Here is a 115,343-nt window from a genome sequence, read left to right as displayed (position 1 = left end):
TAAGGCAGGTCTCTGCCCTTCTGGCGTATTTCGATATCGATAGTTCCGAAGTACAGTTCATCGGAACATTCGGTTGGAACGATCCGGGGCTTTTTTCGGAGCCGGCACTTAAGGGCGGTATCTTTGCTGCACCGGATCCGGAAAACTGGAAACTGTTCTCAGACCGTTTCGAGCGGACATTTGGTGAACAGCCGCCGCGCATTTCAAGCCTTGCCTATGACAGCGCAGCCTTGGCCGCAGTATTATCGCGCGATTCTGGTGACATGACCCGCGATGCCGTTACCAACCCCAATGGCTTTGTCGGGGTGGATGGCATTTTCCGTCTCACAGCACAAGGGCGTTCGGAACGCGGTTATGCCGTGATGCAGATCCAGCCTGACGGTGCCAAGGTTGTTGCACCGGCACCTGCCGCATTTGATCAGGTCTTCTGAGCCGACCGGATAGCAAAGGCTTTAATTGATATGGAATGCCCGCCGATTATGCTTCGGCGGGCGTTTTGTCTTTATAGTTGCACAAATCATTGACGATGCAGTCCGCACAGCGTGGTTTACGCGCCTTGCAGATATAACGGCCATGCAGGATCAGCCAGTGATGGGCATGTGTCATGAAGCGTGACGGGACCTTTTTCAAAAGGCCCTTTTCGACGGCAAGCACGTTTTTACCGTTTGCCATGCCCGTCCGGTTGCCGAGCCGGAAAATATGGGTATCAACAGCCATCGTGTGTTCGCCCCACGCAATGTTGCGGACAACATTGGCGGTTTTTCGACCGACACCCGGCAGTTCTTCAAGGGCATCCTGATCGTTGGGTACAATCCCGCCATGCTTTTCAACAAGTATGCGTGCCGCTGCCATTACATTCTTGGCCTTGCCGCGATAGAGCCCGATGGTTTTGATATGTTCGATCAGAGCTTCTTCGCCAAGATCCAGCATGTCCTGAGGTGTTTCGACAATCTGGAACAACTTCTTGGTGGCTTTGTTGACACCAACATCGGTTGCCTGCGCCGACAGGGCGACTGCCACCAGAAGCGTATAGGGATTGGTGTAGTCCAGTTCCCCTCTCGGTTCCGGGTCGGCGTCCGAAAGACGCTGGAAAAATTCTTCTATGGCGGCTTTGCTCATCGGGCGGGACATGGGTCTTTATCTCTGTGTTGATGCCGCATTTTGCGGTCATTTTCGGGGTGTTAAGAGTTTGGCTTCCTCTATCGCCGGTCTGATCTACTGACATCGGAATATATAAACTGCCGTTCTGCAAAGGTCGAATTTTGATTGCGGCAGATCTGGAAGCGTTCCAGAATTGACGGATTGGAAACGCTGCAAACCGGTCTATTACGATGCCAGCCGTACCAAGAACCGAAAAACCGATATTTCGCATCGATCTGCGCCCGCCACGTTCGTTAAGCAGGCGGGCAGCGCGCAATATTGTCGTGATACTTGCATGCGTCACGACATCAATCGGTTTGATTTTCTGGGCTGTTGGTGCGTGGCCGGTAATCGGATTTCTGGGCATTGATGTGATCTTGCTGGCGTTGGCCTTTCATTTCAGCTTTCGCGCGGCAAGAGCAGAAGAGCGGATCGAACTCCGTCGGGGCAATTTGCGTGTCATCAGAATTTCTGCGCGGGGCGCGCGGCAGGAATTTGATTTTCAGCCCTATTGGCTTCAGGTGGTGCTGGAACGGGGTGAGGATGACCAATGCGAACTTTATTTGCGATCGCACGGCAAGCGTTTCGAGATCGCGGGGTTTCTGGGGGCCGAGGAAAAGACGGATCTGGCCGGGAAGCTTGATCGTTTGCTGCGTCAGGCACGATGCCAACCTGACCTACAGCCCGCGGGATTATCCTGAAATCAAGGCGCGGCGGTGCTTTTCCCAATTTCCAGACTGCTTTGCAGTCTTGGTATCCCCGATATGCTTTGGGTGAATTCCCCCATAATTAATTGCGAAAACAGTCTGAAAAGATGCAATTTTGGCCGTAAAATCGCTTCGGGAACGGGTTCCGGATACCGGATTCCGCGTTTCAGAGTAAAATTCACCCGAGATTCCCCGTTTTCACCGCTTGCGAGTTTTTGATGACTTTCATATATAGGTGCGCGGGGTAATTACCCCACGAAATTTGAGACTATTACAACCATTGGTCCCAGGAGGTCCTGCGCAGCGCTTAGATCGTGAAGGCTGCGGGACGGACCGGCCGCTAAAAGAGGAACTTACTATGGGCAAGATTATCGGTATCGACCTTGGCACCACCAACTCCTGCGTCGCAGTCATGGACGGCAAAGAAGGCCGCGTGATCGAGAACAGCGAAGGTGCCCGTACCACGCCGTCGATGGTCGCTTTCACCAATGACGGTGAGCGCCTTGTCGGTCAGCCTGCGAAACGTCAGGCTGTGACCAACCCGGAAAACACCCTGTTTGCGATTAAACGTCTGATCGGCCGTCGTTACGGCGACCCGGAAGTCGAAAAAGACAAAGACCTTGTCCCGTACAAAATTGTCGCCGGCGAGAATGGCGACGCATGGGTTGAAGTCAATGGCGAGAAAATGGCACCGAGCCAGATCGCAGCCATGGTGCTTCAGAAAATGAAAGAAACCGCAGAAGCCCATCTGGGTGAGCCGGTAACCGAAGCCGTTATTACCGTTCCGGCATATTTCAACGATAGCCAGCGTCAGGCAACCAAGGATGCCGGTAAAATTGCCGGTCTTGAAGTCAAGCGCATCATCAACGAGCCGACCGCAGCCGCACTGGCTTATGGTCTGGACAAGAAAGATGGTGGCACCGTGGTCGTTTATGACCTTGGTGGCGGTACCTTTGACGTGTCGGTTCTTGAAATCGGTGACGGTGTCTTCGAAGTTAAATCGACCAACGGCGATACCTTCCTTGGTGGTGAAGACTTCGATAAAAACATCATCGATTACCTTGCTGACGAGTTCAAAAAAGAACAGCAGATCGACCTGCGTAAAGATCGTCTGGCCCTGCAGCGTCTGAAAGAAGCTGCAGAGAAAGCCAAGATCGAGCTTTCCTCGTCGATGCAGACCGAAGTGAACCTGCCGTTTATCACCGCTGACGCATCAGGCCCGAAACACCTGAATATCAAGCTGTCGCGTGCGAAACTTGAAAGCCTTGTTGGTGACCTGATCGAACGCACGATGACCCCGTGCAAAGCGGCCCTGAAAGACGCCGGTATCACCGCAGGTGAAATCGATGACGTGATCCTGGTTGGCGGCATGACCCGTATGCCGAAGGTTCAGGAACGCGTGAAGGAATTCTTTGGCCGTGATCCGCACAAGGGTGTGAACCCGGATGAAGTGGTTGCACTTGGTGCCGCCATTCAGGGCGGTGTCCTGCAGGGTGATGTCAAAGACGTTCTTCTGCTTGACGTGACTCCGCTGTCGCTGGGTATTGAAACCCTTGGTGGCGTATTCACCCGACTGATCGACCGCAACACCACGATCCCGACCCGCAAGTCGCAGACTTTCTCGACCGCGGAAGACAACCAGACGGCTGTTACCATCCGTGTCTTCCAGGGTGAACGCGAAATGGCTGCTGACAACAAGATGCTTGGCCAGTTCGATCTGGTCGGTATCCCGCCGGCACCGCGCGGTGTCCCGCAGATCGAGGTGACTTTCGACATTGATGCCAACGGTATCGTCAACGTGTCTGCCAAAGACAAGGCGACCAACAAGGAACAGCAGATCCGCATTCAGGCATCTGGTGGTCTTGGCGATGACGAAATCGAAAAAATGGTCAAGGACGCCGAAGCCAACGCGGAATCCGATAAAAAGCGTAAAGCGCTTGTCGAAGCCCGTAACCAGGCAGAAGCCGTTATCCATTCGACCGAGAAAAACCTTGCCGAACACGGTGACAAGGTTGATGCCGGTGCGAAATCAATGATCGAAGATGCTCTGTCGGCGCTTAAAGAAGCCAAGGACGGCGAAGATCCGGAAGCGATCACCGCGAAGGTCAATGAACTTCAGCAGGCTGCGATGAAACTTGGCGAAGCCATGTATCAGGCACAGCAGGCCGAAGACGGTGGCGAAGGTGAAACTGACGGCGCATCTGCACAGGCCGATGACGGTGTTGTTGACGCCGACTTTGAAGAAGTCGATGACAGCAAAAAAGACAAGTAAGGCGACCGCAGAGGTCGTCTTGAACGACGCCCTGTAAATAAAAATCGGGCCGTTCCGGACGCAGATAATTGCGGGAACGGCCCGACCGTGTTTCGGAGTTACAGATGGCGAAAGAAGATTATTACGAGCTGTTGGGTGTTGGCAAAGATGCCGACGCAGCCGCGCTCAAAAGCGCCTATCGTAAACAGGCGATGAAGTATCATCCGGATAAAAATCCGGGCGATACCGAAGCCGAAGTAAAATTCAAGCAAGTCAACGAAGCCTATGAAGTCCTGAAGGATCAGGAAAAGCGTGCTGCCTATGACCGGTTTGGTCATGCTGCGTTTGAGCAAGGCGGACCGGGCGGAGCCGGTGGTTTCGGTGGCGGCTTTGGTGGTGGTTTCGGCGGTGGCGGATTTGCCGACGTTTTCGACGAGATTTTCGGGGCCATGGGGGGCGGCCGTCGTGGCGGTGGATCGTCGCGCGGTGCCGACCTTCGTTACAATATGGCCATCTCGCTTGAAGAAGCGTTTGAAGGCAAAAAGGCCGAGATCACCATTCCGGGGTCGGTTGCCTGCGAAGAATGCCACGGCAGCGGTGCCGAGGCCGGTTCGCAGCCGGTAACCTGTCCGACCTGTAATGGTCATGGCAAGGTCCGCGCGCAGCAGGGCTTCTTTACGATCGAGCGTACCTGCCCGAGCTGTCATGGCAAAGGCAAAATCATCAAGAATCCGTGCAAATCCTGCCATGGTGTCGGTCGTGTCGAACAGGAAAAGACCCTGTCGGTGACGATCCCGGCCGGGGTTGAGGATGGAACGCGTATCCGTCTTGCGGGCGAGGGTGAAGCGGGTGCCAATGGCGCACCGGCTGGTGATTTGTATATCTTCCTTGATATCCAGAATCATCGCTTCTTCCAGCGTGATGGGGCGAACCTGTATTGCCGGATTCCAATCCCGATGAGCAAGGCAGCCCTTGGCGGGACCATCGAGGTGCCGACAATTGAGGGAACTCGCACCCGGATCAACATCCCGGAAGGTACGCAATCGGGACAGCAGTTGCGTCTGCGTGGCAAGGGCATGACCATCCTGCGGTCGCAGGCACGTGGTGACATGTTCGTTGAAATCAGCGTCGAAACCCCGGTCAGACTGACCGAGCGGCAGAAAGAGCTTTTGAAAGAGTTTGATGAGATTTCGCGCGAAGAAGGCAGTAACCCGGAAAGCGAAGGGTTCTTTTCCAAGATGAAGGAAATCTGGAAAGACCTGACGGATTAGGTGCTGCACCAGATCGTTCCGATTTCGGAACGAAATATATTTTAACCCCGCTCTGTTATTTCGAGCGGGGTTTCTCTTTGGCTTGATCGTTTGGCCACGGACGACTTTTGATGAAATCGATGAAGGTCCGCAACGGTGTGGGGACAAGGCGTCGCCCCGGATAATACAGTTTGGGACCCGGAAACCGCGGCCACCAGTCCGCAAGCAACGGGACGAGGGCACCGCTATCAAAATAGGGCTGAAGCCAGTCCTCAAACAGGTAAACGATACCCGTGCCCATACAGGCGGCGTGAGTCGCAAGGTCAGTTCCCCCGCCGGGGCGCACAAGCAGCGGCCCGCCGGGGTTTAGTTCAATGGTTTCATCACCGCGCTCAAATTCCCACGAGATCATGGTCCCGCTTGCAAAGCGTCCGCGCAGGCAGGCATGTTCGAGAAGATCGCGGGGATGTTCTGGCATACCGTGTTTTTCCAGATATCCGGGTGACGCCGCGGCAGCAAAACGCTGGGTACGCGGGCCAATCGGAATTGCGATCATGTCCAGTTCCAGACTTTCGTCATAACGAATACCGGCATCGCATCCTTCGGCCAGAACATCGACGAAGTTTTCCTCGGTAATGACCTCGACGCGGATATCGGGATAGGCAGCAAGAAAAGGTGGAATAAAGTGCGGTAGAACAAGGCGTGCCGCACTTACAGGCACGTTCAGTTTCAGAGTCCCTGCTGGACGGCTGCGGAAGCTGTTCACCACATCAAGAGCCAGTTCCATTTCATCAAGGGCAGGAGAAAGCCGGTTTAACAAACCCTGACCGGCCTCGGTCAGGGCCACACTGCGCGTACTGCGATTGAACAGCCTCACGCCAAGCTCTGCCTCCAGTCGTCGGACCTGATCGCTCAGACGTGATGCACTGCCGCCACTGATGCGGGCACCTTCGCGGAAACCGCCTGCTCGGGCGACGGTGACGAATGCGGTGATATTGGGCAGATCAAGTTTCATTGTTTTGAATTCCGTACAGCTTGTTCTGATTGTACCGGATTGTTGATCAAAACAGTAGGGTCTAGCTTCGGGACAGAGATCGGATGTCTGACATGAAAGGAGATTTCCATGTCCAGTATAGAGCAGGCCGGAAATTTTAAGATCGGTGATCTAAGCGTTAAACGTATGGGCTATGGCGCGATGCAGTTAGCCGGGCCTGGTGTTTTTGGCCCACCCAAAGATCGCGACAGTGCGATCAGGGTGCTGCGCAAGGCGGTCGAAGCGGGCGTCAATCATATTGATACCAGCGACTTTTATGGCCCGCACATTACCAACCAGCTGATTCGTGAAGCCCTTCATCCTTATCAGGATGATCTTGTGATCGTGACAAAGATCAGTGCAAAGCGAGGAGATGACGGGTCTTGGTTGCCGGCACTGTCGGCTGCTGAATTGACATCCGCAGTGCATGATAATCTTCGCAATCTGGGGATTGATGTGATTGATGTTGTCAATTTTCGATCAATGCACGGGCTGCACGGACCAGCGGAAGGTTCAATTGAAGAACAGCTTAGCGTTTTGGCCAAATTGCAGCAGCAGGGATTGATCCGACATATCGGATTGTCGAATGTGACACCGATCCAGATCGAGGAAGGGCGCAAGATTTGTGACATCGTCTGTGTGCAGAATCAGTACAATCTGGCGCATCGCGATGATGAAGGATTGATCGATAGCCTTGCGGCTGATGGCATTCCCTATGTGCCGTTTTTCCCGCTTGGCGGTTTTTCGCCATTGCAGTCAGAAACCCTTTCACAGGTTGCCAGGCGCCTTGACGCAACGCCGATGCAGGTTGCCCTTGCCTGGTTGTTGCAGCGTTCGGCCAATATCCTGTTGATTCCGGGAACGTCATCGTTCGAGCATTTGATGCAGAACCTTGCGGCGGCCAGCCTTAAGCTTCCGGTTGACGCCGTTGCCGAACTTGACGGGATTGCAGCGCAATCCGCTACAACAGGTTGATTGTTGATTTGTCCGACATTTGGACATTTCCGATGATTTCATCGCAGGGCGGCATGTGCTAAAGCAATGACACGTTTGAAATTGCTTGCCGGAGGAGACCGGAAATGAAAATCGGGATTGTCGGATGTGCCGGCCGTATGGGGCGCATGCTGGTCAATGAAACGTTCAAAACCAACGGCTGCGAGGTTGGCGGTGGTACCGATCTGCCAGACAGCCCGTTTGTCGGCAAGGACGTCACCCTGATTGCTGGTCTGGAAGAAAGTGGCGTTCTGGTCGGTGACGATCCCAAGGCATTGTTTGAAGCTGTTGATGCGGTGATTGATTTCACCGCACCGGCTGCGACCATGAACCATGCGAAACTGGCAGCTGAAACCGGCAAAATCCTGGTGATCGGTACGACCGGGCTTTCAAACGATCAAAAAGCGGAGCTTAAGGCCGCAGCCAAAACAGCAACCATCATTTTCGCACCGAATATGAGTGTCGGTGTCAACCTTGCCTTTGCATTGGTCGAGAAGGTTGCAGCGGTCCTCGATAAGGATACGGCTGATATCGAAATCGTCGAAATGCATCATAAACATAAAGTTGATGCACCATCAGGCACGGCACTTGGCCTTGGTGAGGCGGCGGCAAAGGGTCGTGGGGTTGATCTGGATGCGGTTTCGGTGCGGTCGCGCGACGGGCATACCGGCGCACGTGAAAACGGCACCATCGGCTTTGCAACGTTGCGTGGTGGTGATGTTGTGGGCGATCACACCGTTGTCTTTGCCTGTGAGGGCGAGCGGATCGAAATTACACACAAGGCATCATCACGCGAGGTTTTCGCCAAAGGTGCGGTACGTGCCGCGAAATGGGCCGAAGGCAAGAAGCCCGGTCTTTATTCGATGCGCGACGTTCTGGGTCTTTAAGCCAGTTCTGATCCAGTCACTTTATGCAAAAGCCCCGGCAGCACTGCCGGGGCTTTTGTTTTGCTGAGGTATCCGGATATTGATCTGATCAGTGGGCATCCGCCCAGCTATCTCCGATACCGGCATCCGCGATAAGCGGTACGGACAGTTGTGCGGCATTTTCCATGACCTCACGGATCACCTTGACGGCCTTTTCTGTTTCGTCTTCAGGGGCTTCAAAGATCAATTCATCGTGGACCTGAAGCAGCATGCGGGTTTTAAGCCCCGCATCAAGAAGCGCACCCGGAACGGCAATCATCGCGCGTTTGATGATGTCAGCAGCACCGCCCTGAATCGGGGCGTTGATCGCGGCACGTTCGCCAAAGCTTCGGCGCATGCCGTTTTTATCATTGATGCCGTTGATATGAATCTGGCGGCCAAACAGGGTTCTGACAAAGCCATGCTTCTTGGCGAAGTCTTTGGCTTGTTCCATGTAATCGCGAATGCCGGGATAGATTTCGAAATAGGCTTCGATAAACGCCTTGGCTTCTTTTTGCGGGATACCAAGCTGATTGGCGAGGCCAAAGGCGGAAATCCCGTAAATGATGCCGAAATTGATGGCCTTGGCTTTCCGGCGGACCATCGGATCCATGCCTTCGATCGGCACGCCAAACACCTTGGATGCCGTGGCGGCGTGGATATCCTTGCCATCTTTGAACGCATCGCGTAGGGCGTCGATTTCGGCGACATGCGCCAGAAGACGTAATTCGATCTGCGAATAGTCGGCAGAAATCAGTTTGCAACCGGGTTCCGAGATAAAGGCAGTACGGATTTTACGGCCTTCCTCGCTTCTGATCGGGATGTTTTGCAGGTTCGGGTCGTTTGACGACAGACGACCGGTATTCACATTGGTCTGGCCGTAACTTGTGTGGACGCGGCCGGTTTCCGGATTGATATGATGGGCAAGCGCGTCGGTATAAGTGCTTTTAAGCTTTGAAAGCTGCCGCCATTCAAGGATTTTGGTTGGCAGGTCATGTCCTTGGGCCGCCAATGCTTCAAGAACATCCGCGCCGGTCTGCCACGCACCGGTTTTGGTCTTTTTCCCGCCCGGCAGGCTCATCTTTTCAAACAGGATTTCGCCAAGCTGTTTGGGACTGCCCAGATTGAACGGTTCACCAGCCATTTCATGGATGGTTTCTTCAAGGGCGGCCATCCGTTTGGCAAAATCGTTCGATAGGGTTTTGAGCTTGTCCGCGTCAATACGGATGCCGAGGCTTTCCATTTTGGCCAGTACCGGTACAAGCGGTCGATCCAGCGTTTCATAGACGCTGGCCATATGTTCCTGCGCAATGCGGGGCTTAAGAAGCCGGTGCAGGCGCAATGTGATATCGGCGTCTTCGGCAGCGTAATCAAGCGCTTTGTCGAGCGGGACCTGATCAAAGGTGATCTGGGTCTTGCCCGATCCGCAAACATCGGAAAACTTGATTGGTTTGTAATCCAGATGCAGTTCGGCCAATTCATCCATGCCATGGCCGTGGCTTGTGCCGTCCAGAACATAGGACAGCACCATGGTGTCGTCTATCGGGGCGACATTGATGCCATGACGGGACAATACGATCATATCGTATTTCAGGTTCTGGCCGACCTTAAGAACGCCCGGGTCTTCCAGAAGGGGTTTGAGTAAGGCAATCGCGCGATCAAGCGGGATTTGCTTTGGGACATCTATTTCTGCTGGTGCCTCGGCAGGGGCATTGAAATCGAAACCACCCTGTGCTTCGCCACTTTCGCCGTGACCCTGTCCGTGCCCGACAGGGATATAACAGCCATTGCCCGGTTCGGTCGAAAGCGAAATGCCAACCAGCTTGGCCTGATGGGCATTAAGCGATGTGGTTTCGGTATCGACAGCAACCGTACCGGCATATTCAGCCATTGAAATCCAGTGCCTTAGGCGGTCTTCATCCTGCACCAGTTCATATTCTGCCTTTTCAACACTGATATCATTGACACCGGTTCCGAGCTCGACAATGCCCTCGGCATCAACAGAACCACCGAATTTCGCCTTTATCTTAGAAATCAGTGATTTAAAGCCGTGTGTTGAAACAAAGCTTAAAAGAACATCAGGATCAGGTTCGCGCAGTTCGAAACCATCAAGTTTCTCGACAACCGGAACGTCGGTTTTGAGGGTCACCAGATCGCGCGAAATGCGGGCCAATTCGGCATTCTCGATCAGTTTCTCACGGCGTTTGGGTTGCTTGATTTCTCCTGCACGTTCCAGCAAACCATCCAGATCGCCATATTCATCAATCAGTTGGGCTGCGGTTTTGATACCGATGCCTGGTACACCGGGTACGTTATCAACGGAATCGCCAGCCAATGCCTGAATATCAATGACCTTATCCGGTGGGACGCCGAATTTTTCCAGAACCTCTGGTGCGCCAATGGTGCGATTCTTCATCGCATCAAACATTTGCACCCGGTCCGTGACAAGTTGCATCAGGTCCTTGTCCGAAGACACGATAATCACATCGGAACCTTCGGCCTCAGCCTGTCGGGCGTAGGTCGCGATCAGATCATCGGCCTCGTATCCTTCGAGTTCGATCGAAGGCAGGTTGAAGGCACGCGTCGCATCACGGATAAGCCCGAACTGGGGGACCAGTTCTTCGGGCGGCGGCGGACGGTGCGCCTTGTATTCGGGATAGAAATCGTTTCTGAACGACTTACCCTTGGTATCGAAGATAACCGCCATATGATCGGGCTTGGTATTTTCGCGCAATTTCATCAGCATGGTACAGAAACCATACACCGCATTCACCGGCGTACCGTCCGGACTGGTCATCGGTGGCAAGGCATGGAAGGCCCGGAAAATAAAGCCCGATCCGTCAACCAGAACAACGCGACGGGGGGATTTACCGGTGGATGGCGCAGAATCTGTCATGCGTCTAATGCTCATTCATTCGTGTGATTTGATGGCCCGCAGAATGCCCGATCCAGCGGGCTAAGTCGAGTGGGGCATCGCCGAAAGCGGGAATATATTGGCTGTTTCCGGCTTTACTACTGACAGGAGACTGTCAGTAAAGAGCAAGAATTTTGACTATCGTGTCGATATCGAAATGAAAACTTCGATCATGATCGTATTCTGAGCATTTATGGCAGGATGTCGCTTTGGGCTTATCAGGACGCACAGGGATTGATATGGTCTATCGCAGTGCAACTTCCCTTCGGGAAACGGGAGAACCGGTCATTGCCGGCGATGGAAGATAAACCGGTTTTCAAGCCACAAGGCATCGGCATTGAAACCGCAGAACCGACGCGCGAGCTGCATGACGACATGAAGCTGGCGAATCGGCGCAAGAAGGCCAAAAAAGCCGAACGGGTTGCGCGGTCCAACGGATCGGGATGGCGCAGGTTCTTTAGTGCGTCCTCATGGATGCGCTTTCTTATTACGTTCGGAATTTTCGGGCTTTTCCTGCACGGTTTGTTCGTTGTCTTTGGCGTTTATGACCGTAACCAGCGTCTTCCGGCGGTCGACCATTTCGTGCTGCTGATCAAACTCGTGGTGTTCATCGCACTGATGTACCTGTTTTACGCGATGCTGATGCATTACGGGCCGATCCGCCACAAGGTGCGCGGGATATTCTTCCTTGCACTCGCCCCCGTGGCGGCGGTTTGCATTTTCATGATTTATGGCGGTGGGCAGCTATTCGGTAGTTTCCTGCCGGTTTTGCAGTTCCTGACCCTTACCATCGGCGTAGGGGGATTCCTGCTTTATGTGTTGGGTTACACATGGGTTACTGGTCGCACTGTTCGGCGCGAAGCAGATCGTTATGACCGGATGGAGCATGTAGGGAACCAGATTTCGAAAGAGGGTGCCTCCGCCGGATTGCCGCCCGGTGTGGCCGGAGACCGGCGCAAGGTGCACAAAGCTGGCAGTCTTCGCCTGCGCAAGGATGATGACGGATCATCAAACGGCAGTGGCACGGGGGGTGGCAGTTCGTCAGCAGTAAACAATAAAGTGCGTTTACCGGAAATCTGATCGTGAGACGGCCAGATCAGGCGTGATTTTCCAGTACAACACCTGCCAGATAAAGCGACCCCAAAATCAAAACTCTTTTGGGTTTTGCAACAGCGTTCTTCAGAACGGCCAACGCATCATCCAGGGTTTCGCAGGCATGTGCATTTGCGATTCCTGCCGTGGCGGCAGCATCACGCAACGTATCGGCGCTGTGGACTTCGTGATCTCCCGGGATCGGAATGCCGGCAAATGATGTGATATGAGGAGCCAGCGGTTGGAGAAATGCGACCGGGTCCCTGTTATCAAGCATTCCCATGATCGCGACGGTATCGCCTTTGGGCTGCCGGGACAGCCAGTCTGCGATGACTTCGGCAGCGGCGATATTGTGTCCCCCATCCAGAATAAGCTCGCACCCCTCAGGCAGAGCATCACAAAGTGGTCCGGTGAACAGCTTCTGAAGGCGTGCGGGCCAGCTGGCTTGGCTGATCCCGCGCGCTATTATTGCCAAATCCGGCCCTGCGACATCGGGAATACCGGCGTAACGTGCAGCGGTAATGGCGGTCGCGGCATTGATAAATTGATGGCGCCCCGGCAAGGCAGGCAAAGGCAGATCAAATTCTTCTTCGGTAATGCGAAGCGTAAAGCCGTCCTCGCGTTCGGCGGTGATGCCGAAATTCGTGATCAGGGGACTGCCAATATCGTTGGCGTGGCGGGCAAGCGTATCAAAGGCCTCAAGGCTTTGAGGTGCAAGCACACACGGTACACCCGGCTTCATGATCCCGGCCTTTTCAAAGGCGATCTTGGCAATGGTATCGCCAAGGAAGCCCTGATGATCAAGCGAGATTGGCGTAATGACGGTCAGAGCCGGTTTATCAATCACGTTTGATGCATCAACCCGCCCGCCAAGACCGGTTTCAAGCAGGACAACGTCTGCCGGAACCCGTGAATAGGCCAGAAAGGCTGCTGCCTGGGTGATTTCAAAAAAGGTTATCTGTTCGCCGTCATTGATTGCTTCGACTTCTTCAAGAAGGTCGCACAGCATGTCTTCGGTGATCAGTTCACCGGCCAGACGTATGCGTTCGTGAAAGCGAACAAGATGGGGGGATGTCGAAGTATGAACACGAAGACCCGCAGCCTCATAGATGGCACGCAGGTAGGCCAGTGTCGATCCCTTGCCATTGGTTCCGGCCAGATGAATGACCGGTGACAAATTCAGGTGCGGATTACCCAGCTTGGCGAGCAAGCGGGTAATCCGACCCAATGAAAGATCGATTACTTTTGGATGAAGCTGGCCCAGACGCGTAAGAATCGCGTCACTTCTTGGCGTTGTCACCTTCGGTCTCGGCCTTTTTCGCGGGTTTCTTCTTCGCATCCTTGATCGGAACGATCGCGGCACCCGGCTTGGTGCGGCGGATCATATCGATCAGGTGACCGATGGTTTCATTCAGTTCACCGCGCGGTACGACCATATCGACCATCCCGTGTTCCAGAAGATATTCGGCTGTCTGGAAATCATCGGGAAGTTTTTCACGAATGGTATTTTCAATCACGCGACGACCGGCAAAACCGATCTGTGCGCCTGGCTCGGCAATCTGAATATCTCCCAGCATGGCGAAGGATGCCGAAACACCACCGGTGGTCGGATCGGTCAGAAGGACGAAATAGGGCAGACCCTTTTCCTTGACCTTCTCGATCGCGGCCGTAGTGCGCGCCATCTGCATCAGGCTTAGAATGCCTTCCTGCATACGTGCACCGCCCGACGCCGGAACGATGATAAGGGCCGCATCCTGAACCGTTGCGAGCTCGGCCGCGGCAACGATGCCTTCGCCAACGGCGGTGCCCATCGATCCGCCCATGAAGGAAAAATCAAAGACCGCAACGACGGTTGCATGACCGCCGACATCGCCGTGGGCAACAGCCAGGGCATCCTTGTAGGTTGCTTTGGCCTGTGCCGCTTTCAGGCGGTCGGTGTATTTTTTCTGATCGCGGAATTTCAGCGGATCGACCGGAACGCTCGGCAGTTCTATGAGCTGATATTTGCCCTCATCGAACAGGAGTTCAAGACGGTCCTTGGCTGAAATGCGCATATGATGGCCGCAATGCTGGCAAACATGTTTGTTCTTTGCCAGGTCACGGTGGAAGATCATCTGTTCGCACGACGGGCACTTATGCCAGAGATTTTCGGGCACATCGGTGCGGCGAACAAGTTTCTGAATCTTGGGACGGACGAATTCTGTCAGCCACGACATATCGGATACTGATCCTTGGTTTTGCCTATATCGGTCATTTCACAGCAACGCACAGAATTAGCTGCGCGCGTTGCGTACCCCGTCTGCAAGTTCGCGAACAAGGCCTGTGACCATAGAGGCGGTCTTATCGGTGGCCTTGCCGTTTTCGTCAAGACTTTCGGCAATTTTTGATACGATTGCCGATCCGACCACAGCAGCATCAGCCTGCCGGGCAACTTCTGCGGCCTGGGTCGCGTTCTTGATACCGAAACCAACGGCAATCGGCAAATCCGTATGGCGACGCAGGCGTGCCATGGCTTCGACAATCTGGTCATTGGTTGCCGAACCGGCACCTGTAACACCAGCAACCGAGACATAATAAACAAAGCCTGACGTATTCTGAACGAGTTTCGGCAGGCGTTTGTCATCGGATGTCGGGGTTGTCAGTCGAATGAAGGACAAACCTTTTTCCACTGTCGGGACGCAAAGTTCGGCATCCTCTTCGGGCGGCAGATCAACGACAATCAGGCCATCAACCCCTGCATTGCGTGCATCTTCAAGGAATTCGGCAACGCCATAGATATAGATCGGGTTATAATAGCCCATCAGAATAATGGGCGTTTCGTGATCCTGATCGCGGAAACCGCGAACCAGCGACAGGGTCTTGCGCATATGCATGCCGGCTGCCAATGCACGGATTGATGCTTCCTGAATTGCCGGGCCATCGGCCATCGGATCGGTAAATGGCATACCAAGTTCGATCACATCCGCACCGGCTTCGGGCAGGGCTTTCAGGATTTCAAACGATGCTTCCGGGTCCGGGTCACCTGCGGTGATAAAGGTCACCAGACCGGCACGACCTTCTTCCCTGAGCTTGGCGAAACGTTTGGCAATGCGGTCCTGGCCGCCGATGATTGCGTCGCTCACAGTTCTACTCCCAGTGCTTCGGCCACGGTAAAGATGTCCTTGTCACCCCGGCCACTCAGACACATGAGGATGATCTTGTCCTTGCCCATTTTCGGTGCTTCTTTCATCACCTGAGCGATGGCATGGCTGCATTCCAGTGCCGGAATAATGCCTTCGAGTTCCGAGCATAATTTAAATGCTTCGAGGGCTTCTTTGTCACCGATTGGCTCATACCGTGCACGACCGATATCCTTAAGCCAGCTGTGTTCCGGGCCGATTCCCGGATAATCCAGACCCGCCGAAATTGAATCGGCTTCCTTGATCTGGCCATCGTCATCCATCAACAGATAGGTGCGGTTTCCGTGCAAAACGCCGGGCTTGCCAGCACTCAGGCTGGCGGCATGCTTTCCGGTATGAATGCCGTGACCTGCTGCCTCGACACCAACAACCTCGATATCCTTGTCATCCAGGAACGGGTGGAACAGGCCGATCGCGTTTGAGCCGCCACCGACGGCCGCGATTACCTGATCGGGTAGGCGGCCTTCCTGTTCAAGGATCTGTTCTTTGGCTTCGTTGCCGATCACGCACTGGAAATCGCGGACCAGTTCCGGATAGGGGTGTGGGCCCGCAGCGGTACCAATGATGTAGAAAGTATCTTCGACATTGGTGACCCAGTCCCGAAGGGCTTCGTTCATCGCATCTTTAAGCGAGCAGGAACCGGATTTGACCGGTTTGACCTCGGCCCCCAGAAGCCGCATGCGGAAGACATTTGGCGACTGGCGCTCGATATCCTTGGAGCCCATGTAAACCGTGCAGGGCAGGCCAAAGCGCGCGCAAACTGTGGCCGTTGCCACACCGTGCTGGCCGGCGCCGGTTTCGGCAATGATACGGGTTTTGCCCATGCGCTTGGCCAGAAGGATTTGGCCAATACAGTTGTTGATCTTGTGCGCGCCGGTATGGTTCAGGTCCTCGCGCTTGAAATAAATCTTGGCACCGCCGAGATGTTCGGTCAGGCGTTCGGCGTAATAAAGCGGGTTCGCGCGACCGACATAGTGTTTCAGGTAATAATCGAGTTCTTTCTGAAACGCCGGGTCTTTCTTGGCATCCTTGTAGGCCTGCTCCAGCTCGAGAATCAGCGGCATCAGGGTTTCGGCGACAAAGCGGCCCCCGAAATTGCCGAAATGTCCATCCGGATCCGGAAGGGCACGATAGCTGTTAAGCGCGGTTGGTGCAGACGTCATAGGATTTCCCCGTGGATGGGCCGCGAACGGTGCCGCGACGGCAAAGACATGCGACAGTCATTGGATCAGCGAGAAGCCGCCGGTGTTAACGGGATTGGCAGCCTTAACGCTGGTTCCTTCTACCCGTGGCCGGGCAAAACGGATTAATGGGCTGCGTGCTCGGCCTGGGATTTGTCGAAAATATATTTCTTCGAGCAATAAGGGCAGACCACCTCGCCCTTTTCCTCAAGATTGAGGTAAACGGTGGGATGACCAAGGTGGCCTTTGCCGCCGTCACAGGCAACATTCAGGCTGCCGACTTTGATTTCTTCGGTGATCTTCATATATCCAGCTTCCCAGTTAGCACAGGCATAGGTGTTGCCATCGGTTGATCATCGGCCTGAAGCAGGGCCAAGAGCCATTGACCCAGCTTTGATGGGGATGATACCGATTGCGCATATTCAATCAACACTTCCGCATGGTCTTAGCGCAAACAAGCCACGCGGAAAAGAGCGGAGATCACGCATTCATGACTGCAATGCCCGACTACGCCATCGAAGTCGAAGGGCTGACCAAGCTCTACAAGGGTGCGAACGGCGAAAAACTGGCACTGGATAACGTGTCGTTGAAAATTCCACGCGGTTCATTTTTCGCCCTTCTTGGTCCGAATGGCGCCGGAAAGTCCACATTTATCAATATTCTGGCCGGTCTTGTCACCAAGACAAGCGGTACGGCAAAAATCTGGGGCCATGATATCGAAACCGAAATGCGCGCTGCGCGTTGTTCGATCGGGATCGTGCCGCAGGAACTTAATCTGGATGCATTTTTCACGCCGCGTCAGGCGATGGAATTGCAGGCAGGCCTGTATGGTGTCCCCAAACCGGAACGGCGTACGGACGAGATTCTTGCCGCTCTTGGCCTGTCAGATAAGGCCGATTCCTATTCCCGCTCGCTTTCGGGTGGGATGCGTCGGCGTCTTCTGGTCGGCAAGGCGATGGTCCATATGCCGCCGGTTCTGGTGCTGGATGAACCAACGGCCGGGGTCGATATCGAACTGCGTCAGCAGCTTTGGGCTTATGTGAAGGAACTGAACAAGGCAGGTGTTACGATTGTTCTGACCACGCATTATCTTGAAGAAGCCGAAGAGCTGTGTGACGAGATTGCGATCATCAACAAGGGCAATGTGATTGCCCATGAAGACAAACGCAGTCTTCTGCGCCGGATTGACCACAAAACGCTGGTTCTCACAGTTAAAAACGAACTCAATGCCGTGCCCGACGAACTCACCCCTTGGGGGGCGGAGCTTAAGGCCGCAAACCAGATCGCGCTGAATTACCGGCCCAGCAATACCCAGATGGCTGAAATCCTTAACGCCATTCAGGGTTGCGGTCTCGCAATTACCGACCTGTCGACCGAGGAAGGCGATCTTGAAGATATCTTCCTGATGCTGACACGCGATAATGACAAGGCCCGTGCGGGTAAGGCTGCCTGATTTTCAAGCAGTTGCCAGATCATTCAAAACCCTGCAAGTTTCTTGCAGGGTTTTGTTTTTTCCCCTTAACTTGGCTTTCAAACGCAAACCAGAATGACTTCAGGAGCGGCAATTAACCACATGTCGAAAACATTGTTGCGGTTTGTCGGGCTCGGGTTCTCGTTTTTTCTGGTGGCTTGCGCACCGACTGTCAAGCCTGCCGGTGATCCGGTTGGCAGCGTTAAAATTACCCAAAATGCGTTCATTGCATCTGACGGTGAATCGTTACCCTTGCAGCATTGGGGCCCGGTTGGCGATCCGGATGCGGTGATCCTTGGCCTGCACGGATTTGGCGATTACGCCAATGCATTTGACGAAGCCGGAACGACGCTGGCGTCTGATAATATTGCGCTTTTTGCTTATGACCAGCGCGGCTTTGGGCGCACTGCGACGCGACCTTTCTGGTCGGGAATACAAAGCCTCGTCAATGATGCGGCTGACATGCTGGTCACCCTTCGTTTGCAATATCCGGGTCGACCGGTCTATCTGATGGGGGACTCGATGGGCGGTGCGGTTGCAATTGTGACGGCGGCATCGCGGCCCCGGTGGATGGACGGGGTTATTCTGGTGGCTCCGGCAGTATGGAACCGCGACATGATGCCGTGGTATCAGACCGCACCGCTTTCTGTCATCTCACATAGTTTGCCTTGGTTACCCCTGTCTGGGCAGGGGCTTGATATCTGGCCCTCGGACAATATTGAAATGCTCCGTCGTCTGTCACGTGATCCGCATATGATGAAATCGGTACGGGTTGATATGGTTGCCGGTTTGGCTGATTTGATGGATTTGGCTCATCAACGGGCAGGAGAAATTGATATTCCAATGCTTTTACTGTCCGGCAAGCAGGATCAGGTGATTCCACCGGCGGCGATTGGTGCAATTGCGAAGGACATCAGGGCATCAAACCCGGACCGGAGTGTGGTTTGCCTGTTTCCTGATGGCTACCACATGTTACTGCGTGACCTAAACGGACCAACGGTGATCGGCGATATCAGACGCTGGATCAAGGGCGGTGCGGCTGCCCGGGATTTTTCGTGTACGCTCAATTGATTGCGTTTTGACCGCTGATCCTTGATCAGGTAGCATTTTTAATCAGTTGCATATGATAGCCAAGGTTGTTACCCGAGGCGACCGTCACGATATGGCACCTATTGCCTTTGTGTATTCGGTGGCATTTTCAGCTACGTTTTTCGGAGGATCAGGACCGGCATGCTAAGGACCGTTCGGGCGAAGTTCCTGGGTGTCGCGGCCTTTTTTGTCGTGTGGCTTGTTGTGGCTACCGGGTTCTCCGTTATCCAGTCGCTTGGGATCAATGGCGATCTTGAAGCGGTGTCGCGCTATGTGACACCAGTCAAGGATGCGCTTTCCGATGTTCGTTCCCGTCAGCTTGAACAGATATCGCTGATCGACCGTTACATGCGTGTTGTCGAAAATGAAGGCCCTGATGCACCCCTGTTAAGTGGTATCGAAATCGAGATTGATGCCAAGCAAACCCAGATCGAGCAGGCCTTTCGCAAGGCCTTTACCTCGGCAGCACTTGGCCGGGCACAGGCATCGGGCCATTTCGAACAAGGTGTGTTGCTTGATCTTGATGTCCGTATGCGCGAATTCGCCGATATTGCCGCCCAATTCAATCTGGGCGTTGAAAGGTTACTGAGCCGGGTGCGTGAAGGCGATCTTGATGATGCGCAACGTCAGGAAAATCTTGTCCGCGGTATTCATCGCAACATTGTGCTTGATCTGCGCAGCGAGATTTTGCTGCTGGAAAAATATTCCAGCGAAACAGTCGAAAATGTCTCGGAGCGCGAAGATTTCCTGATCCAGGCCGAATTTATCATGATGCTGGCTGCGGTGGTGATCGGTATTTCCTTTGCCTATTATCTGGCGCAGGCGGTGGTCAAAGCCGTTCGCGATACGACCAACGCCTTGAACAGCGTGCAGTCGGGCAAGCTTGATACGAGCCTTGATTTCAAGGGCAAGGGCGATTTTGCCCGGCTGGCGGATGCCTTTAACCGCATGACGCGCGAATTGCGCGTACGGTTCCGTATGCGTGAACGGTTTGGCAAATATATTGATCCAAAGATCATCAATAACCTGCTGTCACAGGAAACAGCGCTTGAAACCTCGCAAAAGCGGGTGATGACGGTCAGTGTTGTGAACCTGACCAATTTTGACTGGATGGCCGAACATATACCGCCCGAGAAACTCGTCGATTTTCTCAATGATTATCTGACCGCCATGACCGAACCGATTGCAAACCATAGTGGCATTATCGACAATTTTGTCGGGGATAGGGTGATCGGTTTCTGGGGCCCGCCCTTCTGCGGGGAAAAAAGCCACGCCGGGCATGCCTGTCTGGCAGCGTTGGAGCAGGTGGCACGCTTTAATGCGCTGAAGACCAAATATGCTGACCTGATCGGCGATCACGGGCTTGATATTCGTATTGGTATCGCGACCGGCGAGGTTGTCGTCGGCTCAATCGGGACGGATAAATCACGCGCCTATACGGTGGTTGGCGATTGCGTGAACTATGCCAACCGCCTTGAAAAGGCCAACCGTATTTACGGTACCCAGATTCTGGCTTCACATGAAACGGCCAGCATGGCAGCCGGCGAGATTGAGATGCGCGATCTGGATCATGTTGTACTGCTCGGGACCGAGCATGTGGTTTATCTTTATGAAGTGCTGGCACAGTCCGGACAGCTAAGCGATGAACGTCGCGACTGGCGCAAAACCTATGAAACCGCGATTGCGTTTTATCGCGAGGGCGATTTTGACAAGGCCCAACCTCTATTCGAGGAAGTTCAGGAAGGCATCGGCAGCGATTTTGCTGCCCAGTTAATGCTTAATCGTATGGAACGCCTGCAGCGCCGCGAACAGGACCGGGAATGGAACGGGACGTGGATCGTCCGGGATCCCTATGAGCGACGTGACGTCGAAAGCTGACCGCAGTGATATGTCGCAACCAGAATTTAACCGAACGGGTGGCAAGGTGCTGATTGGCAGGGGCCGTCAAAAATCCTTGCCCGCGACGGACAAAACCTGTATCACCCAACCGCTCGGGCCGTGCTGCCCGATGCCCATTGCGCACCCGTAGCTCAGCTGGATAGAGCGTTGCCCTCCGAAGGCAAAGGCCACAGGTTCGAATCCTGTCGGGTGCGCCATTTTCTCCGGAATATTTTCAAACTGGCCTAAATAAGGGCTGGCAAAGCATGTCCTGATCATTAATCTGCATCCGGATCAATCGCAGACGAGATAGGTGGGATATGCGCGGATATCTTCATGATTTTGCCGGAACAAATGTGCTGTTCGCCATGGCGGCAAATCAGGAATATGGTCCCCATCTTGAAAAATTGTTCAAGCCGCTGATGATCGGCATTGGTCCGGTTGAGGCTGCAATTAATCTGAGCTCTGCCTTGACGGAACTAAGATTGTCGGGTGATTTGCCCGATCTGGTGGTTACTCTTGGATCGGCAGGGTCGCGTACGCTTGAGCAAGCGGAGGTCTATCAGGCCTCGACCGTTTCTTACCGTGACATGGATTGCTCGGCGCTTGGTTTCGAGAAGGGGATTACACCCTATCTGAACCTTCCGGCGGTTCTGGAGATGCTCCATCGTATTCCCGGCGTACCGGAAGCCCGTTTGTCGACGGGGGCAAATGTTGTATCGGGTGTCGCTTATGACGCGATTGATGCCGATATGGTGGATATGGAAACCTATGCCATCTTGCGGGTCTGTCAGAAGTTTGACGTGCCATTAATCGGTCTGCGCGGAATTTCTGATGGCAAGGAAGAGCTTAAAAAGCTTTCGGATTGGACAGCTTATTTGCATGTCATTGACGAGAAGCTTGCAGAAGCTGTTGATAAGTTGCGCAAGGCGCTTGAAAATGGCGAGATCATTTTGCCTGAACGGTAAGTGATCCCGCCGTATTTCACAGTCTGACAGATCAACTGCCCGCGCGAATCTGATCCAGTGTCTTGATCGGGGTTAATGCCTGCGGATCAACCTGTACCTCGATAATCGCCGGTTTTCCCGAATTCATGGCACGCTCAAAAGCCGGGCCGAAATCTTCGGTCTTGGTGACGGTTTCGCCATGCCCGCCAAAGGCAACAGCGTAGGCCGCAAAATCCGGGTTGTGCAATTGGGTACCGGAAACGCGACCGGGATAATTGCGTTCCTGATGCATGCGGATGGTGCCGAACATACCGTTATTGACCACGATCACGATGATATTCGCACCATACTGAACCGCCGTTGCGAATTCCTGGCCGTGCATCAAAAAGCATCCGTCACCGGCAAGGCAGATCGACGGCCGGTCCGGATGGGTCAGCTTGGCGGCCACAGATGCAGGAAGGCCATACCCCATCGAGCCTGACGTCGGTGCAAGTTCGGTACGATATTTGCCATACCGGAAGAATCGATGCAGGAAGGCGGCATAGTTGCCGGCCCCGTTGGTCACGATGGCGTCTTCGGGCAGGATTTCGCGAAGCTTTGCGACAACATGCGCCATCTTTACATCGCCTGGCGTATCAAGGGGCGTCGAGAATTTCAGATATGAAGCGTGGGCCGTTTCAATCTGTTCTTCCCGTCCACTTCCATCCACCGGTTCCATCATGGTAATCGCACGGATGAATGATCGTTGGGATGCATTGATTGCGATATCAGGACGATAAACACGACCCAGTTCATCCGGGCCTGCGTAAACATGGATCAGTTTCTGTTTCGGGCAGGGAATTTCAAGCAGGCTGTAACCGCTGCTGGTCATTTCCCCCATGCGCGATCCGACAAGGATCACAAGGTCGCTTTCGCGAATGAATTTCGCCAGTTCCGGATTGATCCCGATGCCGACATCGCCAATGAAATGGCTGTGCGTGTTTGGGATATAGTCCTGACAGCGGAAACTGGTGGCGATCGCAACATTGTTTCGTTTTGCAAACGATTTAAGGTTTTCAGTGGTTTCTGCGGTCCAACCACCACCACCAACGATCATGATCGGCCGCTTTGCATCTGCCAGTGCGCCACGGAAACGGGCGACGTCTTCTGGGGCGGTTTTTGCTTCGATCGGGACATAGGGTTTGGCATTGGCAATCTCGGCTACCGAGGACAGCATATCTTCCGGCAGGGCAAGCACGACCGGTCCGGGGCGACCGGAGGTCGCGATATGATAGGCGTGGCTGATATATTCAGGGATGCGGTTGATGTCATCGATCTGGGCGACCCACTTGCAAAGCGGTTCGAACATCTTGCGATAGTCGACTTCCTGGAATGCTTCACGGTCGACCATGTCCCGTCCGATTTGCCCGACGAGAAGGATCATCGGGGTGCTGTCCTGATGGGCGACATGCACACCTGCTGATGCATTGGTGGCACCTGGTCCGCGGGTGACCATACAAATGCCGGGCTTTCCGGTCAGTTTTCCGTGTGCCTCGGCCATGATGGCGGCACCACCTTCCTGACGGCAGATGATTGGTTCGATATCGGGATGGTCGACCAGACCGTCCAGAACGGCCAGATAGCTTTCACCGGGAACAAGATAAACCCGTTCGCAGCCGTGAAGAGCAAGTTGATCGACCAGTATGCGTCCGCCGTGACGCATTTCCGCAGTATTAGACATTCGGGGCTCCCTGAAGATGGCGCATTTTCATGGTGGGGCGCTTTTGCGCGTGGCCGGATTTCAGCATGGTTAAACCTGCCCGTAAAGATGGGTGGCACGCTTAAACACGGTTTTTTCGTCAATTATTGCAATCGTTCCAGACTGTTCAGACGTCCGCAAGGTTCGCACGGCTGATAAGCCGGGTTGCTGCATTTGCAAAATGGGTGCGTGCAGCGATACGTGCGGCTTCGGCATCCAGCTCAACGATTGCTTCAAAAACCGCTTCGTGTTCGGCCAGAACCTCCTTGCGGGATTCAACGGCGATCATGTTCTTGATTGCAACGGAACGCAGGCTTTGATCAATTCTGCCATCCAGCATGCCAAGGAAATCGACGAAGAATCCATTGCCGCTGGCACGGGCGATATGACGGTAAAGCTGTCTTTCGGCTTCGTACCGGCGTTCGCCATTTGCCGCACCGGATTTTTCAAGAGATTCCCGCATGATGGTGACTTGGCCGTTCATCGCGTCAAGGTCGGCTTCGCTGCGATGTGCGGCGGCAAGAAAGGCGGCTTCGGCCTCGTTGCTTGTGCGCAATTGCAGGATCTGGGCAAGCTCCTTGCGCTTTGCAAAGCAGGCTTCGCCGATACGGAAAACAGTACGTGTGCCGGAATCGGCGACAAAAGCACCAACACCCTGACGGGAATTGATGATTCCATCGCTTTTAAGCTGCGAAATTGCTTCGCGGACGACGGTGCGCGCAACGCCAAAATCGTTTGCCAGTGCCTGTTCCGTTGGGAGTTTGTCGCCGGGTTTGAGGGTGCCATCGTCGATTTGCCGGGTCAGTCGCGCCGCGATTTCATCGGGGAGCCGGCGTGGGCGTTCAAGCTTTTCGTAACGGGTTTCCACAAGCGTTTTCCATCAGCGGTTCGAAAGGATCGATTTCAGGTAACTCAAGTCTTGGCATAAGCGAGCCAGCCTGTCATCATTAAGTAATGTTGTCTGACAATATGACATATTGTGAGGTAAAAGGGTACAAACCATTTTGCCTGCGACAAGGAGGATATTTCCAGCATGCTTTATGACGTCCGAACCTATTGCTGTTACCCCGGCACACTCAAAAAACAACTGGCTCTTTATGGGGAGTTCGGTTTCCCCGTGCAAAGCCGTCATTTGGGCGAACCACATGCCTATATGGTAACGGAAACCGGACCTGTGAATTCCTATGTCCATATCTGGGCCTATCAGGATGCTGCGGATCGGGAAGCCAAACGCCAGGCGCTGCAGGCGGATCCGGAATGGCAGACCTATCTTAAGAAAAGTGCGGATGCCGGGCATCTTGTCAGTCAGGAAAACAAACTGATGGTGCCTGCACCGTTTTGGACACCGCCTGCCCGCTGATCATCAGATTGCCGTCGTGGTCCTCTGTTGCCTAGTCAAAGGCAAGTATGATTGCCAGTACCGGCAGGACCACGACGGACAGCAATGTCGCAACCAGCATGGTCGTTGCCGTGCGTTCCCGGGCGGTACCATAGGTGGTCGCCATCAGGACCGAATTTACCCCGGGGGGGAGGGCCGCGATCATTATTGCGGGTGCCATGATCCGCAGGGGTAAATGCAGCAGGCTGCCTATGATGAAAACCAGACCGGGCATGATGCATACCTTGGCAACAGCACCCGTAATGCTGGCCCCCAGATTGCCGCGCAGCTTTTGCCCATAAATTCCTGCCCCGATCAGCATCAGCGCAATTGGCGGCATCGCAGCTTTGAGCATCCCGAAAAATGTCGTCGCAACCGGCGGCAGGGTAATGCCTGAAGCCGCAACCACTATGCCGCAGATAATGGCAATAATGATTGGATTGCATATTTGCGCACGCAGGGTTTTGCCAAGAATGGCCGCCGGGTTTCCTGTTCTGTTGCGGCTCCATTCCAGAAGCAGGATCGTTGGTGTCAAAAGGCTGATGGCGTGAATGCATAATATGGTTGCCAGTACGAGCAACCCCTCATGCCCGAACAGGATATCGACAACCGGAATGCCGAGCATGCCGATATTGGAAAATATTGCACCAAAGGCCAGAACAATGGCTTCGGGGGTGCTGTTCTTCTTGCCTGCGCGCAACAAAATGAAAACGGAAATAGCGGTGAGGCTTACCGCACCATAGTAGGCAATCCAGATCGATAAATTGAATAGTTCGGAGACCCGGTTTGCCGAGATTGTCAGGAACAATGTTGCCGGGATGAGCGTCCAGAACGTCATCTTGGTCAGCCCATCAATCGCGGTTGCCCCGATCAAGCCGATTTTGGTGAGGGCAAAGCCTGCTGCAACCAGCAGAAAAATCGGTCCGAGCTGATCAATAAGGTTCAGCAGCATTGTATTTCCTGATCCACGTTCTTTTGAAATCCGGGATGAAAAAATGCCACCCGCCCCGGGAGGGGTATGAGGAAGGTGGCAAGTTCGGCAATCAATAGATCAGATTTTTGGTGTCTTTGGTACGCGGATGACCATGAAGTAGAAAAAGATGGCCGTTAGAACGAGGAAGAAAAGACTGTCCGGACTGGTCAGGAATGTTAAGGGATTTCCGTCGTTTAAGGACAGCGCCCGTCTCAGATACTGTTCAAGATCCGGCCCAAGAATAAAGCCCAGCAGCAAGGTGACGGTGGGGTAATTCTGTTTGCGCAGGAAAAATGCCAGAATCCCGAAAACAAGTGCCAGCATCATCTGGAACGGGGAATAGGTTGCAACGTAGCTTCCGACCAATGCGACAACTGCGATGCACGAATAAAGCAGTGCCTTGCGGATCGAGACGATTTTAACGAAGTACGGACCCAGCAAATACAGTGTCAGCGGGATAAGGATCAATGCACTGATCAGAAGCGACGCAAACATCGGCGCAATGAGATCAAGCTGCGTATCCAGAAGCCGTGGTCCCGGCTGAAGACCGTTGATAATCAAAACTCCCAGCACGATTGCCGTTGTCGGGTCGCCCGGAATACCGAACATCAACATCGGCACAAATGCCCCGCCGCACATGGAATTGTTCGCGGTTTCAGCCGCGGCAATGCCTTCGCGCGAACCCTTGCCATATTCCCCGGGCTTTTTGGATTTGCGCATGGCTTCGGCATAGGAGACAAAGGCTGCCATTGATCCGCCGGCACCCGGAAGGACGCCGATAAAGTATCCGATCAATGCGCTTTTCAGATATGTGAAAAACCCGATTTCGCGGATTTCGTGCCAGCTTGGCAGGAAATCCTTGCGGCGGATTGGTGCCAGATTTCGGGTGTTGGCGTCAATTGTCAATGGATCGCGGCTTTGCTGCGCCTGATACAGGATCTCGCTTATGGCAAAGGTGCCGATGATAAGTGGCATCATGTCGATGCCCTCGACCAGCGTTTCCGTGCCAAAGTTAAATCGTGCAATCGGCTGCATGACATCAATGCCGATCGTGGCGATCATAATGCCTAGCAAGGTGGCAATCGTTCCTTTGGCAATTGCATCGCGCTGGGAAATCACGATCACAACCAGGGCAAACAGAATAAGCGAAAACTTGCCCGGGGTTTGGATCAGAAGCGAAGCCTTGGCGGCAACCGGTGTCAGCGCAATCAAAAGCAATGCACCGACAACACCGCCGATCATTGATCCAAGGGCGGCATGACCAAGTGCGTTTGCGCCTTGGCCCTTTTTCATCAATGCATAACCTTCGATCGAGGTCATCATGGATGATGGTGCGCCAGGGATGTTGATTGTCGTTGCCGTGATCGAACCTGCATACATGCCCGACATGAAGATCGACGCGCACATGACAAGTGCTGGAACAACATCAAGGCTATAGGTGATCGGCAATAGCAGGGCGATGGCAAGAACTGATGTCAGACCGGGTACAGCGCCAAAGAACGTCCCGATCAAAAAGCCGATGATCATATAGGCGAGTACTTCGGGGGAGGCGAGGGCGCTAAATCCGCCCAGAATTTCCAGAATGAAATTCATGGCAACAGGCCCTCCAGCATGGGCAATCGTACCTGGAAAATCACGGCAAACAGAACATAGAACACAGCAGTGATGATTGCCGAATATGCGATACGGCGGATTTGGCCGGTATTCTCTAGCTTGAAGAAAAACAGCAACGCATAGACGTAAAGAAAGGTCGACAGCGGGTAGCCCAGCGTTTTGAAAACCGCGATATAGATCGCGGTGGCAAGGACGATTTTGATGGCGGCCGCAAGGGATGGTTTGTCTTCTTCTTTAACTTCATCGCCTGCTGCGTCATCGGTTGGGGCTGGTGCGCGCAGGATGTCGCGAAAAACAAAGCCAAGTGCAACATACATCAGAATCGATGCAAGAACCGGAACGAACGACGGACCGACAAGCCCCTCATCAAATTGTGGGGTGATTTGTAGTGCCGTTGCAAGATAGACGGTCGTGATGATCAGAAGGAAAAGAGGCAGAGCAAGGTTGCCTTTTTTCGCAGCAAAACTGGAAGATGACATTCAGGTGATCTCCGTTCCGGCGGTGGGCGACCAACAATGACCGGGTGGCACCGGTTATTGGATGCCACTCGGCCGGTTTTGGGAGTTACTTCTTGATGACGCCTTGGTCGACCAGTGCCTGCATCTGATCAAACAGGGTTTTCTGGGTTTCCTCGGCCCATGCGGTTACTTCGTCTGTACCCAACCAGTTCGGTGAAACACCGACTTTTGAAACCCATTCCTGGAATTCGTCACTTTCAAGGGCGGCCTTGTAGTTCGCTTCGACCTTTGCAATGACGTCATCCGGCGTATCTGCCGGTGCTGCCAGAACAATGAAGCTGCCGATCTGAAGATCGACACCCTCTTCCTTGGCAGTCGGCACATCCGGGAAGGTCGGGTTGCGGTTGTCCGAGAATTCAACAAGCCCGCGAACATCGCCACCTTCGATCAAGGCCGAAAAGTCACCCATGCTGGTCGCGACAACGTCGACTTCATCAGATAGAATGGCTTCTTTCTGGGGGGCAGCACCACCCGGATAGGCGATCAGTTTGAATTCCGTACCGGTCAGCTGCTGGAATTGCAGCATCGCCAGATGCAGTCGCGATCCCGTATTCTGGATGCCGATTTTGATCTGTCCCGGATTTTCCTTCGCCGCGGCAACAAGGTCATCAACGGATTTATAGGGCGAATCAGCATCGACGATGATCGCATCAGGTTCGCTGGTGACGCGCGCAATCAGCGTCAGCTTATCAAGTTTGTAGGTCGGCAGAAGTCCCTGCCAGGGAACGGTGACGACGCTGTCATAGGTCAGCGCACCAAGGGTGTAGCCGTCCGGGCGCGCTTTCATGACCTGCATGATGCCGGTTGCACTGATGCCGCCTTCTATATTTTCGGCATAGATTGATTGACCGATATCCTTCTCGGCAATCGTGCCAAGTTTTCGGACAATGCCGTCAGTTCCTCCACCGGCACCCCATGGAATGATCATCCGGATATCCTTGGTGGGGTAATCAGCGGCGAATGACTGGCTTGCAAAGCTGATGGACAAAGCAAGAGTCGCACCGGCGACTTTAAGAAATGATTTCATTTGTTTCCTCCTTGATCGTTTGCTGCCCTAAGGCAGGGCAGCGGATTTTTGTCGGATGGCGGTTTGTCGCTTCTTTTCGCCGACATGGTAGGGGTATCTAATTCGTCATATTTATTCTTATTTTTGAAGAAATCATCATATATGTGATTGTCAGACAACTAGGTGTAGTTTACCGCTAATTTTCTCAGAAGTCCTGTATTTAAATAGGATGTACTCTATCACCTCATACGGGAAACCGGGATATAGTTGACGGGTGGACTCTAGAAAATAGAAGCAGAGATGTAAATAACATAATATGAATTTGTGGATCGAAAGGTTTTCCCGAAGGTAAGTCATGCTTTTGGGGATGAGATGTTCGCAAATTCATCATATGAAATGTGGCGGGTGCATCAGATTTCAACGTGCGAGGATGCCAGAGCATGGAATCGAGTGTCTGAGACGACGGATCGCATATTGCGAGGCCGGGACAGGTTTCGACTCTTAAAAATACCGTTCGGTGACGTGAATGATGTCACCTGGCAAAACAATGCTTTGTTCATTTGCCGGGATTTCGATGCGATTATTTTCACGGCCACGTATAATGATGATGTCGTCCTGATCGGCGCGATACGTAAACCCGCTACCAAGGGCAACGGCATTCAATACATTCATTCCTGAAACATATTTGTATTCACCGGGTTGATTGACTTCGCCAAGAACATAGACCGGCCGGAAATGCAGAATGTCGATGGATACCACGGGATGACGCAGGTAGCCGTCTGCAAGAACATTGGCGATGGTTTGCTGTGCTGCCTGAGGTGTGAGGCCGCGTACGTTAACTGGCCCTATCAGCGGCATGGTTACCGATCCGTCGGTTCCGACAGAAAAATCGCCTGAAAGGGTTTCTTCTTCGAAAACCGTAATGCGCAGTTCGTCACCGTTATCAATCGTATAGACGGTTTGAGCATGTGACTGCGATGCTGTAACACTGCATGAAAACGCGAACAGAAGGGTTGCCGTCAGGATTATATTTTTCATGACATCAAATTTTCAGCCTAAGAGTCAGTAAGGCGCGATTACGACGATAATCGTGCCCTGTTTCATTTGACCGGCGTTGGTCAAATCGCCACGAAGTATCAAGATCAGTAAATCGGTTCAATTCATAACGAACTCCTGCGCCAAAACGTGTCGTTGTGTCGGTGCGATCTGCACCTTCGAAATGGTCACGCTGGTAGCCACAGTTCAGTCGGAAACTCAGCCAGCGGCGCAATTCGTGTTCGATACCGGCGTCGACACTTTCGCTAATGATACCGCTGGCATTGGTGACGGTGGTTTCTCCAATCTCGCGCCGGGCGCGGAAATCCAGTGCGGTCAGGCGTGTGATGTTCCAGGTCGTTGCGGCGCGAAGTGAAAATCCATCGTTATTTTGCAGCCTTGAATCTTCGTAAATCTGTGACATCCACCCGGCACCGATATCGGCCTCAATAAGATCGGTAAGGTTAAATGTCATGCCACCCAGCAACCGGAAACCGCTTGAATTGCGAAAAATACCCTGATCGTCCGGGGTATTTGTGTACTCGCGCTGGTTAAATGTGGTTTCACCATAGGCTTCGCGGCCAAGACCCAGTTGGTAGGAAGACCGCATGATCAGCCGGACTTCCGAACGATCCCGATCATCATTGTTCCCGCTGTCACCGTTCGTAAGCGGTGTATCGTCAAAATCAAGCTTCCGAACCGCCAGTGCCGTTCGATAGTGAACATCACCGGCGAAATAGCGCACTGCAATTTCGGTGTTTTGCTCGTTATAGGTTACCGGCTCATCAGCGCCGGTAGGGATATCATTGCCGCCGCGATCTTCGTGACCTTTGGCGATGCGTATGTCGCCATCAATGGCGAATGCGGGGCCGATATCAAAGCCGGCGGAAGCACCAAGTTCGCCATCCAGATAATCGTCTTCGTCTGATTGTGCGTAAAATCCTGCATCGCCAAGAGCCATAAGTCGCAGGCGGGCGCGATGCCAGTTCGATTGCAGGGTTAAAGCGGGTGCAATACGACTGATCAGGTCGGATTTTTTGTAGTTATCCGACAGAAAGATGTTGTCGTTGAACTCTTCGGTTGCCGACAAAGTCGGTAATAAATCAAAAAGTCCAAGTTGTATTGATGCATTGCGTTTCGCCTCTTGCGGCGTTTCAGGTTTTGCACTGGCAGGAGGAATAAAGCAGCTGGTCAGGACGATGCCGCAAAACATGGTAGTAGTTATAAACCCTAATTTATTCATCCGGCATTGCATCGTGAAAGAGCAACGGTGGTAGTGCGGCGGGGACCGTTTACCCAGCATTGTGGTCTTGAAATCGTGCGCAAAAGAATGAGTATATCAGTTGTTAGGGACTGCTGATCGATATAGAGCAGGTCGCAGTCAAGGCGGCTTTTAAGATCACCAGCCGACTGGATCGATCCACGCCAACCGTAAAGCTGTGCCAGACCTGTGATGCCGGGTTTTACTTGGTGGCGGGTATCATATCGCGGGGAATAGCTGGCGAATTTCCGATCGTCATCGATGGTATGAGGACGTGGCCCAACAAGCGACATATCGCCGCGCATGACATTGAAAAGCTGTGGCAGTTCGTCCAGCCCCCAGCGCCGAAGGAAGTGACAGAATTTTGTCGGTACCAAATGGAGTTTATCCGGTGCCAAATCCGGAAGCGTGCGGAACTTGTATATGTTGAATGGCCTGCCGAGGTATCCGATGCGACGTTGTTTGAACAGTATCGGATCGCGATGATCACATTTCAGGGCAATCGCGATCAAAAGCAAAACGGGTAGGGATGCGAACAGCAATATCGTCCCGACAGAAAGATCAAACAATCGTTTGGTCTGCTGTTTTGGCCGCTCCAAGCGGAACGTATCCGGATTTTTATCCAACGGCACGGTTTGCATTGTCTGTTCCCCACCCAGAATGTGCAGGGATAGATTAGCGATTTAACCTAAATACGCCAAGTTATTATAACTAAAGGCTGTTTAACTTCTTCTGACGGTAGCGTTCAAACCATTTTGCCATCATCGGAGCCAGAAGGACGATCTCGAAGATGCGGACGATATGGTGGAAAGCAACAAAGCTCGGCTCGACATTGAGTGCCAGTGCAATCAATGACATTTCCGCAACGCCACCAGGGGCAAAGGCAAGCAGGACTGCGATATAATCCAGATCCAGCCAGTCTGAAACAAACCACGCCACACCGCCGGTAAAGGCAAGAATCAGTACTGTGGCGAAAATCGAATAACCTGCAAGGCGCGCGAGGAAGGAAAGTTTAACACCGGCAAAGCGGCTGCCGATGGCGGAACCAAGGATCAGAAGGCTTCCGGCCAGAAGCCATGCCGGCAGATTGCCTTCGACGACACCGGTAACATGCAAAGCCATACTTGCCAGCATGGCTCCGGTCATTTCGGCCGCAGGAACGCCAATTTTGCGGAAGATCAGCACTGTTGTGATTGCGCAAAACGCAGTGATCAATCCTTCGGACAATGTCATCTGGATGGCATTGCTGTCGCCATGTCCGTTGGCGACGACACCCGTGATCAGAAGCACGATTGCGGGAGCCGACATCACCAGAAGCAAAACACGCAAGCCCTGCGTCAGGGCAATTTCCTGTTCATTGCCGCCTGCTGCAGCGCCCAGAACCACCATCGGCGTCAAACCGCCCGGGGTTGCCGAAAATAGGGCCGTTGCGGGATCAAGTTTTGCGACTTTGCTGTAAAACCATGTGACAACAAGAGTGATGATGGGAACATAAAGCAGAACGGCGATCATACTGATTGGCCATCGTGCGGCCTGATCAAGGGTATCGGGGGTGAACGATGCGCCCAGAAATACACCGATCACACCCAGAATGACCGACCGGAATCGCATCGGGATGCCCATGCGGACACGAAGCAGGCTCGCGACGAAGGTCGCCAGCATTGGCCCCATCATCCAGGCCAGCGGCATATTGATGCTATGTGCGATCAATCCGCCAACAAGCCCGATACCAAGTGCAACGAACAGGTTTTTGAAAAATTTCGGGGTGAGGCTGCCGGAAAGGCGGTTGATCCAACTGTCGTTTGCGGGCCTTTCCGGCGGGCTGCTCATTATGCGTCGGCCTTATTCTTGTTAATCTGATCAAGGAAGCCGTCAATCGCGTCACGCAGCCGGGCAGCTTCCGTGTTCAGGGTGTTTGTTGCCCGTGACACATTTTCCGATCCACTGTGAACGCGGGCGGTTTCCGTATCCAGTGCGCCAACGGCATCGGCAACGGTTCGCATGCCACCATTGGCATCATGGATGCTGACAGAAATGCCGTTGGTTGATGCCTGCTGTTCTTCTACCGCCGCGGCGATGGCAGCAGCAGACTGGTCAACTTCGCCGATAACGTTGGCAACCGATTCAAGGGCACTGACAACATTGTCCGTCAGACCGCGGATTTCTTCGACCTGTGCTGAAATATCCTCGGTCGCGCGGGCTGTCTGCGAAGCAAGGTTTTTAACCTCGCCTGCGACAACGGCAAAGCCTTTGCCTGCGTCACCGGCACGTGCCGCCTCGATCGTTGCATTAAGTGCCAGAAGGTTGGTCTGGTTGGCAATGTCTTCGATCAGGGTAACGATATCGCCAATTCGCTGAGTGGCTTCGGTCAGTTGCTCGAAAAGGGCGCGGGAATGTTCGCTTTCATTGCGGGCGCGTCCGGCAACCTCGGCTGATCGCTGGGCCTGTTGGCCAATTTCACCGATGGCTTCTGACAGGCTGGCGGTGGTTTGTGAAACGGCTTCGATATGGTGGAGCACGGTTTCGGAATGGTGGTTGGCATCGGCGGCACGTGCTGTCGCTGATGTCGCGATTTGCTCCATGTCGTTTGCGGACCCGTTAAGAGACCCGAATTCACGGTCAAAGCCGCCAAGGGCCTCCTGCACTGCGCGCTGGAAATTATCGGTTGCTGCAACCAGTTCAAGCTGGCGTTCGCGTTCGATCTTACGGACCCGTTCGCGTTCGTGGCGCAGGGTTTCGGCTTCTTTTGACTGGTCGCGCAGCACTGTTACCGACCGTGCCACGACACCAATTTCATCGCGGCGTTGAACACCGCGGATTTCGATATCAAGATCGCCCTTGGAAATCTGTTCGATCAATTGCGCAAGATCCGTCATCGGGCGCGAAATACGTCGCGAAACAAATACCGATACGATTGCCGCGATAAGGATCACGACAATTGCGACAATCACGAAAACCTTCTGAAGTGTCTCGGCCTGTGCCTGGGCATTGCCAAATGAGGTCGTGGCAACCTCCTGAGACTGCACGAGAATTTTTTGCAACGGTATTTGCAAAGCACGGAATGATTCATCGGCACGCGCAATAACCTCAAGCGCGCCATAGACATTCATCTCGCTTTCGATCAGAAACTGATCGACTTCTGCCATATAGGTGTCATAGGCGGTGGTGAATTCATCACCGCCTACTTCTGCCAGACGTTCAGCAAGCGGGGCCAGTTCAGTAGACAGATTACCGGCCTTTTCGCGAAGTTCGGGAACGGCTGCGGCGTTAATGCCGTTTGAGTCCCACGTTAGAATTCGAAAAAGCGTCCCGTGTGCCTCATTTAATGCATCACTGAGTGTCAGCGCATCGGAACGACGTTCGTAAGCTTCGACGCGAAGGTTGTTCAGCGTTTCCTTCTCGCTTTCCAAGGTTAGAACCGTTGCGATACCCATCGCAATGATCACGGCCATAAGAAAAACAGGAACCAAAAGTGTTTTGGGACCGATTGCCAGATTATCAAGAAAACGCATCGCTTCTGGATCCTTCGCGTCGAAGATTCTTGGTCTTACATTTCGCCGTCATTCGGAACGGCTTTGCGTTTGCGCAGCCATTGACGTGTGTTTCCGACAAGCGGAGCAAGCAGGAAGGCAATGCTGATCAGCAGGATGACCAGCGTGATCGGGCGTTCCCAAAGGAAGGAAATCGAACCGTCGCTGATCATCAATGCGCGACGCAGGTTTTCTTCCATCATCTCGCCAAGGATGAAGCCCAGCAGCATTGGCGCCATCGGATAGTTCAAAAGACGCAGACCAATGGCGATTGCCGCGGCCAGAACCATCAGGTGAATATCCATGGTGTTAAACGTCACCAGATAAACACCGATCAGCGAGAAGAACAGGACGAACGGAACCAGCAACTGCTGGGGTAGTGCCAGCAAACGCGAGATGTACGGGATCAGCGGCAGGTTCAGGACCAGAAGGACGATGTTGCCGATATACATCGAAATGATGACCGACCAGAACACGTCAGGCTGTTCGACAAATAGACGGGGGCCCGGCTGAACACCATAGGAAATCAAAGCACCCATCATGACAGCAGTGGTACCCGAACCCGGGATACCAAGCGTCAGAAGCGGCACGAACGAGCCCGAGCAAGCAGCATTGTTTGCGGTTTCCGGTGCCGTCAGGCCACGGATCGAACCCTTGCCGAACTGAAGTTTTTCCTTGGCACTTGCAAGGTTCCGTTCAAGACCATAGGCGAGGAACGATGCAATCGTTGCGCCTGCACCTGGCAGAACGCCGGTAAAGAATCCAAGTACCGAGGAACGCGCGATGACAGGGGTCATTGTTTTGACCTCGTCTTTCGAGAGCTTCATCGATCCGAGATTCTTCAGTGCTTTCTGTTCGTCACTGCGTGTGTCTTTGGTAGGGCGCAGAATCTGCAAAAGGGCTTCGGACAGGGCAAATGTCGACATGGCGAGTAACAGGAAGCTGATACCGTCAACAAGATCCATGCTGCCAAAGGTAAAGCGCGCAACGCCGGCAGCCGGGTCGGTCCCGATTGTCGACAGCATGATGCCAAACAGCGTCATGGTGATCGCCTTAAGAACCTGGCCCTTTCCGGCAAAGGCCGAGACGGCAGTCAGGCCCAGAACCATCAGTGCAAAGTAATCAGCCGACTGGAAGGACAGCGAAACCGAAGCCAGTGCCGGTGCGGCAACCAGAAGGAAGATGGCAGCGATAGTCCCGCCCGAAAAAGAGGAATAAGCGGCAATGGCAAGTGCTTTACCAGCCTTTCCTTGCTGTGCCATCGGATAGCCGTCAAAAGCTGTGGCGACTGTTCCGGCAACACCCGGTGCGTTAATCAGGATCGATGAGGTCGAGCCACCAAAGATTGCACCGTAATACACACCGGCCATCAGAATCAGGCCGGTCGACGGATCAAATCCGTAGGTGATCGGGATCATCAGCGCAATGGCCGTGATCGGACCGAGGCCGGGCAACATACCGATAAACGTGCCGGCAAAGCAGCCCACAACAACCATCAGAAGGTTGATCGGCATAATAGCGGTCGTCAGACCGGAGAAAATTCCTTCAAGCATTTCTTTCGCCCTAGCCCAGCATTTCGAAGATGTCGCCCGGTGCCAGATAAATCCCCATCAACTGGGACAGCAGGAACCAGAATACGAAGACGACAGGTACGGCTGCACCGATCAGAACCTTGATACGGCGTTCGCCAAGAACGGCAAACCCGCCCATCAGGAAGATGGTGGTCGAGATCAGGAAGCCGAGATAGCGAATGGTCAGGCCATAGAAGATCATCAGTGCGGCAAGCATGATGACCGGTTTCCATTTCATGCCACGGAACGCGGCAAGGAGGCTGCCGGCCTCTCGATTGGCCGGCAGTACCAGTTGTGCGAAGGAAACCACGCCCATCACCCATGCTATGGCATTTGGGAGGGTCCGGGCATTGAACGGGGCATCTTCGTCACCGAACAAAAGCGGGATATCGCCGACATAATAGCCATAGATCAGCGCGAGACACAGAAAGAGCATTGCGCCGAATTTGTCACGATTGATGGACATGGCGTGGTTTCCTTTAGAGATCTTTTTATTGCTGTTCGGAAAGGCTTATTTCAGGAAGCCAAGTTCACGCATCAGGTCGCCGACCATTTTCTCCTGATTTTCCATGAAGGAGGAGAATTCAGCGCGCGGCTTGTAGAACTTTTCCCAGCCGTTACGTTTACGAACGGTTTCCCATTCTTCGGTCGCCTGCAGGTCCTTCAGCAGTTTGGCATAGGCATCTGCCTTTTCAGCCGAAAGAGCCGGGGAACCGAAATAGCCGCGCCAGTTGACGAATTCTGCGTCAATGCCGAGCTCGCCCAGTGACGGGACGTCCGGAGCAGCTTCGATACGGTCGGTCGAGGTAACGGCGAGGATACGAATCTGACCTGCTTTGTGCAGTTCAAGCAGTTCGCCAAGGCCGGTTGAAATGACTTCGGTTTCACCCGACAGAAGACCGGCAATCGCTTTCCCGCCCGCATCGTAGGGAATGTATTTTACCTGTTTGGCATCGCCGCCGCCTTTCTGGACAGCATATGCAGCAACGATATGGTCCATACCACCACGAACCGAGCCGCCACCGAATTTCACTGAGTTCGGATCAGCTTTGATCGCTTCGACAACATCGGTGAAGGATTTGTAGGGGCTGTCGGCTGGAACACCGAAGGCAGCGTATTCCGCGACAACACCGGCAATCGGGGTCAGGTCACGGAAAGACTGCGGGAATACGCCGGTCAGCGAACGGACGATAATCGGGGTCGAGTTGACCATCAGGGTGTTGTCGAGGCGATCAGCTGCTTCGATCATGTATGCAATGGCTTTACCGCCGCCGCCGCCCGAAAGGTTTTCGTAGGACGCGGTGCCAACCAGACCAGCTTTGGTCAGGGCTTCACCGGTACCGCGTGCGGTGCTGTCCCAGCCACCGCCGGCACCACCCGGAACGATGAAGTGAATATCGTTAAATTCCTGTGCTTTGGCATCAAAGGCACCAAAAGCAGCAGTTGAAACGGCAACAGCGGTGGCCGCTGCCAGGAATCCGCGACGCGAAAACATCGTCAGCTTCTTCATTGTGTTGTCTCCTCCAGACACAAAAACCTTCCTGAGCCGCCGAACGGCGGCAGGCCGATCAATTCAGGACAAGGCATCTGCAATGAAGGTCTGGCTGCGCTTGCATTCCGGCGACATGCCGGTACCCCATGACAACAAACAGCTGAAGGCCTCCCTTGCCGATGATCCTTTTTGATTATCCTTAAGCCAGACCAAATGATCTGACGGATCGGCAGCCGCAAGACGGTAACAGGCAAAGCTGTCACCAACCTGTCATTGCACCAAACAGAGTGAAAAAAGTTCACAGCATTTATGATGGTGAGGCAAAGACCGCTGGTGAAAATCATTTACGCCGATAATGTCCGCCCGCAATCAAGTGCATGTTTCTTAAGGAAAAACAGGGCTTCGTCACGTTTAAATTGATTGAACCGGCTAAGCGGTCCTGACAGTGTCAATACACCAAGAAGCCGGTTTTGCCGGTCCAGTACGGGAACGGCGATTGCCGATATGTCCGGGTCACGTTCGCCTTCGCTTTGGGCAAATCCGGCATCAAGAACATCAATCGCACGATCATCAACGCCGTCCCCCCATGCGCGGATCACGTGCCCGGCCGCACCACGGTCACAAGGAAGTATCGCGCCTTCTTCCAGATGATGGCGCAGACTGTTAGGGGAATTTTCGCGAAACAGGCACAAACGGTTTTCGCCTTCGGGCACATAAAAAGATGCGGTTTCCCCACTGGCCAAGACAAGGGCTGTCAGATGCGGGCGCACGACATCATCCATGCGAAATGATCGACGATAAATCGACCCCAGACGCCACAATGCAGGCCCCAGCCGATAGCGCCCGCGTCCCGATATTGCCAGAAACCCCCGCGACTCTAATGTTCCGGCCAGTCGGGTGATGGTGCTTTTATACATGCCCGTGCGTTCCGAAAGATCCTTAAGCGACAGATCGGCATCACGATCAGTAAAGGCATCAAGGATGATCAGGGCGCGTTCAACTGCGCTAACATTCTGTTCTGACATAATAAATTGAATTCCCGTGTGACTGTTCCGCCCCGGATATCGTTATTGGGCATTTTGGGATTGGTCAAAATTCTATATAGTAGAACAAAATTCTACCAGACAGAATTTAAGGAAATGTCATGGATACGACCAAACCACTTGCCGGTATTACCGTTTTGGACCTGACCAACGTTTTGGCTGGTCCGTTTTGCTGCCATCAACTGGCCCATCTGGGGGCGGATGTTATCAAGGTCGAAGCACCGGGGCGCGGCGATCTGGCGCGTCAACTTGGGGCGGATCAGGGGCTGAATGAAAAGCTAATGGGTGTTTCGTTCATGGCACAGAATGCCGGAAAGCGGTCTGTGACGCTGAACCTTAAGGACCCGCGCGGGAAGGAAATCCTTAAAAAGCTGGTCGCGAATGCCGATGTGGTTGTCGAAAATTTCCGACCCGGCGTGATGGATCGGCTTGAGCTTGGCTATGATGTCCTGTCAAAAGTTAACCCTTCGCTGATCTATTGTGCGATTTCAGGCTTCGGGCAGACCGGCCCGATGAAAAAGCTGCCAGCCTACGACCAGATTGTGCAGGGGCTTTCGGGTATTATGACGATCACTGGCGAGGAAGACCGGGAAACCTACCGTGTCGGATACCCGGTCGCGGATACCATTGGCGGTTTGACGGCTGCATACGCAATCACCGCAGCACTCGCCGGACGAGCAATGGGGAGCAACGAAGGTAAAGGCAGTTTCATCGATATTTCGATGCTGGAATCCGTGATTGCGACCATGGGCTGGGTGGTATCGAACTTCCTCATTGCCGGGAAGCAGCCGACTGCAAACGGCAACGACAATTTCACATCCTCGCCATCGGGTACGTTCCGCACACAGGATGGCAAGATCAATATTGCGGCCAACAAACAGGAACAGTTTGAAGCGGTTTGCGATGTTCTGGATTTGCCAGACCTGAAAGTTGACCCGCGTTTTGTAACCCGGACAGAACGCCTGTCGCATCGCCGGGAATTGAGCGATCTGCTTGAAGGTGCGCTCGTCACCCGGACGACAGATCATTGGGTATCCGAATTCAACGCTGTCGGCGTACCCGCCGGGGCGGTCTTGACCGTGCCACAGGTTCTTTCGCTGCCGCAGATTGCCGATCGCGGCATGTTGGCCGACTTTACGGACGTGCCGGGTGCAGAACGCGATATCTGTATTCTTCGTACAGGCATCAAGATGAATGGTGATGCGCCGTCGGTTGATGCGCCGCCACCGGTTCTGGGACAGGATAACGAAACTATTCTGGCCGCCCTTGGCATGTCTGCCGAGGAGGTCGCCACCTTGAAAGCCGAGGGTGTGCTATGAGCGACAAAACTGCAAAAGACATTGAAAACGAAGTCAGCGACTGGTGGAAAACATCCATCATCGATATGGAACCGGGCAAAATCCATTATGGCGGCTACGCCATTCAGGACCTGATTGGCAATATCAGTTTTCCCGGGATGATCTGGCTGATGACGCGCGGTGAGTTGCCATCAAAGGGGCAGGCAGCCTTGCTTGAGGCGGCCCTTGTTGCGGCAGTCGATCACGGTCCGCAGGCACCAAGCATTGCAATCGCGCGGATGGCTGCGACCTGCGGGGTTGGTTTGAATAATGCCATGGCCAGTGCTGTTAACGTATTGGGCGATGTCCATGGTGGGGCGGGTGAACAGGCTGTTGCGCTTTATCATGATATTGCGGCGCGTATGGATGAGGGGCAAAACCTTGTCGATGCGACAGCAGCAGGGCTGGACCATCAGATTGCCGAACATGGCAAACATATTCCGGGATTTGGTCATCGTTTCCATCCGCTTGACCCGCGTGCACCGCGCTTATTGTCGCTTGTTGAAAAGGCGGCTGCCGATGGGATTGTTTCCGGGCATTTTGGACAGATTGCCAGCCAGATAGAAGAAACCCTTCTGGCCCGCAAAGGCAAACGCATCCCGATGAATATCGATGGTGCGACGGCAGTGATATATGCCGAACTAGGATTTGCCGCACCGCTGGCGCGTGGTTTGTTCTGCCTGTCACGGTCGGTTGGGATACTTGCCCATGCGTGGGAGCAAACCAATCAGGGGGGCCGCAACAAGGGACCAATTCCGCGACGTCTGATCTGGAATTATGACGGGCCGGAACGCCGCCCGGTGCCATCAGACCTTAACGGCGATTAAGTAGCGCATCCTGCCAGCGGCTTAAAAACCGCTGGCGTTTTGCCTGATCCAGATAAACCAGAAGCCCCGGCCCTACGGGGAATGACCGGACCCGTTCGCCGTAACGATCAAAAATTAGCGACGAGAACGGGCTGGGCGGGACATCGGGACGGACGGGGTTGAAATTGCCTTCGTCCTGCAGGATGCTCTGGCCTTCAATCGACAGGATATAATCAAGGAACCTGCCACCCAGTTCCGGATTGCGCGCCCCGCGTGGAATGATGGCAATCCGGGAATAAACAACGATGAAATCATCGGGCAGGATTACGCCGAGATTGGGGTTCCGGTGACTGAATGTTTCCGCGTACGATCCCAGCAAATTGTATCCCAGTACGAGCTGGCCATCGGCGATTTTTTCAAGCATTGGCGACGTATTGGAATAGAGCTTTACCTTCGCCTGACCCAACGTGCGGACAAAGTCCCATATCCCGGAAAAGAACCGTTCATCGCGTGCCAGAAACAGGAAGCCAACCCCGCTGCGTTCAATGTCATAGGTTGTGACCTTCTCGCTGAGCAGATCATCGTGATCGTTCAGAAGCCTAATGAAATCGTTACGTGTGCGCGGCGGTTCAAGATTGTTTTCGCGAAAGTATTTGCGGTTATACGCCATTACGGCTGGTTCTTGTGTTACCGCAAATGCTTCGTTGCGCCAGCGGGCCCAGTTTGGCAATGCGCGTGTCTGATCGCTTTGATGCGAAAAGGCATAACCGTCATTCGCGAGCTTCATCTGCAAATCCATTGACGAACTGATCACCAGATCGGCGTTTGGTTCTCCTGCTTCGCGTTCGGCAAGAGTCTGGTGATACATCTCCAGTGTTTGCAGCTGATGATATTCGACGCGGATTTCCGGGTTGCTTTGCTGAAATCCGTCAATGGCGGGGCGAAATGCTTCGATATCGGCCGATCCGTAAATGACGACGGTTCGACTTTCCGACAACAGAAGCTGTTCGGGGTCGCCCGGGGTGGTGTTTTGCAGCGCGGGAAAGATGAAAAGCTCGGCAGATGCCGGCAAAACGCGGAAAATTGCTGCGCAGAAAACTGCAATAATGATAGTACTGCGCAGGTTCATTGATTACAGACCCTCACTTATTGAATTACTCGCAGGCGTGTCGCCGGATAGTGATATTGAGGCTTTTCCGATCCAGCAAAATCTGGAAAATTCATGTTCTTGGGGCAATATGCACCAGACCATTCTGGTTTAACAGGGGACCTGACCCGACACAATGAGAGTCCTTGTTGTAGAAGATCACGCAGCACTTGCTGATGGCATCGCCCGCTCTTTGCAGCAGGCGGGCTATGCGGTTGATGTGATTTCTGATGGTGAAGAGGCCGATGAAATTCTGCGTACCCAGGAATACGGCCTTGTCGTGCTGGACCTTAATCTCCCTCGGATGGATGGTCTCGAAATCCTGCGTCGATTGCGCCATCGCGGATCGGAAAGTGCTGTTCTTATCCTGACGGCACGCAACGATATTGATGACCGTGTTCGAGGGCTTGACCTTGGTGCAGACGATTATCTGGCAAAGCCGTTTGAATTGGTTGAGCTTGAGGCACGCGTGCGTGCCCTGATGCGCCGTCATTCGGGGACGCATAATACCCGGATCACCTGTGGACGCCTGACATATGATACTGTTGCTCGCCGCGCGATGATTGATGGCGAGGATATCGAAATTCCGCGCCGCGAACTGAATATCCTTGAAATTCTGCTTTTGCGGCTTGGGCATGTATTGTCCAAGGAACAGATCACCGACCAGCTTGCCGGGTTCGAGGACGACATCAGTGCAAATGCGGTAGAACTTTACATCAGTCGATTGCGTAAACGTGTCGAAACGGCAGATATCAAAATCCAGACTGTCCGCGGTCTTGGTTACCTGTTGAAAAAAACATGAAATGGCGCAACGCATCCCTTCGCCGGCGCTTGCTGATCTGGCTTTTAATCCCGCTGCTTTTGATCAGTTCACTGATGCTGTTCGAGGTCCGCAGCAACGCGGTGCATTCTGCCAATCAGGCCTTTGACCGTGCGCTTCTGAGTTCCGCGCTTGCGATTGCGGATCGTGTGGTCCTGATAGGTGGGCAGATTGAGGTCGACGTACCTTATGTCGCGCTCGAGATGCTGACCAGTTCTGCGCAGGATCGGGTCTTCTATCAGGTCAGTACAGCACAGGGCGAATTCATTACCGGTTACGAAGAACTGCCACCGGTTCCCGAAGAACTGATGCCGCTTCTGGAAGAGCCGGTGTTTTATGATGCGGAATATAACGGCGAACGGGTGCGGATTGGCGCGTTGTCGCGTTATGTGGCCAGCGCAAGAATGGCGACACGTTTTCACGTTTTGGTCGCCGAAACCACGGGAACACGCGAAAGCCTGAGCGAAGATATTCTGGCCCGTGCGGCAGTCCGGCAATTTGGCCTTATCCTGATTGCAGCCCTTATTGTCTGGTTCGGGATCGGGCAGGGGCTTAAACCGTTGGCGCGACTGGAAGAAGCCCTTAACCGCAGGTCACCCTCGGACCTGAGACCCATTCTGCATGATGTCCCGACCGAAGTGCGCCATCTTGTCGGCGCGATCAACCATTTGCTGAAACGCTTGGAAAATACGCTTTCGACCATGCAGCGGTTTACCGCAGATGCCGCACATCAGCTGCGCACTCCATTGGCTGCGTTGCGTACCCAGGCAGAGTTGGGACTGCGTGAAAAGGATCCGGAAAAGCTGCATGATGTCATGGAAAAGCTTGCAGCATCGACGCGTCAGACTTCTCATCTTGCCAACCAGTTGCTGACATCCGCGCGGTCCGCACCCGAAGGTTTGGCCGGACGTCCCTTTGCCCGTATTGACCTGGGCGAGATCACCCGGACGGTTACGGGCAGCAAGGTCCCCGCTGCGATAGAGCGCGGTATTGATCTTGGCTATGAGGGGCTGGACGGAGAGGCTTTGATCATGGGGGATGCGACCCTGATCGAGGAATTGCTGAAGAACCTGATCCACAATGCGCTGACCTATTGCCCCGAAGGCAGTTCCGTTACCGTGCGATTAATACCCGAGGCTGACAATACATCATTCGTCAAACTGGTGGTCGAAGATGACGGGCCGGGTATTGCGCTTGAACATCGCAAACATGTGTTCGAACGCTTTTATCGTGTGTCGGATGGTGGGGAAGACGGATGCGGCCTTGGCCTCTCGATCGTGCGCGAAATCGCATTGCGCCACGATACACGCATTCGGCTTGATGAGCCGGAAGATCACAGTGGTGCGATTTTCTCGGTGCGTTTCCGATTGGCACCAAATCAAGCGTAATTGCGTTAACGGCGAAGGGCGGGAATTGTCGAAAGCACGGTTTTCATCAATTGTGGTTGCCGGTTCACGCCGGTCTTTGAAAATACGGTTTTCAGATACGTTCGTGCCGAGCTTAGTGAAATTCCAACCAGTTCTGCTGCCTGTTCAAGAGACATGCCCTCGGCAAGCTTTTGTGTCAGCTTGGCCTCGGACCGGGTCAGGCCAAAAATATCAATCAGGTCATCAATCGTTGGCGGCCCCATTCTTTCGGGTTCGACCAGTATGAAGACGAAGCTGTCCGGAAGGGTGCCACCATTGCGGACCCGGCGCAGGAAAACCGACAATGCCCCCTGTTCGTGATCAATCGAAAATCCGCGCTGCATCGGCGGAACACGACCCGCAGGGGGATGCAAAAAACGTTCGAGATCATCAGGCACCTTGTCGATCAGAAGCCGGTTATCAGGACTGACCTGTAATGACGCTGACCGGCGCAAAATTTCGGCGGCTTGCGCATTCATGTGTGAAACCGTAAGCCGGTCATCGGTTGCAATAAGCCCCAGATGGAAAAGATCGAGAAACGCTGCAGGGATTGTATCGCGGCTTTCACCGTGCCTGCGCGCGATCTCGGTTTCGATACCATCAAGAATTGTTTTTAAGGCGGTGGGTTTTGGATAGAAACGAAAGACTCCGAACTCGTTGACGGCTGTAAGGGCTGATTGAAGGTCGGCATAACCCGTCAGCATCACAATGATCAGGTCGCCCCGCAGATTTCGAAGCTTTTCTGCCAGTTCAAGACCGGTCATGACTGGCATGTGGATGTCCAGAATGGCGGCTGTTACATTCGGGGTACTGGAAATCTCGGTCAGTGCGGTTCGCGGATCACCGAAATACAGCCCCTGCCAATGCGGCGCGAGGTTTGCGAAATTTCGCCGATGCGATGACAGCAGGTTTTCATCGTCATCTACAAACGCAATGCAGACAGGGCGGTCTGACGCCATTGTCATTCACACTCCACATATGGGGATGTTGGTTCGTCTATCCTGACATTATTCTTCGGTATATCAAATCCTGTATGAATTGGTGGCTGTAAAATCAGCTTTCGGGTGATGCAGGTTGGTTTTTACCGGAGTTGTCCCTGATGCGTGTTGCGACAATCGACCTGCCTACCGTTATGATGGTGGATGATGACGAAAACCTTTTGGCTTCGGTATGTCGTTCCCTGTCGGGGAGTTTTAATTTAGTCAAATATATCAATGGCGAGGCAGCTCTTGAATGGTTGTCAAAAAACCGTTCCGGGGTGCAGGTCATTGTTGCCGATCTGGTAATGCCGACCATCGATGGCATTAATTTCCTGAAACGTGCCTGTCATTGTGCTCCGGATGTGCCGCGGATTTTACTGACGGGAAATGTTTCGGCGGTATCACTGCGCGAAGCAAAAGAGCATGCAAAAGTCAGTCAGATTCTGACAAAGCCCATTTCGTCCATGGCCCTCAAAGAAGTCCTGGCCCGTACGATCGGAGACCGGTGTAAAGAAGGCCATATTGAAAATGTGATGCCCGATATCGTGAATGCAGCGATTGATAGGTATGATTTTACCACTGTGATTCAGCCCCGCGTCCGCACCAGCGATTTTATGAGAACAGGTGGCGAAGTTCTTTGCCGAATGCCTGATTTGCAAAAACGGTTTGATATTGGACAGATATTCGAAGGTTGCCGAAACCGCCCGGTGATGAACCGTCTGACGATGCATATTATGGAGACGATGATTGATCTGGCACCGCTTTATCGCGAAGCGCTGGGACCAAGTGCCAGAATATCAATGAACGTCGATCCCTGTTTGGTCAGCAACAACCGATTTGTTTGCTCGGTGTCGGATTTCATCGATGAAATGCAGGAATCTGGTCTCGAGATCGAGCTTGAAATTAATGAAAAGCAGTTGAACGTGATGGACGAAAACTTTGCGAAAAATGCAAAGTTTCTGGCCCGGCGCGGGACGCGGTTATTCATTGACGGCTTTGGGGCAGATAAAGGGGCATTCGAGTTGTTGCGGAACGAATATTTTGCCGGTGTTAAACTTGATCAGGGTCTGATTGGCCGGATGATGGGTAACCGGAGTGACGACGCGTTTGTTTCATGGATTGTTCAGATATGTCGGCAGATCGGCTACTCGGTCATTGCTGTCGGTGTTGAAAACGAGGCCACAGCCCTTTGCCTGCGCGAATATGGGGTAGAAGAATTGCAGGGATATCTTTTTGGTATGCCACAACCGCTTGAAGAATTTGTGCCAGGCAAGATTGCGATATGAACAAGTGTGGCACTACAAATGGTTGACCAGTTTTTTCAAGATCGATCATTGTTTTGCTACCACGCCGTGACCAATGTTTAAACCAGTCTCGGAGTACAATTACGATGATGAAAACGATCACTAAATTCGCCATGACCATAGGCACGATCATTGTCTTTACGGTTGGAAATGCTCATGCAGCAAGTGAATTGAGGCTCTCAACTACCGGCGGTGAAACCACGACGGTGTCATTTGAAGAACTGAGCAAGCTCCCCGACACCGAGTTTTATACTTCGACCCCGTGGACTGACGGTGTTCAGAAATTCCGGGGTGTTGATTTCGATGTTCTGCTTGATACCTATGGCATCACGGCAGATACAGTACGTGTGTCCGCATTGAATGATTACAGCGTGATGATTCCGGCCAGTGTGCTTCGGGATGACAACGCCATTCTGGTTTATCTGCAGAATGATGCAGAAATGTCGGTGCGCGACAAAGGCCCGTTCTGGGTTGTTTTCCCCTATGACAGTGATGTTCGTTTCCAGACTGACACCTACTGGTCTTATTCCGTCTGGCAAGTGAAGTCGATTGATGGGCAAAACTAGACATTTTCTGTCAAAAATCTCGAGTGGGGTCATTTTCTCGATACTGGCCCTGTTCATTGTCCTTTACGGCGTCTTTTCGACTGCGATTGTGCGGCAGCTCGACGACGAAAAATTTGCGTATCGTGAAAATTTTGCATGGGCGGTTTTTCAGATTCAGCGCCAGTTTCTGGAAATTGAGCGATATATCGAATACGCCCGGGTACAGAATGAAATCGCCAAAGAGGATTTCGAACAGGTTCTTCTGGAATATGAAATCCTTGTAAGCCGCACTTTGCTTGTCAAACAGGGTGAGGGTTTTCAGGTTCTTCTACAAATTCCTGAAGTGACAAGTTTGCTAGCGATACTTGATGAAAAGATCGCTCGCATTGATGCGATGATCGCAAAGACATCGAACCCATCTGTTGTATTGAATTTCATTCACGACGAACTTGAAACTATCGACGATCCTTTACAGCAAGCAGTGGTTCGCACGACCAACTTTGTGTCAGTCTATAATGCCAGCAACATTGCCAGCGTGAAGACCGACATACAAATCCTGTCCTATCTGTTCTTTTCCGGCATGATCGTGATGATTGGTCTTGCGGTCTTTGTCATTCGTCACCGTCAGCGTGCCTTTGCCGCAGATGTCGATGCGCGACGTGCCCGTCAGGAACAGGAAGTCATCGAAGAGGCTGCCGATTATGCCAAAATGCATGCATTGGGTACATTGGCAGGCGGCGTTGCCCATGAAATCAATACACCGGCCCAATACATTCAGAACAATCTTGAATTCCTGTCTGACAGTTTTGACGAGGTGGTTAAGGCAATCCGGACCGTTGATGCAGATGGAACCGCCCGTCTTGAACTTGATCGGAACCGCATCGACTTCATGATTGAAGAAATCCCGCTGGCAATCAGGGAAAGTATTCAGGGCCTTGACCGGATTGCGGAGATTGTTCGGGGTATACGGAAGTTTGCCCATCCGACGACGGATTCTGTCGAACGGATTTCCATTGCCGAGGAAATCGAAACGGCGATAACCCTGACGCGCAACCAGGTCAAACACGTCGCTGAACTTGAACAAAGTTATGTGACAGATGTCAGGGAAGTCGAAGGCCGGCGGAACCATCTGTCGCAGGCGTTGATCAACCTGATCGTCAATGCATCGCAGGCAATCCGGGAATCAGGAAAACGGCCCGGCAAAATATGGCTGGATGTTGCCTCGGATACCACGGATGTCTTGATTCGTTTACGTGACAATGGCGGTGGCGTGCCCGAAGAACTGCGTGACCGTATTTTCGATTATTTCTTTACCACCAAGGAACGCGGGGTTGGCACGGGTCAAGGCCTGCCGATTTGTCGCAAGCTGATCCAGGATGATTTCAATGGCGATCTGACCCTATCCGAAACCAGCGGCGAGGGGGCCGAATTTATTATCCGTATTCCGAAACCGGGCAGCCGGCAGGCGGACGATGATCAACGTCGGGATCGCGCTGCAATCGATGAAATCTATGACATTCGGTCCTGATGGGATATTGCGACGCCGAGCCCTATGGAAATCATCTCCTGTTCCTGTCGGATCGCTGTCGCACGGCGATATGAGGATCATATTGCCACGGGGAGGCTGTCGCGCAGTGACGCACAATGTTGTTCCCACGAGGCCCATTTCTGTTGGGCATTGCAACGGGCAATGAAACTTGCGGCGCGGTCATATTTGGATGTGCGATCATCGCTGTCCCGACCAAACTTTCGGGCAAAATGCTGTGCGGCATAGACAATCAGCAAAGATCTGGAATTCTGCGTTGGTGCAGCTTCCGGGCGATGATGAAAAGCAATGTCTTCGATAACCTCGTGCTTGAAGCCCCAAAGGGCTGCGAGGCAGGCCGAAACACCGGGATGAGAAACACCGATTGAACCGACTTCTGCTGAGATGATGTCGCAGTGATCCCGATCTGCATGATCACGACTTGCCGCAACCTTTTCCGGGATCACCTGTTCCATGATGTTTAGTCCGACATGACAAAGGATTGCCGCGGCGCGGACAATATCGATAGTTTCGTGAGACAGGCCGTCGAGACGGGCGATCTCGGCAGACATCTGGCCAAGAACGAGGCTGCGATGAATGGCCTGTTCTATATTGTCCAAGGTGAATCCGGTCTGCTGGCCATGTACGGCCCATATGACACATAATGCCTTGACGCTTTCCGGTCCGAACAGGTCGATCAGGGTAACCAAATCGGGCGTATCCGTTGGCAGGATAAGTTTTTCACGGCGTGCAAGTTCATGGGCAAGGTCGATAAAACCGGGTTTGTCGCGGCTGAATTCCAGCAATTCTTTCTCGCTGCTTTGTCCCTTGTGTTGCAGGATCGTATGCAGCCTTTGAAAAACCGGCGGCCAGAGAAGTGTGGCCGACATGCGATACAGGATATCGATCAGCAGAGGATCACGCAGATAGTTGCGCAGGATCAGACCGCGTTCAATGGCGTGGATGACATCCTGATCGCTGCACGGTTTCATCAGAAAATGATGGGTTGCCGCACTGCCGGACTGGATGGCCTTTTCATCGGAATAACCCGAAAGCAGGATGCGGGCCGTATCAGGATATTTTCGTGCTACGGTGCGCAGCAATTCAGCCCCGTCCATTTCGGGCATCCGCATGTCCGAAACAATGACATCAGCCCCTTGCAGGTCAAGATTCTTAAGGGCTTCGGCGCCACTGGTGCAAAAACGCAGTTTCCAATCGGGCCGTTTTGACATGATGCGGCGACGCAATCCGTTAAGCACATTGGGATCGTCATCAACGAAGAGGACTGAAACGTTTTCTGGCATCCCGGCATCCTTTTCGGGAAAGGTCGGCTGATGGCTGCCTTCAGGCTGACAGCGTTGCAGGATTTTGACAATACAAATGCCTTACCTGCCAAGACGGATTCTGGATCACAAAGCAGGTCAATATGATCATGCAGGTGTAGCGTGCCAGAGATTCATCCGCGGGGAGATAAACAAAAAAGGGCTGCCGATGAAGGCAGCCCAGAGTCGTTGAAAGCGAAGAGTGGAAGATCATTGCGTTGGGGTGAGCAGGATCAGAATTCGACACCGATCTTGCTATCTACCGAGTATTTGCCACCGCCACGGATCAGGATCGAAAGCGCCATCAGGCCCCAGAAAAGAGGCATTTCAAACCCGGCATTGTTCCACGCATAACCGTTTGGCAGGTGAATGGTAAAGGCAACCGCCATGAAGGCAATTACAGCAGCAGCCACCGGGCGGGTCAGCAGACCGATGGTCAGCATTAGACCACCGACGAATTCCAGAAGCCCGATCAGCAGTGCAAAAAGCAGACCCGGTGCAAAGCCGATGCTTTCAAGCCAGCCAGCGGTGCCTTCAAGGCCATAGCCGCCAAAGGCACCAAACAGTTTCTGGGCACCGTGCGGCATCAGAAGAAGGCCGGTGGTGACGCGAACGATCACGGGTGACAGGGGTTCAAGTGCCGCCCAAAGATTGCCAAGGGCCGGGATGACCGTACGCGGTTTGGTGTTTGCAAGAGATGACATATTCATTCTCCATCGAAAAGTCGGACCAGAAGACCGGTTCAGGCGACCATGTCAAAAACAAGGGCTTCAGCTTCGGTTGCGTCGCTGAAAATCAGTTCGTCTTCGTCCCGGATGGCGGCACCATCGCCGGCCTTCAGGGTTTCGCCATTCACGCTCAGCATGCCGCGCGCTACCTGAACCCACGCAATTCGGCCCGGTTCGATTTTATGGGATGCTGTTTCACCTTCACCCAGATGGGCAACGTAAAGATCAACATCCTGATGAATGGTGATCGATCCATCCCGGCCGGTGCGGCTGCCGATCAGTGACAGGCCCGAACCCGTATCGGAACGTGCGATTTCCTTTTCCTCGTAACCCGGTTCGAGGTTCGCTGCTTCTGGAATGACCCAAATCTGCAGGAAGTGCACCGGGTTTTCTTTCGAATGGTTGTATTCCGAATGGCGAATGCCCGTACCGGCCGTCATGCGCTGCAGGCGGCCCGGGCGGATAACGGAACCTGTGCCAAGGCTGTCTTTGTGTTCAAGCGCGCCATCAAGCACATAGGAAATGATTTCCATATCCTTGTGGCCGTGAGTGTCAAAACCGGCACCGGGGATAACCCGGTCTTCGTTAATCACGCGCAGCGGGCCCCAACCCATCCGTTTCGGATCGTAATAGTGACCGAAGGAAAAAGTGTGATGGGAGTCAAGCCAGCCAAACTGGGCGCGGCCACGGTCTGCGGATTCGATCTTGGTAATCATGTTGGTCTCCATCGCTGGGGTGTCGTTTGTTGGAGCCAGAATACGCTTTTCGCAAAAAGTGACAATTATCGTAATAATGTGCATACTGTCGCATAATTGGCGACAATAAAACAGATATAGGCATGGCGGAGCCCCCCGGATGGACAAGCTTGGAAGCTTGCAAACCTTTGTAAAAGTTGTTGATGAAGGCAGTTTTGCCGCAGCGGCACGTGCGATTGGTCAATCACGATCCCAGGTTAATCGGGCGGTCATTGCGCTTGAGGAAGATTTGGGGGTGCAGCTTCTGAACCGCACGACGCGCCAGGTCGCCGTCACGCCAAGCGGCCGGGCTTTTTATGACCGGGCCAAGGCGGTTCTTGCCGATTTGCATGAAGCAGAAGAAGCCATTCGCGAAAACCGCGAAACGCCGTCGGGCGATATGCGCATCAATGCGCCGATGTCGTTTGGCACGCTGCATCTGGGGCCAGCACTGGTTGACTTTGCACGGCAATACCCTGACATCCGGGTTGAACTTGCCCTATCGGACCGTTTTATCGACCCGGTCGCGGACGGGTATGACATGACAGTGCGGATCAGCCAGCCCAGTGAAACACTGGCACTGATTGATCATGAAATCATTCCGATGAACCGGGTTTTGTGTGCTTCGCCGGACTTCATCCGAAAGCATGGCGAACCGGAATCTCCGCGTGATCTTGCGACTTTGCCATGTTTGCATTACGGCAGCCTGCCAGCCGGTTCGAGCTGGAAGATGACCGGACCGGACGGGCCGGTTTCCGTGCAGGTGAATGGCGTTTTCTGCTGCAACAATGCCGAAGTTCTGCGCGATGCGGCGCTCGCCGATCTTGGCCTGGTATTATTGCCAACCTTCATTGCCGGGCCGGATTTGCAAAGTGGCAATCTGGTCAGTGTTTTGTGTGATTACAGCCCGCCGGAACTGTTTCTGTATCTGCTTTATCCGCCCAGCCGACAATTATCGGCACGTATCCGGCTTTTGGTCGATTTTATTTATGACCGTTTTGGCGGTCAGCCCCACTGGGATCTGGTGCAATAAAGAGGGGGCGGGAAATCCGAACCCTTGCAGTCCACGTACCAGATATTAGGTTTTGATCAGGCTCTGGTGATACATGGATATGACGAGTTTTGGCATGCCGACCCTGATGATGGTGTCACATGGTAACAGCGGCAATGGCGGCGATCCTGCGGCGGCGCTGGCGGATGCCGTGCGTGATCATTGGGCCGGGCCGGTACGCCATGGCTATATGCGCAGTACACCGTCGGTTCCCGATCAACTGGCAAAGCTGAAGCGCGATCACGAAGCAGACGATCTGATCGTCTTTCCGTTGTTTTTCAGCGAAGGTTATCTGGTTTTTGAGGAACTGCCGCGCAATTTGCGCGATGCCGGACTTGATCGTGCGGTTGTCCTGCCGCCTGCAATCAACCTGCCGGGTTTTACGGCCATGGTTGCCCGCCATGTTCAGGCCGCCATGTCGCGGCGTGGCTGGGATGGATCGGAAACATCGGTATTTCTGGTGCCGCATGGTCTGAAAACCCTGACCGAGCCACTGCCGGAAACCGTCAGATTTGCCCGTGAACTTGGTGGTTTCTGCGCCGGAAGCGAGATTTGCATTGGCAATATCGAAGGTGATCCGTCACTGCGGGACTGGCGAACAATCGGGTCGCGCAAGCATGCGCTGATTGTGCCGATGCTCGCAGGCGGTGGCATGCATGCCTGTACGGATTTACCGGAAATGATTGCGGCACAACCGGGCGAGACGATTGAAATACTCGCTCCGATTGGGGAATGGGCGGAATTGCCTGATCTGATTTTGGCGGAGGCAGCAAGGTTTGTGCGCCATAGGCCTGATCGGTCAAAGGGGCTGCATCGCCCGATTGCCAAGAGCCGGATCGAGAACGGCGCAGGTCTGATTTAAGGTGATGCGACCCGTTCAGCCAAGACCCGGTTTGACCTTGGTTTCGGATGCCTTTTTAAGCAGATAATCGCGAAAGACTTTGGCGGAACTGGTGAGGGTATCCTCACCGTCATGCACGATCAGCAACTGGCGTTTGGCCCAGCTATCGGCAATCGGTGCGCCGGAAATATTCATGTGATCAATGTAACCTGCGACCGAACTTTGCCGCAGGAAGCCGATGCCAAGTCCGGCTGCGATCATCTGGCGCAAGGATCCAAAACGCATGACCTTGATATGCGGATGCATGTCGTGATGCAGTTTACCTGCCGCCTCGCTGATCAGGTCATCGATAACGCCGCCTTCATGCAGGGAAATGATGTCGTATTTTGCGGCTTCGGCAAAGGTAACCGGGGCGGGATTGGATTGATCGGGGATCAGCGGATGGCCCTTGGGGGTGACAACCCAGATCGGGTCGTCGCAAAAGACGTGGTTCGACAAACCCTGACAGGGGCCGTTATCGGCCATGATCGCCAGATCAGCACGGCCTTCGCGCACCGCATCAGATGACTCGCGCGATGTCAGTTCACGGACATCGACGGTTACATCGGGAAAATCACGTTGAAAATCGGCCAGAAATGCAGGCAGTCCGGTGAGAATTGCCGAGGTTACGGCAGCAAGATAGATCTTGCCCTTTTCGCCGCTGTTGAAATCGCGAAGCTCGTTTGACAGGTGATTGAGATCACCCAGAAGCTTTTCGCCGTAGCGCGCGAAAATAGCGCCTTCTTCCGTCGGTTCGACACCGCGGGGCAGACGGCGCAGCAGCTTGACGCCAAGCATGGCTTCAAGTTCGCCGATGCGGCGACTTACAGCCGATGTCGCGATATGTTCGCGCCGGGCGGCTTCATTGATGCTTCCGGCGCGCACAATGGCGACAAACAACCGGATCGTGACGATATCAAACTTTTGCATTCAACCGTTTTCGGTTGTTTGGTTGAAACCGTCAAGGGCGATGAATTGACAGCATCTTTTGGATGCCAATCCTCAAACCCGCAGGGTCAGAGAGGGCGAATTAGCCCTCGACCTGACGCCATGCATTGTTCCACTCGGTCATCAGTTCATCATGGGTGCGTGCTTTCGACGCTTTCATGATCACGGCGACCTGAAGAGCATGAACAAGGTTGGTGAACCAGTTGACGCGAACTTCGCGTTCGATGGTGGTGGTGTCTTTAAGTGCAAGCGTTGCCATGGGTAGGTTCCTTTGCGTCTGGGGTGATTTCAGATGTACCAGACGCCGTTTGAACCCACTATTCTCGTTTCACCGCTATCCCGTTCTTGTTTGGAGAACGATAGATATAAGTAATTGATATTGAATGATTAATTTATATCGCAATGCACAATGTATTGCCAAACGCGCATGGTCCAAAATGTTGGATTTATCTGCTATAGCTTGGCAAACAGGATTTACCAGAGGTCGTGCAATGAGTGATGTGGATGACAATCTTGCCTGGGAACAGGCGCATGGTAGCGGGCTTCAGGCTTATCTGGGCTATCGGATTGTTGAATGGGAAGAAGACCGTGCGGTGGTCGAGCTTGAAATCAGGGATCATCACCGCAATCGTGCGGGTATCCTGCATGGTGGCGTGATTGCAACCCTGATGGATACGGCATCAGGCTGTGCCGTCTGTTACTGTGCCGTTCCGGGGAATGTCCGCAAATCTTTGACCCTGTCGCTGACGACCAATTTCATCGGGATGGCAACCGGCGGCACGGTGCGGGTTGAGGGGCGCAAACAGGGCGGCGGGCGCAAGATCGTCTTTACCGAAGCCACCGCCTATAACGCGGCGGGCGAGGTGATCGCGACCGCGACCGGCACCTTCAAATACCATAGCGGTAGCGAGGACCCGAACGGGGTGCCGCGCGACGCATAGGGGTTATGGAAATACAGGACGGTCCCTGAGGGGTCGGCCTTTGACGCTATGTAAAGCTTTTTCAAAAAGTTCTTGATTTGTTCTTTTAATTGTGGCATAAAAGTAAAGTCAACGGGAGAAATGCACCCGGACCGAAACCCGCAAGGCCTTACAGGCTCTGCGGGTTTTTGCGTTTGGGGCCGGATCAAAGAGGGGGTCAGGATGCAGCGGCAAAGATTGAGGCAGGGTCGCGGGGCAACCCGCAGGATGCTCTTCGGCGGATGGCGGAGCCATTACGGCGGCATTCTGATCAGACGATAACAGGTTTCGAAAACGCTTATTTGTCATGACGGGAGAGGTGCGTCTTGTCGGGGAACGGACCCCGGATTTGCCGGAAGCGGCAGCAATGGCAGCAATGGCAGCAGTGGTGGCAGTGATTTGCGGCCCGTCGGTGGTGGACAGGTTGGGGGCAGTATGCCCGAAATCCGTCTGTCGGTGAAAATGGCGAACGCCCGAGGTTTGTCTGGACGCCGGGGTGGCAGATTGTTGCCTTGGCCGGAGCGGGCAACGAGCCAGTGGGCGGTCCGTGGGGCGTCAGTTGGCGAGGTTGCTGGAGGCCCGAGGTTTGTCCGGGCTCTGTGGTCATGCCATTGCCGGAAGTGGCTGGAGCGGGCAGCGAGGTTGTGGGTCGTCATTGGGTCGTCTAGTGGTACGGCTGGCGGAAGCCCGAGGTTTGTCCGGACTTGGTGGTCGTGGCGTTGCTGGAAGGGGCCGGAGCGGGCAGCGAGGTTGTGGGTCGTCATTGGGTCGTCTGGTGGTACGGCTGGCGGAAGCCCGAGGTTTGTCCGGGCTTCGGTGGTCATGGCGTTGCCGGAAGAGCCGGAGCAGGCAGCGAGGCCGTGGGCGGTCAGTGGTCCGACTGTTGGCGGGGCTGGTGGAAGTCCGAGATTTGTCCAGTATTGCCGGAAGTTCTGCATCGCCGGAAGTTGCTGTGGAGGATTTGCTGGAAGAGGCAGCAGGGACGGCATCGGGCCGTCTATGAGCCGCTTGTTGGCGGGGCTGTTGGAGGCCCGTTTTTGTTCGGGCAGGGCATTGGGTCTGTTTGCAGGAAAGTCACCTCTGTTGCCGTGCTTTCGGAGTCTGGTGTTCCTAATCCTGCCATTGCCTTCGATGCCACCGGTGCGCCCTCAACCGTTTCCTGACCGATTATGAGGCAGGGGGACTTGCCTGATTCTTCTGCCTTTCAACGCAAAAGGGCGCGCCATTATGGCGCGCCCTTGGTTGATTGATATGGCCGGGATTATTTCGGCATCTGCCATTTGCCGTTTACAAGGCGCGGGATGTTGAGCGGGTTCGCGTCCTTGAGGGCTTCGGGCAGCAATGCGTCCGGGAAGGCCTGATAGGAGACCGGGCGGATGAAACGTTTGATCGCCAGCGACCCAACGGATGTTGCACGGGAATCCGTGCTTGCCGGATAGGGGCCGCCGTGAACCATGGAATGGCAGACCTCGACCCCGGTGGGCCAGCCATTGATCAGGATGCGGCCGGCACATTTTTCAAGGGCGGGGCGCAGTTTCCCGGCCAGTTCGGCATCGGCGTCAATCATGTGGATGGTCGCGGTCAGCTGCCCGATCAGGGTTGCCGACAGGGCAACCATTTCTTCGGGCGTGTCGCATTCGACAATGATGCCAGCCGGGCCAAACATTTCTTCCGCCAGTTCCGGGTTGGCCTGCCAGTCGGCAGCCGTGGTGCGGAAGATTGCCGGGCTGCCTTCGAACGGGCCGTCGCTGTCGCGGCGTTTAAGCGCGCAGGTTACCTTGGCGTGACCGGCCATCGCGTCGGTTACATGATGATAGGCGCTTGAAACGCGGTCGGTCAGCATGGCGGCACCGCCAACCTGACCCAGTTCGGCGGCAGCAGTTTCAACAAAGGCGTCAAGATCGGCACCCTTGAGCGCGATCAGAAGACCCGGATTGGTGCAGAACTGACCAACACCCATGGTGAGCGATCCGACCCAGCCCTTGGCGATTTCAACGGCCTTGGCACCCATGGCTTTTGGCATCAGGAAGACCGGGTTGTTGCTGCCCAGTTCGCCATAGAACGGGATCGGTTCCGGGCGGGAAACGGCAATATCAAACAGCGCACGACCGCCACCGGTCGAGCCGGTGAAGCCAACCGCCTTGATCAGCGGATGGGCGACCAGCGCCTGACCGACCTTGCGGGTGCCACCATGGATCAGGCTGAACACGCCTTTGGGCATGCCGGTTTTTTTAATTGCGGCTTCGATTGCCTTGGCAACGACTTCGGACGTGCCGGGATGGGCAGCGTGACCCTTGAACACGACCGGGCAACCGGCGGCCAGTGCCGATGCGGTGTCACCGCCCGCGGTCGAAAATGCCAGCGGGAAGTTTGACGCACCGAAAACACCGACCGGGCCAAGGGCCTTGTGCATGACGCGGATGTCGGGCTTTGGCAGGGGCTGACGATCAGGCTGGGCGGTTTCAATGCGGGCTTCGAACCATGATCCTTCTTCGATCCAGTCGGCAAAGAAGCGCAATTGACCCACGGTGCGGCCGCGCTCGCCAGTCAGGCGTGCAGCGGGCAGGGCTGATTCAAGATTGCCGATTTCGGTGATTTCATCGCCGCGCGCATCGATTTCATCGGCAATCGCGCGCAGGAAGGCCGCGCGTTTGGCCGGCAGCATCGCCGCAAATTCCTCGGCACAGGCATTTGCCGCCTGAACCGCCTGATCCACCAGTTCCTCGGTGCCGTGCTGGAACTTTGTTGGCAGTTTTTCGCCGGTCGACGGGTTATCGGCCTGAAACACATCCGGACCGTTCAGCCATTCGCCTGCAATATAGTGCTGTCCATTCAGCATGGAGCCTCCTGTGGGGTTGGCGTGTTTGTATGATGATACCGTGCAAAGGGTTGGGCGGTGGATTTCGGTAATCCTGCAACGCCCGATTTACGCGGTTTTATTCGGCGGCAGCTTAAGAAATCGGGGATGGGATGTAAATATCATATTATATGACAAAAATGCCGTCAGCAGCCGCCAGCAGAGATTCAAATAGTTAAGCATTATTGGATAATTTATACAATTATAATTGGTCAGAGAAAGCCATGGGCGTGTGTGCTCGCCAGAATTCAGATTATTGACAAAGCCCGGAATGGATCAAAATCGTCATTCCGGGCGCAGCAGAGCGCAGACCCGGAATTCATATCCCATTGAAAGAGACTGGATTCCCGCCGTCGTGGGAATGATGATCTGGCTGGAATGCTGTGTCAGTATCCTGCGGGCGTGTATGTCCGTGCCATGCCATGCCATGCCGTGCAGTATAGTGCTGTGTTGTGCCGCGCATTGCGGCCAGGGATTACTGGCCAAGGATTTCTGGTGTGTCCAGGCGGAGGCTGCGCGGTCCGCCTCGTGCCTCACGGAAGCCGATGGCGGGTGCTGATATTTGAAAAATCCCGGCGGATGATGCCGGACTAGCTGGCGACCGATTTGGGGTTTCGGCCAAAGATGCTGGCGAAATCGGTTTTGGCTGGTTTGGGGCGCTGGAGCTGCAACCGGTCGCGAATGGCATCAAGGTGTTTGGCCATTTCGGCGGCTGCGGCGTCCGGGTCGCCGCCCAGAAGGGCGTTTAACAGCGTTTCATGTTCCGAGTGAGAGCAATCTACCGGTTGCGGGCTTTCATACATCGCAATGATCAGCGAGCTTCGCAGGATCAGGCGTTCCAGAAATTCCTCGATCACCAGATTGCCGGCAAGGCGGGCCAGCAAAAGGTGGAATTCCCCGGAAAGAATGATGGCGGCGCGGTGGTCGCCTGCGTGGTGCGCCTGATGTTCGCGTTCCAGATGCTCGCGGATCTGGTTTGCGCGGTCGGGCGTCATCTTGGCGGCGATTTTGCGGACCACGCCGTCCTCGATCATGCGACGGGCCGAAAAGACCTCTATCGCCTCGTCAATGGTGGGTTCGGCAATAAAGGCGCCGCGATTGGGGACCAGATTGATCAGCTTGTCATGTGCGAGCTGTAAAAAGGTGGCCCGGATGCGGGCACGGCTGACCGAGAATGTTTTGGCGAGATCTTCTTCGATCAGTTTCATGCCCGGTTCCAGCCGCCGGTCAAGAATGGCACCCAGCATTTCCTGATAGATCAATTCTTCCGGGCGAAGTTTACCGCTGCCTTTATAGGGGGTGGGCTGTGCGGGGTTGGCCATCGCGGCGCATCTTTCCGGTTGTTCATTCGAGGGGTCAATTCTTTTCTACAAAATTGTTGACGATCTGCAAAACAAAAAAATGCGGCAATCGTTTTGGATGAGTCGCGACGGCTTTGCCTTCAGTTTAATCAAAAGAATGCTGCTGTGCAAAAATTGCGCACAAGTTGCGCATGAATCGGGCATTGGCCGGTTTCGTCGCCCTATGGTTTCGGCTGAACGTCCCGCAAAACCGCCGATCCTGAAAATGGCACGCAATTTGCCTACAATCAAAAATATGGATTGTTAACAATTTTGCATGCAGTAACGGGTGGGCGCATGAAGGGTAACGGGGCCATTGAGTTGATCGCTGTCAGTAAGCATTACGGCAGTACCATCGCAGTCAAATCGATCGACCTCAAAATACCGGCAGGGGCCTATTGCTGCCTGATTGGTCCATCCGGCTGCGGCAAAACCACGACATTGCGCATGATCGCCGGGCATGAGGTGATCAGCGAAGGTGATCTTCTGATCGGGGATCGCAATGTGACCGAGCTTCCGCCGGTCAAGCGTGGCACGGCCATGATGTTCCAGAATTATGCGTTGTTCCCGCATATGACCTGCATGGAAAATGTCGCGTTCGGTCTGCGGATGCAGGGCATTTCCCCGGCGGAGCGCAACGAACGGGCCAAGGAAATGCTGGCGCGCGTCCATATGGAAAAGTTTGCGGATCGCAAGCCCGATCAGCTTTCGGGTGGCCAGCAGCAGCGGATCGCGCTTGCACGTGCCTTGATCACGCAGCCCTCCGTCCTGTTGCTGGACGAGCCGCTTTCGGCCCTTGATCCGTTCCTGCGGGCCCGGATGCGCGATGAATTGCGCCGCCTTCAGCAGGAGCTTGGCATCACATTTGTCCATGTCACCCATGCCCAGGACGAGGCGCTTGCGCTTTCGGACATGGTTGTTGTCATGGAAGACGGTGTCATTCGCCAGAAAGGCACGCCGGAAGAAATATTCAACAAGCCGCGTTCGCGCTTCATCGCCAATTTCATGGGCGGTCAGAACATTTTCAAGGGAACGGTTTCGGAAAGCAGCCCGGCGGGCACGCTTCTGACCCGTGGCCCCGATAGTTTCTTCCTGCCCGGATATGGCGATGGTGCCACGGGCGAGGATCTTGAATTCACAATTCGTACCGACCTGATCGGACTGGGTGAAACAGCGCCCGGTGATGCCGAAAATGGTCAGATTCCCGTCGAAATCACAACGGTCGAGTATCTCGGCCTTTGGGTGCGGATTGTGGCGACGACCAATGACGGCAAGGAAATCACCCTGATGAAGACCGAAAGTGAATTTCGGCAGGCGCCTGTGCGCCGGAAGGAAAAGTTCATCGCCTATTGGAAACCCGAACACGCGCATGTTCTGGCCTAAAAAAACATCATTTATCAGGAGCTTCACATGACGACCGACAATTCCAAAACGACGAAAAACCTGCTTTCGACCAAGGAAGTCACCCGCCGCGGTTTTGTTAAAGGTGCGGCTGCGACTGCCGGTGTCGCGATTGGTTCAGGTGCGATCACCGGTTTCCCGACCATCTGGGCGCAGAACATCAAGGATGTGACGTTGCGCCAGTTCGGCACGGGTGTTTCAAACATCAATGCGGTGGCCGACAAGGTTAAGGAAGACCTTGGCTTCACGCTTCAGATGACGGCCCTTGATTCCGATGCGGTTGCGCAGCGTGCGGTCACCCAGCCGAAATCGTTTGATATTGCCGATATCGAATACTGGATCTGTAAGAAGGTTTTCCCGGCGGGCACCATGCAGCCGATGGATACCACCAAGCTTAAAAACTATCAGTATATCTCCAAGCTGTTCATCGACGGCAAACTGACCCCGGATTCCGAGATCGCACAGGGCACGGCACCGCACACGGTTGGCTTCGTCGAAGGTGCCGACAGTGTTGAATTTGCATCTGCGCCGACGCAGTGGATGACCCTTGTTCCGACGATTTACAATGCCGATACACTTGGCATTCGCCCGGACCTGATCGAACGTCCGATCAATAGCTGGGCCGATTTGCTTGATCCGGCCTTCAAGGGCAAGGCATCGATCCTGAATATCCCGTCCATCGGGATCATGGATGCGGCCATGGTTTGCGAAGCCATGGGCGAAGTTACCTATGGTGACAAGGGCAACATGACCCAGGAAGAAATCGACAAGACGATTGCGATCATGATCGATGCCAAGAAAGCCGGTCAGTTCCGCGCCTTCTGGAAGAGCTTCGATGAGTCGGTCAACCTGATGGCATCGGGCGAAGTCGTGATTCAGTCGATGTGGTCACCGGCGGTTGCGGCCGTTCGGTCCAAGGGCATTGCGTGCAAATACCAGCCGCTTAAGGAAGGGTATCGTGCATGGGGTGGCGGCATTGGTTTGGCCAAGCACCTTACCGGCCTCGAACTTGAGGCGGCGTATGAATATATCGACTGGTACCTGTCGGGCTGGGTCGGGGCGTATCTTAACCGTCAGGGTTATTACAGTGCTGCCCCGGCAACCGCACAGAAATTCATGTCCGAAGACGAATGGGGCTTCTGGATGGAAGGCAAGGAAGCCCAGGGCGATATCCTTAGCCCGGATGGCAAGGTTATGGAAAAGGCCGGTGCGGTTCGCGATGGCGGTTCGTACGAGGAACGCATGGGATCGGTTGCGTGCTGGAACTCTGTCATGGACGAGAATAAGCACATGGTCCGCAAGTGGAACGAATTCATCGCCGCATAAGGCGTTTCAATTCGGTCGGGCGCAGCTTCGGTTGCGCCCGATATCCTGATTTCCCTGATGATTTTTCCGGTTCAAAGGGCAGACAATGGCGTTTGATATGTCCAAGCGATCGTCGTATTTCCTGATCTCGCCGATGGCGCTGATCTTTGCGATCTTTCTGGTCGTGCCGTTGCTGACGATTATTGTCGTCAGTTTCTGGGACTATGACGAATACCGCATTCTGCCCGACTTCATTTTTGAAAATTACAAATACCTGCTGGGGTCTTCAGTAACCTGGCAGATTTACCTTAATACATTCAAATATGCCGCGCTGACCTGGGGCTTTACCCTTCTGATCGGGTTTACGGTTGCCTATTTCCTGGCGTTCCATGTACGCAGCCTGACATGGCAGATTGTCCTGTTCATGTTGTGCACGATCCCGTTCTGGACATCGAACATCATTCGCATGATTTCGTGGATTCCGTTTCTGGGGCGCAACGGGCTTTTGAATTCGGCCCTGATGGGGCTGGGGATTGTGGATGAACCGCTTGAATTCCTGCTGTTTTCGGATTTTGCGGTCGTTCTGGCGGATGTGCATCTTTACACCCTGTTTATGGTGGTGCCGATTTTCAATTCGATGATGCGCATTGACCGTTCCCTGATAGAAGCCGCGCGTGATGCCGGGGCATCGGGGTTTGAAACCCTGCGGCACGTGATTGTGCCGCTATCAAAGCCCGGTATTGCAATCGGTTCGATCTTTGTCATTACGGTTGTGATGGGCGATTTCATCACGGTGCGGTTGATGAGTGGCGGGCAGAGTGCGTCGGTCGGGCTTCAGATTTCCAATGAAATCGGGTTACTGCAATATCCGGCGGCGGCGGCCAGTGCGGTGGTGCTTCTGGTGACCGTGCTTTTGATCGTGACGGCCCTGCTTCGCATGGTCGATATCAGGAAGGAGCTTTGAGATGGCGAAGACCCGTGAAAAGCGCCCGACAAGTTTCTATTTTCTGGCGGCCTTCTTTGCGCTGTTTGTGCTGTTCCTGTATGGGCCGATGCTGACGATTTTTATCCTGTCATTTCAGGGTGAGAATGGCGGTCTGACCTTCCCGATGAATGGGTTTTCGGTCCATTGGTTCGGCAACCTGTTTGAACAGCAGGCGGTCGGGGATTTTGGCGGATCGTTCCTGCGATCTCTCAAGCTTGGCCTGATTGTCATGGTGGTGACGGTTCTGGTGTCCTTTATGGCGGGGCTTGCGTTTCGCAAGCGGTTCAAGGGTGACAGCGTGATTTTCTATCTGGCGATTGCCAGCCTGATCGTGCCGTCGATCCTTATTTCGCTTGGCATCGGGTTGCTGTTCAATATCGTAAGCTGGCAACCGCAATGGTTTACATCAGCCCTTGGCGCACATCTGACATGGACCTTCCCGTTCGGGCTTCTGATCATGTTTGCGGTGTTTAACCGGTTTGATCCGTCTTATGAGGAAGCGGCACGCGATCTGGGTGCCAGCAGTTGGCAGACCATCTGGCATATTGTTTTGCCGATGGTGGCACCCAGCCTGATTGGTGTCGCGATGTTTTCCTTTACCCTGTCCTATGACGAGTTTGCCCGGACGCTGATGACGGCGGGCGCGCTTAATACCCTGCCGCTAGAGATTTACGGGATGACAACCAACGTGACGACGCCCGTGCTTTATGCGCTGGGCACGGTGACGACCGGCTTTTCGTTTGTGGTGATTGCCATTGCGCTCGGTTCGGTCCTGATCCTGCGGCATCGCAAGGGGCAAAAGGCATGACCCGGATCGCGGTTATCAATCCCAATATGTCGGTCGGGTTTACCGAGAAGGTTGGTTTGCAGGCCCGCCGTATTGTGGCACCCGGGACCGAGGTTTTGGCCCTGAACCCCAAATTCGGCCCGGCCAGTATTGAGGGTTATTATGACGAGGCGTTTGCAAGTGTCGGGTTGCTTGCCGCGATGCGCGGGCTTGAGGCCGACGGGGCATCGGGCGGGAAGATCAGCGGATATGTCGTGGCGTGTTTTGATGATACCGGCGTTGATGCCGCGCGCTGTTTGACCAAGGCACCGGTGATGGGCTTGTGCGAGGCGGCCCTTCGGTTTGCGGCCATCGTTGCGTCACGCTTTGCCATCGTCACCCCGATGGCGGTGTCGGTGCGTCCGCTTGAACATCTGGTGTCGAAATACGGGGCGTCTTCGCAATGTGTGGTGCGGGCGGCGGGTGTCCGGACACTGGATTTCGAGGGCGAAAATGCGGATATGGCCTATCTGGCGCTGAAAACCTCGGCGGAAAACTGCCTTGCCGAAGATGGTGCCGAGGCGATTGTGCTGGGCTGTGCCGGGATGACCGATATTGCCGACCGTTTGCAGGCCGAGCTTGGCGTGCCGGTGATTGACGGGGTCAGTGCGGCGGTCAAGCTGATTGAGGCGATGGGGATGCTTGGGCTTCAGACCAGCAAGGCCGGAGCCTATGCCAGTCCGCCGGTTAAAACTTACGACGGGATATTTGCCGAGTTTGCGCCGGTCGAGTGAGATTGCGTGATCGGGTCGGGGCCGGATTTCCATCCGGTCAGATTTGCTTTAACGCCTGTTCGACCTGAACCAGATGACGCCGCATGGCGTCTTCTGCACGTTTGGGGTCGCGCTGTTCTATGGCGTCGACGATTTCGCGATGCTGGGTGCTTAGGTCATTGATCAGGCGGTCCGAATGGCTGCTTTCGCGCATACGCGCCCATGCGGCTTCGCGGCGGACGGCACTGACGGCTTCGAACACTGCCAGAAACAGCGTATTGCGGACACTTTCGGCCAGTTTCTGATGAAAGGCCGCATCCCATTTTTCATATTCGCCCTGATTTTGGGCCTTGGCAGCGTTTTCGATCATGGTGCGCATGGTGTCGATATCGGCCTGCGAGGCGCGAAGGGCGGCAAACCGGGCCATCGATGGCTCGATCTCCTGCCTGACTTCCATGATTTCAAACGGGCTTGTTCGGGTGGCCAGACCTTCGAGCTTGCGAAGGCGTGGTGTGGGTGGGGTGCCGACAAAGGTGCCCTGCCCCTGACGGCGCCAGATCAGGCCATCAGATTCAAGCTGATCCAATGCCTTGCGCAGCGCGCGACGTCCGACATCAAGCTGTTCGGCCAATTCGCGTTCGGCGATGACGCGCCCGTTCTTGACGAATTCTCCCGCGGCGAAGCTTGTTCTCAGCTTTTCTGCCAACCCCTGGGTTGCTATGTCATTCATGGCTTTTTTTATCGTTATCTGGACGTTTAAATCTTATCTGTTAAATCTTATCTGTTCCGGGCCGTTGCCCGCGTTTTGCACCCTTGCGGTTTCATCGGTCCGGAACAGCATCAATCCCAATCAGATATCAGGAAATCAGATCATAGAACATGCGCAATGATGTGATGGCCAGAAACAGGCCAAAACAGATGCGAAGCGCGCGTCTTGGGATGGAATGCGCGATGCGTGCGCCGACCGGTGCGAAAAGAACCGTCATCGGGATCAGAAGGGCCGCGGCCAGCACGTTCACATATCCCAGCGAGAAGGGCGGACGCCCGTCCACACCGATGCCGGACATGGCATAACCGATGGTGCCGGGCAGGGCGATGATCAGGCCGATTGCGGCCGATGTGCCCACCGCACGGCGGATGTCATATCCAAGGAAGCTTAATACCGGTACGCAGATCGTGCCGCCGCCGATGCCCATCATGGCCGACAGGCTGCCTGCGATCACACCCAGTATCGCCCAGACGGATTTGGGCGGGTTTTTCTGGGTATCGGTTTCGCGATCCCGGACCAGAATCATATTGGCCGCAACCAGCAGGGCCACGACGGCAAACACGATGGTCAGAACCCGGCCATCGGCAAAGCCGCCAATCGCAGTGCCAATCAGGACACCAACGACAATTGCCGGTCCCCAGTGTTTCAGCAGGGCGATATCGACCGAACCCTTTTTATAGTGGCTTCGGGTGGATGAAATCGCGGTGGCGATAATCGTCGTCAACGAGGTGGCAACCGCGACCTGCATGCGCAGGCTTTCATCAACGCCCATGGTGGTCAGGAAATGATACAGCACCGGCACAATGACGATGCCGCCGCCGACGCCCAGAAGCCCGGCCATGATGCCGCCAACGATGCCGGCAAACAGCATTGCTGCACCCCACAGCAGGTACAGGCTCATGGTGCCTTCGATTTCAATCATGATGAACCAATCCAAACCAATAATGACTATCTAGGTGTATTGGTACTAACTCTGATTGGTCGTAGTTGGCAAATGTTTTGCGCTGTTAATCAGCTTAATCTGGCAATTAATCAGCATTAACCAGATTTAATAGTTGCGAACCAAATGCAAGAATGCCAACAATATGGCGACAAAATGAACAAACCAAATATAAATTGGTTCAGACTCAGGTATCAAATCTCATCAGGAGGCAGAACATATGTTCCGCAAGATTGCCGTAGCCGCCGGTTTGATGGCCGCTGCCTTTGCCGCACCCGCGCAGGCGCAGAGCTATCCCGAAAAACCGATTGAATTCATCGTGCCGTGGGGCCCGGGTGGTGGCAGTGACACGCTGATGCGTATCGTTGCCCAGGGCCTTACCGAAGAAACCGGTCAGGCCGTACCGGTTATCAACATGCCCGGCGTGGGTGGCAATGTCGGCCTTGCCGAATTCGCCAAGCGCCCGGCAGATGGTTATACCATTTCGCAGATTCACGAAGGTCTTCTGGTATCGAACCAGACCGGGATTACCGAACTGAACTGGGACAGCTTCATCCCCGTCGCGCTGGTGGCGTCCTCGCCGCAATATCTGACGCTTTCGAAGAACGACAATTTTTCGAACTTTGAAGAACTGGTTGCCTATGCCAAGGCACATCCGGGTGCCGTTCGTGCCGGTGTGACACTGGGCGGGATCCCGCATGTTCATATCGCGATGATCGAAGAAGCCATGGGGCTTCAGTTTTCCTATGTCGGGTATACCGACACGGGTGAGCGTATCCGTGCCCTGATGGGTGGCAACATCGATATCGCGATTGGCGATATCTCGTCGGCCAAGCAGTTCGTCGACAATGGTGATCTGATTTATGCAGCCGTTGGTACCGAGGAACGCACCGATGATGCACCGGATGTCCCGACGCTTAAGGAACTTGGCATGGATGCCGAACTGGTGATCACGCGTGGTGTGGTTCTGCCGAAAGGGACGCCGCAGGAAACCGTTGATGCGCTTGAAGCCCATATCGAAAAGGTCATGCAGCGCGAAGACGTGATCAAGCTGATGAAAAATGCCGGTGCCGATCCGGTGTTTTATGGTCAGGAAAAATACAGCGCCTATCTTGATAAGCTGAACGCGACCATCGCGAAGCTTGTAGGCAAGCTCGAAGGATGACCGTCAAGGTGACGGAGGCAGCAGCAGCGGATACAGGTGTATCCGCTGCTTCGCGCGCCCGCACCGAATTGGCGCGGCTGATCTCCTATATCGTTTTTGGTGGCGTTTCTGTTGTTCTGTCCTCAATGGCGGCCGGTTTGCCGACGTCCCGCTGGGAACCGCTGGGGGCGGGCACATTCCCGAAACTTGTCTTTGCCCTGCTGGCGGTGCTTTGCCTGATTGCGGCTGTTCGCTCGATCATTGAAATCGTGCGGGCGGGGGGGCTTGCGGGTGTGGGGGCTGTCTTTACCCAGTGGCTTTATGTGCGTCGGGTCGCCATTGGCCTGTTTGTCCTGTTCGCGGTTTATCTTGGTGTCATGCCCTGGACCGGGTTCTCGCTTGCAAGTTTTGTCTTTCTGCTGATTGCGCAGTTGATGATCGCGGGTGTTTCGCGACGAACCGTCATTCAGTCCATCATCGCCGCCCTGATTTTTTCGGTCGGGTTGAACCTGCTGTTTGCAGAAGTTTTCAATGTGTTCCTACCGCGCGGCGTTCTGTTCGCGGGTTAGGCGGGAAAGTTTAAATTATGCTGGATGCGTTTCTTGCCGGGGCCCATCAGGTATTTGCCTTTGATACCCTGACATACATGCTGATCGGGTCGGTTGCCGGGATTATTGCCGCGGCCATCCCCGGTTTTACCGTAACAATGGCAATCATTCTGACCCTGCCGCTGACCTTTGCGATGGAACCGTTGCAGGGTGTGTCGGTAATGCTGTCGGTTTATGTCGGGGGGTACACCGGTGGCCTGATCAGTGCCGCCCTTCTGGGCATTCCCGGAACGCCAAGTTCGGTTGCCACGACCTTTGATGCCTTTCCGATGGCGCGCAAGGGGGAACCGGGCCGGGCCCTTTCACTGGGTGTATGGGCATCGTTCTTCGGGACCGTGATTTCGACCATCGTTCTGATCGTTGCCGCCCCGCCGCTGGCGCTGATTGCGGTCAAGCTTGGCCCGTGGGAATATTTCGCGCTGATCGTCTTTGCGCTGACGATTGTTGCCAGCCTTGTCGGGAATTCGTTAATCCGTGGTTTGATCGCGGGCGTCATTGGCCTTGGGATTGCGACCATCGGGCCGGACCCGATGATGGGTAAATCGCGCCTGACCTTTGACACCGATCTTTTGATGCCGGGCTTGCCGTTCCTTGTGGTGCTGATTGGTATTTTCGCGATCAGCCAGCTTCTGAGCGAAGTCGAAATTCATGGCAAGAAGACCAATCAGGCGCTGATCCCGGATGTGATCGACTTCAAGACATGGAAAGTCATGCGCGAAGTCCTGATGGCGCCGGTCAATCTGTTCCGGTCGTCCATGATCGGGGTTCTGATTGGGGCGCTGCCGGGTGCGGGTGGATCCATCGCCAACCTGCTGGCTTATGATCAGGCCAAACGTAGTTCCAAAAACCCGGAAAAATTCGGCGAAGGCTGCGCCGATGGTGTGGTCGCGTCCGAGGCGGGGAACTCTGCCACGGCGGGTGGCGGTCTGATCCCGATGATTGCGCTTGGTATCCCCGGTTCTGCGGTTGATGCCATTCTGATGGCGTCATTGATGGTGCACGGGATTTCGGTTGGTCCGCGCCTGATCATGGATCATGCCGATCTGGCCTATGGCATGTTCATTGCCATGATCGTTTCAAGCCTGATGATGCTGGTGGTGTGTGTCGCATCCATGCGCCTGTTCCTGCGGGTGACGGACATCCCCAAGCAGTTCATCGTGCCGACGGTCATCATTTGCTGCGTTATTGGGGCGTTTGCGCTTAATAACCGGGTGACGGACCTTTATCTTCTGGGGATTATCGGGTTGGTTGGCTATGGCCTGAAAAGCCTTGATTACCCGCTGGCACCGCTGGTGCTGGGTGTGATCCTGGGGCCGATTGCCGAAACCAATTTGCGCCGCGCATTGATGAGCGATCCGGACTGGACGACCTTCTTTACCCGGCCGATTTCAGCCATCCTTCTGGCGGCGGCGTTGCTGTCGGTTATCTTCAGCGTCCGGTCCATCCTTAAAATGCGTAAAAAGAACCGTCCCGCCACCGACGAACAGGACGGCGATTAAGCCGATTAGGAGACTCCAATGAAACTTCGTCATGACGCGCTTTATGCCTCACGCCGGTCACCGGTGCTTGCGCGCAATGTTGTCTCGACTTCCCAGCCATTGGCGGCACAGGCCGGTTTGCGCATGCTGCTGGCGGGCGGGAATGCGGCCGATGCCGCGCTGGCATCCGCCATCGCATTGACTGTGGTCGAGCCGACTGGCAACGGGCTTGGTTCGGATGCCTATGCGATCATCTGGGATGGCAAGGAACTGCATGGCCTTAATGCATCGGGTCGTGCGCCCGCGGCATGGTCGCCGGAACGTTTTGCCGGGGCGGATGCCATGCCGCAACGCGGCTGGGAATCGGTTACCGTACCGGGGGCGGTTTCGGCCTGGCGCGAGATTTCCGACAAGTTTGGCAAACTGCCGTTTGAAAAGCTGTTTGAACCGGCCATCGAATATGCCAGCCGTGGTTTTGCCGTGTCGCCAATCATTGCAACGCTTTGGGAAAAGGGTGGCAATGTATTGGGCAAGCAGCCGGGCTTTGCCGAGGCATTCCTGCCCGGTGGCAAGGCACCGAAAGCGGGTGAATTGTTCATCAACCGCGCAATTGCCGAAAGCCTGACAGATATCGCCGAGACCGGTGGCGAGAGTTTCTATCGCGGTCGGCTGGGGGCCAAAATTGCGGCCTTTGCCAAGGAAAACGGTGCGGTCCTGACCGAGGAAGACCTTGGCAATCATAAAACCGACTGGGTCGGAACGATTTCGCAAAGCTTTGGCAAGGTGAAGCTGCATGAAATCCCGCCAAACGGGCAGGGGATTTCAGCCCTGATTGCGCTGGGTATTTTGCGCCATACCAACATTGCCGATTATGCACCGGACTCGGTCGAGGCCCTGCATCTTGAGATCGAGGCGATGAAGCTGGCCTTTGCGGATATGCATGAATATGTCGCCGATCTGGATCACATGCGTGACGTGACGGTCGAACATCTGCTGTCCGATGATTATCTGAAATCCCGTGCGGCACTGATTGATGCCAGCAAGGCGCAGGATTTCAAGGCGGGTGCGCCAAAGCATGGTGGCACCGTCTATGTCACGGCGGCGGATGAAAGCGGCATGATGGTGTCGTTCATCCAGTCGAACTATATGGGTTTCGGGTCCGGTGTTGTTGTTCCGGGCACATCGATCAGCCTGCAGAACCGTGGTTTCGGTTTCACCCTGAAAGAGGGTCATCCCAATCAGGTGGCTGGCGGAAAACGCCCGTTCCAGACAATCATTCCGGGCTTCCTGATGGGGGACGACGGCAATCCGGTCATGAGCTTTGGTTTCATGGGCGGCCCCATGCAGTCACAGGGGCATTTGCAGATGACACTGCGAACCCAGCTTTGGGGGCAGGACCCGCAAACGGCGGTGGATGCGCCGCGCTGGCAGGCGCTTTCCGGGCTTGAAGTCGCCGTTGAGGCCTCGGTCGGGGCGGATGTGATTGATGCCCTGAAAGCCAAGGGGCATGCGATCAAGGTTGAAGCACCAGACAGCACCAATTTCGGTTTTGGTGGTGCGCAGCTTATTGCGAAAACCGATGCCGGTTATGTCGCGGGTTCTGATCCGCGCAAGGATGGATGTGCGGTCGGGTATTAATCCCGCGTATCGCCAATTCAGATGAGCTCCCCTTAATTCATCTGACGGAAAGGCCGGTCATTAATTTGACCGGCCTTTTCTTATGAAAATTCGATATTTTGAACCGCTAATATTTTTCGGTTCGTCAAGATGGAAATCACCGCATTTCAGGGGGATACCCCATGCAAAAATGCCGCTTTGAGTCTGGCCAGGACAGGCGTAAAGACGCAGAATACGGAATTTGAAATGCTGGCAGCACCGGATTCTTATCAATATGCTGTCACATTGCTGCCCCGTTCTTTAAGCAAAAACATCTTTAGCGGGAAATTCGCTGATCAGTCGGGAAACTCAGACGGGAAATATGTACAGATTTCAAAAGCGTGTCACCAGTAGCTCGGTTCATGCTCTGCTTGCGGTTGCGCTTGCAGGGTTTTTAACGTTTGGGGCGAGTGGCTTGGTACACGCCCAGGACAGCAGCACCACAACCGAAACGTCGTCAGGCACGCAGCCTGCTGTACCGGTACAGGCCGGGACCGGGACGACCAGTCCGGCAGCCGAGAGCCCGGTAGTAGAAAGCACCGAGCCGGCGGTAGCCCCGTCGTCGAATGCACCGGAACAGACCGCGCCAGTTGAACCGGTCGCGGCCGGTAATGGCGAAACCGCTGCTGATAATCCTGTACAACCCGTTGAAGGTGATGCGGCTGCTTCATCCGAAGCGGCTGAAAAACCGGCGGTTTCCGTGCCGGTTGCCTTTGATCCGGCACAGGTGATCGAACGGGCGCGCAATCTTGCAAAGCAGCCGTTTGAAAATCCGCATCGTGATTTACCGGAAGCATTGGCAAATCTGAGCCCGGAAAGTTATGCGAAAATCCGTTTCAAATCCCAGCGGGCATTTTTCAGTCAGGCAAATTCGGGCTTTGCACTCGACCTTTATCATCCTGGCAACATGTATGATGTGCCGGTTGCGATAAACCTTGTGCGTGATGGTCAGGTGCAGGCGGTTCCGTATTCGGCGGGGCTGTTTGATTTCGGTGAAACCGGCCTGTCGGGCAATGATTTTTCGACACAGGGATATGCCGGTTTCCGACTGCGGTATCCGTTGGGGAATGTTGCAGGCAGCGATGAATTGGCGACCTTCCTTGGCGCATCCTATTTCCGCATTCAGGGGCGTGATCAGGTTGCCGGACAGATGGCGCGCGGACTGACCGTTGATCTTGCGGGGCCGTCGGGTGAGGAGATTCCGGTATTTCGTGAATTCTGGATCGTTACCCCGAAAGAGGGCGAACGCAAAATCACCGTTTTTGCGCTGCTTGATAGCGTGCGGTTGACCGGTGCCTACCGTTTTGACATTCGCCCCGGTAACAACAGCAAGGTCGATGTCAGCAGCACGCTGTTTTTCCGCGACCGTGTTGAAAAAATCGGTCTGGCCCCCCTGAACAGCATGTTCCTTTACGGGGAACAGAAACGGCGCCGGTTCGAAGATTATCGCGGAGAAGTTCATTCCAGCGACGGGCTTCTGATCAATAATGGCAAGGGCGAGTGGCTTTGGCGGCCGCTTGATAACCCGGCCAACTTGCAGATCAGTTCGTTCCTTGATGAAAATCCGCGTGGTTTCGGGCTTCTGCAACGTGACCGGAACTTCGATCATTATCAGGACCTTGATACCCGTTTTGACCAGCAGCCCGGCTATTGGGTGACGCCAAAGGGCGATTGGGGCAAAGGCCATGTCGAACTGGTCGAAATTCCAAGCCCGAGCGAAAGCAACGACAATATCGTTGCGTTCTGGGTGCCCCAGAACAAGCCCGAAGCCGGAAGCGAGTTGACCGTTGAATATCAGATTGCGGCAACACAGGATGGCAGCGATCTGCACAAGCTTTCACAGGCAACAGACACGCGTATCATGCATATTCCGTCCGGTGGTGATGATGCGCAGGCGGCAACCCGTTTCATCCTGAATTTTGCGGGTGAAGAGCTTGAATATTATCTGTCCGATCTTGATAACCTTCAGGCCAATATCAGTGCATCGAATGCTGAAATCCGTAATATCCGCCTTATGAAGGACCCGGAGAACGGTGGTGTTCGCGTGATGTTTGACCTGATTGGAACTGGCGAAGCCCAAAGTTCAAATCTGCGCGCCTTCCTGCAATATGATGACAGGGTGCTGAGCGAGACATGGACCATGCCGTGGGTATTTTGATGCCTGCGGCAATTCCGGTTGGGCACATTTGGCCGCGTATTGCGTTTCGCTTGGAATATCGCAAGTTGCATTCAGGGAAAACTAGAACCTTATGAACCGGATTTCCGATCCCATGTCCGATAGTGCGGCCAAAAATGGCGTTGATGATGATAACCTCGATCCGACAGTAAAGCTGCGCGGTCCCGGTGTCGGATCGCGGCGCATTTTCCTGTTTGGCGCGTCGATTTTTGCAACCGCCTATGCCGCGTGGCTGATGGCGGATGTATTGGGTGCGGATCAGCTTACCGTCATGGAAATGGTGGTTATTGCGTTCTTCACGATCAACTTTGCATGGATTTCGCTGTCCTTCTTTACGGGGATTGTCGGGATATTCCTGCGTGGGTTCGGGTTGGATGCCATCACGCTGAAACGGTTGAAGCCGATTACGCGCAAAGGGTCGCTGAAATCCAAGAACGTGATTGTCATCCCGGTCTATAACGAAGACCCGGACCGGGTGTTTGCCGGACTGCGTGCGAGTTATGAAAGCCTTGCCGCGACGGGCGAAATTGATGCGTTTGATTTCTTTGTTCTGTCCGACACCCGCGACCCGGATATCTGGATCGCCGAGGAAGTTGCATGGGCCAAGGCCTGTGCGGATCTGAAAGCGCGCGGCAAGATATTCTTCCGCCGTCGTGCGGAAAATACCGAACGCAAATCCGGGAACCTGAAAGAATTCTGCGAGACCTATGCGACGCATTACGATCACATGATCGTTTTTGACGCCGATAGTGTGATGTCGGGCGAGGCCATGGTGAATATGGCCTATCTGATGGAAAACAATCCCGATGCCGGGATCATCCAGAGCCCGCCGCAGCCGACCGGCCGTCAGACCCTGTTTGCCCGTATCCTGCAATTCATTTCGCGCGTTCATGGCCCGACCATGTCGGCGGGTCTGTCGTTCTGGTGCATGGGCAGTTCGAACTATTGGGGGCATAACGCGATCATTCGCGTGCAGGCGTTCATTGATTGCTGCGGGTTGCCGGTTCTGTCGGGCAAGCCGCCGATGGGCGGGCATATCCTGAGCCACGATTTCGTCGAGGCCGCCTTTATGCGCAAGGCGGGCTGGCGTTGCTGGCTGATCCCGCAGCTTGAAGGTAGCTGGGAAGAATTGCCGCCGAACCTGATTGATTATGCGATCCGTGATCGCCGTTGGTGTCAGGGAAACATGCAGCATGCGCGGCTTCTGTTTGCGCCGGGGTTCAGGCCGCTTAGCCGTCTTCACTTCTTCATGGGCGTCATGAGCTTTGGCTCGTCGCCGCTGTGGCTTTTGCTGTTGCTGTCTTCGACGATTGCGACGCTGCAAAACACGCAACTGACCTATAGCTTCTTCCCCAGCCAGTTCACGATGTTCCCGCAATGGCCGGTTGACCGGTCGTTCGAGATGCTGGTGTTGCTGGTCTTTACCATCGGTATGCTGGTGGTGCCCAAAATCATCTCGATCCTGATGGTTTGCCTTGGCCGTGATCGCAAGAAATACGGTGGGGTCATGGTGCTGGCGAGCGGTATCCTTGAAACGCTGTATTCCGCATTGCAGGCACCGATCATGATGATGCTGCATGCGCAGTTCGTGTTTTCGGTTCTGACCGGCAATCAGGTGGGTTGGGACGCGCAGGAACGCGATGATACCGGTGTGCCGTTTAAGGCCGCACTTAAAACCCATCGGACGATCATCGTGATCGGCCTTATCTGGGGGGCGGTGGCGCTGTTTGTGGATACGGCGTTCTTCTGGTGGCTGTCGCCAATTCTGGCGGGGCTTGTTCTGGCGCCGTGGCTGACGCATTGGTCAAGCAGCCTTGCCATCGGCCGTGCGGCGCGCCGGATGAATCTTTTTGTGACACCGGAAGAAACCGAATCACCCGAAGAACTTGCGACATTGGCACGCCTGACAGCGGAAGCACCCGATGAGGATGTCAAAGACGGGTTGCTTCGCCTGATCGAGGATCCGTTTGCCAACGCATTGCATTCGGCCCTTTTGCCCGCGCGCAAACCCGACCGTCGGACCCAGATCGAGATCGGGATCATCTATGAAAAGCTGGCCCGGTTGGGGGTCGAAAGCCTGACGAGGGATGAGAAGCTCAAGATCCTGTCGTGGCCGGTCAAGCCGCTTGACCAGATCATGGCGGGGAAAAAGGACGAAAATGCAAAGCTGCCCGCTAATTCGTCATAGTGCATTGATTTTCTTGCATGGGTCGCGCCACAAAAACGCCCCGATTTGATCAAAATATGCCGCGGTTTTTCGGTGATCATAATCCTTACCAAAGAGTTAATCGCCGATTGTCGCCATTTAGCCCGAAGGGGCCGCAAACATGACTGACCTGACCATCGCATCCAAAGGTTACGCCTACGCTGCTTTTGAATCTGCCGCAGTGACCCGTCTGATCGACGAGACCGCGCGTGCATGGTTGCGCTCGTTTAGCGTTGATAATCCGCAGGCTCATCAGCGTCTGGTGAACGAGTTGCGTACCGCGTTGCAGCAGGACTCCGTTGCGACGACCGAAAAAGAAAGCATGCAGGACATCCTTGATCAGGCGGCCCACGATGCCATCGCAAGCTGGTTTGCCGATCTGAGCGGCCAGAACAACTGTTTTGGTTCTTCCGGCTTTGCCATGATGCGCTGTGCTTTCCTGTCGGCCAACTGTGACAAGGCATGGTCCGAACGTTTTCTGGATCGTGAGCACAGCAACAATGACCTGGCCCTTGCCCTGTCGGTACAGATGATGTGCCCGACTCCGGCGGTTAAAAGCTGTGTGATGCCGCGCCAGTCGCTGGATCGTCGCGCCGCGTCCTAAGAATTTAAAGATTTGCGCTGACTTGTCTTACCCTCAACGTCATCTGCGCATTACCAACGAAGCACTGCCATAAAGGCGGTGCTTTGTTGTTTGTGCATATGGCCAAAAAAGAACCCGCCCAAAAGGGCGGGTCGAGTTCAGCGGGCGAGTGGGACCTGATCCCGATTGAAATCAGATCCCGATGACGTCAGGGCACACACTCCCCAACGCCGACGAAAAAGGGTTCAGGCGGCTTTGCGGGCCGCGGACAGTTTTTCAAGAAGCCGGGCGACGGCCGGATCGTTTTTGCCATTCCGGTCCAGTTCAAGGAAGAAGTCCGGATAGGGGGCTTTGCCCGGTGTCAGGTTGTAGGGTTCGAAATCCGTGATCCCGATGGCTTCGAGCACGCTTTCATCGGTGAAGAAACCACCGGTAACGTCGCGTGCGGGCGATGTCAGGATGGCGTGTGCGGCATCGGCAAGGATTTCGGGGCTACGCGCACGACCCTGTTCAAGACCGGGGATCATGTTAAGGGCGGCGGTTTCGATCACGGTGACGGGCCAAAGCGAGTTAACAGCAACACCTTCGTCTTCGAATTCCGCAGCAAGGCCCAGCGTCACGAGGCTCATACCGTATTTCGAAATCGTATAGGCGGTGTGGTTGGCAAACCATTGTGCCGACAGGTTGGGCGGTGGCGACATGGTCAGGATATGCGGGTTGTCCGATTTCATCAGATGCGGCAGGCAGGCCTGCGCGCAGGCGAAACTGGCCCGGGTGTTGACCTGATACATCAGGTCAAACCGTTTCATCGGTGTTTGCAGGGTCGGGGTCAGGTTGATCGCGCTGGCATTGTTGATCAGGATGTCGATCCCGCCAAAGGCATCCACGGTTCGGGCAACGGCATCGGCGATATGGTCTTCTTCGCGAATGTCGGTTTTAAGGGCGAGTGCCCTGCCACCGGCTTCCTCGATCTCGGCGGCGGCACTGTGAATGGTGCCGGGCAGTTTGGGATGGGGTTCATCGGTTTTGGCGATGATTGCGACATTTGCCCCATCGCGTGCCGCACGCAGCGCGATTGCCTTGCCGATCCCGCGCGATGCGCCGGTGATGAACAGTGTTTTGCCAGCTAAACTTGCCATGATTTTCTTCCCTGAATTTTCTTATTTATGATTTGCCAAATTGCGGGCTGCGTTTTTCGACAAAGGCGCGGACACCTTCGCGGAAATCGTGGCTTCCAGCGCAATCGGCGAAGGCGGCGGCTTCGCGCGCCAATTGTTTTGCCAGATCGTTTTCGGGCGCGGTGTTGAGCAACGCCTTGGTGCGGGCAAGGGCATCGCGCGGACCGGCGGCAAGGCGGGTTGCATATTTGGCCGTCGCCGATGCCAGTTGATCGGCGGGGACGACCTTGTTGACCAGGCCGCATTCGTGGGCGTCGGCCGCGGTGAACCGGTCACCCAGAAAGGCGATTTCCTTGGCTTTCTTCATGCCGACAAGGCGGGGCAGCGAATGGGTTGATCCGCCATCCGGCGAGGTGCCGATATGGATATAGGCCAGTGTGAAAACGGTTTCCTCGGCAGCAACCGCAAGGTCGCAGGCATTCATCAGGCTGATGCCAAATCCGGCAACCGCCCCTTCGAGCTTTGCAATAACAGGACGGGGCAGGGCGGTTAGGCGGATGATGATGTCATGCACCCGGTTGATCATGGTTTCGATCAGGGGGCGGGATTCTTCGGCCGGGTTTTTTGATATCTCATAAAAGAACTTAACATCGCCACCGGCCATGAACGTGCCGCCTGATCCCTCGATAATGACCGCGCCGATATTGGCAATGTCCGCCTCGATCCGATCAAGCGCGGTGCCAAATCCTTTGATCATGGACTGATCAAGCGCATTCATCCGGTCGGGCCGGTTCAGGGTGATCGTTGCGATCTGATCCGTGATCGACAGCAAGACGGCATCAGTTGAAGTCATAACAATTCCTCCCGCGGGCTTGTGCCCGGTTATTCTTGTCAGGCGGCAAGCCGTGCTTCGATGGCGGTTTCCATGTCCGGCCAGCCTGAAAGCCAGTCGGGCATGACCGGTGATATTTCATCCGCACCCACCAGCCTGCAAATCTGTTCGGGCGGGACGATGCCATCGGGGCCGACAAACACGGCCTTCACAACGCCAAGTGCCAGAGTTTTGCCCTTCGCGGTAAAGCGCTGTTCCAGATAGAAACCCTTTTCGTCCCAATAAAGGGCCTGGGTTTCGAGTTTGAAGCGCTGGAACGGTTTGATCGCGCGCTTGAACCGCATGGTGGACCCGGACACGACGGGCTGCCATTTGCGTTTAAGCATCTGTCTGGCGATGCCGTTGCGCAGGATCAGTTCGGTGCGTCCCAGATCCATCAGGGCGAAGTACCGCGAATTGGTCATATGGACATTGATATCCAGATCCAGTGGCCACGCCCGGAATGACAGAACAGACGGATCAAGCGGATGCAGACCGGGCCGCAACCAGGACAGAACCAGCACACGGATCAGTCGGAAAATCAGATTCACGACAGGCTCCTTGTGCCGATATATGCCGGTTGAGGGATGCGGCCCGTTTGCATGATCAGAACAGATCCTCGTCCAGTTCCATCATGGTGCCGGACCCGGCCATCATCGCGCTGAACAGTGCGCCGGACTGCGGCAGGATACGTTCCATATAGAATTTGGCGGTGATCAGTTTCGCCTTATAGAAACCGTCCGGATCGTCGTCCTGTTTCGCCAACGCGATTTCCGCCATGCGGGCCCACATATAGCCAACCGCGACCAGACCAAACAGACGCAGGAATTCGGTGGCCGCAGCCCCGGCCTCGTTCGGGTTTTTCATGCCGCGTTGGGCCAGTTCACCGGTGGCCTGCTGCAAACGCATGAAGGCCTTTGCCAGCGGCTGGATGAAATCGCCAAGCCCGTCCTTCGAGACATTGGCTTCGATATATTCCTGCACCGGGTGGAAGAAGCGACGAAGGTAACGGCCGGCCTTTGCCGGCATTTTACGCCCGACAAGGTCAAGGGCCTGAATGCCGTTGGTGCCTTCGTAAATCTGGGCGATGCGGGCATCACGAACATATTGTTCCATACCCCATTCACGGATGTAACCGTGTCCGCCAAAGACCTGAACGCCAAGATTGGTGTTATCAAAGCCCCAATCGGTGAACAGGGCCTTGACGATTGGCGTCATCAGTTGCACGAATTCGTCGGCTTCTTCGCGTTTGACCGGATCGGCATGGTGTTTGGCGGTATCAAGCGCGCGCGCCACCCAAATGCCCATTGCCCGGCATCCTTCGTTGGTTGCGCGTGCGGTCAGAAGCATCCGGCGTACATCGGGATGTACCAGCAGGGAGTCGGCAGGTTTGTCCGGGCTTTTGGGACCGGTCAATGCCCGACCTTGCAGGCGGTCACGGGCATAGGCAGCCGCCCCCTGATAGGCGGCTTCGCCAAGTCCAAGACCCTGAATACCGACCGAAAGGCGTTCCTGGTTCATCATGGTGAACATGGCGGGCATGCCCTGATGAGGTTCACCGACCAGATAGCCGATTGCGCCGTCAAAGTTCATGACACAGGTGGCGGATGCCTTGATACCCATCTTGTGTTCGATCGAACCGCATTTGACCGCGTTGCGATCGCCAAGCGATCCGTCATTGCCAACCATGAATTTCGGGACAAGGAACAGGGAAATGCCCTTGGTCCCCTTGGGTGCATCGGGCAGTTTTGCCAGAACCAGATGGATGATGTTTTCCGTCAGATCATGTTCCCCGGCAGAAATGAATATCTTGGTGCCGGAAATGGCATAAGACCCGTCTTCACGCGGTTCGGCCTTGGTCTTGATGATGCCAAGATCGGTACCACAATGCGGTTCGGTCAGGCACATGGTACCAGCCCACGTGCCGTCGACCATTTTCGGAAGATATTTATCCTTCAGTTCGTCCGAGGCGTGGCTGTGAAGGGCGGCATAGGCCCCAAAGGACAGCCCCGGATACATCCCGAATGACAGGTTGGTCGAACAGATCATTTCTTCGACCAGGGCATTGATCGTTTTCGGCGCACCCTGACCGCCATAGGCGGGATCGCAGGCAATACCGGTCCATCCGCCTTCGGCAAAGGTCTGATAGGCTTCCTTGAAGCCCTTGGGCGTGGTGACAACACCATCATCCCAATGACAGCCTTCCTCGTCACCCGAACGGTTGATCGGGAACAGGAGTTCCTCGCAGACCTTGGCGGCTTCTTCGAGAACGGCATCGACGACGTCGGGTGTGAAATCCTCGCATCCGGGCATCTGGTTGATGTCGTTATAGTCAAACAGTTCGGTCAGGACGAAGCGCATGTCGCGCAGCGGTGCTTTATATTGGGCCATTTTTCTGTCCTCCTCGTCCTAGTTTCGCAACGGCTTGCCGGTCAGCAGCATATGCTCGACCCGGGCCATGGTGCCTTCGTTGCGGACCAGACGCATGAAGCCTTCGCGCTCCAGTTCCAGAATATCGTCTTCGGAAAGTTCTTCGGTGACATCGGTGTCACCACCGGCAAGAACCCTGGCAAGTTCACCTGCGACGACACGGTCGTAATCGGTGGCCTTCCCCAGACGATAGAAACCATCAACCGCCATCTCGAAGGCAACCCGCGCACTTTCGCCGGGCAGGCGATAGGTGAATTCTTCGGGGGCTTCGTAACCTTCGACCATTGAAAGCGCGCGCGCCTTGGCATCGGCCAGCAGACGGTTGCGGTTCATGGTGATGCCGTCACCCTCGCGGAAGAACAGGTTTTCCTTGGCTTCCATTGCGGATTTGGCAACGGTTGCCACCGAAATGATTTCAAATGCCTTGGCACTTGGCGCCATCGGGCCCTTGGGGAATTTCGGGTTTTCGGACCAGCGACGGATCATTTCCTTGCACCCGCCCCAGGCCGGGATCAGGCCAACACCGGGTTCGACCAGACCGATATAGGTTTCCCCGTGGGCCTGCACCGCATCACAATGCAGAAGCACCTCGCAGCCACCACCCAATGCCATGCCGCTGGGTGCGCCAACGACCGGGAAGGGCGAATATTTCAGGGCCTTGTAGGTTTCCTGACCGGTTTCAACGAGGTTTTCGATTTCCGGCCACGCAGCGATATTGGCGGCAAACAAAGCCAGACCAAGGTTGGCCCCGGCCGAGAAATTGCTGCCTTCGTTATAAATCACCATTGCCTTGAACTGCTTTTTGACAGTCCGGATGGATGTCTTGACCATGCCAAGAACGTCAGCATCAAGCGCATTCATCTTGGTATGGAATTCAAGGCAGGCAACGCCGTCACCGATATCCCAAAGCGATGCGGCGCGGTTGCCGACAACCGGTTCGGATTTGCGTTTGATGTCTTCAAGCAGAAGAACACCGTCCGGGCGAACGACTTTGGCGTATTTGCCATCAAAACCAAGGAAGAACAGCGTGCCGTCTTCGACCTTGTAAAATGATTTCCCGGCCGCCTTTTTGAGTAATGCCGGGACCTCGATACCGTCCGCTTCAAGCATGGCAATCAGGGTATCAACCCCGATGGCATCGATCAGTTCGAACGGACCGGTTTTCCACGCATAGCCAAGTTTCATCGCGTCATCGACATCGACAATCGAATTGGCGGCTTCTTCGGCGATGAAGGCGGCATAGGCAAGGGTTTTGGCCATCACGGCACGGCCATAAAGGCCCCCCTTGTCATTTGCTTCCATCATTTTGCGCGGGTCTTTACCGGCAGAACGGACGCTTTCAAGGCGGGCTTTTTCCGATTTGGCGAATTCACCGGTCTGAAGATTGACGGATTCCTTGACCTTTTCGCCACCTTCGCGGTTCAGACGGTAAAACCCGCCTTTGCCCTTGCGGCCGGTATAGCCATCCGCGATCAGTTTTCCGACCAGATCGCTTTCGCGGTAAATGGCGTGGAACGGATCGGATTTATCAAGGCTACCTGCCATGCTCGATTGCACATGCGGCATCAGATCCAGACCCACCAGATCCATCAGGCCAAAGACACCGGTTTTGGGAATACCGAACGGGCGACCGATGACGCTATCGGCTTCTTCGACAGTCAATCCGCGATCCATGGCTTCGACCATGGCGGCCTGAATCCAGTAGACACCAAGGCGGTTGGCGATAAAGCCCGGCTTGTCATGGCAGATGACACAGGTCTTGCCCAGTTTATGATCGGCAAATTCGGCGACCATATCGATGACGCCGTTTCGGGTGACGTCTGATCCGACCAGTTCCAGCAGACGCATATAGCGCGGCGGATTGAAGAAATGCGTGATGATGAAATCCTGCGCAAATCCGTCGCCCATGCCATCGATCAGTGTGGCCAGCGGAATGGTCGAGGTGTTTGACGAGACAACCGATCCCTTGGCGCGAACGGCATCAATTTTGCGATACAGATCCTGCTTGATATCAAGGCGTTCGATGACGGCCTCGACGATCCAGTCACATTTGGCAAGTTTATCAAGGTCGTCCTCGATATTGCCGCACGTGATCAGCTTTGCCACACGTTTGGACATGAACGGCGCCGGATCGGTTTTCAGCATTTTGGCAACTGCACCCTCGGCCACCGCGTTGCGGTTTTTTGATCCTTCGGGAACGATATCAAGCAACAGAACGGGCGTGCCCGAGTTGGCGATATGGGCGGCAATCCCGGCCCCCATAACACCGGCGCCGATAACGGCGACCTGTTTGATTTCCTGGGCCATTACATCGCCTCCAGAATGGTCGCGATCCCCTGACCCCCGCCAATACATTGCGAGGCAAGTGCGTATTTGCCGCCTTCACGTTTCAGAAGGGCGGCGGCCTTGCCGACAATACGCGCACCCGTTGCACCGAGCGGATGCCCGATGGCCAGTGCGCCGCCATCGATATTGACGGTTTTGATATCCAGACCAAGGTCGGAAATGCTGGCCATTGCCTGCGACGAGAATGCTTCGTTCAGTTCAACGACATTAAGGTCGGATGCCTTGATACCGGCACGCGCCAGCGCCTTTTTCGAGGCACCAACCGGGCCGATCCCCATGATTTCCGGCAGGCAACCGTCAACAGCAACGGATTTGATCCGTGCGAGTGGTGTGAGGCCGTGTTTCTTGGCATATTCCTCGGAGCAGACCAGAACGGCCGATGCGCCATCGGTCAGCGGCGAGGATGTTCCGGCGGTGACAACGCCATCCGCCTTGAAAGCCGGTTTCAGATCGGCAAGGCCTTCGGCCGTGGTGTCGCCGCGAATGCAGCCATCTTCGGCGATTGTGCCGTCCGGGCCTTCAATCGGGATGATTTCATCGACAAATTTGCCTGCTGCCTGTGCGGCGGCGGCCTTTTTATGGCTTTCTACGGCAAAGGCTTCCTGATCGGCGCGCGACAGACTGTATTTGGTTGCGACGTTTTCCGCCGTATCACCCATGCCCATATATGCCTCGGGCATTTCCTTATACAGGGCCGGGTTTGGCATCGGGTTGAAGCCCATCATCGGCACGCGCGACATGCTTTCGATACCGGCGCAGATGAAGGCATCACCGGCACCAATCGCGATGGCACCAGCGGCCTGATGGATCGACTGCATGGACGATCCGCAGAAACGGTTAACCGTGACACCGCCGACAGAGCGCGGCAGACCGGCAAGGAATGTGATCAGGCGGGCGACGTTAAGACCCTGTTCGCCTTCCGGGAAGGCGCAGCCCAGAACCAGATCCTCGATCGTGTTGGGATCGATACCGGTTTTATCCACCAGACCTTTGACAACCTGTGCCGCAAGATCGTCAGGACGGACCTTGGCAAGGGCACCTTTGCGTGCCGGGGTGAAAGGCGACCGGACATATCCGGCAATAACGGCATTGGTCATGGCGAAGTATTCCTTCCTGAGCTGTCAGCGATTCCGGAAAGCAATTGTTACGCTACCGGATCGAGTCCTTTTTCTTTAAGCGCATCAATCGATTGTTGTTCGATGTCACGCAATTCATCCAAAGTGACGTCCAGTGCCTGGCGTTGATCTTCCAGGGCTTCTATCCGTTCCCGGACCCGGGTCAGCAACATCCTGATCTGTTCGGCCTGGGTGGGGTCTGCGCCATAAAGATCCAGATAATCTGCAATTTCTTTCAGCGTGAAACCCAGCCTCTTGCCCCGGAGGATGATCAGCATTCTGGCTCTGTCCTGCCGGGTGTAGATCCTTGTCGTGCCGGCACGTTGTGGTGCTACGAGACCTTTTTGTTCGTAAAACCGGATGGTGCGTGGCGTAACCCCCAGATTTTCGGCCAGTTCGGGAACGGTATAAAACCGGTCGTCAATTTTCGTCATTTGATCGCCCCTATGGTATATATTTTTATCTTTACGTCAATTAGTTTACGTTAACGTCACTTGGATTTTTTCCATTCTGTGTGACATGACGTTAACGTATTGAATTATTGTGCTTTTCCCTCGCGTTTCAGACGCTCTTCCTCGACTAGTTCCTTCTTCGACAATTTGCCGACCATGGTTTTTGGAAGTTCTTCCCTGATCTCGATTTCACGTGGCATTTCGATTCTCGAAATCTTGTCATCAAGGAATGTTCGCAAATCTTCGGCGGTTACGTCCGTGACATTGTCCTTCAGCCGCACAAAGGCCTTGGGTGCCTGGCCGCGATACTGATCGGGAACGCCGATAACCGTGACCTCGGCGATCTGTTCATGCAGATAAAGCGCTTCTTCGATGGCGCGCGGATAGACATTGTAACCGCTGCATAAGATAACGTCTTTAAGTCTATCAACCAGAAATATATATCCGTCCTGATCGGCATAACCCACATCGCCGGTTTTGAGCCAGCCATCGACAAAGGTTTCCTTGGTTGCGGTTTCGTTCTGCCAGTATCCCGGCATCACCTGCGGGCCGCGAACGCAAACCTCCCCCTTTTCCCCGGCAGGCATGACCTGATCGGGCCGATCAAGCGATCTGATCTGGATATCGGCGCCGGGCAAGGGAATGCCGATTGATCCTTCCTTATTGACGCCTTTAACCGGATTGCATGTGCAGACCGGGCTGGCTTCGGTCAGGCCATAGCCTTCGACCAGTTTGGCACCGGTGATTTCTTCGAACCGGTGTTTGACTTCAACAGGAAGCGGCGCGCCGCCGGAAATGCAGCAACGGACCGAAGACAGATCATGTTTCAGCGTTTCCGGCGAATTATTGATCGCCGTGTAGATCGTCGGCACACCAGGGAAGATCGTGACGTTTTTCTTGTCGAGTGCCTTTAACAACGCATCAAGTTCGAAGCGCGGCTGCAGAACAAGTTCCGCCCCAAGATTGATCGATGTGTTCAGTGCCACGGTCATTGCAAAGACATGGAAGAATGGCAGTACACACAGCGTGACTTCGTGCCCCGGATTTGCATCGGGCATCCAGCGTGTCAATTGATCGACATTGGCGCTGAGATTCCCGTGGGTCAGCATTGCTCCCTTGGGGCGACCGGTTGTGCCGCCGGTATATTGCAGCACGGCCAGATCGTTGACCGTTACGTCGGTCACGAAATTTATGGGTTTGCAGTCAGCCAGCCGCGAGAAGGGGATATGCCGCAGATCCTTGGGGATTTCGGCAAGTTCGCTGCGCTTGAACAGGCTGAAAAGAACGCTTTTGACCGGGGGAAGGATGTCGCTCATCTCGCAGACGACGATCCGCTTCAGGCAGGTTACATCCAGGCAATCGGCAACCTTGGAATAAATCTGCTTCAGATTAAGCGTTACCATCAGGCGGCAACCGGAATCCTCGATCTGATAGGAGATCTCGCGCTTGGCATAAAGCGGGTTGAAATTCACAACGACACCGCCGCATTTCAGCACGGCATAGTAACAGATCACGTAGTAAGGCGTGTTGGGCAGGCACAGCCCGACCTTGTCGCCTTTACGCACGCCGAGCTGATGAAAGCCTTCGGCGACGCGATCAATTTGTCTGGAAATGTCTTCGTAGTCGTAAATACGACCCAGGAAATCAAGACAGGGGCGCTTGGCAAAACGCTTTGCCGCATCATCAAAAATCTCGTGAACCGGGCGCATACGCACCGGCGAGCTGATATCGACACCGTTTTGCAGGACAGGCGCGTCTTGGACGTTTATTTGGTTCATACGCGTTAACTCCATTACGTTAACGTCACTTTGCGGGCAAAAAAAACCGCCCGGTGCGGAATGGCAAACCGCCATCCCGCATCGAACAGTATAACCGATCAGAACTTGAAATTCGCCTGTAGAGCGATGATGTCGACGTGCGCATCGTAGTCAGCTGCATAGCTGCCAAGGAATGTATCCGTTTCGTCAACCCGTGCCGAGTTTGCGAAGACGTGGGTATATCCAAGGCTTACGGCCGCCCAGTCTGCAACCTTGTATGCGGCACCAAGTGAGACCCAATAACGGTCGGAGTCAGGCAGCCGAACGTTGCGATATTCGGTTTTTATTGGCGATTCATCAAAGGCGACGCCACCCGTAAAGGACCAGTTATCGTCATACTGGTATCTTGCGCCAAGTGATGCAAACCAGGCGCTACCCCACTTGTATTCGTCCGAGGTTGAGCTTTGCGTTCCGGCTTGCGGGCTGATGTCACCATCATAATTGAAGGTGAGTGTGTCGATGGAGTTCCAGTTGGTCCACTGGGCGTCTGCCATAACGGTCCACTGACTGCTCAGTTCCTGGGAGACGCCAAAGGTGATTGATTCTGGCGTGGCAACCTTTGCCGTCGCATTCCGGTCGGTATAACCAAGTGCGTTGGCGGCTGTATCAAAGTCTATTTTGCCGTCAAGTTCGTGCTTGATTTCAGAGTTGTAGGAAAGACCGATTTTCGTACCATCAATCACTTCCCAGTTGATGCCTGCAGCCCAGCCAGCATCCACTGAATCACCACTTACTTCACTGTTTCCTTCGCCCGCACCAGCAAGGTTTGGAACTGACCTAGCGAGCGACGCATCCATCTGCTGAATTTGAGGCCCAGCACCGATCGACAACCCGTTATCAAATCTGTAGGCAAGAACAGGCTTGATATTTATGGTCTGGATTTTGGAGGTTGTGCCATAAAAGCGCCCTGCAAAATCAGGTTCATAGTCAGTGACCAGTCCCCATGGTGACGTAATTGAAACACCCAGATTTAGCTGGTCATTTAGTTTCCAGACGGCATGGGCGTTAGGTACAAACGCGTCCTGTGCCATATCTTTATAGCTGCCGTTGTTGAAGGTCTGAGTGTTTGTGACAAGGCCTCCGGATGCCTCAATGTTTTTCGCTTTTGCGACAGGCATAATCAAAGTGCCACCAACACTGTAGCTCGTTTCCTTATATTGTCCGACTGTTCCGGGATTGTAGAACATGGTTGATGCATCGGTTGAGAGCGTCGACATGCCCGCAAAGCTGGAACCCTGTAATGTGCCGCTGGTTTCGCGTACCTGGAAGCCTGAAGCATGGGCGCTGCCGCTTGCGGCAAGTGCGCAGATAAGTGCTGTTCCGGAAGCTGCCCCCCACAGGCAGCCTTTCTTGAATTTGGACGTCATGGGTTTCTCCCTGGATCATAACGGTTTTGGAATTTGCGCTTTTTGCGCCCGCTTTTATTTTTGAAGGTCTTTGGCATCGACCCGGATAAAGTCGATGTCGTAACCCTTTCTTTTGAAACTTGTTTTCAGAAGCCTGCCGTCGTCGCCATACCAGAGGTCGCGTTGGACATCCCCGGTCATGACATAGTGTGTGGCGGGTATTTCCCGGTTATTGATGGCAAGTGTTTCTGTCCCGGTTTTCCGGGTTGTTACAGCGTAAGGTTCGGCATTGATTACGCTGTAAAGGCTTGTTTTCGTGGTGACGTCCTCGCGCCAGAGCGTAAGGGGCCATGCGCCGTCACAGGCATCGCGTTTCGCAACACCCTTGCCGGCGACCTCGAAACAGTCACCTTCGTATTCAGCCTTGTAGGTATATGGGGAGCCGTCATCATTTGTATCGGTATCAACGGACACAAGCTGATCGTTCCGCCATTTTTCAAGGCGTGAATGGCCATATTGGAATTGAAGGAAAAGGACTTTCACATCGGTGCGTGTGGTGATGGCGGCTGTATAACCATCGGGCGTGTCGGTGATTTCGACCGTTTCAAAGCCGATGGGTTCGCCATCTTTCAAGACCTGATAATTCAGCGTTTCGTCGGCATGTGCCGATGAGATTGCACCAAGGCTTCCGATCAGGCCGACGGCCAAAGTGCAAAGAACGGTGCTTTTGATAAAGCTGTGCCGCATCCCTGTTCCCCTGACGATAGAAATCAATCCAGCATGGATGAAAGTTTTGCCGCGACTCCCATGGAGCCCTTGATCTTGAGCTTGCCCATCGTAAAGGCGAGCATCGGATCAAGCTTGCCGGCAATCATCTTTTCCAGATTGGCTTTCTTGATTTTCAGGATGCAGTCCGCGTCGCTGATATCATCGTCGCTGATTTCCGGTTCCGGACCGGTGGCATCAATGACGATATGTCCGTCTTCGCCGCAATCAAAGGCAACCACGGCATTAAGGCCGCGCAATTGCGGAAGTTTCTGTTTTACGGATTCGAGGATATCCTCCACGAACGCCTCCCTCTGAAGCTGATGTTGTTTTTCTGATTATGTCAGCACTGTAACGTAAAGTGACGTTAACGTAAAACAAATTACGATAGGGATATTTAGGCTCCTATTAAGTCACTGATCTGGATAAATAATCAACTGCAGGATTGCGGTTCCAGACAGCAAAAAGGACCCGAAACTTTCGGGTCCTTTGTAAAGGTATCAAGATGCCGGTACGCGTATAGGTCGTGTTTCGGACGGGCGGTATCAGGAAACGATCTGCCAGCTTCCGTCAGGTTGCATGCAGGCCGTACCATAGCTTTGCTGCTGCTTTCCGCCGATGACCGTTGTTGCCGTATATTCCCGGCAATAGCGGCCAGCCGTATTTTGCCAGGTTCGGGTTGGTGTCATATCGAACTCGCGTTGCGACTCCGGGTTGATCCAGCGCGCCGTCTGTCCATCGGGAATTTGTTGAAGGGCATACCCCGTACAGGCGGCATCTGCCTGATCAAGGCTTTGCCCGACCGAGTATCCACCCAGAAGACCAAGGATCGCACCGCCAATCATCGCGGCATCACGACCGCTGCCTTTACCAATTGTCGATCCGATAGCCGTTCCTGCGCCGCCGCCGATCAGTGCGCCAATCACATCGCGGTTGCATCGCAGGAAATTGCCATCCGAAACAAACATGTCGGATCGATAGCCACGGTCATAATTCTTGTGGTGTTGTTTCGCCCGGTGACCGTGTGCAGGTGCCCAGGACGGCGGATCTGCAAAGGCGGTCGCCGGAATTGCGACAGGTGCGGCAATTCCAACCGAAATGGCAATCGCCATAACGTGCCTTGTCCATTTTGAATGTGTCATTTCCGGCGCTCCTCATTTTCATGAAGGATGTAACCGGCACCTGTACCGACCAGCCCGCCGATTACTGCGCCGCAGGAAATACATCCGCCGGTAACGGCTGTACCAACAACGCCAACGCCCGCGCCGATGGCGGCGCCGCTCAGCATTTTCTGATCCCTGTCACCCAAACCGCTGCAGGCCGATAATCCCAATGTGCTCGCAACGGCCAATATAATGGCTGTGTGTCGCATCTCTCTCATGTCCTTCCCATTTTGTTTTGTCGCGGCGGTATTCCGGGAAATGGATAAACCACCGATGAAAGCAGTCTGATCGGGCAATAAGGAAGGCATTGGGCCGCTTTAAGGGAAGAATGCGGCAGATAAGGTAATAAAAAGGCATCCGGGAATGCCTTGATTCCGAACGCGTTTCCGCAGGTGATTGATGCGATTTTGAAACATCATTTGCGTTGAAACGGTTCAAACATCCCGATAGCTTGTTGGCGCGATCACGAGCGCGATAACAAAACCGCCAAGATACCAAGGGAAACGTCATGACATTTGCCGCGTGGTTGTCCGTTGCGACAATCTGCATTCTGGGTGCGATGACGCCCGGTCCCAGCCTTGCGGTTGTTTTGCGTTATTCCGTCGGACAATCCCGTCAGGCTGGGTTTGCCTGCGCGGTGGCGCATGGATTGGGCGTCGGTTTTTATGCCGTCATCACCATGACCGGCCTTGGCATCCTTTTCCAGACGGTTCCGGCATTTCGCAATATCGTCAGCGTCCTTGGTGCGCTTTATCTGATCTATCTGGCGATCAGGGCATGGCGTGCGGCAGGATCGGGTACGCGGTTCGAGTCCGAGCAGGGCGGGCAGGTTGCCGAAACAATGACGCAGGCGGCGCGTGACGGTTTCATGATCGCGTTTCTGAACCCGAAGATCGCGCTGTTCTTCCTTGCCCTGTTCAGTCAGTTCGTGTCCCCGGAATTCGAATGGGGGGGTAAATTCCTGCTGGCTTTTACTGCCGCGGGTATTGATGCGGCCTGGTACTGCCTTGTTGCGGTTGGCTTGTCGCATGGCGCGGTTTTGCCATGGCTGCGCGCACATTCAATGTGGATCGAACGCATCATCGCAATATTGTTTGTCGTGATTGCGATGCGGGTCATCATTGGGATATTGCCGGTTTGACCAAACGCGTTTTTGATCACCCGGTTAGTCTGTCTGCGACGCAAAGCTTTTTACTTCTTCGATGATCCAGTTCCGGAACGCCCGCACCGTCGGGCGGTTCCAGCGGGATTCCGATGACACGAGCCAGTAGGCATAGGGCGTCGGGGCGCAGATTTTGAACGGTTCAATCAGATCGCCATTGCGCAATGCGTCCTGAATGATGACGGGCCAGCCAAGCATCGCACCGTGGCCCGCCATTGCAGCCTCAAGTGCGAGATATCCGTCGGAAAATGTGATTTCCTGTCCTGAAAGCGGTTCATCCGTTCCGGCGGCATCCAGCCAGTCCTGCCAGGCGAAAAAACTGAGGCGGTCGACAATGCGGGGCCCGCGCGCGATGTCGGCCGGTTCGCGAAAGCGGTCCTTGAGTGACGGGGCGCAAACCGGCAGCATCTGCTGTTCAAGAAGCTTGTGCACCCGCAATCCTTCCCAGCCACCGCGGCCGAACCGTACCCCGATGTCAACATCGTCACGATCAAACGATGTCAGCCGATTGTCGGTTGAAATCCGGATATCAATTTCCGGATGGCGGTCACGGAACCGGCCAAGACGCGGCACCAGCCATTTTCCGGCAAAAATCACCCCGGTTGTCACGGTCAGGACGTTTTCGTCCTGCCGCGTTGCTGCGGCAATGCTGTCGCGGATGCGGGTAAATGCATCGCTTAATCCCGGCAGTAATCGTTGACCCGCTTCGGTCGGGATCATGCCCTTGTCGGTTCGGGCAAAAAGCTCCAGCCCCAGAAATTGTTCAAGCGTTTTAAGCTGCTGGCTAACTGCACCTGGCGTGACGTTGAGTTCGTCGGCCGTGCGCAGAAGTGTTCCGTTTCGGCCAATCGCCTCGGCGGCGCGAAGGCTGTTTAACGGGGGAAGTGGCGTTCGTTTCATTTTAGAAAATCTAAAATCATTTCAAAATCCATGAATTGAACCATTCACACGATCTGTTGGAATGTCAACCATGCAATGCCCGCTGATCCCGGATCGGCAGAGCAGAAGTTTTAGTTCATCTAAAGGTGGAAGGTGAAATGAAGGATTTCCTGTGCGGTCTTTTTCAGATGTTCTTTGCGCCACCGGCCGAGCCCGATCCCTTGGCGGGTTTCACGCCCCGGATGCTTGACGATCTGCCATTGCGCCCGTGCGGTGTTTTTACGGGCTACCGTCATTTTCAAAATACAGGAGAACATAATGAGCATCGCGAAAACGGCGAAAACCCATCCGTATCATATCGTTGATGTTTTTGCGTCATCGGTGCTTGGCGGCAATCCGCTTGCGGTGGTGATGGATGCGGATGATTTATCGACCACCGTGATGCAGGCGATATCGCGCGAGTTCAATTTGTCTGAAACGACCTTCCTGATGCGTCCGGAAACTGCCGGTGGTGCGGATTGGAAGCTTCGCTCCTTTACCGGTGCGGGGGTCGAGGTTGGCGGAACCGGTCATAATGCTTTGGGGGCATGGTGGCTGCTTGGTCATCTTGGTTTGTTACCCGCCGGTCAGAGGGAATTTACCCAGGAAATCGGTGGTCGTGATCTGCCTGTTGAAGTCCTGAAAGGAAAAGACGGGATTACTGTGACCATGGATCAGGCGCCAGCAGAAGGCCGGGCGGTTCTTTCTGATCTGGATGCGCTTGCCTTGGGGCTTGGTGTTTCGCGTGACGACATTGGTATTGGCAATGTGCCGGTGCAAACCGTTTACACCGGCACGGCACATCTTCTGGTCCCGATGCGTAGCCGATCTGTCATTGCCAGTGTGGAGCCCGATGTGCGCCGTCTGCGCGATATTCTGGCAACGGTTGGGGCGGAGGGGATTTATCTGTTCTCGCTTGATCCGGAAGACAGAAGCATGACCGCGCATGCGCGTTTCTTCAATCCGACTGCCGGTATTGTCGAGGACCCGGCGACGGGCAGTGCCGCGGGGCCGCTGGCCTGGCAACTGGCGAAATACGGTTATGCGGATGCGAACGCACCGGTCAGAATCATACAGGGCGTTGAAATGGACCGGCCCAGCGTGATTCGCATCGATCTGGATGGTGATTTCATCAGATTGTCTGGTGGTGGCGTGCTTGCGGCATCCGGGGAATTATTTGTGTAAGGGCGGCTTCGTTTTTACAAGGGTGACCGGCGGGGAGGGCTTGCTTTGCCTTGCCGGTAATTCCCAATTGTCGGATTTGCGTTGAGCGACCCGGTTTCTGCGGCTAGCATGCGGCCAAACACAGCAAAATTCTGGAAACGTTCGAAAATCTGCCAAAAGTGCCACGGGTGACACATATATTATGTCCCCATGTCGCGGACAAAATCAGACAGGTTCTCGTACTGCTTCGTTGTTTTGCCGTTCGTTCATGCAATTTCGGGCTTTCGGGCCCGTGATACTCAGGCTTTCCCCGCCACCACCCTTGCCGGAGTATTCCGATGACCCAAAATCAGGACGGTGTTGTACCGTCTGAAACCTCGTCTGCTGTGTCCCCAACGCAGCAGAATGAAGACACGCGATCCGCCGATCCCGCCGCACGCGGATTTCGTCACCTTGGTCCGCATATCGGCTTTTTGCTGGCGCTTTTGCTTTTGGCGGCGAACATGCGTGGCAGCATCGTTGCCATGGGGCCGCTTGCCGAGATTGTCGGCGTTGATTTGCAGCTTTCGGGCGTGCAGCTTGGCCTGTTGACGACCATCCCGGTTCTTAGTTTTGGCGTGCTATCGATCTTTGCGCCGCGTCTTGGGCAGCGGTTTGGGTTGGAGGCAACGCTTCTGACCATGCTGCTGTTTATTGCGGTGGGGCAGGGCCTGCGTGCGACCGGAAGTTATGGCATCATGATTGTTGGCACGATCATTCTTGGATCGGCGATTGCCGTTTTGAATGTGCTGACGCCGTCGCTGGTGCGGCGCAGTTTCCCGACCCGGGTCGCGCTGATTACAGCGCTTTACACCTTTACCATGTCAACGGGTGCGACTGTCGCGGCATTCGTTGCAATTCCGATACGAAATGCGGCGGATGGTGATTGGCGCTATTCATTGGGGATCTGGGCGGTCTTTGCAGCCCTTGCCTTCATATTGTGGCTGCCAATGTTGCGCTATCGCCACAAGGGGCCGGCACCCGTTTCTGTCACACAGGTTTCGCTTTGGAAAAATGTCGAGGCATGGTGGCTCGCGCTGTTTTTCGGGTGCCAGTCGCTGATGTTTTATACCGGCACCGCCTGGGTCGCGAAGGTCTTCATCGATAGCGGCATTTCCGAGGGGGAGGCCGCAACCCTTCTGACGATCTTTAACGTGTTTGGCATTCCGGCCGCGTTTGCCGCCCCCCTGATCTATTCAAAAATCGCCAACAAGAAACTGGCGATGGTCATTTTGCACGTTCCGCTGATGATCGGTATTCCCGGCTTTGTTTTTGCCACGACGGAGCTTCCCTATCTTTGGGCGTTCTGCATGGGGCTTGGGCAGGGTGCCATGATCAGTATTGCCTTGACGCTGGTGGGTATTCGCGGTGCGGACCCGCAGACCTCGGCACGGTTGTCGGGGATGTGCCAGTCGGTCGGTTATTTGCTGGCTGCGGTTGGCCCGGTTCTGTTTGGCGCCCTGCATGACTTGCTTGGCAACTGGGAGGCGGCCTTGTCCTTCCTGTTTGCGATTGTGTGCATTCAGATGATTGCAGCACTTCGTGCGGGATCGGCCGAAAAGATCGGCGGATAACGTTTCACGTATCACTTTTATCAGAGTTGATCGCCCGGACGTCAAACCGTCCGGGCTTTCTTTTGTGCGGGGGTGAGGTTATTCGGCGGCTTCGGCAAGCGGGGTGATATTGCGCGCTTCGTTTGCCAGTTGATCGAGTTTCTGCAGGACTTCATGGGTCGCGGTTTCCATGCGGGCGAAGGCCGTTTCCGCAGCCAAAATATCGCGGTTTTTGAAGGCCGTGATCGCTGCCTGACCGGCTTCGTGTTGTGCCAGATGCGGTGCCCGGATCGCGTCAAAAGACGGCAGATGGCGGAACGGTTTTGATGCCGGGCTGTCATACCATTTGCCAAACCGGCAGGCTTTGGCATCACCCATGTGGATATCGGCACTGCTGCCCAGTCCGGCCAGAAGTTCGGCAACGGATTTGAAGAAGACGGCATGTTCAGCGCGGGCACTTCGTATGGTCCGGTTTGGAATTTCATACTGAACCAGTTCGGAAACCTGCGTTTCGATCAGGCCTTCGACCTGTCCGATAACCCCGATGGCCGAACGGATGGCCGCAACCTGCCCGCCGGTTTGTCCGGCGATGCCGGTAATGCCATCGCGGACGGCATCGGTTGCCTTGTTCTGTTCATCAAGGATGGTTGAAATATCGGCGATACGACGCGTCGTGTCTTCCATCTTGGTGCCGATGTCACCCATTTCGCGGGCAACATCATTCATCACATTCTGACCGCGCGAAACGGCATCATTGCCGCGCGCCATGGCATCGACGATGCCCTGCGTTTCGCCCTGCAGATTGACGATGCGGCTGCGGATTTCCTCGGTCGCGCGTGCGGTCTGCTGGCTAAGCGCCTTGACCTCGCCCGCGACGACGGCAAATCCCTTGCCCGCTTCGCCCGCGCGGGCGGCCTCGATTGTGGCGTTGAGCGCCAGAAGGTTGGTTTCGGCGGCAATTGCCTCGATCGATGCGACGATCTCGCCGATTTTTTCGGATGCCTCGGCCAGGGCATCGACCCGGCCAGATGCGTCCGACACCGCATGTGCAATGTCATCCATGCTGCCAACGGCGTCCTTGACGGTTTGCTGGCCATTGCGGGTGGCGGTGATGGCATCGGTCGCGTTATCGGCAGCAGCGCGGCCATTTTCGGCAATGTGGCTGATGCCTGAAACCATTTGATCAATAGCAGCCGAAATCGATTGTGCCTTGCGGTCGACATCCTCGATGACATTCATCATGCGGGCATTGGATACCGCACTTTGGTTGATCGCAACGGACAGATCCATCGTGCGATCAAGCTGCTGATCGGCAAAGGCGTTTTCCGATGCGTTATGGCGTTTGACGGCACTGGCATCGCAATAGGCGGTCAGGGTCAGTTCGATATCAAGTAGCATGACCGATGTCAGCGAGGTGACAATGCTTGCCGCCTGACCGGCATTCCATCGATGGCGGGTAATGATCGCCTCGATCAGGGCATCGGTGATCGCATTATAGGTCGCGATGTACAGTTTGGGGGTAATGCCGTGGGTTTCGTGGGCCTGGCCGATCTGGCTGGCCTGGATGACGAAAGCCTCGTCAATTTTACCGTCAAACAGGTTTTTCCAGTGATTTTGCAATGATTTCGTCAGGGATGCGATGGTTGCCTCCGAAAGCGGGCTGGCTTTCAGATCGTCACTTTGGCTGATGGTTTTGTAAAAGCCTTCGGCGCGTTTGGCCGATTGATCGTGGATCAGCCCGGATGCCTTGCGCAAGGTGCCAAACGTTCCGGGCAGCACATTATAAAGATCCAGACGATTTTCCAGTTGCGACACAACCAATTCCCCTTACCCCGATCTGACCGCGCGGATGGCGGTTCTTATACATATGGGTGGGAACTTTAGGGTTGGTGAATTCAATCGGCAATGAAATTCGTTGTCGGGATATATCCGTTGGAAGATGTCATGCGGCGTTTGATTGAGCTGTTTCAGCCCGACAGGTTGCAATGATCCAGTCACGGAAGGCCCGAACCGCAAAATTGTTTTCCTTTTCTTCGGGATAAACAACGTAATAGGCATGCCGGTTGGGGATCGAGACGTCAAAGGGGGCGACAAGCCGCCCGTTATCAAGTTCTTCGCGTACCAGAAATTCCGGCAGAAGGGCCAGCCCCAATCCGGCAACGGCGGCCTGGATCACCATGTGGAAATGTTCGAACCTGGGACCGGCAAGTTCATCGACAACCGCAACACCAGTTGCGGCCAGCCAGTCCTGCCACGCACGCGGGCGGGTGGAATGTTGCAACAGGGTGCAATTGCGGACCCGTTCGCGCGCAATCGGCAGGTCATCATTTTCCTTAAGGATTTTGGGTGCGCAGACCGCAATTAGGGTTTCACCCATCAGGCGGTGGAACACGCAGCCAGGCATGTTGTCCTCGCCAAAATGGATGGCGATATCGATCCCTTCGCGGGTGAAATTGAATTCGCGGGTCTGGGTGATCAGGTTAAGCTGGATATCCGGCCACGTGGTTTTGAAATCCCCCAGTCGCGGCACCAGCCAGCGTGCGCCAAAGGTCGGCAATGTTCCGACATTCAGCATTCCGCCAGCATCGGAATAGGCCATGACCTGCAGGGTTGCGGCTTCTGCCCGGTCGAGAAGATCGCGCACCTGTGCGGCATAGGCTTCGCCCGCCGCCGTCAGTTTCAGGCGTTTTTTCACCCGACGAAAAAGATCCCGGCCCAGATATTCCTCGAGTGCTCGGATCTGGCGGCTGATAGCACTTTGCGTCACGTTCAGTTCCTCTGCCGCACGGGTAAAGCTCAGATGCCGGGCAGAGCTTTCGAAAAATTGCAGGGCAGTGAGGGACGGCAGGACGCGACGCATGTGTTTTGATCCCCAAGTTCATTACCAAATGAAATGATATGGTGCGAATATATCGTTTGTGAGAAATCCTGCCAAGTCTTAGCATTTCAATGGTTCGGAACCCCTCGTGCCACCACATGATCCTTCCGGACAGTAAAATTGATCGGGTAATTGATAATATTACGGAAGGAGAGGCAGAAATGCCCCAGCCAGTTAAATCCCCGCTAGACAGCCAGCTTGGCGCTGTTCTTAAAGCTGTTCTTGGTGCGGAAAAGGCCGATTATCTGTTTCGCATGATTGATGTTCATGATCGGCTTCTGGCCGATCCTGCAGACAAGGCCGGGAAAGTCAGCCGTCTGACGATGGCGCAGGCGCTTAACATGATCCTGTTTGATGGTCTTCTGGAAGCCGTTCCCGAAGGCAAAGCCTATTCCGAGGATAAACTGGCCGCGGGCGAGCCGATCATTTTCGATCATGGTGCCATTCGTACCGTCGATGGCCCGGTGACCGGCGAATTGCCGCGTGGTCATGTTGCCATGGCGCGCATCCTTGCGCCGCTTGGGTTCGATGTTGCCGGTGTTTATCCGCTGTCGCGTCTGAAAATGACGGGTCGGGCGTTTTGCCATGCAGATGAGCCAGAACTGATCGCGCAGTTCTTTGTGTCCGAACTTCATGTCGAAGAATTCAGCCCTGCCTTCCAGCAGGCGGTTGCCAATACGGTTGGCAAATCGGTTGATCCGCTGTCACCCGGTGCCAGGGTCCTGCTGGATCAACTGGCTGCTAACGGCACTATCAGCTTTGCCGGTGCCACCAAGCTTCTGCCGGTTCTGGTCAAATGCTTTGGCGCGCAGCACGGCCCGGTAGCCGAGGCCGATTATGAGGTCCTTTTGGCAGAGTCGGCCGAAATGGCGTGGATTTCGACCGAAGGCAATGCGTTCAACCACGCAACGGATCGGGTTGACGATATCGAGGCGGTCGCCAGCGAACAGCGCGCCAAAGGCCGCCCGATGAAGGAAAAGGTCGAGATTTCCAGCACCGGATCGGTGCGTCAGACCGCATTCAAGGCAACCCGTGTCCTGCGTCAGATGTGTGATGCCAATGGCGATCTGGTGACCCGCGATGTGCCCGGTTCATTTTATGAATTCATCAGCCGTGATCACGTGCGTGACGAGGCGACCGGTGAAGAAAAACTTGATCTTCGATTTGACAGCAGCAATGCGCAGGGCATCTTTAAAATGACCGCCGGAAGCAAAGCGGCATAAGAAAGCAAAAAGACCGGAATGCCGGAACGGATTATACCGTTCCGGTTTCAAAACATTCTATCGGGTGACAGGCGATCATGGGATCAGTGGACGAAAATTATGATGTCATCATTGTTGGCGGGGCTGTTATCGGAAGCTCCGCCGCGTGGTTTTTGACCGGCCGGGATGATTTCAAGGGCCGGGTTCTGGTCATTGAAAAAGACCCGAATTATGAATTCTGTTCGACAACCCTGTCGGCGGCATCCATCCGTCAGCAGTTTTCGACCCCGATCAATATTGAAATGTCGGGTTTTGGCATCGAATTCCTGCGCAACCTGAAACGTGATCTTGATCCGGAAGTCGATATTTCCTTCCATGAGAAGGGCTATCTGGTTCTGGCGACCGAGTCCGGGCGCGATATCCTGCGTCAGAATCACGCAACCCAGACCAAGCTGGGGGCCGACATCGTCTGGATGGAACCCGACGAACTGGCGGCCAAATATCCGTGGATGAACACATCCGATCTGGCGGCGGCCTGCTGGGGCCGTACCGGCGAGGGATGGTTTGATGCCTATTCCCTGATGCAATCCTTCCGCAAACAGGCTCGCCGTCAGGGGGCCGATTATATCGACGGCGAAGTCGTCGAGGTTCTGCGTGATGGCGATCAGGTTACGGGTGTGGTCCTGAAAGATGGACGGCGGTTTGGCTGCGGGGCGCTTGTCAATGCTGCGGGAACCGGTGGATCAAAAGTTGCCCGAATGGCGGGGCTTGAGATCCCGGTGGAGCCGCGCAAACGCTGCATCTTTGTGTTTGATTGCCGTGATGCGGCCGACATCAACGCGTCCTGCCCGATGCTGATTGATCCAAGTGGCCTTTATGTCCGTCCCGAAGGCGATCTTTTCATTACCGGCATTGCGCCGCCCGCCGACCGTGATCCGGAATGCTGGGACTTTGAAGTCGATTACAGCCTGTTTGATGACATCGTCTGGCCGGGGCTTTACGAGCGTTGCGAACGGTTCGAGGCGATCAAGATGGTCAATGCCTGGGCTGGTCATTATTCCTATAACCTGCTTGATCAGAACGCGATCATCGGCCCGCATCCCGAGGTAAAGAATTTCTTCTTTGCCAACGGGTTCTCGGGCCATGGCTTACAGCAAAGCCCGGCGGTTGGCCGTGGCCTTTCAGAACTGATCGTCGCAGGGCATTACCAGACCCTTGATATGTCCGTGTTCGGCTATGAGCGCATCCGCGACAATGTCCCGGTTCTGGAGCTGAACGTGATTTAAATCGATTTCGTAACGAATGTTCGAAATCAATACCTTAACGATGAAAGCCGGAGCAACCCCACATGCCCCGTGATGACATGACCAACCAGACACAAGATGCCGCGATGGACGCCACCACCATTACGGCACGCCAGAAACACAGCGTTTCAAACGGTATTCGCACTCTGCATCCGGTCTATATGGATCGGGCGCTGAATGCCGAAATCTGGGATATTGACGGCAATCGTTATATCGATTTCATCGGCGGGATCGGGGTGCTGAATACCGGGCATCGCAATCCGGTCGTGATGGACCGTGTGGCAGCGCAATGCGAACGTTTTACCCATTCCTGCTTTAACGCGTTGCCGCATGAACCTTATGTCGCGGTAACCGATTGGCTGGCGCAAAACTGCCCGATCGAAGGTCCGGCGAAATCGATGCTGACCAATTCCGGGGCCGAGGCGATGGAAAATGCCCTCAAACTCGCCCGCGCCTTTACCGGCCGGACGGGTGTTCTGGCCTTTGAAGGGGCGTTTCATGGCCGAACCCTTGCGACACTTGCGCTGACGGGTAAAACCAAACCTTACAAGACCGGGCTTGGGCCGCTTCCGGGGCCGGTTTACCATTTGCCATATCCCTGCCGTGAAACCGGTGTATCGGTGGCGGATGCAATGGACGCAATTGCCAGATTGTTTGCCGTATCAGTCGATCCGGGCAGCATCGGGGCCGTGGTGATTGAACCCGTGCAGGGCGAAGGTGGCTTCAGGGCTTGTGACGCGGAATTTCTTGCCGAATTGCGCCGTCTTTGCGATGCCAATGGCATGGTTCTGATTGCTGATGAAATCCAGTCGGGCTTTGGCCGGACGGGTAAGATGTTCGCCATCGAGCATGCCAATGTCTGCCCCGACATCCTCGTGATGGGCAAGGGTATTGGCGGTGGTTTCCCGCTGGCGGCGATCACGGGGGCCGAGGATGTGATGAATGCCCTGCTGCCCGGTGGTCTGGGCGGGACCTATTCCGGTAACCCGGTGGCCTGTGCGGCGGCAACCGGTGTGTTCGAGGTGCTGGAAACAGACGGCATTTTGAACCGTGCCAAGCAGCTTGGCGAAAAATATGCCACCCATATTTCCTGGCTGCGCGATTTGCCCGGTGGGCATGTCATCGGTGCAATGCGGGGTATTGGCGCAATGCGCGCCTTCGAACTGATCGCAGATGACGGGGCACCGTCGCCGAAACGTCTGCAAACATTATTGCAACTGGCCCGTGCAAGCGGGCTATTGTTGATGCCAAGTGGTGAACACGCCAATGTGGTGCGCCTTCTGGCCCCGCTGACCATTCCGTTCGAACAGGTCGATGAAGCCTTTGCGATCATCGGCAAGTTGCTGCCAAAGCTGGCGGCGGTATCGGATGCGGATGACCGGTCGTGATTGCCGTAAAATTCAAAAAGAAGGGAGCTTAACCGTGAGTTTCAAAAACATTCTGACCGAACTGGGCCTGTCCGAGGCCGAGATTTCCAATGGTACGCTTAAGGTTCAGACCCCGGTTGACGGTTCTGAAATTGCGGCTGTTGCCGAGACCGACCCGTCGGAAATGAACGACATCATTGCGCGTTCGAAAAAGGCATTTGCCCAGTGGCGTCAGGTGCCCGGCCCGCGTCGCGGTGAACTGGCCCGTCTTCTGGGCGAGGAACTGCGCGCGGCCAAGGAACCGTTGGGGCGTCTGGTGTCGCTTGAATGCGGCAAGATCTATCAGGAAGGTCTTGGTGAAGTTCAGGAAATGATCGATATCTGCGATTTCGCCGTCGGCCTGTCGCGTCAGCTTTACGGTTTGACCATCGCGTCCGAACGTCCGGGCCATAAGATGATGGAAAACTGGCATCCGCTGGGCGTTGTTGGCGTTATTTCCGCGTTTAACTTCCCGGTTGCCGTCTGGTCTTGGAATACCGCGCTTGCACTGGTTTGTGGGAACTCGGTGATCTGGAAACCGTCGGAAAAAACCCCGCTGACCGCACTTGCCTGCCAGAAAATCTTTGAAAAGGCATTGGCGAAATTTGGTGATGCGCCGGAAGGCCTGCATCATGTCGTGATCGGCGATCGTCGCATTGGCGAAGCCCTTACCGACAGTCATGATGTGGCACTTGTTTCGGCAACCGGTTCGACCCGCATGGGCCGCGAAGTTGCCCCGCGTGTGGCAGAACGTTTTGGCCGGACCATCCTGGAACTGGGCGGCAACAACGCGATGATCGTGACCCCGTCTGCCGACCTTGATATGACCGTGCGTGCAGTGGTTTTCTCGGCGGTTGGGACATGTGGTCAGCGTTGCACATCCCTGCGTCGCGTGATTGTCCACAAAGACGTCAAAGACGAATTGCTGCCGAAAATCGTTGCTGCCTACAAGTCTGTCAAAATCGGTGATCCGCTTGCCGATGGTACGCTGGTCGGTCCGCTGATTGACGAGGACAGTTTCAACAACATGCAAGCCGCGCTTTCCAATGCCAAAAAAGACGGCGGTAAAGTGCATGGTGGTGAACGGACACTGGCCGATCAGTATCCGAACGCCTATTACGTCACCCCGGCGGTTGTTGAAATGCCGTCCCAGACCGAAACCGTGCGCAACGAAACCTTTGCGCCGATCCTGTATGTCATGACCTATGAAACGCTTGAAGAAGCCATTGCGCTTCAGAACGGCGTGCCACAGGGCCTGTCATCCTGCATCTTCTCGACCGATCTGCGGGAAACCGAACTGTTCCTGTCGGCCGTTGGTTCGGATTGCGGTATCGCCAACGTCAATATCGGCCCGTCGGGTGCGGAAATCGGCGGTGCGTTTGGCGGTGAAAAAGAAACCGGTGGCGGACGTGAATCGGGTTCGGACGCATGGAAAGGCTATATGCGCCGCGCGACCAACACGATCAACTATTCCCGCGAGCTGCCGCTGGCGCAGGGTATCAAGTTTGATATCTGATCCGGCGCTCAATCAGCTTTGATAGCAAACCCCGTCGGTTCGCCGACGGGGTTTTTATTTACCCCTGAATGCGATATAATACGTTGTAATACGTCGTAATCGAAAGGCCGATCCATGAGCAAAGATACAATGGCAGTGCGTGTTGATGCCGATTTGCGCACACGGCTTGATCAGCTTGCCAATGCGTTCGGCCAGACGCGTTCAAGCATCATCAACGATGCCCTTCGGCAATATGCCGATCATCAGGAATGGCAGATCAACCTGATTGCAGATCGTGCACGCAGTATTGCCGAAGGCCGTGCGAAACTGATCGGGCATGACGATGTGCTTGCCGGATTTGAACAACGCTTCGCTGAAAAATAATCCGGATGCGTATTCAATGGGATAGTCGGGCTGTCGATGATCTGCGTGACATTCTTGACTACATTGACGAACGTAATCCGACGGCGGCCCGCAAAACCTATCAATTGATATCAGGGTCAGTGTCGCAACTCGTTACCCATCCGTTCATAGGTCGCGTCGGGCGTGTGGATCAAACACGCGAAATGATCGTCAATGGTACGCCTTACCTTGTTGCTTATGGTCTGGATGATAATACGGTCACGATAATCGCTGTCTTGCATGCTGCGCGGCGATGGCCCGATGAGTTCTGAACAAAAAAAGCGGCCCCCGAAGGGGCCGCTTTATTTAATTCATGTTCAAAGCCAGGCTTGATTAGCCAGCCTTCGAGAAACGTTCCGCAACATATTCCCAGTTCACCAGGTCGTTGATGAACGCTTTGACATAGTCCGGGCGCGCGTTGCGGTAATCGATGTAGTAGGAGTGTTCCCACACATCGCAACCGAGCAGCGGGGTCTGACCGTGGACCAGCGGGTTTTCCGCGTTCGGGGTTTTGGTCACGACCAGTTTGCCGGATTTATCAAGTGCCAGCCAGCACCAGCCCGAACCGAACTGGGTCACGCCAGCCTGAATGAAGGCTTCCTTGAAGGCATCGACAGAGCCGAAATCTTCAACGATTTTCTTTTCCAGTTCGCCCGGAATGTTGCCGCCGCCATTTTTCTTCATCATCTGCCAGAACTCGATATGGTTCCAGTGCTGGGCAGCGTTGTTGAAGAGGCCGGCTTTGGATGCATCGCCATAGGATGCAACAACGATTTCTTCGAGCGACTTGCCTTCAAGGCCGGAACCTTCGAGCAGCTTGTTGCCGTTCACAACATAGGCGTTGTGGTGTTTGTCATGGTGAAACTCAAGGGTTTCAGCCGACATGACCGGTGCAAGCGCGTCATAGGCATAAGGGAGTGCAGGGAGTTCAAGAGCCATGATACAGATCCTCGACTTTCGTTATTGGTTTGTGCGGTCAGCACAGGGCTGATGCAACATATCCCCATTACCGCCTGCCGTAAAAGTGAAAATCCCATGCAACCTGTTGGAAAACTTGTTGCTCTGGATGATCATTGCCTTTTGGCGGGTTCGGAAACGGGCATGATGGAAAACCTCGTGGTCCTAATCCTCGGCCTTTATCTAGGTCAAAGGCAGCAGCACGCAATGGCCAGACGGGCTTTGCGAATTGAGTTACGCTGCATATCCCTTAAACAAGCGAGCCTGCGCATCGTTCCATGAATAGGGAAATTTTCTGAAATCGGTGAATGATCCCCCGACCAGTGGCTTTGTAAAAATCCCCATGGTTCCGATAGCATCGTGTTATCGGGCGCGTTGTACCCCGAGCCGTCAAACCGGCCAGTCCGTTATTCCTTGTACAGGCTGACCATGTTTTGAATGTCGGTACCATTGCGGATCATGACGTCATATTCCCCCTTTTGAAGGCGGGAAATATCGATACGGCACGGGAAAGAGCCGCAATCTTTGTTCAGCGCAATCGATCCGTCCTGAAAGGACAGGATGACTTCGCCTTTTGCCTGATCAGCATGGATGGTGACACTGTCGGTGGTCGCTTTCGGTGCGACACGGATTGCAGCCAGTGCGGCTGTCGTCACTGTCAAAACTCCGACGAGGGCGATTACAACCGGCTTGCTGCGCAAAGATCTAAACATGATGTTTCCTCGCGCTTCTTCTTGGTGTTGTAAAGGTGCGCGGCGAAGACGGGAAAATGGGGGCGCAAATGCGGCATTTCCGTGCCGAATGTTTCGATTTTTCATCTGTCACACGTAAAAAGCCCCCTGAACAAAAGGTTAGGGGGCTTTCTACAATCAGAATAGGCGTGAAATTTTTATGAAATCGCTATTTTCGGCGTTCCATCGCGGCCTTTAGGGCGGCGGCCATCGCACCGCCATCATTTCCGGCACTGCCTTGATTGCTTTGATGATTCCCGCCGCGCGGCGGGGTGTTCCGTCCGGTGTTTGCACGTGCCTGATGGCTGTGATTGCCGCGGGACTCGGTGCGTTTTTCACGGGTGCCTTCGTAATCCGGTGCGGATTTCATCGACAGACCGATACGTTTGCGCGGCGCGTCCACTTCCATGACGGTAACCGATACGATCTGACCTGCTTTCACGACTTCACGCGGGTCGGAAACGAATTTGTCCGCCAGTTGCGAAATATGAACCAGCCCGTCCTGGTGCACGCCGATATCCACGAACGCCCCGAAATTGGTGACATTGGTGACGGTACCTTCAAGTTTCATACCGGTCTTGAGGTCTTTGATCTCGTTGACGCCATCGGTGAATTTGGCGGTCTTGAATTCAGGGCGCGGATCGCGACCGGGTTTATCAAGCTCGGCCAGAATGTCGCGGATGGTCGGGACACCGAACACATCATCGGCATAATCGTCCGGGCGCAGGGTTTTGATGAAGGGCGAATCGCCAATCAGGTCTGCCAGTGGCTTGTTGGAACGCGTGCTGATGCGTTCCACCAGTTTATAGGCTTCCGGGTGAACCGCCGATGCATCCAGCGGGTTTTCACCGCCACGAATGCGCAGGAAACCCGCACATTGTTCGAACGCTTTGGGGCCAAGGCGTTCAACATTGCGCAAATCGGCACGTGACCGGAACGCCCCATTGATATCGCGATAACCGACAATATTGCGCGCCAGTGTTTCCGAAAGTCCGGCAACACGGGTCAGAAGCGGGATGGAGGCGGTATTGAGGTCAACACCCACACCGTTCACGCAATCCTCGACCACGGCATCAAGTGATTTGGCAAGTTTGGTTTCTGATACGTCGTGCTGATACTGCCCGACCCCGATGGATTTTGGTTCGATCTTCACCAGTTCTGCCAACGGGTCCTGCAGGCGGCGCGCGATGGATACCGCGCCACGCAGGGACACATCCAGATCAGGGAATTCTTCGGCGGCAAATTGCGATGCGGAATAAATCGATGCACCGGACTCGTTGACAATGACCTTTGTCGCCTTGAGTGCCGGAAAGCGTTTAAGCAACTGACCGGCAAGCTCATCGGTTTCACGCGAATAGGTGCCGTTGCCGATGGCGATCAGTTCGATCTTGTGGCGTGCGGCAAGGGCCGCCAGCGTATTGAGCGCGCCTTCAACGTCATTGCGCGGCTGGAACGGGTAAACGGTTGCGGTATCGACCATTTTGCCGGTGGCATCGATCACGGCAACCTTGACGCCGGTACGAACCCCCGGATCAAGACCCATGGTGGCCTTCTGTCCGGCCGGTGCGGCCAGCAACAGGTCTTTGAGGTTATCGGCAAAGACCTTGATCGCGTCTTCCTCGGCGCGGTCGCGAAGCGTGCCAAACAGGTCCAGTTCGATGGATAGCGACAGTTTGACCCGCCAGGTCCAGCGAACCGTATCCACCAGCCATTTGTCGGCGGCGCGGCCACGGTCTGCAATACCAACATGGGCGGAAATCATGATTTCTGCCCGGCCCTGTTCGGTACGTGGGCGGTCTTCGTCGGCGGCACCAAGGGTCAGTTTAAGTTGCAGGATGTTTTCGTTGCGGCCCCTGAACAGGGCCAGCGCACGATGCGACGGGCAGGTTTTGATTTTTTCGGAATGTTCGAAATAGTCGGAAAACTTGGCACCTTCGGCCTGTTTACCGTCAATCACGGTGGCGCTGATTTCGCCGTCATTCCACAAAAGGTCGCGGAGTTTGGCGACCAGATCGGCATCCTCGGCAAAGCGTTCCATCAGGATTTGACGGGCACCATCAAGGGCGGCCTTGGTATCTTCGACGCCTTTTTCGGCATCGACATATTTTGCAGCTTCGGTTTCCGGATCAAGGGTGGGATTGCCGTACAGATCATCTGCCAGTGGCTCCAGCCCGGCTTCGCGGGCAATCTGGGCCTTGGTGCGGCGCTTTTTCTTATATGGCAGGTACAAATCTTCAAGGCGGGTTTTGGTGTCGGCCTCGTTGATGGCGGCTTCAAGTTCCGGCGTCAGCTTTTCCTGTTCGCGGATGCTTTCAAGCACGCTTGAACGGCGTTCTTCAAGCTCGGTCAGATAGCGCAGGCGTTCTTCCAGCGTACGAAGTTGGGTATCATCAAGACCGCCGGTTTTTTCTTTGCGGTAACGGGCGATGAATGGAACGGTTGACCCTTCATTGAGCATCTCGATGGTGGCAATGACCTGTTCGGGACGAACCGAAAGTTCTTCGGCGATACGCTGGGGAATTGGACGCATGGTTTCTCCTTGGTTTGCTCGTCTGCCTGAAATAGCGGCTTTCGCATACAGGGGAAAGAGCCAGTTTCCGGTATTTGTCCGTTGGCATTCCACCGGGGTTTCCCGTCGGGAATCCCAACATGCTGAAATCCCATGTATTTTGCGCAATGCAGCCAAATCCAGCCGCCGATAACTTGCCCCGACGGTGCGGGCAGGTTATTTCTGGGCTAACAGATTAATCGGGGTATCCCCGACAAACGGAGAACCAAGGATGGCTGGAAAGTTCCGCGAAACCGTTATTCACGAGGTGCCAAAAGAAAAGGCCGAACCTAAAACCTCGGAAGAAAAGAACGAAGCCATTGCCGGTGCAGACATGGCACCTGTTCTGTCACAGGATGCAATCAATGCACTGGCCGAAGCCAAGGCCGCCAAGGAAGCTGCTGCCAAGGCGCGCGAAATCGGGGGACCCAAAGGCCCCGAGCCAACCCGCTTTGGCGATTGGGAAAACAAGGGCCGCTGCATCGATTTTTGAATGGGCTATTTTTTGCTGCTATGCTCGGTAACTATAGGGATTATCGCAATTATGAGCATTTGTATTGCTAATAAAGTGCTGAATAGTAATGCTACGACTACGAACGCCCAAGTAAGTGCCAAGTTTAGAAGTGGTTGAGAAACTATTTCGATGGCGGCGACCGCTGAAGCGTAAAAATGAAATATCATTCCAAAAAATATGAACAAAATCAGCATTAAGCCGCTGAAAGTGACAAGTTTTTGAGTTTTGGGAAAGGAAGAGTAATATCGGGAATCAAACAAAAATTCTGAGGGGGCTGCTTCAAAATAAGAGCTGTAAAGAATGAACTTATCGTTGTTGTTTGTTCTTTGTTCGCATATCTGCTTGATGATATTTTGGTAAAATGTCAGGGATACTAAATATATGAATGATAATAAGAAATTATAGCATGATGCAAAAATAAGTATTTCCATCAGGCCGTCAAATTTTTTAAAACTTGTTCCCAGAAATACTATAGTAAAATCTGGATTGTTTTTTAATATTACTAATAATATATCTACGATTATGGTGTAGAATGAAGATTTTCTGAGATTTTTTCCAACAATTTCAGATTTATTGTCTATCTTTTCGAGTATTTCACTCAATGTTATGTTTGATTCGCTGTAATTGTTGTTGATGGTGTTTAAATTTTCGCGAGTTATTTTGGATACTATAGTGACAAGGTTGAAGGATATTTTTCCGTTTAAATTTTTAATCACCGCGAAGCCCCCGTACATTATCGTAACAATTTGAGAACGATTTTTCCGGTAGAAGCAATGAAAGTCCAACGGTTGCTTTCTAATATCGGATTAGATACGATTCACTAATGGAAAGCTGCAGATTTTAGCGCTTTCACGAGATGCTTTCCAGTGAGATCGTGGATGAATCTGTTACGAGCTTGTAGCTAGCCGGTAGTGGGTACGTAATGTCCTCGGGTCCCGCTTTACCAGCTTAAGAATATCATCCGTTTGCAAAAGGGCATTTAGTTCACGCAGAACGATTGCGTGGGCCATCCCGAACAATCGGGCGAATGTTTTGCTGTCACGGGCGATATCCTGTCGGGCGGCGACCAGAATTGCCCCCTGAACCGGACTGAGTTCCGGGTTGCTGGCCAAAGTGCGTTCGACCAGATGCAGAAAATGTGCTGCATCTGGTGCGTTATCTTTTTTCCCATGATTTTGGAGCGGGGCGCTCACGCGGATTTTTCCGTGCGAAATGACACCATGATCGATTTTGATGTCGGTGTGTCGCTTTGATCACCGGCACTGCCAAGCGGCACCAGAACGTTCAGTTCCGGGTAATAGCCCGCCACACTGCCGCGCGGAATGTCATAGGACACAAACCGGAAATCATTGGCGATCCGTTCGATCCCGTCATCATATTCGCAAATTACGTCAACACGGTCGCCGGACCGGGCATTCAGCATGGCCAGATCATCGGGATGGATAAAGATGACCTTGCGTTCGCCGTAAACCCCGCGATAGCGATCATCAAGGCCGTAAACAGTCGTATTGTACTGGTCGTGTGACCGGAATGTCTGCAAGGCAAATTGCGATCTGCCGCCATCGGCCTTCTGGTTCTGACGGGCCTGTTGGTGGACTGTCTGACGGGGCAGGGCGGTATTGGCAAATGTTGCCTTGCCGCTTGGGGTGTTCCATTCCCGATGGGCGGCATTATTGCGCAGATGGAAACCACGTGGCTTGCGAAGGCGCGTGTTGTAATCGGCAAAGCCCGGAATGGTGGCTTCGATATGGCTGCGGATGCGTTCGTAATTATCGGCAAGGCTGGCCCAGGATACCACATTGCTTCCAACCGTTGCCTCGGCAATGCCAGCGACAATTGCAACCTCGGACAGAAGATGCGGCGATGCCGGGCGGTTAATACCCGCCGATCCGTGCACCATGCTCATTGAATCTTCGACACTGACCACCTGTGACTGACCCTGGGAATTAAGGTCAATCTCGGTCCGGCCCAGACAGGGAAGGATAAAGGCCGTTTCCCCGGGCATTAGATGCGAATGATTGGGTTTGGTCGCGATATTGACGGTGAGACGAAGGCTTTTCATCGCCTTTTCGACAAGGGCGCTATCAGGGGTCGCACGGGCAAAGTTCCCGCCCAACCCGATAAAGGCCTTGGCACTGCCATCAAGCATCGCACCGATGGCGGCCAGAACATTGTGACCGTGATTGCGCGGAGCCGTGAAACCGAATTCCTTTTCCAAAGCATCAAGGAAGGCGTTGGACGGTTTTTCATTGATGCCCACCGTGCGGTCGCCCTGCACATTTGAATGTCCGCGCACCGGACACAAACCAGCGCCCGGCTTGCCGATATTGCCGCGCAGGAACATGAAGTTGGCAATTTCACGAATGGTTGGCACGGAATGAAGGTGCTGGGTAATACCCATCGCCCAGGTGCAAATGACACGTTCAGAAGACAGATAGACAGCCGCCGCCTGCTCGATCTCCCGTCGGCTCAGGCCCGACTGGTCTTCGATTTCCGACCAGCTGGTGGCATTGACCGCGGCCCGGTATTCGCTCAGTCCGTCGCAATGTTCATTGAGAAAGGCGTGATCAAGAACAGATGGCGCGCCGTTGGCGGTGGCTTCGTCATCAGCGGCAAAGATCGCTTTGCTCATACCCCGGACGGCGGCCATATCCCCGCCCAGGCAGGGTTGGAAATAGTGGCTGGCGATTTCGGTCGAACCGCCATGCAGCATTTCAAGTTTGTCCTGCGGGTCGGAAAACCGTTCAAGCCCGCGTTCCCTGATCGGGTTAAAGACCACGATCTTTGCACCACGCATTGCCGCCCGGCGCAAATCGCCCAGCATGCGCGGATGATTGGTACCCGGATTCTGCCCAAGGACGAAAATGGCATCGGCCTTTTCGAAATCCTCAAGAAGGACCGTGCCTTTGCCCACACCGATTGCCTGACGCAAACCAACGCCGCTTGCTTCGTGGCACATGTTTGAACAATCGGGGAAATTGTTGGTGCCAAAGATGCGCACAAAGAGCTGATAGAGATAAGCGGCCTCGTTGCTGGCACGGCCTGATGTGTAAAACTCGGCCTGATCGGGGCTATCCAATCCTTTGAGGATGTCACCAATCTCGGCAAAGGCATCTTCCCATGCGACCGGCTGATAGGTATCGCTTTGACGGTCATAGCGCATCGGATGGGTGATGCGGCCGTTCAGTTCCAGCTCGTAATCGCTCAGTTTGCGGAGTTCGGTTATGGTATGTTTGGCAAAGAATGCCGGTGTTGCCCGCTTTTCGGTCGCTTCCCAGGAAACGGCTTTGACGCCGTTTTCACAAAATTCAAAGGATGACCCGTGCTCGGGATCGCCCCAAGCACAACCCGGGCAATCAAAACCGTTAGGCTGATTGGCCTTAAGCATCGTGCGTGCACCGGTCAGGGGACTGCCGCTTTGCAATAATTGCTTACCGCAACTTTTCAGCGCACCCCAGCCACCAGCGGCCGATGATTTTTTTCCAATAAATATCTCGTTCATGTCGGCATCTATTTGCCAGATCGGAAATTAGGTCAAGTATGCAGACCTAATGGGGTGATAGAAAAAATTTATCAAACAGATCGGGCAATGATTTGAATGTGTTCAAAACGCAATCGGGGTCGGAACCAATGGATGGTTCCGACCCCGAGCCGTTTTTAGCAATGCTGTAAAGGCAGATTATGCGCCGCGGATTGCCTTGATGTTGTTGGCATATTCCGACGGGCCGCCTTTGAAGGTTGCCGATCCGGCGACCAGAACATTGGCACCTGCCGCGATCACCTGCGGGGCGATTTCCGGGTTCACACCACCATCGACTTCAAGGTCGATATCACGGCCGGTCGCATCGATCATCTTGCGGATGCGTTTGATTTTCTCAAGCTGGCTTGGAATGAATTTCTGGCCGCCAAAGCCGGGGTTCACAGTCATGACCAGCACCAGATCAACCATGTCCATGACATATTCGATCACGCTTTCCGGCGTTGACGGGTTCAGCGACACACCGGCTTTCTTGCCAAGCGACTTGATCAGCTGAAGCGAACGATGCAGATGCGGGCCTGCTTCGGCATGGATGGTGATGATGTCGGAACCGGCATTCGCGAAGGCTTCGATATAGGGATCGACCGGTGCGATCATCAGATGAACGTCAAACACCTTGTCGCTATGGGGGCGCAGCGCCTTGACCACATCCGGACCGATGGTGATGTTGGGCACGTAATGGCCGTCCATGACATCGATGTGTATGTAGTCTGCGCCGGCGGCATCAACCGCACGGACATCAACGCCCAACTGGGCGAAATCGGCGGAAAGGATCGAAGGTGCGATTTTAATGGCGTTTGATGCGGTCATGGCGCGGCAAAGGTCCTGAAGCGGGTTGGGATATGAGAATTTCGCGGTTCTCATACCCCAAAAACGCCGCCCTGTCACCCAAGCGGCACGAATGGCAGCCCTGTCATGTTCCGGGGCAGGTCCTGATCAGGATTTCTTGACCAGCCGCGCACAGAAGAAGCCATCAATCCCGCCATATTCGTGCATATGGAGCGGCAGGATGCGAAGCTCTCCGGCATCGTTGATCGCCTCACTCCAGCCACCCAGTTCGTCGGCCGTAATCGGCTTGCGTTCGTAATTCGGGTGGTCGGCCAGGAAGGATTTTACCTGATGCTCGCCCTCTTCGGGTTGCAGCGAACAGGTGCAATAGATCAGTTCGCCGCCAACATTCAGAAGCTTGTCAGCCTGATTGAGCAGCTTGGTCTGAATCGGCAGAAGCGATCGCATCAGTTTGTCGTTCTGACGCAACAGAATATCGGGATGGCGACGAATGGTGCCGGTTGCCGAACAGGGGGCATCAAGCAAAACCGCATCGGCACGCGGCGTATCGGGTGCGAGATCGGTGGCATCCCCGATAACAACGGCGGCACCGAGTTCAACCCGTTCAAGGTTTTCATAGACGCGTTTCAGGCGGCCTTCGGATTTATCAACGGCAATGGCCTGTGCACCAAGAGCTGCCAACTGCATGGTTTTTCCGCCCGGTGCGGCGCAGAGGTCATAAATGGTTTTGCCCTTGTGAGCCGAAAACAGTTTGGCAGGGATTGAGGCAGCCGCATCCTGTACCCACCATTTTCCGTCTTTATAGCCCGGCAGGTTGCGGATGCGACGCCCGCCTTCAAGCCGGACCGTACCGGTCGGCAGGACGATACCGTCCATTTTTTCCGCCCATTCGGCGGCCTCGGCCGGGTCTTTGATCGAAAGGTCAAGCATGGCATAGCCAAGGCTTGCCTGCGCAATGCCCTGGGCCACGTCCGCGCCATAGGCCTTTTTCCACGATCCGCGCAGCCATGCCGGAACGTTCAATTGCCAGTCTTCGACATTTTCAGGCCATTCAAATCCGTCGCGCTGCAAGCCGCGCAAAACGGCATTGATCAGTTTGGTGTACCGATGAAGTCCTGCATCGCGCGCCAGATTAACCGTGCTGTCAACAGCACCGTGATCGGCCGTATCCATGAAAAATAGCTGGGCGATACCCAGACGCAGGATATTGGTCAGTCGTGCGGCGGTGCGATCTTGTGGCGGGTGATAGCGTGGGGCGAGCATGGCATCAATTTCACCGAGATGGCGCAATGTCGTGCCCAGCAATTGGCGCAAAAAATTGCGGTCCAGTGACGGCAGGCCATAACCATGTTTTGACAGAAGCTCGTCCAGTGTTACTTCCCCCCCACGCAGTTCCTGCAGGGTTTTGAGCGCCAGCATCCGCGGATCGGGAAGATCGGCCGGTTGAGTATGGCGGTTATCCGTGCGAGAGCGGCGTTCTGTCAAAAGGGTATCTCCAGTTTCGGGTTATGGCTTGTAAGTAAGCGCCCTTGATAGGGCTGTAAAGCACTTAACCGCAGGATTTCCAGCATGGCTGGCCTGCCTGATGTTTTCCAACGACATTGAAAAACCTTGCGATGGAGACGGGTGCCCGGTAATCCAGACGGATCATTCGAAAGAAACGGGCGACATAGATGTCTTTTGCCGCGCTTGCGATTTTTTCCGGCTGCTTTCTGATCGGCTCTATGTTGCTGACCTGGGCGGTGTTGCTTTATCTGCGGCGCAAGGCGATTCTTGATATGCCCAATCATCGTTCCAGTCATGTGGTGCCAACCCCGCGCGGTGGTGGATTGGCAGTGACGCCCCTTTTGATCGTCATGGTCGGGGCCGTTTTTTTATGGTCCGGGAATGCGGGCTTACAGGAATGGTTGATGCTGATCGCAGCCGTAGGGCTTGGTACGCTAAGCTGGTTTGATGATCGGCATAATCTGTCGCCGGCCATTCGTTTTGCCTGTCAGTTTATGGCCGTAATCGTTGGTATATTTGCGATTGACGGTCCGGTGCTGCAAGGGCTGGTGCCAATGTGGCTGGATCGTATTCTGGTCGTTCTGGCTTGGGTCTGGTTCCTTAATCTATTCAATTTCATGGACGGGATTGACGGCATTACCGGGGTCGAGGCGGGTTCGATCGGACTGGGTATCTTTATTCTCGCACTTTTGGCCCCATTACCCGAATTTGTTGATCTTGGTTATATCGGGCTTGGCGTTCTGTCGATTATGATCGGTTTCCTGATCTGGAACTGGCACCCTGCGAAGCTGTTCCTGGGGGATGTCGGGTCCGTACCGCTGGGTTTCGTTCTGGGCTGGCTATTGCTGGAACTTGCCGCACGCGGGGCGTGGATGCCAGCATTGATCCTGCCGTCATACTATCTGCTGGACGCAACTTTCACCCTCATCAAGCGCGGACTTCGGGGTGAAAAGGTCTGGCAGGCACATCGCGAGCATTTCTATCAGCAGGCAACCCGGCGTGGTATGAGTCATGCACGGGTTTCGGCCCTGATTGCACTGGCAAATCTGGCGCTTATCATTGTTATTTTTGTCCCGATGGATATCGCGGTATGGCTGCGTTTGATTCCTGCTGCGATGATACTGGCATTACTGGTCGCGGAATTGG

General features: G+C 54.5%; 106 protein-coding genes and 1 tRNA gene (2 of these 107 only partly in view). 48 read left to right on the top strand and 59 right to left on the bottom strand.

Translation table 11 applies throughout. The features are described 5' to 3' along the window. Positions 1–431, top strand: partial view of a penicillin-binding protein activator gene (locus J7395_RS04860; RefSeq protein ID WP_209220703.1) — the 3' portion only. 1,015 nt of this gene lie to the left of the window's left edge; 431 of the gene's 1,446 nt are visible here — the last part of the coding sequence; its start codon lies beyond the left edge, outside the window; it ends in the stop codon at positions 429–431. Positions 432–477: 46 nt separating this feature from the next. Here the strand turns inward: J7395_RS04860 and nth are convergent, their stop codons facing one another. Beyond that, positions 478–1,119 carry an endonuclease III gene (nth, locus tag J7395_RS04855; RefSeq protein ID WP_209221020.1) on the bottom strand — a complete coding sequence of 214 codons (642 nt, stop codon included), beginning with the start codon at positions 1,117–1,119 and terminating at the stop codon, positions 478–480. Positions 1,120–1,331: 212 nt separating this feature from the next. Between nth and J7395_RS04850 the strand changes: the two genes are divergently transcribed. From J7395_RS04850 to dnaJ, 3 genes are all read left to right on the top strand, one after another. Then, positions 1,332–1,841 (top strand): DUF2244 domain-containing protein, encoded by a 510-nt coding sequence (locus tag J7395_RS04850; protein ID WP_209220702.1) that lies wholly within the window; start codon positions 1,332–1,334, stop codon positions 1,839–1,841. Positions 1,842–2,205: 364 nt separating this feature from the next. Next, positions 2,206–4,119 carry a molecular chaperone DnaK gene (gene dnaK, locus J7395_RS04845; RefSeq protein WP_209220701.1) on the top strand — a complete coding sequence of 638 codons (1,914 nt, stop codon included), beginning with the start codon at positions 2,206–2,208 and terminating at the stop codon, positions 4,117–4,119. A 104-nt stretch (positions 4,120–4,223) separates the two neighbouring features. After that, positions 4,224–5,369, top strand: coding sequence for a molecular chaperone DnaJ (gene dnaJ / locus J7395_RS04840; RefSeq protein ID WP_007088588.1), 1,146 nt, complete (start codon positions 4,224–4,226; stop codon positions 5,367–5,369). A 55-nt stretch (positions 5,370–5,424) separates the two neighbouring features. Here the strand turns inward: dnaJ and J7395_RS04835 are convergent, their stop codons facing one another. After that, the gene (locus J7395_RS04835) at positions 5,425–6,363 is read right to left on the bottom strand and encodes a LysR family transcriptional regulator (RefSeq protein WP_209220700.1); all 939 of its coding nucleotides are present in this window, start codon (positions 6,361–6,363) and stop codon (positions 5,425–5,427) included. Positions 6,364–6,471: 108 nt separating this feature from the next. Between J7395_RS04835 and J7395_RS04830 the strand changes: the two genes are divergently transcribed. Then, positions 6,472–7,356, top strand: coding sequence for an aldo/keto reductase family oxidoreductase (locus tag J7395_RS04830; protein ID WP_209220699.1), 885 nt, complete (start codon positions 6,472–6,474; stop codon positions 7,354–7,356). A 104-nt stretch (positions 7,357–7,460) separates the two neighbouring features. Then, entirely contained in the window at positions 7,461–8,261 is an 801-nt protein-coding gene (dapB, locus tag J7395_RS04825; protein ID WP_209220698.1) for a 4-hydroxy-tetrahydrodipicolinate reductase, read from the top strand. 88 nt (positions 8,262–8,349) lie between these two features. Here the strand turns inward: dapB and polA are convergent, their stop codons facing one another. Beyond that, complete coding sequence (polA, locus tag J7395_RS04820; protein ID WP_209220697.1) at positions 8,350–11,175, bottom strand: DNA polymerase I; 2,826 nt, start codon at positions 11,173–11,175, stop codon at positions 8,350–8,352. A 315-nt stretch (positions 11,176–11,490) separates the two neighbouring features. On the opposite strand from polA, the gene J7395_RS04815 reads away from it, so the two are divergent. After that, positions 11,491–12,273 (top strand): hypothetical protein, encoded by a 783-nt coding sequence (locus tag J7395_RS04815; RefSeq protein WP_247741959.1) that lies wholly within the window; start codon positions 11,491–11,493, stop codon positions 12,271–12,273. 16 nt (positions 12,274–12,289) lie between these two features. Here the strand turns inward: J7395_RS04815 and J7395_RS04810 are convergent, their stop codons facing one another. From J7395_RS04810 to J7395_RS04790, 5 genes are all read right to left on the bottom strand, one after another. Then, entirely contained in the window at positions 12,290–13,624 is a 1,335-nt protein-coding gene (locus tag J7395_RS04810) for a folylpolyglutamate synthase/dihydrofolate synthase family protein (RefSeq protein WP_209220696.1), read from the bottom strand. Beyond that, positions 13,566–14,501 (bottom strand): acetyl-CoA carboxylase, carboxyltransferase subunit beta, encoded by a 936-nt coding sequence (accD, locus tag J7395_RS04805; RefSeq protein WP_062950184.1) that lies wholly within the window; start codon positions 14,499–14,501, stop codon positions 13,566–13,568. The genes J7395_RS04810 and accD overlap by 59 nt, the downstream gene beginning before the upstream one ends. A gap of 57 nt (positions 14,502–14,558) precedes the next feature. Then, positions 14,559–15,407 (bottom strand): tryptophan synthase subunit alpha, encoded by an 849-nt coding sequence (trpA, locus tag J7395_RS04800; protein ID WP_209220695.1) that lies wholly within the window; start codon positions 15,405–15,407, stop codon positions 14,559–14,561. Then, the gene (gene trpB, locus J7395_RS04795) at positions 15,404–16,627 is read right to left on the bottom strand and encodes a tryptophan synthase subunit beta (protein WP_062950188.1); all 1,224 of its coding nucleotides are present in this window, start codon (positions 16,625–16,627) and stop codon (positions 15,404–15,406) included. Before trpB ends, trpA begins: the two co-directional genes overlap by 4 nt. Before the next feature lie 143 nt (positions 16,628–16,770). Further along, positions 16,771–16,950 (bottom strand): zinc-finger domain-containing protein, encoded by a 180-nt coding sequence (locus J7395_RS04790; RefSeq protein WP_007088596.1) that lies wholly within the window; start codon positions 16,948–16,950, stop codon positions 16,771–16,773. Between the two features lie 185 nt (positions 16,951–17,135). On the opposite strand from J7395_RS04790, the gene J7395_RS04785 reads away from it, so the two are divergent. From J7395_RS04785 to J7395_RS04765, 5 genes are all read left to right on the top strand, one after another. After that, positions 17,136–18,098 carry an ABC transporter ATP-binding protein gene (locus J7395_RS04785; protein ID WP_114109300.1) on the top strand — a complete coding sequence of 321 codons (963 nt, stop codon included), beginning with the start codon at positions 17,136–17,138 and terminating at the stop codon, positions 18,096–18,098. Between the two features lie 120 nt (positions 18,099–18,218). After that, on the top strand, positions 18,219–19,187 hold the full coding sequence (locus J7395_RS04780) for an alpha/beta hydrolase (RefSeq protein WP_247741958.1): 969 nt from the start codon (positions 18,219–18,221) through the stop codon (positions 19,185–19,187). Between the two features lie 159 nt (positions 19,188–19,346). Then, entirely contained in the window at positions 19,347–21,083 is a 1,737-nt protein-coding gene (locus J7395_RS04775) for an adenylate/guanylate cyclase domain-containing protein (protein ID WP_209220693.1), read from the top strand. 141 nt (positions 21,084–21,224) lie between these two features. Next, positions 21,225–21,301 (top strand) — tRNA-Arg (locus tag J7395_RS04770). A gap of 102 nt (positions 21,302–21,403) precedes the next feature. Then, positions 21,404–22,051, top strand: a complete 648-nt coding sequence (locus tag J7395_RS04765) for a 5'-methylthioadenosine/S-adenosylhomocysteine nucleosidase (protein ID WP_062960450.1) — start codon at positions 21,404–21,406, stop codon at positions 22,049–22,051. A 31-nt stretch (positions 22,052–22,082) separates the two neighbouring features. On the opposite strand, the gene J7395_RS04760 is transcribed toward J7395_RS04765, so the two are convergent. Further along, positions 22,083–23,750: a thiamine pyrophosphate-binding protein gene (locus J7395_RS04760; protein WP_209220692.1), complete on the bottom strand. Its 1,668-nt coding sequence runs from the start codon at positions 23,748–23,750 to the stop codon at positions 22,083–22,085. Between the two features lie 145 nt (positions 23,751–23,895). Further along, positions 23,896–24,636, bottom strand: a complete 741-nt coding sequence (locus J7395_RS21045; RefSeq protein WP_209220691.1) for a FadR/GntR family transcriptional regulator — start codon at positions 24,634–24,636, stop codon at positions 23,896–23,898. Between the two features lie 165 nt (positions 24,637–24,801). On the opposite strand from J7395_RS21045, the gene J7395_RS04750 reads away from it, so the two are divergent. Next, on the top strand, positions 24,802–25,128 hold the full coding sequence (locus J7395_RS04750) for an NIPSNAP family protein (protein WP_062960453.1): 327 nt from the start codon (positions 24,802–24,804) through the stop codon (positions 25,126–25,128). A 31-nt stretch (positions 25,129–25,159) separates the two neighbouring features. Here the strand turns inward: J7395_RS04750 and J7395_RS04745 are convergent, their stop codons facing one another. From J7395_RS04745 to J7395_RS04685, 13 genes are all read right to left on the bottom strand, one after another. After that, the gene (locus tag J7395_RS04745; protein ID WP_209220690.1) at positions 25,160–26,098 is read right to left on the bottom strand and encodes an AEC family transporter; all 939 of its coding nucleotides are present in this window, start codon (positions 26,096–26,098) and stop codon (positions 25,160–25,162) included. A 99-nt stretch (positions 26,099–26,197) separates the two neighbouring features. Further along, on the bottom strand, positions 26,198–27,712 hold the full coding sequence (locus J7395_RS04740) for a tripartite tricarboxylate transporter permease (RefSeq protein ID WP_209220689.1): 1,515 nt from the start codon (positions 27,710–27,712) through the stop codon (positions 26,198–26,200). Continuing rightward, positions 27,709–28,212, bottom strand: a complete 504-nt coding sequence (locus J7395_RS04735) for a tripartite tricarboxylate transporter TctB family protein (protein WP_209220688.1) — start codon at positions 28,210–28,212, stop codon at positions 27,709–27,711. Before J7395_RS04735 ends, J7395_RS04740 begins: the two co-directional genes overlap by 4 nt. An 85-nt stretch (positions 28,213–28,297) precedes the next feature. Continuing rightward, the gene (locus J7395_RS04730) at positions 28,298–29,278 is read right to left on the bottom strand and encodes a tripartite tricarboxylate transporter substrate binding protein (protein WP_209220687.1); all 981 of its coding nucleotides are present in this window, start codon (positions 29,276–29,278) and stop codon (positions 28,298–28,300) included. A gap of 480 nt (positions 29,279–29,758) precedes the next feature. Then, positions 29,759–30,295, bottom strand: coding sequence for a polysaccharide biosynthesis/export family protein (locus J7395_RS04725; protein ID WP_209220686.1), 537 nt, complete (start codon positions 30,293–30,295; stop codon positions 29,759–29,761). A 4-nt stretch (positions 30,296–30,299) separates the two neighbouring features. Next, a complete protein-coding gene (locus J7395_RS04720; protein ID WP_280634636.1) occupies positions 30,300–31,505 on the bottom strand; it encodes an outer membrane beta-barrel protein in 1,206 nt (401 codons plus the stop codon). 26 nt (positions 31,506–31,531) lie between these two features. Further along, positions 31,532–32,194, bottom strand: a complete 663-nt coding sequence (locus J7395_RS04715; RefSeq protein ID WP_209220684.1) for a sugar transferase — start codon at positions 32,192–32,194, stop codon at positions 31,532–31,534. A 70-nt stretch (positions 32,195–32,264) separates the two neighbouring features. Next, positions 32,265–33,383, bottom strand: coding sequence for an AbrB family transcriptional regulator (locus J7395_RS04710; protein WP_209220683.1), 1,119 nt, complete (start codon positions 33,381–33,383; stop codon positions 32,265–32,267). Next, positions 33,383–35,065, bottom strand: a complete 1,683-nt coding sequence (locus tag J7395_RS04705; protein WP_097051774.1) for a methyl-accepting chemotaxis protein — start codon at positions 35,063–35,065, stop codon at positions 33,383–33,385. Before J7395_RS04705 ends, J7395_RS04710 begins: the two co-directional genes overlap by 1 nt. A 35-nt stretch (positions 35,066–35,100) precedes the next feature. After that, positions 35,101–36,636 (bottom strand): tripartite tricarboxylate transporter permease, encoded by a 1,536-nt coding sequence (locus tag J7395_RS04700; RefSeq protein ID WP_062950279.1) that lies wholly within the window; start codon positions 36,634–36,636, stop codon positions 35,101–35,103. Between the two features lie 10 nt (positions 36,637–36,646). Then, a complete protein-coding gene (locus tag J7395_RS04695; protein ID WP_062950281.1) occupies positions 36,647–37,120 on the bottom strand; it encodes a tripartite tricarboxylate transporter TctB family protein in 474 nt (157 codons plus the stop codon). Between the two features lie 45 nt (positions 37,121–37,165). After that, a complete protein-coding gene (locus tag J7395_RS04690) occupies positions 37,166–38,164 on the bottom strand; it encodes a tripartite tricarboxylate transporter substrate-binding protein (RefSeq protein WP_062950283.1) in 999 nt (332 codons plus the stop codon). A 326-nt stretch (positions 38,165–38,490) separates the two neighbouring features. Further along, entirely contained in the window at positions 38,491–39,171 is a 681-nt protein-coding gene (locus tag J7395_RS04685; protein ID WP_209220682.1) for an IclR family transcriptional regulator, read from the bottom strand. 119 nt (positions 39,172–39,290) lie between these two features. Here J7395_RS04685 and J7395_RS04680 point away from each other — a divergent pair, with 119 nt between their 5' ends. Together J7395_RS04680 and J7395_RS04675 are read left to right on the top strand one after the other, a co-directional pair. Then, a complete protein-coding gene (locus J7395_RS04680) occupies positions 39,291–40,508 on the top strand; it encodes a CaiB/BaiF CoA-transferase family protein (RefSeq protein ID WP_209220681.1) in 1,218 nt (405 codons plus the stop codon). After that, positions 40,505–41,353: a citryl-CoA lyase gene (locus tag J7395_RS04675; protein WP_209220680.1), complete on the top strand. Its 849-nt coding sequence runs from the start codon at positions 40,505–40,507 to the stop codon at positions 41,351–41,353. The genes J7395_RS04680 and J7395_RS04675 overlap by 4 nt, the downstream gene beginning before the upstream one ends. On the opposite strand, the gene J7395_RS04670 is transcribed toward J7395_RS04675, so the two are convergent. Then, positions 41,340–42,461 carry an ABC transporter substrate-binding protein gene (locus J7395_RS04670; protein ID WP_062950291.1) on the bottom strand — a complete coding sequence of 374 codons (1,122 nt, stop codon included), beginning with the start codon at positions 42,459–42,461 and terminating at the stop codon, positions 41,340–41,342. The genes J7395_RS04675 and J7395_RS04670 overlap by 14 nt on opposite strands. 154 nt (positions 42,462–42,615) lie before the next feature. Here J7395_RS04670 and J7395_RS04665 point away from each other — a divergent pair, with 154 nt between their 5' ends. Together J7395_RS04665 and J7395_RS04660 are read left to right on the top strand one after the other, a co-directional pair. Then, complete coding sequence (locus tag J7395_RS04665) at positions 42,616–43,281, top strand: response regulator transcription factor (RefSeq protein ID WP_062950293.1); 666 nt, start codon at positions 42,616–42,618, stop codon at positions 43,279–43,281. Further along, on the top strand, positions 43,278–44,687 hold the full coding sequence (locus J7395_RS04660; protein ID WP_114109315.1) for a sensor histidine kinase: 1,410 nt from the start codon (positions 43,278–43,280) through the stop codon (positions 44,685–44,687). Before J7395_RS04665 ends, J7395_RS04660 begins: the two co-directional genes overlap by 4 nt. 5 nt (positions 44,688–44,692) lie before the next feature. On the opposite strand, the gene J7395_RS04655 is transcribed toward J7395_RS04660, so the two are convergent. Then, a complete protein-coding gene (locus J7395_RS04655; protein ID WP_247741957.1) occupies positions 44,693–45,670 on the bottom strand; it encodes a response regulator in 978 nt (325 codons plus the stop codon). Positions 45,671–45,804: 134 nt separating this feature from the next. On the opposite strand from J7395_RS04655, the gene J7395_RS04650 reads away from it, so the two are divergent. From J7395_RS04650 to J7395_RS04640, 3 genes are all read left to right on the top strand, one after another. After that, complete coding sequence (locus J7395_RS04650) at positions 45,805–46,971, top strand: EAL domain-containing response regulator (protein WP_209220679.1); 1,167 nt, start codon at positions 45,805–45,807, stop codon at positions 46,969–46,971. Between the two features lie 104 nt (positions 46,972–47,075). Further along, complete coding sequence (locus J7395_RS04645; RefSeq protein WP_209220678.1) at positions 47,076–47,555, top strand: hypothetical protein; 480 nt, start codon at positions 47,076–47,078, stop codon at positions 47,553–47,555. Continuing rightward, the gene (locus J7395_RS04640) at positions 47,542–49,062 is read left to right on the top strand and encodes an ATP-binding protein (protein ID WP_114109317.1); all 1,521 of its coding nucleotides are present in this window, start codon (positions 47,542–47,544) and stop codon (positions 49,060–49,062) included. The genes J7395_RS04645 and J7395_RS04640 overlap by 14 nt, the downstream gene beginning before the upstream one ends. Positions 49,063–49,139: 77 nt before the next feature. Here J7395_RS04640 and J7395_RS04635 read toward each other — a convergent pair whose 3' ends face one another. The 3 genes from J7395_RS04635 to J7395_RS04625 all read right to left on the bottom strand — a co-directional run bounded on the left by J7395_RS04635 (position 49,140) and on the right by J7395_RS04625 (position 51,825). Continuing rightward, complete coding sequence (locus tag J7395_RS04635) at positions 49,140–50,363, bottom strand: response regulator (protein WP_209220677.1); 1,224 nt, start codon at positions 50,361–50,363, stop codon at positions 49,140–49,142. 251 nt (positions 50,364–50,614) lie between these two features. Beyond that, the gene (locus tag J7395_RS04630) at positions 50,615–51,085 is read right to left on the bottom strand and encodes a DoxX family protein (protein WP_209220676.1); all 471 of its coding nucleotides are present in this window, start codon (positions 51,083–51,085) and stop codon (positions 50,615–50,617) included. Between the two features lie 38 nt (positions 51,086–51,123). After that, the gene (locus tag J7395_RS04625; RefSeq protein WP_062960472.1) at positions 51,124–51,825 is read right to left on the bottom strand and encodes a pirin family protein; all 702 of its coding nucleotides are present in this window, start codon (positions 51,823–51,825) and stop codon (positions 51,124–51,126) included. Between the two features lie 139 nt (positions 51,826–51,964). Here J7395_RS04625 and J7395_RS04620 point away from each other — a divergent pair, with 139 nt between their 5' ends. Beyond that, positions 51,965–52,876, top strand: coding sequence for a LysR family transcriptional regulator (locus J7395_RS04620; protein WP_209220675.1), 912 nt, complete (start codon positions 51,965–51,967; stop codon positions 52,874–52,876). Positions 52,877–52,955: 79 nt separating this feature from the next. Further along, positions 52,956–53,756, top strand: a complete 801-nt coding sequence (locus J7395_RS04615) for a CbiX/SirB N-terminal domain-containing protein (protein ID WP_209220674.1) — start codon at positions 52,956–52,958, stop codon at positions 53,754–53,756. A gap of 15 nt (positions 53,757–53,771) precedes the next feature. Here the strand turns inward: J7395_RS04615 and J7395_RS04610 are convergent, their stop codons facing one another. After that, positions 53,772–54,704, bottom strand: a complete 933-nt coding sequence (locus J7395_RS04610) for a LysR family transcriptional regulator (RefSeq protein WP_209220673.1) — start codon at positions 54,702–54,704, stop codon at positions 53,772–53,774. Between the two features lie 100 nt (positions 54,705–54,804). Beyond that, the gene (locus tag J7395_RS04605) at positions 54,805–54,981 is read right to left on the bottom strand and encodes a hypothetical protein (protein ID WP_156484574.1); all 177 of its coding nucleotides are present in this window, start codon (positions 54,979–54,981) and stop codon (positions 54,805–54,807) included. A 232-nt stretch (positions 54,982–55,213) separates the two neighbouring features. Between J7395_RS04605 and J7395_RS04600 the strand changes: the two genes are divergently transcribed. Further along, on the top strand, positions 55,214–55,663 hold the full coding sequence (locus J7395_RS04600) for a PaaI family thioesterase (RefSeq protein WP_209220672.1): 450 nt from the start codon (positions 55,214–55,216) through the stop codon (positions 55,661–55,663). Positions 55,664–56,942: 1,279 nt separating this feature from the next. Here J7395_RS04600 and J7395_RS04595 read toward each other — a convergent pair. Next, on the bottom strand, positions 56,943–58,520 hold the full coding sequence (locus J7395_RS04595; protein ID WP_114109323.1) for an aldehyde dehydrogenase (NADP(+)): 1,578 nt from the start codon (positions 58,518–58,520) through the stop codon (positions 56,943–56,945). Positions 58,521–59,128: 608 nt separating this feature from the next. Next, positions 59,129–59,860, bottom strand: a complete 732-nt coding sequence (locus J7395_RS04590) for a GntR family transcriptional regulator (protein WP_062950318.1) — start codon at positions 59,858–59,860, stop codon at positions 59,129–59,131. Here J7395_RS04590 and J7395_RS04585 point away from each other — a divergent pair. The 6 genes from J7395_RS04585 to J7395_RS04560 all read left to right on the top strand — a co-directional run bounded on the left by J7395_RS04585 (position 59,853) and on the right by J7395_RS04560 (position 65,129). Next, the gene (locus J7395_RS04585) at positions 59,853–60,146 is read left to right on the top strand and encodes a hypothetical protein (RefSeq protein WP_209220671.1); all 294 of its coding nucleotides are present in this window, start codon (positions 59,853–59,855) and stop codon (positions 60,144–60,146) included. The genes J7395_RS04590 and J7395_RS04585 overlap by 8 nt on opposite strands. A 29-nt stretch (positions 60,147–60,175) precedes the next feature. Next, positions 60,176–61,261, top strand: coding sequence for an ABC transporter ATP-binding protein (locus J7395_RS04580; protein ID WP_037988293.1), 1,086 nt, complete (start codon positions 60,176–60,178; stop codon positions 61,259–61,261). 27 nt (positions 61,262–61,288) lie between these two features. Next, positions 61,289–62,605 carry a PotD/PotF family extracellular solute-binding protein gene (locus tag J7395_RS04575; RefSeq protein WP_062950322.1) on the top strand — a complete coding sequence of 439 codons (1,317 nt, stop codon included), beginning with the start codon at positions 61,289–61,291 and terminating at the stop codon, positions 62,603–62,605. Between the two features lie 97 nt (positions 62,606–62,702). Further along, positions 62,703–63,548, top strand: coding sequence for an ABC transporter permease (locus tag J7395_RS04570; RefSeq protein ID WP_223304904.1), 846 nt, complete (start codon positions 62,703–62,705; stop codon positions 63,546–63,548). Position 63,549: 1 nt separating this feature from the next. Continuing rightward, a complete protein-coding gene (locus J7395_RS04565; protein WP_062950324.1) occupies positions 63,550–64,377 on the top strand; it encodes an ABC transporter permease in 828 nt (275 codons plus the stop codon). Next, entirely contained in the window at positions 64,374–65,129 is a 756-nt protein-coding gene (locus J7395_RS04560; RefSeq protein ID WP_209220670.1) for an aspartate/glutamate racemase family protein, read from the top strand. The genes J7395_RS04565 and J7395_RS04560 overlap by 4 nt, the downstream gene beginning before the upstream one ends. 37 nt (positions 65,130–65,166) lie before the next feature. Here J7395_RS04560 and J7395_RS04555 read toward each other — a convergent pair whose 3' ends face one another. Both J7395_RS04555 and J7395_RS04550 read right to left on the bottom strand, forming a co-directional pair. Further along, positions 65,167–65,838 (bottom strand): FadR/GntR family transcriptional regulator, encoded by a 672-nt coding sequence (locus J7395_RS04555; RefSeq protein ID WP_209220669.1) that lies wholly within the window; start codon positions 65,836–65,838, stop codon positions 65,167–65,169. 127 nt (positions 65,839–65,965) lie between these two features. Beyond that, positions 65,966–66,799, bottom strand: a complete 834-nt coding sequence (locus J7395_RS04550) for a sulfite exporter TauE/SafE family protein (RefSeq protein WP_037988410.1) — start codon at positions 66,797–66,799, stop codon at positions 65,966–65,968. Positions 66,800–67,037: 238 nt separating this feature from the next. On the opposite strand from J7395_RS04550, the gene J7395_RS04545 reads away from it, so the two are divergent. From J7395_RS04545 to J7395_RS04510, 8 genes are all read left to right on the top strand, one after another. Next, the gene (locus J7395_RS04545; protein WP_062950336.1) at positions 67,038–67,982 is read left to right on the top strand and encodes a tripartite tricarboxylate transporter substrate binding protein; all 945 of its coding nucleotides are present in this window, start codon (positions 67,038–67,040) and stop codon (positions 67,980–67,982) included. Positions 67,983–67,990: 8 nt separating this feature from the next. Next, the gene (locus tag J7395_RS04540) at positions 67,991–68,530 is read left to right on the top strand and encodes a tripartite tricarboxylate transporter TctB family protein (RefSeq protein ID WP_348541206.1); all 540 of its coding nucleotides are present in this window, start codon (positions 67,991–67,993) and stop codon (positions 68,528–68,530) included. Positions 68,531–68,547: 17 nt separating this feature from the next. Continuing rightward, positions 68,548–70,068, top strand: a complete 1,521-nt coding sequence (locus J7395_RS04535) for a tripartite tricarboxylate transporter permease (RefSeq protein WP_062950340.1) — start codon at positions 68,548–68,550, stop codon at positions 70,066–70,068. 18 nt (positions 70,069–70,086) lie between these two features. Then, positions 70,087–71,685 carry a gamma-glutamyltransferase family protein gene (locus tag J7395_RS04530; RefSeq protein WP_209220667.1) on the top strand — a complete coding sequence of 533 codons (1,599 nt, stop codon included), beginning with the start codon at positions 70,087–70,089 and terminating at the stop codon, positions 71,683–71,685. Between the two features lie 129 nt (positions 71,686–71,814). Further along, positions 71,815–72,057, top strand: a complete 243-nt coding sequence (locus J7395_RS04525) for a hypothetical protein (protein ID WP_209220666.1) — start codon at positions 71,815–71,817, stop codon at positions 72,055–72,057. Between the two features lie 61 nt (positions 72,058–72,118). Further along, complete coding sequence (locus J7395_RS04520; RefSeq protein ID WP_247741956.1) at positions 72,119–73,861, top strand: glucan biosynthesis protein; 1,743 nt, start codon at positions 72,119–72,121, stop codon at positions 73,859–73,861. 112 nt (positions 73,862–73,973) lie between these two features. Continuing rightward, positions 73,974–76,067, top strand: a complete 2,094-nt coding sequence (mdoH, locus tag J7395_RS04515; RefSeq protein ID WP_247741955.1) for a glucans biosynthesis glucosyltransferase MdoH — start codon at positions 73,974–73,976, stop codon at positions 76,065–76,067. 139 nt (positions 76,068–76,206) lie between these two features. Continuing rightward, positions 76,207–76,689 carry a hypothetical protein gene (locus J7395_RS04510; RefSeq protein WP_062950347.1) on the top strand — a complete coding sequence of 161 codons (483 nt, stop codon included), beginning with the start codon at positions 76,207–76,209 and terminating at the stop codon, positions 76,687–76,689. Positions 76,690–76,913: 224 nt separating this feature from the next. Here J7395_RS04510 and J7395_RS04505 read toward each other — a convergent pair whose 3' ends face one another. The 13 genes from J7395_RS04505 to J7395_RS04445 all read right to left on the bottom strand — a co-directional run bounded on the left by J7395_RS04505 (position 76,914) and on the right by J7395_RS04445 (position 90,216). After that, entirely contained in the window at positions 76,914–77,807 is an 894-nt protein-coding gene (locus J7395_RS04505) for an NAD(P)-dependent oxidoreductase (protein ID WP_209220663.1), read from the bottom strand. Between the two features lie 25 nt (positions 77,808–77,832). Further along, entirely contained in the window at positions 77,833–78,639 is an 807-nt protein-coding gene (locus J7395_RS04500; protein ID WP_209220662.1) for an enoyl-CoA hydratase, read from the bottom strand. A 38-nt stretch (positions 78,640–78,677) separates the two neighbouring features. Then, entirely contained in the window at positions 78,678–79,208 is a 531-nt protein-coding gene (locus J7395_RS04495; RefSeq protein WP_209220661.1) for a thioesterase family protein, read from the bottom strand. A 55-nt stretch (positions 79,209–79,263) separates the two neighbouring features. After that, complete coding sequence (locus J7395_RS04490; RefSeq protein ID WP_209220660.1) at positions 79,264–81,048, bottom strand: acyl-CoA dehydrogenase C-terminal domain-containing protein; 1,785 nt, start codon at positions 81,046–81,048, stop codon at positions 79,264–79,266. An 18-nt stretch (positions 81,049–81,066) separates the two neighbouring features. Continuing rightward, positions 81,067–83,394 carry a 3-hydroxyacyl-CoA dehydrogenase/enoyl-CoA hydratase family protein gene (locus J7395_RS04485; RefSeq protein ID WP_209220659.1) on the bottom strand — a complete coding sequence of 776 codons (2,328 nt, stop codon included), beginning with the start codon at positions 83,392–83,394 and terminating at the stop codon, positions 81,067–81,069. Further along, positions 83,394–84,530 (bottom strand): thiolase family protein, encoded by a 1,137-nt coding sequence (locus J7395_RS04480; RefSeq protein ID WP_062950362.1) that lies wholly within the window; start codon positions 84,528–84,530, stop codon positions 83,394–83,396. Before J7395_RS04480 ends, J7395_RS04485 begins: the two co-directional genes overlap by 1 nt. Before the next feature lie 47 nt (positions 84,531–84,577). Further along, positions 84,578–84,982, bottom strand: coding sequence for a MerR family DNA-binding transcriptional regulator (locus J7395_RS04475; RefSeq protein WP_062950364.1), 405 nt, complete (start codon positions 84,980–84,982; stop codon positions 84,578–84,580). Between the two features lie 104 nt (positions 84,983–85,086). Further along, positions 85,087–86,778, bottom strand: a complete 1,692-nt coding sequence (locus J7395_RS04470; RefSeq protein WP_209220658.1) for a long-chain fatty acid--CoA ligase — start codon at positions 86,776–86,778, stop codon at positions 85,087–85,089. A 98-nt stretch (positions 86,779–86,876) separates the two neighbouring features. Further along, positions 86,877–88,184, bottom strand: a complete 1,308-nt coding sequence (locus tag J7395_RS04465; protein WP_063092423.1) for an OmpP1/FadL family transporter — start codon at positions 88,182–88,184, stop codon at positions 86,877–86,879. 54 nt (positions 88,185–88,238) lie between these two features. Continuing rightward, entirely contained in the window at positions 88,239–88,910 is a 672-nt protein-coding gene (locus J7395_RS04460; protein WP_209220657.1) for a DUF6134 family protein, read from the bottom strand. 23 nt (positions 88,911–88,933) lie between these two features. After that, the gene (locus J7395_RS04455; RefSeq protein ID WP_062950372.1) at positions 88,934–89,230 is read right to left on the bottom strand and encodes an SCP2 sterol-binding domain-containing protein; all 297 of its coding nucleotides are present in this window, start codon (positions 89,228–89,230) and stop codon (positions 88,934–88,936) included. 243 nt (positions 89,231–89,473) lie between these two features. Then, positions 89,474–90,070, bottom strand: coding sequence for a hypothetical protein (locus J7395_RS04450; protein ID WP_209220656.1), 597 nt, complete (start codon positions 90,068–90,070; stop codon positions 89,474–89,476). After that, positions 90,067–90,216: a glycine zipper domain-containing protein gene (locus J7395_RS04445; protein WP_170954113.1), complete on the bottom strand. Its 150-nt coding sequence runs from the start codon at positions 90,214–90,216 to the stop codon at positions 90,067–90,069. Before J7395_RS04445 ends, J7395_RS04450 begins: the two co-directional genes overlap by 4 nt. Before the next feature lie 383 nt (positions 90,217–90,599). On the opposite strand from J7395_RS04445, the gene J7395_RS04440 reads away from it, so the two are divergent. Next, on the top strand, positions 90,600–91,232 hold the full coding sequence (locus J7395_RS04440) for a LysE family translocator (protein ID WP_209220655.1): 633 nt from the start codon (positions 90,600–90,602) through the stop codon (positions 91,230–91,232). Positions 91,233–91,256: 24 nt separating this feature from the next. Here the strand turns inward: J7395_RS04440 and J7395_RS04435 are convergent, their stop codons facing one another. Together J7395_RS04435 and J7395_RS04430 are read right to left on the bottom strand one after the other, a co-directional pair. Continuing rightward, on the bottom strand, positions 91,257–92,153 hold the full coding sequence (locus J7395_RS04435; protein ID WP_209220654.1) for a LysR substrate-binding domain-containing protein: 897 nt from the start codon (positions 92,151–92,153) through the stop codon (positions 91,257–91,259). Between the two features lie 119 nt (positions 92,154–92,272). Further along, a complete protein-coding gene (locus tag J7395_RS04430) occupies positions 92,273–92,449 on the bottom strand; it encodes a hypothetical protein (protein WP_209220653.1) in 177 nt (58 codons plus the stop codon). 1 nt (position 92,450) lies between these two features. Here J7395_RS04430 and J7395_RS04425 point away from each other — a divergent pair, with 1 nt between their 5' ends. Beyond that, complete coding sequence (locus J7395_RS04425; protein WP_209220652.1) at positions 92,451–93,356, top strand: PhzF family phenazine biosynthesis protein; 906 nt, start codon at positions 92,451–92,453, stop codon at positions 93,354–93,356. 317 nt (positions 93,357–93,673) lie between these two features. Then, entirely contained in the window at positions 93,674–94,948 is a 1,275-nt protein-coding gene (locus J7395_RS04420) for an MFS transporter (protein WP_209220651.1), read from the top strand. 78 nt (positions 94,949–95,026) lie between these two features. Here J7395_RS04420 and J7395_RS04415 read toward each other — a convergent pair whose 3' ends face one another. Together J7395_RS04415 and gcvA are read right to left on the bottom strand one after the other, a co-directional pair. Continuing rightward, complete coding sequence (locus J7395_RS04415) at positions 95,027–96,742, bottom strand: methyl-accepting chemotaxis protein (RefSeq protein WP_209220650.1); 1,716 nt, start codon at positions 96,740–96,742, stop codon at positions 95,027–95,029. A 127-nt stretch (positions 96,743–96,869) separates the two neighbouring features. Continuing rightward, a complete protein-coding gene (gene gcvA / locus J7395_RS04410) occupies positions 96,870–97,787 on the bottom strand; it encodes a transcriptional regulator GcvA (protein WP_062960499.1) in 918 nt (305 codons plus the stop codon). Positions 97,788–97,966: 179 nt separating this feature from the next. Between gcvA and J7395_RS04405 the strand changes: the two genes are divergently transcribed. The 6 genes from J7395_RS04405 to J7395_RS04380 all read left to right on the top strand — a co-directional run bounded on the left by J7395_RS04405 (position 97,967) and on the right by J7395_RS04380 (position 103,886). Further along, positions 97,967–99,028: a DUF1338 domain-containing protein gene (locus J7395_RS04405; protein WP_209220649.1), complete on the top strand. Its 1,062-nt coding sequence runs from the start codon at positions 97,967–97,969 to the stop codon at positions 99,026–99,028. A gap of 77 nt (positions 99,029–99,105) precedes the next feature. Further along, complete coding sequence (locus J7395_RS04400) at positions 99,106–100,293, top strand: FAD-binding oxidoreductase (RefSeq protein ID WP_209220648.1); 1,188 nt, start codon at positions 99,106–99,108, stop codon at positions 100,291–100,293. Between the two features lie 62 nt (positions 100,294–100,355). Then, positions 100,356–101,699 carry an aspartate aminotransferase family protein gene (locus J7395_RS04395; RefSeq protein ID WP_209220647.1) on the top strand — a complete coding sequence of 448 codons (1,344 nt, stop codon included), beginning with the start codon at positions 100,356–100,358 and terminating at the stop codon, positions 101,697–101,699. A gap of 34 nt (positions 101,700–101,733) precedes the next feature. Beyond that, the gene (locus J7395_RS04390; protein WP_209220646.1) at positions 101,734–103,233 is read left to right on the top strand and encodes an aldehyde dehydrogenase family protein; all 1,500 of its coding nucleotides are present in this window, start codon (positions 101,734–101,736) and stop codon (positions 103,231–103,233) included. Positions 103,234–103,347: 114 nt separating this feature from the next. Beyond that, the gene (locus tag J7395_RS04385) at positions 103,348–103,596 is read left to right on the top strand and encodes a ribbon-helix-helix protein, CopG family (protein ID WP_114109352.1); all 249 of its coding nucleotides are present in this window, start codon (positions 103,348–103,350) and stop codon (positions 103,594–103,596) included. Positions 103,597–103,601: 5 nt separating this feature from the next. Next, positions 103,602–103,886, top strand: a complete 285-nt coding sequence (locus tag J7395_RS04380) for a type II toxin-antitoxin system RelE/ParE family toxin (RefSeq protein WP_209220645.1) — start codon at positions 103,602–103,604, stop codon at positions 103,884–103,886. Positions 103,887–103,947: 61 nt separating this feature from the next. On the opposite strand, the gene J7395_RS04375 is transcribed toward J7395_RS04380, so the two are convergent. The 3 genes from J7395_RS04375 to J7395_RS04365 form a co-directional block, all read right to left on the bottom strand. Beyond that, complete coding sequence (locus J7395_RS04375) at positions 103,948–104,556, bottom strand: superoxide dismutase (RefSeq protein WP_331710470.1); 609 nt, start codon at positions 104,554–104,556, stop codon at positions 103,948–103,950. Positions 104,557–104,978: 422 nt separating this feature from the next. Then, positions 104,979–105,284: a hypothetical protein gene (locus J7395_RS04370; protein ID WP_062950398.1), complete on the bottom strand. Its 306-nt coding sequence runs from the start codon at positions 105,282–105,284 to the stop codon at positions 104,979–104,981. Between the two features lie 187 nt (positions 105,285–105,471). Further along, positions 105,472–107,832, bottom strand: coding sequence for a Tex family protein (locus tag J7395_RS04365; protein ID WP_209220644.1), 2,361 nt, complete (start codon positions 107,830–107,832; stop codon positions 105,472–105,474). A 250-nt stretch (positions 107,833–108,082) separates the two neighbouring features. Here J7395_RS04365 and J7395_RS04360 point away from each other — a divergent pair, with 250 nt between their 5' ends. Next, positions 108,083–108,343, top strand: a complete 261-nt coding sequence (locus J7395_RS04360; protein WP_062950403.1) for a succinate dehydrogenase assembly factor 4 — start codon at positions 108,083–108,085, stop codon at positions 108,341–108,343. A 5-nt stretch (positions 108,344–108,348) separates the two neighbouring features. Here the strand turns inward: J7395_RS04360 and J7395_RS04355 are convergent, their stop codons facing one another. The 5 genes from J7395_RS04355 to J7395_RS04335 form a co-directional block, all read right to left on the bottom strand. After that, positions 108,349–109,080 (bottom strand): hypothetical protein, encoded by a 732-nt coding sequence (locus tag J7395_RS04355; protein WP_209220643.1) that lies wholly within the window; start codon positions 109,078–109,080, stop codon positions 108,349–108,351. 171 nt (positions 109,081–109,251) lie between these two features. Next, complete coding sequence (locus J7395_RS04350) at positions 109,252–109,557, bottom strand: hypothetical protein (RefSeq protein ID WP_209220642.1); 306 nt, start codon at positions 109,555–109,557, stop codon at positions 109,252–109,254. Next, on the bottom strand, positions 109,554–111,866 hold the full coding sequence (locus J7395_RS04345; protein ID WP_209220641.1) for an FdhF/YdeP family oxidoreductase: 2,313 nt from the start codon (positions 111,864–111,866) through the stop codon (positions 109,554–109,556). Before J7395_RS04345 ends, J7395_RS04350 begins: the two co-directional genes overlap by 4 nt. A 177-nt stretch (positions 111,867–112,043) precedes the next feature. Further along, on the bottom strand, positions 112,044–112,712 hold the full coding sequence (rpe, locus tag J7395_RS04340; RefSeq protein ID WP_062950593.1) for a ribulose-phosphate 3-epimerase: 669 nt from the start codon (positions 112,710–112,712) through the stop codon (positions 112,044–112,046). 126 nt (positions 112,713–112,838) lie between these two features. Next, a complete protein-coding gene (locus J7395_RS04335; protein WP_209220640.1) occupies positions 112,839–114,176 on the bottom strand; it encodes an RsmB/NOP family class I SAM-dependent RNA methyltransferase in 1,338 nt (445 codons plus the stop codon). 188 nt (positions 114,177–114,364) lie between these two features. Here J7395_RS04335 and J7395_RS04330 point away from each other — a divergent pair, with 188 nt between their 5' ends. After that, a protein-coding gene (locus tag J7395_RS04330) for a glycosyltransferase family 4 protein (RefSeq protein WP_209220639.1) crosses the window boundary here: on the top strand, positions 114,365–115,343 show its 5' portion. Its footprint extends 35 nt past the window's final position; the window shows 979 of its 1,014 coding nt (coding positions 1–979); its start codon is at positions 114,365–114,367; its stop codon lies beyond the right edge, outside the window.

The organism is Thalassospira sp. A3_1 (assembly GCF_017744215.1).
Classification (GTDB): Bacteria; Pseudomonadota; Alphaproteobacteria; order Rhodospirillales; family Thalassospiraceae; genus Thalassospira; species Thalassospira lucentensis_A.
This window is presented reverse-complemented; position numbering and strand designations above follow the sequence as displayed.

Excerpts from the sequence above, each read along its gene's own strand:
- nth (WP_209221020.1), bottom strand. The coding sequence starts at position 1,119 with ATGAGCAAAGCCGCCATAGAAGAATTTTTCCAGCGTCTTTCGGACGCC.
- J7395_RS04850 (WP_209220702.1), top strand. The coding sequence starts at position 1,332 with ATGCCAGCCGTACCAAGAACCGAAAAACCGATATTTCGCATCGATCTG.
- dnaK (WP_209220701.1), top strand. The coding sequence starts at position 2,206 with ATGGGCAAGATTATCGGTATCGACCTTGGCACCACCAACTCCTGCGTC.
- dnaJ (WP_007088588.1), top strand. The coding sequence starts at position 4,224 with ATGGCGAAAGAAGATTATTACGAGCTGTTGGGTGTTGGCAAAGATGCC.
- J7395_RS04835 (WP_209220700.1), bottom strand. The coding sequence starts at position 6,363 with ATGAAACTTGATCTGCCCAATATCACCGCATTCGTCACCGTCGCCCGA.
- J7395_RS04830 (WP_209220699.1), top strand. The coding sequence starts at position 6,472 with ATGTCCAGTATAGAGCAGGCCGGAAATTTTAAGATCGGTGATCTAAGC.
- dapB (WP_209220698.1), top strand. The coding sequence starts at position 7,461 with ATGAAAATCGGGATTGTCGGATGTGCCGGCCGTATGGGGCGCATGCTG.
- polA (WP_209220697.1), bottom strand. The coding sequence starts at position 11,175 with ATGACAGATTCTGCGCCATCCACCGGTAAATCCCCCCGTCGCGTTGTT.
- J7395_RS04815 (WP_247741959.1), top strand. The coding sequence starts at position 11,491 with ATGGAAGATAAACCGGTTTTCAAGCCACAAGGCATCGGCATTGAAACC.
- J7395_RS04810 (WP_209220696.1), bottom strand. The coding sequence starts at position 13,624 with ATGCGAAGAAGAAACCCGCGAAAAAGGCCGAGACCGAAGGTGACAACG.
- accD (WP_062950184.1), bottom strand. The coding sequence starts at position 14,501 with ATGTCGTGGCTGACAGAATTCGTCCGTCCCAAGATTCAGAAACTTGTT.
- trpB (WP_062950188.1), bottom strand. The coding sequence starts at position 16,627 with ATGACGTCTGCACCAACCGCGCTTAACAGCTATCGTGCCCTTCCGGAT.
- J7395_RS04790 (WP_007088596.1), bottom strand. The coding sequence starts at position 16,950 with ATGAAGATCACCGAAGAAATCAAAGTCGGCAGCCTGAATGTTGCCTGT.
- J7395_RS04785 (WP_114109300.1), top strand. The coding sequence starts at position 17,136 with ATGACTGCAATGCCCGACTACGCCATCGAAGTCGAAGGGCTGACCAAG.
- J7395_RS04780 (WP_247741958.1), top strand. The coding sequence starts at position 18,219 with ATGTCGAAAACATTGTTGCGGTTTGTCGGGCTCGGGTTCTCGTTTTTT.
- J7395_RS04775 (WP_209220693.1), top strand. The coding sequence starts at position 19,347 with ATGCTAAGGACCGTTCGGGCGAAGTTCCTGGGTGTCGCGGCCTTTTTT.
- J7395_RS04765 (WP_062960450.1), top strand. The coding sequence starts at position 21,404 with ATGCGCGGATATCTTCATGATTTTGCCGGAACAAATGTGCTGTTCGCC.
- J7395_RS04760 (WP_209220692.1), bottom strand. The coding sequence starts at position 23,750 with ATGTCTAATACTGCGGAAATGCGTCACGGCGGACGCATACTGGTCGAT.
- J7395_RS04750 (WP_062960453.1), top strand. The coding sequence starts at position 24,802 with ATGCTTTATGACGTCCGAACCTATTGCTGTTACCCCGGCACACTCAAA.
- J7395_RS04745 (WP_209220690.1), bottom strand. The coding sequence starts at position 26,098 with ATGCTGCTGAACCTTATTGATCAGCTCGGACCGATTTTTCTGCTGGTT.
- J7395_RS04740 (WP_209220689.1), bottom strand. The coding sequence starts at position 27,712 with ATGAATTTCATTCTGGAAATTCTGGGCGGATTTAGCGCCCTCGCCTCC.
- J7395_RS04735 (WP_209220688.1), bottom strand. The coding sequence starts at position 28,212 with ATGTCATCTTCCAGTTTTGCTGCGAAAAAAGGCAACCTTGCTCTGCCT.
- J7395_RS04730 (WP_209220687.1), bottom strand. The coding sequence starts at position 29,278 with ATGAAATCATTTCTTAAAGTCGCCGGTGCGACTCTTGCTTTGTCCATC.
- J7395_RS04725 (WP_209220686.1), bottom strand. The coding sequence starts at position 30,295 with ATGAAAAATATAATCCTGACGGCAACCCTTCTGTTCGCGTTTTCATGC.
- J7395_RS04720 (WP_280634636.1), bottom strand. The coding sequence starts at position 31,505 with ATGTTTTGCGGCATCGTCCTGACCAGCTGCTTTATTCCTCCTGCCAGT.
- J7395_RS04715 (WP_209220684.1), bottom strand. The coding sequence starts at position 32,194 with ATGCAAACCGTGCCGTTGGATAAAAATCCGGATACGTTCCGCTTGGAG.
- J7395_RS04710 (WP_209220683.1), bottom strand. The coding sequence starts at position 33,383 with ATGAGCAGCCCGCCGGAAAGGCCCGCAAACGACAGTTGGATCAACCGC.
- J7395_RS04705 (WP_097051774.1), bottom strand. The coding sequence starts at position 35,065 with ATGCGTTTTCTTGATAATCTGGCAATCGGTCCCAAAACACTTTTGGTT.
- J7395_RS04700 (WP_062950279.1), bottom strand. The coding sequence starts at position 36,636 with ATGCTTGAAGGAATTTTCTCCGGTCTGACGACCGCTATTATGCCGATC.
- J7395_RS04695 (WP_062950281.1), bottom strand. The coding sequence starts at position 37,120 with ATGTCCATCAATCGTGACAAATTCGGCGCAATGCTCTTTCTGTGTCTC.
- J7395_RS04690 (WP_062950283.1), bottom strand. The coding sequence starts at position 38,164 with ATGAAGAAGCTGACGATGTTTTCGCGTCGCGGATTCCTGGCAGCGGCC.
- J7395_RS04685 (WP_209220682.1), bottom strand. The coding sequence starts at position 39,171 with ATGTCAGAACAGAATGTTAGCGCAGTTGAACGCGCCCTGATCATCCTT.
- J7395_RS04680 (WP_209220681.1), top strand. The coding sequence starts at position 39,291 with ATGGATACGACCAAACCACTTGCCGGTATTACCGTTTTGGACCTGACC.
- J7395_RS04675 (WP_209220680.1), top strand. The coding sequence starts at position 40,505 with ATGAGCGACAAAACTGCAAAAGACATTGAAAACGAAGTCAGCGACTGG.
- J7395_RS04670 (WP_062950291.1), bottom strand. The coding sequence starts at position 42,461 with ATGAACCTGCGCAGTACTATCATTATTGCAGTTTTCTGCGCAGCAATT.
- J7395_RS04665 (WP_062950293.1), top strand. The coding sequence starts at position 42,616 with ATGAGAGTCCTTGTTGTAGAAGATCACGCAGCACTTGCTGATGGCATC.
- J7395_RS04660 (WP_114109315.1), top strand. The coding sequence starts at position 43,278 with ATGAAATGGCGCAACGCATCCCTTCGCCGGCGCTTGCTGATCTGGCTT.
- J7395_RS04655 (WP_247741957.1), bottom strand. The coding sequence starts at position 45,670 with ATGACAATGGCGTCAGACCGCCCTGTCTGCATTGCGTTTGTAGATGAC.
- J7395_RS04650 (WP_209220679.1), top strand. The coding sequence starts at position 45,805 with ATGCGTGTTGCGACAATCGACCTGCCTACCGTTATGATGGTGGATGAT.
- J7395_RS04645 (WP_209220678.1), top strand. The coding sequence starts at position 47,076 with ATGATGAAAACGATCACTAAATTCGCCATGACCATAGGCACGATCATT.
- J7395_RS04640 (WP_114109317.1), top strand. The coding sequence starts at position 47,542 with ATGGGCAAAACTAGACATTTTCTGTCAAAAATCTCGAGTGGGGTCATT.
- J7395_RS04635 (WP_209220677.1), bottom strand. The coding sequence starts at position 50,363 with ATGCCAGAAAACGTTTCAGTCCTCTTCGTTGATGACGATCCCAATGTG.
- J7395_RS04630 (WP_209220676.1), bottom strand. The coding sequence starts at position 51,085 with ATGTCATCTCTTGCAAACACCAAACCGCGTACGGTCATCCCGGCCCTT.
- J7395_RS04625 (WP_062960472.1), bottom strand. The coding sequence starts at position 51,825 with ATGATTACCAAGATCGAATCCGCAGACCGTGGCCGCGCCCAGTTTGGC.
- J7395_RS04620 (WP_209220675.1), top strand. The coding sequence starts at position 51,965 with ATGGACAAGCTTGGAAGCTTGCAAACCTTTGTAAAAGTTGTTGATGAA.
- J7395_RS04615 (WP_209220674.1), top strand. The coding sequence starts at position 52,956 with ATGACGAGTTTTGGCATGCCGACCCTGATGATGGTGTCACATGGTAAC.
- J7395_RS04610 (WP_209220673.1), bottom strand. The coding sequence starts at position 54,704 with ATGCAAAAGTTTGATATCGTCACGATCCGGTTGTTTGTCGCCATTGTG.
- J7395_RS04605 (WP_156484574.1), bottom strand. The coding sequence starts at position 54,981 with ATGGCAACGCTTGCACTTAAAGACACCACCACCATCGAACGCGAAGTT.
- J7395_RS04600 (WP_209220672.1), top strand. The coding sequence starts at position 55,214 with ATGAGTGATGTGGATGACAATCTTGCCTGGGAACAGGCGCATGGTAGC.
- J7395_RS04595 (WP_114109323.1), bottom strand. The coding sequence starts at position 58,520 with ATGCTGAATGGACAGCACTATATTGCAGGCGAATGGCTGAACGGTCCG.
- J7395_RS04590 (WP_062950318.1), bottom strand. The coding sequence starts at position 59,860 with ATGGCCAACCCCGCACAGCCCACCCCCTATAAAGGCAGCGGTAAACTT.
- J7395_RS04580 (WP_037988293.1), top strand. The coding sequence starts at position 60,176 with ATGAAGGGTAACGGGGCCATTGAGTTGATCGCTGTCAGTAAGCATTAC.
- J7395_RS04575 (WP_062950322.1), top strand. The coding sequence starts at position 61,289 with ATGACGACCGACAATTCCAAAACGACGAAAAACCTGCTTTCGACCAAG.
- J7395_RS04570 (WP_223304904.1), top strand. The coding sequence starts at position 62,703 with ATGTCCAAGCGATCGTCGTATTTCCTGATCTCGCCGATGGCGCTGATC.
- J7395_RS04565 (WP_062950324.1), top strand. The coding sequence starts at position 63,550 with ATGGCGAAGACCCGTGAAAAGCGCCCGACAAGTTTCTATTTTCTGGCG.
- J7395_RS04560 (WP_209220670.1), top strand. The coding sequence starts at position 64,374 with ATGACCCGGATCGCGGTTATCAATCCCAATATGTCGGTCGGGTTTACC.
- J7395_RS04555 (WP_209220669.1), bottom strand. The coding sequence starts at position 65,838 with ATGAATGACATAGCAACCCAGGGGTTGGCAGAAAAGCTGAGAACAAGC.
- J7395_RS04550 (WP_037988410.1), bottom strand. The coding sequence starts at position 66,799 with ATGATTGAAATCGAAGGCACCATGAGCCTGTACCTGCTGTGGGGTGCA.
- J7395_RS04545 (WP_062950336.1), top strand. The coding sequence starts at position 67,038 with ATGTTCCGCAAGATTGCCGTAGCCGCCGGTTTGATGGCCGCTGCCTTT.
- J7395_RS04535 (WP_062950340.1), top strand. The coding sequence starts at position 68,548 with ATGCTGGATGCGTTTCTTGCCGGGGCCCATCAGGTATTTGCCTTTGAT.
- J7395_RS04530 (WP_209220667.1), top strand. The coding sequence starts at position 70,087 with ATGAAACTTCGTCATGACGCGCTTTATGCCTCACGCCGGTCACCGGTG.
- J7395_RS04525 (WP_209220666.1), top strand. The coding sequence starts at position 71,815 with ATGGAAATCACCGCATTTCAGGGGGATACCCCATGCAAAAATGCCGCT.
- mdoH (WP_247741955.1), top strand. The coding sequence starts at position 73,974 with ATGTCCGATAGTGCGGCCAAAAATGGCGTTGATGATGATAACCTCGAT.
- J7395_RS04510 (WP_062950347.1), top strand. The coding sequence starts at position 76,207 with ATGACTGACCTGACCATCGCATCCAAAGGTTACGCCTACGCTGCTTTT.
- J7395_RS04505 (WP_209220663.1), bottom strand. The coding sequence starts at position 77,807 with ATGGCAAGTTTAGCTGGCAAAACACTGTTCATCACCGGCGCATCGCGC.
- J7395_RS04500 (WP_209220662.1), bottom strand. The coding sequence starts at position 78,639 with ATGACTTCAACTGATGCCGTCTTGCTGTCGATCACGGATCAGATCGCA.
- J7395_RS04490 (WP_209220660.1), bottom strand. The coding sequence starts at position 81,048 with ATGGCCCAATATAAAGCACCGCTGCGCGACATGCGCTTCGTCCTGACC.
- J7395_RS04485 (WP_209220659.1), bottom strand. The coding sequence starts at position 83,394 with ATGGCCCAGGAAATCAAACAGGTCGCCGTTATCGGCGCCGGTGTTATG.
- J7395_RS04480 (WP_062950362.1), bottom strand. The coding sequence starts at position 84,530 with ATGACCAATGCCGTTATTGCCGGATATGTCCGGTCGCCTTTCACCCCG.
- J7395_RS04475 (WP_062950364.1), bottom strand. The coding sequence starts at position 84,982 with ATGACGAAAATTGACGACCGGTTTTATACCGTTCCCGAACTGGCCGAA.
- J7395_RS04470 (WP_209220658.1), bottom strand. The coding sequence starts at position 86,778 with ATGAACCAAATAAACGTCCAAGACGCGCCTGTCCTGCAAAACGGTGTC.
- J7395_RS04465 (WP_063092423.1), bottom strand. The coding sequence starts at position 88,184 with ATGACGTCCAAATTCAAGAAAGGCTGCCTGTGGGGGGCAGCTTCCGGA.
- J7395_RS04460 (WP_209220657.1), bottom strand. The coding sequence starts at position 88,910 with ATGCGGCACAGCTTTATCAAAAGCACCGTTCTTTGCACTTTGGCCGTC.
- J7395_RS04450 (WP_209220656.1), bottom strand. The coding sequence starts at position 90,070 with ATGACACATTCAAAATGGACAAGGCACGTTATGGCGATTGCCATTTCG.
- J7395_RS04445 (WP_170954113.1), bottom strand. The coding sequence starts at position 90,216 with ATGCTGAGCGGCGCCGCCATCGGCGCGGGCGTTGGCGTTGTTGGTACA.
- J7395_RS04440 (WP_209220655.1), top strand. The coding sequence starts at position 90,600 with ATGACATTTGCCGCGTGGTTGTCCGTTGCGACAATCTGCATTCTGGGT.
- J7395_RS04435 (WP_209220654.1), bottom strand. The coding sequence starts at position 92,153 with ATGAAACGAACGCCACTTCCCCCGTTAAACAGCCTTCGCGCCGCCGAG.
- J7395_RS04430 (WP_209220653.1), bottom strand. The coding sequence starts at position 92,449 with ATGTTCTCCTGTATTTTGAAAATGACGGTAGCCCGTAAAAACACCGCA.
- J7395_RS04425 (WP_209220652.1), top strand. The coding sequence starts at position 92,451 with ATGAGCATCGCGAAAACGGCGAAAACCCATCCGTATCATATCGTTGAT.
- J7395_RS04420 (WP_209220651.1), top strand. The coding sequence starts at position 93,674 with ATGACCCAAAATCAGGACGGTGTTGTACCGTCTGAAACCTCGTCTGCT.
- gcvA (WP_062960499.1), bottom strand. The coding sequence starts at position 97,787 with ATGCGTCGCGTCCTGCCGTCCCTCACTGCCCTGCAATTTTTCGAAAGC.
- J7395_RS04405 (WP_209220649.1), top strand. The coding sequence starts at position 97,967 with ATGCCCCAGCCAGTTAAATCCCCGCTAGACAGCCAGCTTGGCGCTGTT.
- J7395_RS04400 (WP_209220648.1), top strand. The coding sequence starts at position 99,106 with ATGGGATCAGTGGACGAAAATTATGATGTCATCATTGTTGGCGGGGCT.
- J7395_RS04395 (WP_209220647.1), top strand. The coding sequence starts at position 100,356 with ATGCCCCGTGATGACATGACCAACCAGACACAAGATGCCGCGATGGAC.
- J7395_RS04385 (WP_114109352.1), top strand. The coding sequence starts at position 103,348 with ATGAGCAAAGATACAATGGCAGTGCGTGTTGATGCCGATTTGCGCACA.
- J7395_RS04380 (WP_209220645.1), top strand. The coding sequence starts at position 103,602 with ATGCGTATTCAATGGGATAGTCGGGCTGTCGATGATCTGCGTGACATT.
- J7395_RS04370 (WP_062950398.1), bottom strand. The coding sequence starts at position 105,284 with ATGTTTAGATCTTTGCGCAGCAAGCCGGTTGTAATCGCCCTCGTCGGA.
- J7395_RS04365 (WP_209220644.1), bottom strand. The coding sequence starts at position 107,832 with ATGCGTCCAATTCCCCAGCGTATCGCCGAAGAACTTTCGGTTCGTCCC.
- J7395_RS04360 (WP_062950403.1), top strand. The coding sequence starts at position 108,083 with ATGGCTGGAAAGTTCCGCGAAACCGTTATTCACGAGGTGCCAAAAGAA.
- J7395_RS04345 (WP_209220641.1), bottom strand. The coding sequence starts at position 111,866 with ATGAACGAGATATTTATTGGAAAAAAATCATCGGCCGCTGGTGGCTGG.
- rpe (WP_062950593.1), bottom strand. The coding sequence starts at position 112,712 with ATGACCGCATCAAACGCCATTAAAATCGCACCTTCGATCCTTTCCGCC.